Source organism: Streptomyces sp. NPDC043427 (assembly GCF_056436655.1).
The window spans coordinates 1-115,343 of record NZ_JBWKCC010000026.1 but is presented as its reverse complement, the minus strand read 5'-3'; the positions used below and the strand labels follow the sequence as shown (position 1 = coordinate 115,343).

At 70.9% G+C, this 115,343-nt stretch carries 85 protein-coding genes and 5 pseudogenes (1 of these 90 running past the window's edge); 47 read left to right on the top strand and 43 right to left on the bottom strand.

The window, feature by feature from the left end:
• Window positions 1-1,248: the 3' portion of a discoidin domain-containing protein gene (locus AC067M_RS32820; RefSeq protein ID WP_478700680.1), read on the top strand. The gene continues 1,083 nt to the left of window position 1, outside the view; the window shows 1,248 of its 2,331 coding nt (coding positions 1,084-2,331); its start codon lies off the left edge, out of view; its stop codon occupies window positions 1,246-1,248.
• Window positions 1,249-1,327: 79 nt separating this feature from the next.
• Here the strand turns inward: AC067M_RS32820 and AC067M_RS32815 are convergent, their stop codons facing one another.
• Window positions 1,328-2,629 carry a phospholipase D-like domain-containing protein gene (locus AC067M_RS32815; protein WP_478700679.1) on the bottom strand — a complete coding sequence of 434 codons (1,302 nt, stop codon included), beginning with the start codon at window positions 2,627-2,629 and terminating at the stop codon, window positions 1,328-1,330.
• Window positions 2,630-3,054: 425 nt separating this feature from the next.
• On the opposite strand from AC067M_RS32815, the gene AC067M_RS32810 reads away from it, so the two are divergent.
• Both AC067M_RS32810 and AC067M_RS32805 read left to right on the top strand, forming a co-directional pair.
• A complete protein-coding gene (locus tag AC067M_RS32810; RefSeq protein WP_478700678.1) occupies window positions 3,055-9,462 on the top strand; it encodes an RHS repeat-associated core domain-containing protein in 6,408 nt (2,135 codons plus the stop codon).
• A gap of 139 nt (window positions 9,463-9,601) precedes the next feature.
• Window positions 9,602-10,045, top strand: a complete 444-nt coding sequence (locus tag AC067M_RS32805; protein WP_478700677.1) for a hypothetical protein — start codon at window positions 9,602-9,604, stop codon at window positions 10,043-10,045.
• Here AC067M_RS32805 and AC067M_RS32800 read toward each other — a convergent pair.
• On the bottom strand, window positions 10,030-10,770 hold the full coding sequence (locus AC067M_RS32800; protein WP_478700676.1) for a hypothetical protein: 741 nt from the start codon (window positions 10,768-10,770) through the stop codon (window positions 10,030-10,032). The two genes, AC067M_RS32805 and AC067M_RS32800, sit on opposite strands and share 16 nt — an antisense overlap.
• Window positions 10,771-11,016: 246 nt before the next feature.
• Here AC067M_RS32800 and AC067M_RS32795 point away from each other — a divergent pair, with 246 nt between their 5' ends.
• Window positions 11,017-12,330 (top strand): MFS transporter, encoded by a 1,314-nt coding sequence (locus AC067M_RS32795; protein ID WP_478700701.1) that lies wholly within the window; start codon window positions 11,017-11,019, stop codon window positions 12,328-12,330.
• Here the strand turns inward: AC067M_RS32795 and AC067M_RS32790 are convergent.
• Window positions 12,258-13,189 (bottom strand): IS5 family transposase gene (locus tag AC067M_RS32790; RefSeq protein ID WP_478700675.1). Its coding sequence is split into 2 segments (ribosomal slippage): window positions 12,258-12,817 and window positions 12,817-13,189, totalling 933 coding nucleotides; the frame shifts between segments, so codons are not numbered across the junction. The two genes, AC067M_RS32795 and AC067M_RS32790, sit on opposite strands and share 73 nt — an antisense overlap.
• A gap of 156 nt (window positions 13,190-13,345) precedes the next feature.
• On the opposite strand from AC067M_RS32790, the gene AC067M_RS32785 reads away from it, so the two are divergent.
• Complete coding sequence (locus AC067M_RS32785; RefSeq protein WP_392360750.1) at window positions 13,346-13,738, top strand: nuclear transport factor 2 family protein; 393 nt, start codon at window positions 13,346-13,348, stop codon at window positions 13,736-13,738.
• Window positions 13,739-13,857: 119 nt separating this feature from the next.
• Here the strand turns inward: AC067M_RS32785 and AC067M_RS32780 are convergent, their stop codons facing one another.
• From AC067M_RS32780 to AC067M_RS32770, 3 genes are all read right to left on the bottom strand, one after another.
• Entirely contained in the window at window positions 13,858-14,190 is a 333-nt protein-coding gene (locus AC067M_RS32780) for a hypothetical protein (RefSeq protein ID WP_478700674.1), read from the bottom strand.
• Window positions 14,191-14,425: 235 nt separating this feature from the next.
• A complete protein-coding gene (locus AC067M_RS32775) occupies window positions 14,426-15,187 on the bottom strand; it encodes a helix-turn-helix transcriptional regulator (protein ID WP_478700673.1) in 762 nt (253 codons plus the stop codon).
• The gene (locus AC067M_RS32770) at window positions 15,091-17,136 is read right to left on the bottom strand and encodes an AAA family ATPase (RefSeq protein WP_478700672.1); all 2,046 of its coding nucleotides are present in this window, start codon (window positions 17,134-17,136) and stop codon (window positions 15,091-15,093) included. Before AC067M_RS32770 ends, AC067M_RS32775 begins: the two co-directional genes overlap by 97 nt.
• 316 nt (window positions 17,137-17,452) lie before the next feature.
• Between AC067M_RS32770 and AC067M_RS32765 the strand changes: the two genes are divergently transcribed.
• Window positions 17,453-18,472, top strand: a complete 1,020-nt coding sequence (locus AC067M_RS32765) for a Gfo/Idh/MocA family protein (protein ID WP_478700671.1) — start codon at window positions 17,453-17,455, stop codon at window positions 18,470-18,472.
• A gap of 22 nt (window positions 18,473-18,494) precedes the next feature.
• Here the strand turns inward: AC067M_RS32765 and AC067M_RS32760 are convergent, their stop codons facing one another.
• On the bottom strand, window positions 18,495-19,673 hold the full coding sequence (locus tag AC067M_RS32760; RefSeq protein ID WP_478700670.1) for a phytanoyl-CoA dioxygenase family protein: 1,179 nt from the start codon (window positions 19,671-19,673) through the stop codon (window positions 18,495-18,497).
• 109 nt (window positions 19,674-19,782) lie between these two features.
• Between AC067M_RS32760 and AC067M_RS32755 the strand changes: the two are divergent.
• Window positions 19,783-20,690, top strand: a pseudogene (locus tag AC067M_RS32755) (substrate-binding domain-containing protein).
• A 35-nt stretch (window positions 20,691-20,725) separates the two neighbouring features.
• On the opposite strand, the gene AC067M_RS32750 reads toward AC067M_RS32755, so the two are convergent.
• Window positions 20,726-20,872 (bottom strand): hypothetical protein, encoded by a 147-nt coding sequence (locus tag AC067M_RS32750; protein WP_478700669.1) that lies wholly within the window; start codon window positions 20,870-20,872, stop codon window positions 20,726-20,728.
• Window positions 20,873-21,012: 140 nt separating this feature from the next.
• On the opposite strand from AC067M_RS32750, the gene AC067M_RS32745 reads away from it, so the two are divergent.
• The 4 genes from AC067M_RS32745 to AC067M_RS32730 all read left to right on the top strand — a co-directional run bounded on the left by AC067M_RS32745 (window position 21,013) and on the right by AC067M_RS32730 (window position 36,712).
• Complete coding sequence (locus tag AC067M_RS32745; protein ID WP_478700668.1) at window positions 21,013-21,612, top strand: DUF998 domain-containing protein; 600 nt, start codon at window positions 21,013-21,015, stop codon at window positions 21,610-21,612.
• Between the two features lie 308 nt (window positions 21,613-21,920).
• Window positions 21,921-25,121 carry a type I polyketide synthase gene (locus AC067M_RS32740; protein WP_478700667.1) on the top strand — a complete coding sequence of 1,067 codons (3,201 nt, stop codon included), beginning with the start codon at window positions 21,921-21,923 and terminating at the stop codon, window positions 25,119-25,121.
• Window positions 25,118-32,443 carry a MupA/Atu3671 family FMN-dependent luciferase-like monooxygenase gene (locus AC067M_RS32735; RefSeq protein ID WP_478700666.1) on the top strand — a complete coding sequence of 2,442 codons (7,326 nt, stop codon included), beginning with the start codon at window positions 25,118-25,120 and terminating at the stop codon, window positions 32,441-32,443. Before AC067M_RS32740 ends, AC067M_RS32735 begins: the two co-directional genes overlap by 4 nt.
• Window positions 32,444-33,136: 693 nt before the next feature.
• A complete protein-coding gene (locus AC067M_RS32730; protein ID WP_478700665.1) occupies window positions 33,137-36,712 on the top strand; it encodes a SpoIIE family protein phosphatase in 3,576 nt (1,191 codons plus the stop codon).
• Window positions 36,713-37,048: 336 nt separating this feature from the next.
• On the opposite strand, the gene AC067M_RS32725 is transcribed toward AC067M_RS32730, so the two are convergent.
• The gene (locus AC067M_RS32725; protein WP_478700664.1) at window positions 37,049-38,956 is read right to left on the bottom strand and encodes an ATP-binding cassette domain-containing protein; all 1,908 of its coding nucleotides are present in this window, start codon (window positions 38,954-38,956) and stop codon (window positions 37,049-37,051) included.
• A 330-nt stretch (window positions 38,957-39,286) separates the two neighbouring features.
• Here AC067M_RS32725 and AC067M_RS32720 point away from each other — a divergent pair, with 330 nt between their 5' ends.
• The 3 genes from AC067M_RS32720 (at window position 39,287) to AC067M_RS32710 (ending at window position 40,902) form a co-directional block, all read left to right on the top strand.
• Window positions 39,287-39,577 carry an SHOCT domain-containing protein gene (locus tag AC067M_RS32720; protein ID WP_478700663.1) on the top strand — a complete coding sequence of 97 codons (291 nt, stop codon included), beginning with the start codon at window positions 39,287-39,289 and terminating at the stop codon, window positions 39,575-39,577.
• A 149-nt stretch (window positions 39,578-39,726) separates the two neighbouring features.
• Window positions 39,727-39,870 (top strand): hypothetical protein, encoded by a 144-nt coding sequence (locus tag AC067M_RS32715; protein ID WP_478700662.1) that lies wholly within the window; start codon window positions 39,727-39,729, stop codon window positions 39,868-39,870.
• A 117-nt stretch (window positions 39,871-39,987) separates the two neighbouring features.
• Window positions 39,988-40,902 carry a cyclase family protein gene (locus tag AC067M_RS32710; RefSeq protein WP_478700700.1) on the top strand — a complete coding sequence of 305 codons (915 nt, stop codon included), beginning with the start codon at window positions 39,988-39,990 and terminating at the stop codon, window positions 40,900-40,902.
• Between the two features lie 135 nt (window positions 40,903-41,037).
• On the opposite strand, the pseudogene AC067M_RS32705 reads toward AC067M_RS32710, so the two are convergent.
• A pseudogene (locus tag AC067M_RS32705) lies at window positions 41,038-41,643 on the bottom strand (glycoside hydrolase family 15 protein); the annotation flags it as partial.
• Window positions 41,642-41,770: pseudogene (locus AC067M_RS32700) on the bottom strand (trehalase-like domain-containing protein); the annotation flags it as partial. The pseudogenes AC067M_RS32705 and AC067M_RS32700, both read right to left, overlap by 2 nt.
• A gap of 174 nt (window positions 41,771-41,944) precedes the next feature.
• On the opposite strand from AC067M_RS32700, the gene AC067M_RS32695 reads away from it, so the two are divergent.
• Together AC067M_RS32695 and AC067M_RS32690 are read left to right on the top strand one after the other, a co-directional pair.
• A complete protein-coding gene (locus AC067M_RS32695) occupies window positions 41,945-42,280 on the top strand; it encodes a hypothetical protein (protein WP_478700661.1) in 336 nt (111 codons plus the stop codon).
• A gap of 282 nt (window positions 42,281-42,562) precedes the next feature.
• Window positions 42,563-43,504 (top strand): YhjD/YihY/BrkB family envelope integrity protein, encoded by a 942-nt coding sequence (locus tag AC067M_RS32690; RefSeq protein WP_478700660.1) that lies wholly within the window; start codon window positions 42,563-42,565, stop codon window positions 43,502-43,504.
• Window positions 43,505-43,522: 18 nt separating this feature from the next.
• On the opposite strand, the gene AC067M_RS32685 is transcribed toward AC067M_RS32690, so the two are convergent.
• The 3 genes from AC067M_RS32685 to AC067M_RS32675 form a co-directional block, all read right to left on the bottom strand.
• Complete coding sequence (locus tag AC067M_RS32685; RefSeq protein WP_478700659.1) at window positions 43,523-43,699, bottom strand: hypothetical protein; 177 nt, start codon at window positions 43,697-43,699, stop codon at window positions 43,523-43,525.
• Between the two features lie 164 nt (window positions 43,700-43,863).
• A complete protein-coding gene (locus AC067M_RS32680; RefSeq protein WP_478700658.1) occupies window positions 43,864-45,342 on the bottom strand; it encodes a glutamate-cysteine ligase family protein in 1,479 nt (492 codons plus the stop codon).
• A 111-nt stretch (window positions 45,343-45,453) separates the two neighbouring features.
• A complete protein-coding gene (locus AC067M_RS32675; RefSeq protein ID WP_478700657.1) occupies window positions 45,454-45,708 on the bottom strand; it encodes an EF-hand domain-containing protein in 255 nt (84 codons plus the stop codon).
• A gap of 368 nt (window positions 45,709-46,076) precedes the next feature.
• On the opposite strand from AC067M_RS32675, the gene AC067M_RS32670 reads away from it, so the two are divergent.
• On the top strand, window positions 46,077-46,370 hold the full coding sequence (locus tag AC067M_RS32670) for a hypothetical protein (RefSeq protein ID WP_478700656.1): 294 nt from the start codon (window positions 46,077-46,079) through the stop codon (window positions 46,368-46,370).
• An 84-nt stretch (window positions 46,371-46,454) separates the two neighbouring features.
• On the opposite strand, the gene AC067M_RS32665 is transcribed toward AC067M_RS32670, so the two are convergent.
• The 5 genes from AC067M_RS32665 to AC067M_RS32645 all read right to left on the bottom strand — a co-directional run bounded on the left by AC067M_RS32665 (window position 46,455) and on the right by AC067M_RS32645 (window position 53,192).
• Window positions 46,455-48,920, bottom strand: a complete 2,466-nt coding sequence (locus tag AC067M_RS32665) for a CBM35 domain-containing protein (protein WP_478700655.1) — start codon at window positions 48,918-48,920, stop codon at window positions 46,455-46,457.
• Between the two features lie 88 nt (window positions 48,921-49,008).
• Entirely contained in the window at window positions 49,009-49,836 is an 828-nt protein-coding gene (locus AC067M_RS32660) for a carbohydrate ABC transporter permease (protein WP_478700654.1), read from the bottom strand.
• Complete coding sequence (locus AC067M_RS32655; protein ID WP_478700653.1) at window positions 49,833-50,759, bottom strand: carbohydrate ABC transporter permease; 927 nt, start codon at window positions 50,757-50,759, stop codon at window positions 49,833-49,835. The genes AC067M_RS32660 and AC067M_RS32655 overlap by 4 nt, the downstream gene beginning before the upstream one ends.
• A complete protein-coding gene (locus AC067M_RS32650; protein ID WP_478700652.1) occupies window positions 50,756-52,084 on the bottom strand; it encodes an ABC transporter substrate-binding protein in 1,329 nt (442 codons plus the stop codon). The genes AC067M_RS32655 and AC067M_RS32650 overlap by 4 nt, the downstream gene beginning before the upstream one ends.
• Before the next feature lie 70 nt (window positions 52,085-52,154).
• Complete coding sequence (locus AC067M_RS32645) at window positions 52,155-53,192, bottom strand: LacI family DNA-binding transcriptional regulator (RefSeq protein WP_478700651.1); 1,038 nt, start codon at window positions 53,190-53,192, stop codon at window positions 52,155-52,157.
• Window positions 53,193-53,308: 116 nt separating this feature from the next.
• On the opposite strand from AC067M_RS32645, the gene AC067M_RS32640 reads away from it, so the two are divergent.
• The 4 genes from AC067M_RS32640 (at window position 53,309) to AC067M_RS32625 (ending at window position 57,359) form a co-directional block, all read left to right on the top strand.
• Window positions 53,309-55,432: a glycoside hydrolase family 36 protein gene (locus AC067M_RS32640; protein ID WP_478700650.1), complete on the top strand. Its 2,124-nt coding sequence runs from the start codon at window positions 53,309-53,311 to the stop codon at window positions 55,430-55,432.
• A gap of 23 nt (window positions 55,433-55,455) precedes the next feature.
• Complete coding sequence (locus AC067M_RS32635; protein ID WP_478700649.1) at window positions 55,456-56,187, top strand: hypothetical protein; 732 nt, start codon at window positions 55,456-55,458, stop codon at window positions 56,185-56,187.
• Between the two features lie 168 nt (window positions 56,188-56,355).
• Window positions 56,356-56,913, top strand: coding sequence for an ATP-binding protein (locus AC067M_RS32630; RefSeq protein WP_478700648.1), 558 nt, complete (start codon window positions 56,356-56,358; stop codon window positions 56,911-56,913).
• Window positions 56,910-57,359 (top strand): Fur family transcriptional regulator, encoded by a 450-nt coding sequence (locus AC067M_RS32625; protein WP_478700647.1) that lies wholly within the window; start codon window positions 56,910-56,912, stop codon window positions 57,357-57,359. Before AC067M_RS32630 ends, AC067M_RS32625 begins: the two co-directional genes overlap by 4 nt.
• 400 nt (window positions 57,360-57,759) lie before the next feature.
• Here AC067M_RS32625 and AC067M_RS32620 read toward each other — a convergent pair whose 3' ends face one another.
• From AC067M_RS32620 to AC067M_RS32610, 3 genes are read right to left on the bottom strand one after another with little or no spacing between them, the layout of a single operon-like run.
• Entirely contained in the window at window positions 57,760-58,803 is a 1,044-nt protein-coding gene (locus tag AC067M_RS32620; protein WP_478700646.1) for a zinc-dependent alcohol dehydrogenase, read from the bottom strand.
• 9 nt (window positions 58,804-58,812) lie between these two features.
• A complete protein-coding gene (locus tag AC067M_RS32615; protein ID WP_478700645.1) occupies window positions 58,813-59,673 on the bottom strand; it encodes a fumarylacetoacetate hydrolase family protein in 861 nt (286 codons plus the stop codon).
• Window positions 59,674-59,712: 39 nt separating this feature from the next.
• Window positions 59,713-60,537, bottom strand: coding sequence for an IclR family transcriptional regulator (locus AC067M_RS32610; protein WP_478700644.1), 825 nt, complete (start codon window positions 60,535-60,537; stop codon window positions 59,713-59,715).
• A gap of 47 nt (window positions 60,538-60,584) precedes the next feature.
• Between AC067M_RS32610 and AC067M_RS32605 the strand changes: the two genes are divergently transcribed.
• Complete coding sequence (locus AC067M_RS32605; RefSeq protein WP_478700643.1) at window positions 60,585-62,300, top strand: IlvD/Edd family dehydratase; 1,716 nt, start codon at window positions 60,585-60,587, stop codon at window positions 62,298-62,300.
• Between the two features lie 219 nt (window positions 62,301-62,519).
• Window positions 62,520-64,373, top strand: coding sequence for a peroxidase family protein (locus tag AC067M_RS32600; RefSeq protein WP_478700642.1), 1,854 nt, complete (start codon window positions 62,520-62,522; stop codon window positions 64,371-64,373).
• 458 nt (window positions 64,374-64,831) lie between these two features.
• On the opposite strand, the gene AC067M_RS32595 is transcribed toward AC067M_RS32600, so the two are convergent.
• On the bottom strand, window positions 64,832-65,569 hold the full coding sequence (locus AC067M_RS32595; protein WP_478700641.1) for a TetR/AcrR family transcriptional regulator: 738 nt from the start codon (window positions 65,567-65,569) through the stop codon (window positions 64,832-64,834).
• A 119-nt stretch (window positions 65,570-65,688) separates the two neighbouring features.
• On the opposite strand from AC067M_RS32595, the gene AC067M_RS32590 reads away from it, so the two are divergent.
• From AC067M_RS32590 to AC067M_RS32575, 4 genes and pseudogenes are all read left to right on the top strand, one after another.
• Window positions 65,689-65,841 (top strand): hypothetical protein, encoded by a 153-nt coding sequence (locus tag AC067M_RS32590; protein ID WP_478700640.1) that lies wholly within the window; start codon window positions 65,689-65,691, stop codon window positions 65,839-65,841.
• A 17-nt stretch (window positions 65,842-65,858) separates the two neighbouring features.
• Window positions 65,859-66,173: pseudogene (locus AC067M_RS32585) on the top strand (MFS transporter); the annotation flags it as partial.
• Window positions 66,174-66,384: 211 nt separating this feature from the next.
• Window positions 66,385-67,356 (top strand): MFS transporter, encoded by a 972-nt coding sequence (locus AC067M_RS32580; protein WP_478700639.1) that lies wholly within the window; start codon window positions 66,385-66,387, stop codon window positions 67,354-67,356.
• On the top strand, window positions 67,353-68,471 hold the full coding sequence (locus AC067M_RS32575; RefSeq protein ID WP_478700699.1) for an NADH:flavin oxidoreductase: 1,119 nt from the start codon (window positions 67,353-67,355) through the stop codon (window positions 68,469-68,471). The genes AC067M_RS32580 and AC067M_RS32575 overlap by 4 nt, the downstream gene beginning before the upstream one ends.
• A 218-nt stretch (window positions 68,472-68,689) precedes the next feature.
• On the opposite strand, the gene AC067M_RS32570 is transcribed toward AC067M_RS32575, so the two are convergent.
• The gene (locus AC067M_RS32570; protein WP_478700638.1) at window positions 68,690-70,081 is read right to left on the bottom strand and encodes a diacylglycerol/lipid kinase family protein; all 1,392 of its coding nucleotides are present in this window, start codon (window positions 70,079-70,081) and stop codon (window positions 68,690-68,692) included.
• Window positions 70,082-70,216: 135 nt separating this feature from the next.
• Between AC067M_RS32570 and AC067M_RS32565 the strand changes: the two genes are divergently transcribed.
• The gene (locus tag AC067M_RS32565; RefSeq protein WP_478700637.1) at window positions 70,217-70,783 is read left to right on the top strand and encodes a GNAT family N-acetyltransferase; all 567 of its coding nucleotides are present in this window, start codon (window positions 70,217-70,219) and stop codon (window positions 70,781-70,783) included.
• A gap of 29 nt (window positions 70,784-70,812) precedes the next feature.
• On the opposite strand, the gene AC067M_RS32560 is transcribed toward AC067M_RS32565, so the two are convergent.
• The 3 genes from AC067M_RS32560 to AC067M_RS32550 form a co-directional block, all read right to left on the bottom strand.
• Entirely contained in the window at window positions 70,813-71,517 is a 705-nt protein-coding gene (locus AC067M_RS32560; protein ID WP_478700636.1) for a hypothetical protein, read from the bottom strand.
• Between the two features lie 107 nt (window positions 71,518-71,624).
• Window positions 71,625-73,745, bottom strand: a complete 2,121-nt coding sequence (locus AC067M_RS32555; protein WP_478700635.1) for a SpoIIE family protein phosphatase — start codon at window positions 73,743-73,745, stop codon at window positions 71,625-71,627.
• A gap of 238 nt (window positions 73,746-73,983) precedes the next feature.
• Window positions 73,984-74,448 carry a Crp/Fnr family transcriptional regulator gene (locus AC067M_RS32550; RefSeq protein WP_478700634.1) on the bottom strand — a complete coding sequence of 155 codons (465 nt, stop codon included), beginning with the start codon at window positions 74,446-74,448 and terminating at the stop codon, window positions 73,984-73,986.
• Between the two features lie 222 nt (window positions 74,449-74,670).
• Between AC067M_RS32550 and AC067M_RS32545 the strand changes: the two genes are divergently transcribed.
• A complete protein-coding gene (locus AC067M_RS32545; protein WP_478700633.1) occupies window positions 74,671-77,058 on the top strand; it encodes a phosphoketolase family protein in 2,388 nt (795 codons plus the stop codon).
• A gap of 50 nt (window positions 77,059-77,108) precedes the next feature.
• On the opposite strand, the gene AC067M_RS32540 is transcribed toward AC067M_RS32545, so the two are convergent.
• Window positions 77,109-78,560 carry a glyceraldehyde-3-phosphate dehydrogenase gene (locus AC067M_RS32540; protein ID WP_478700632.1) on the bottom strand — a complete coding sequence of 484 codons (1,452 nt, stop codon included), beginning with the start codon at window positions 78,558-78,560 and terminating at the stop codon, window positions 77,109-77,111.
• Window positions 78,561-78,789: 229 nt separating this feature from the next.
• Between AC067M_RS32540 and AC067M_RS32535 the strand changes: the two genes are divergently transcribed.
• The 3 genes from AC067M_RS32535 to AC067M_RS32525 are packed head-to-tail and all read left to right on the top strand — an operon-like array spanning window position 78,790 to window position 81,270.
• A complete protein-coding gene (locus AC067M_RS32535; protein ID WP_478700631.1) occupies window positions 78,790-79,755 on the top strand; it encodes a hypothetical protein in 966 nt (321 codons plus the stop codon).
• A gap of 26 nt (window positions 79,756-79,781) precedes the next feature.
• Window positions 79,782-80,444, top strand: coding sequence for a hypothetical protein (locus AC067M_RS32530; RefSeq protein ID WP_478700630.1), 663 nt, complete (start codon window positions 79,782-79,784; stop codon window positions 80,442-80,444).
• The gene (locus AC067M_RS32525) at window positions 80,416-81,270 is read left to right on the top strand and encodes an inositol monophosphatase family protein (protein WP_478700629.1); all 855 of its coding nucleotides are present in this window, start codon (window positions 80,416-80,418) and stop codon (window positions 81,268-81,270) included. Before AC067M_RS32530 ends, AC067M_RS32525 begins: the two co-directional genes overlap by 29 nt.
• Window positions 81,271-81,290: 20 nt before the next feature.
• Here the strand turns inward: AC067M_RS32525 and AC067M_RS32520 are convergent, their stop codons facing one another.
• Window positions 81,291-82,604, bottom strand: coding sequence for an ArsB/NhaD family transporter (locus AC067M_RS32520; protein WP_478700628.1), 1,314 nt, complete (start codon window positions 82,602-82,604; stop codon window positions 81,291-81,293).
• A gap of 102 nt (window positions 82,605-82,706) precedes the next feature.
• Between AC067M_RS32520 and AC067M_RS32515 the strand changes: the two genes are divergently transcribed.
• Window positions 82,707-88,568 (top strand): WD40 domain-containing protein, encoded by a 5,862-nt coding sequence (locus tag AC067M_RS32515; RefSeq protein WP_478700627.1) that lies wholly within the window; start codon window positions 82,707-82,709, stop codon window positions 88,566-88,568.
• A 7-nt stretch (window positions 88,569-88,575) separates the two neighbouring features.
• On the opposite strand, the gene AC067M_RS32510 is transcribed toward AC067M_RS32515, so the two are convergent.
• Both AC067M_RS32510 and AC067M_RS32505 read right to left on the bottom strand, forming a co-directional pair.
• Complete coding sequence (locus tag AC067M_RS32510; protein WP_478700626.1) at window positions 88,576-89,730, bottom strand: FAD-dependent monooxygenase; 1,155 nt, start codon at window positions 89,728-89,730, stop codon at window positions 88,576-88,578.
• An 83-nt stretch (window positions 89,731-89,813) separates the two neighbouring features.
• The gene (locus tag AC067M_RS32505; RefSeq protein WP_478700625.1) at window positions 89,814-90,563 is read right to left on the bottom strand and encodes a helix-turn-helix transcriptional regulator; all 750 of its coding nucleotides are present in this window, start codon (window positions 90,561-90,563) and stop codon (window positions 89,814-89,816) included.
• Window positions 90,564-90,616: 53 nt separating this feature from the next.
• On the opposite strand from AC067M_RS32505, the gene AC067M_RS32500 reads away from it, so the two are divergent.
• Window positions 90,617-91,816 carry an MFS transporter gene (locus AC067M_RS32500; RefSeq protein ID WP_478700624.1) on the top strand — a complete coding sequence of 400 codons (1,200 nt, stop codon included), beginning with the start codon at window positions 90,617-90,619 and terminating at the stop codon, window positions 91,814-91,816.
• Here AC067M_RS32500 and AC067M_RS32495 read toward each other — a convergent pair.
• Together AC067M_RS32495 and AC067M_RS32490 are read right to left on the bottom strand one after the other, a co-directional pair.
• Entirely contained in the window at window positions 91,774-93,516 is a 1,743-nt protein-coding gene (locus AC067M_RS32495; RefSeq protein WP_478700623.1) for an acyltransferase, read from the bottom strand. The two genes, AC067M_RS32500 and AC067M_RS32495, sit on opposite strands and share 43 nt — an antisense overlap.
• 9 nt (window positions 93,517-93,525) lie before the next feature.
• The gene (locus tag AC067M_RS32490; RefSeq protein ID WP_478700622.1) at window positions 93,526-94,356 is read right to left on the bottom strand and encodes an inositol monophosphatase family protein; all 831 of its coding nucleotides are present in this window, start codon (window positions 94,354-94,356) and stop codon (window positions 93,526-93,528) included.
• Window positions 94,357-94,454: 98 nt separating this feature from the next.
• On the opposite strand from AC067M_RS32490, the gene AC067M_RS32485 reads away from it, so the two are divergent.
• Together AC067M_RS32485 and AC067M_RS32480 are read left to right on the top strand one after the other, a co-directional pair.
• Window positions 94,455-95,441 (top strand): AsnC family transcriptional regulator, encoded by a 987-nt coding sequence (locus AC067M_RS32485; RefSeq protein ID WP_478700621.1) that lies wholly within the window; start codon window positions 94,455-94,457, stop codon window positions 95,439-95,441.
• Between the two features lie 118 nt (window positions 95,442-95,559).
• Window positions 95,560-95,958, top strand: coding sequence for an SseB family protein (locus AC067M_RS32480; RefSeq protein ID WP_478700620.1), 399 nt, complete (start codon window positions 95,560-95,562; stop codon window positions 95,956-95,958).
• A gap of 135 nt (window positions 95,959-96,093) precedes the next feature.
• Here AC067M_RS32480 and AC067M_RS32475 read toward each other — a convergent pair whose 3' ends face one another.
• From AC067M_RS32475 to AC067M_RS32430, 10 genes and pseudogenes are all read right to left on the bottom strand, one after another.
• Window positions 96,094-96,885: a WD40 repeat domain-containing protein gene (locus tag AC067M_RS32475; protein WP_478700619.1), complete on the bottom strand. Its 792-nt coding sequence runs from the start codon at window positions 96,883-96,885 to the stop codon at window positions 96,094-96,096.
• Window positions 96,878-97,979: pseudogene (locus tag AC067M_RS32470) on the bottom strand (nSTAND1 domain-containing NTPase). Before AC067M_RS32470 ends, AC067M_RS32475 begins: the two are co-directional and overlap by 8 nt.
• Window positions 97,946-98,473, bottom strand: a complete 528-nt coding sequence (locus AC067M_RS32465; protein ID WP_478700618.1) for an ATP-binding protein — start codon at window positions 98,471-98,473, stop codon at window positions 97,946-97,948. Before AC067M_RS32465 ends, AC067M_RS32470 begins: the two are co-directional and overlap by 34 nt.
• A complete protein-coding gene (locus AC067M_RS32460) occupies window positions 98,470-98,805 on the bottom strand; it encodes a hypothetical protein (protein ID WP_478700617.1) in 336 nt (111 codons plus the stop codon). The genes AC067M_RS32465 and AC067M_RS32460 overlap by 4 nt, the downstream gene beginning before the upstream one ends.
• Before the next feature lie 128 nt (window positions 98,806-98,933).
• Window positions 98,934-99,338 carry a MarR family winged helix-turn-helix transcriptional regulator gene (locus AC067M_RS32455; protein WP_478700616.1) on the bottom strand — a complete coding sequence of 135 codons (405 nt, stop codon included), beginning with the start codon at window positions 99,336-99,338 and terminating at the stop codon, window positions 98,934-98,936.
• 63 nt (window positions 99,339-99,401) lie between these two features.
• Entirely contained in the window at window positions 99,402-99,752 is a 351-nt protein-coding gene (locus AC067M_RS32450; RefSeq protein ID WP_478700615.1) for a VOC family protein, read from the bottom strand.
• 314 nt (window positions 99,753-100,066) lie between these two features.
• A complete protein-coding gene (locus AC067M_RS32445) occupies window positions 100,067-101,098 on the bottom strand; it encodes a LacI family DNA-binding transcriptional regulator (RefSeq protein WP_478700614.1) in 1,032 nt (343 codons plus the stop codon).
• A complete protein-coding gene (locus AC067M_RS32440) occupies window positions 101,095-102,000 on the bottom strand; it encodes a carbohydrate ABC transporter permease (protein ID WP_478700613.1) in 906 nt (301 codons plus the stop codon). The genes AC067M_RS32445 and AC067M_RS32440 overlap by 4 nt, the downstream gene beginning before the upstream one ends.
• Window positions 101,997-102,920 (bottom strand): carbohydrate ABC transporter permease, encoded by a 924-nt coding sequence (locus tag AC067M_RS32435; RefSeq protein WP_478700612.1) that lies wholly within the window; start codon window positions 102,918-102,920, stop codon window positions 101,997-101,999. Before AC067M_RS32435 ends, AC067M_RS32440 begins: the two co-directional genes overlap by 4 nt.
• Window positions 102,917-104,245: an ABC transporter substrate-binding protein gene (locus tag AC067M_RS32430; RefSeq protein ID WP_478700611.1), complete on the bottom strand. Its 1,329-nt coding sequence runs from the start codon at window positions 104,243-104,245 to the stop codon at window positions 102,917-102,919. Before AC067M_RS32430 ends, AC067M_RS32435 begins: the two co-directional genes overlap by 4 nt.
• Window positions 104,246-104,430: 185 nt before the next feature.
• Between AC067M_RS32430 and AC067M_RS32425 the strand changes: the two genes are divergently transcribed.
• The 11 genes from AC067M_RS32425 (at window position 104,431) to AC067M_RS32375 (ending at window position 115,171) form a co-directional block, all read left to right on the top strand.
• Window positions 104,431-106,452 carry a beta-galactosidase gene (locus tag AC067M_RS32425; RefSeq protein ID WP_478700610.1) on the top strand — a complete coding sequence of 674 codons (2,022 nt, stop codon included), beginning with the start codon at window positions 104,431-104,433 and terminating at the stop codon, window positions 106,450-106,452.
• A gap of 105 nt (window positions 106,453-106,557) precedes the next feature.
• Window positions 106,558-108,117, top strand: a complete 1,560-nt coding sequence (locus AC067M_RS32420) for a glycoside hydrolase family 53 protein (protein WP_478700609.1) — start codon at window positions 106,558-106,560, stop codon at window positions 108,115-108,117.
• A 195-nt stretch (window positions 108,118-108,312) separates the two neighbouring features.
• Entirely contained in the window at window positions 108,313-108,600 is a 288-nt protein-coding gene (locus AC067M_RS32415) for an ArsR family transcriptional regulator (RefSeq protein ID WP_478700608.1), read from the top strand.
• Window positions 108,601-108,663: 63 nt separating this feature from the next.
• Window positions 108,664-109,626, top strand: a complete 963-nt coding sequence (locus tag AC067M_RS32410) for an SMP-30/gluconolactonase/LRE family protein (RefSeq protein WP_478700607.1) — start codon at window positions 108,664-108,666, stop codon at window positions 109,624-109,626.
• 74 nt (window positions 109,627-109,700) lie between these two features.
• The gene (gene crcB, locus AC067M_RS32405; protein ID WP_478700606.1) at window positions 109,701-110,159 is read left to right on the top strand and encodes a fluoride efflux transporter CrcB; all 459 of its coding nucleotides are present in this window, start codon (window positions 109,701-109,703) and stop codon (window positions 110,157-110,159) included.
• The gene (locus AC067M_RS32400) at window positions 110,156-110,536 is read left to right on the top strand and encodes a DUF190 domain-containing protein (protein ID WP_478700605.1); all 381 of its coding nucleotides are present in this window, start codon (window positions 110,156-110,158) and stop codon (window positions 110,534-110,536) included. The genes crcB (AC067M_RS32405) and AC067M_RS32400 overlap by 4 nt, the downstream gene beginning before the upstream one ends.
• On the top strand, window positions 110,533-110,907 hold the full coding sequence (gene crcB / locus AC067M_RS32395) for a fluoride efflux transporter CrcB (RefSeq protein WP_478700604.1): 375 nt from the start codon (window positions 110,533-110,535) through the stop codon (window positions 110,905-110,907). Before AC067M_RS32400 ends, crcB (AC067M_RS32395) begins: the two co-directional genes overlap by 4 nt.
• Before the next feature lie 90 nt (window positions 110,908-110,997).
• Window positions 110,998-111,834 carry an undecaprenyl-diphosphate phosphatase gene (locus AC067M_RS32390; RefSeq protein ID WP_478700603.1) on the top strand — a complete coding sequence of 279 codons (837 nt, stop codon included), beginning with the start codon at window positions 110,998-111,000 and terminating at the stop codon, window positions 111,832-111,834.
• 110 nt (window positions 111,835-111,944) lie between these two features.
• On the top strand, window positions 111,945-112,676 hold the full coding sequence (locus AC067M_RS32385; protein ID WP_478700602.1) for a FadR/GntR family transcriptional regulator: 732 nt from the start codon (window positions 111,945-111,947) through the stop codon (window positions 112,674-112,676).
• Window positions 112,673-114,112, top strand: coding sequence for an amino acid permease (locus tag AC067M_RS32380; protein ID WP_478700601.1), 1,440 nt, complete (start codon window positions 112,673-112,675; stop codon window positions 114,110-114,112). The genes AC067M_RS32385 and AC067M_RS32380 overlap by 4 nt, the downstream gene beginning before the upstream one ends.
• 42 nt (window positions 114,113-114,154) lie before the next feature.
• Window positions 114,155-115,171: an asparaginase gene (locus AC067M_RS32375; protein WP_478700600.1), complete on the top strand. Its 1,017-nt coding sequence runs from the start codon at window positions 114,155-114,157 to the stop codon at window positions 115,169-115,171.
• The last annotated feature ends 172 nt before the right edge of the window (window positions 115,172-115,343 follow it).

Here is a 115,343-nt window from a genome sequence, read left to right as displayed (position 1 = left end):
GGCTACCTCAAGCGCTACGACGCGGTGTCCTGCGCGCTCTACCTGTGGGCCGGCGCCGACTCGGTCATGCAGTACAACGAGGTCTACGGCGGTCCGAACAACGAGTACGACGGCACCCCCTGGGACCTGGAGTACACGAACTTCAACGTGACGTACCAGTTCAACTACTCGCACGACAACGCGGCGGGCTGGATGGCCTACATGGGCAACAGCTCCAACTCGGTGGCCCGCTACAACCTGAGCGTCAACGACAACGGCGTGCTCGTGAAGAACATGCTGTCGACGAACTACTCGCCGACGTACTTCACGAACAACACCTTCGTCTACGACGGCGCCGACCTCGACTACGTCCACGACGAGACGTTCCTGAGCCGCGTCTACTTCCTGAACAACATCTTCTACAACACCTCGAAGACCACGGAGACCCCGTGGTACCGCCGGACCGGCGCGCTCCGGCAGGCCGTGTTCTCCAACAACGACTACTACGAGGCGAGCGGCACCCACTCCATCCAGGAACCGGCCGACCCGAGAGGCTCCCGGGCCGACCCGCGCTTCGTCGGCGACCCCGCCGACTACGTCACCGGGGCGGGCGTGAGACAGATCCGCAAGGCCGCGGCGCACTTCGCGCTGCGTGACGACTCGCCGCTCGTCGACGCCGGCCGGTACAACCCGCACCTGGGCACCGAGGACTTCCTCGGCACGCACCTCTACTACGGCAGGGCACCGGACATCGGCATCGCCGAGACGCGGATCGGCCCGCAGGTCACCGACCCGGTCGACGACGACCCCATCGAGGAGGAGACCGACAACCGGGTCGACCTCGCGCTCGGCAGACCCGTCACGGCCAGCTCGACCCACCCGGGGGCCAACGGGACGCTCACCGCGGACAAGTTGACCGACGGCGACCTCACCACCCGCTGGGCCGCGGTCGACGACGCGACCTATCCGATCACGCTCGACATCGACTTCGGCGCGGACACCACCTTCGATGAGGTCTACCTGGACGAGTACACCGACTCGGGCACCGACCCGCGCGTGCGGTCCTTCGAGCTCCAGCGGTGGGATGCCGGGACCGGCCGGTGGGTGACCTTCGCGAACCGCGACAACGGCATCGGCCACGACCTCACCGTGACCGGCTTCGGCAGCGTCACCACCTCCAGGCTCCGGGTGGCGCTCACCGGGCAGATCGCGACGGAGCAGTACACCCCGACGATGACCGAGATCGCCGTCTATCGCACGGGAGCGTAGATCGGACGGCCGAAGCACACGACGGCCACGGTTGGGCGTACGCTCCGGCGTTCGCCCACCCGTCAGCCCTTCGCGGTGGTCAGCCCTCGGGCTGGGTGATGACGCCCTTGCAGCGGGCGACGTTGTCGGCGGTGCCGGGCGACGCGGCGGCCTTCACCGCGGTGAAGTTCGCGACGTAGGAGTCGTGGGCGGCGGAGTCGTCGACCTTGAGCAGCGCCTCGTCGTTCTCCCGCAGCGCCGGGCCGGTGTAGTTGTGACTGCCGGTCCACAGCACCTTGTTGGTCGTGTCGTCGTACCTGCCGTCGATCAGCAGGTACTTGGAGTGGATGACGCGGGAGGAGGTGGCCGAGTTGTTGTCGTGGTCGTGGTGGTAGCAGACGGGCGTGAGGCCGGAGACCGAGTGCAGGGTCTCCCACGTGCCCGGGGTGTTCCCGTCGGCGGAGCTGTCCTTGCTGTCGGTCTCGGTGTAGACGAGCTCGACCGAGCACCCCGCCTTCTTGAGCGCGACGAGCTTGTCCGCCACGCCCTGCCGGGTGAACTTGAACATGGCGACGCGGACCTTGGTGTGCTTGGCGACACCGTCCTGCGTGTAGTTGCAGGTGACCTTGTCCAGGATGTTCCAGACCGTGTCGGTGCTGTTCCCGGTGCCCGGGTAGTACGGGTAGAAGTACGCCTTGTACTGGTTCCAGGACGCGCTGGTGTAGCGCCAGTTCTCCCAGTCCTTGCCGACGAGGGCGGAGAAGTAGCCGGAGTAGGCGTTGTAGATCCCGCTGTTCTCGGCCACGACATAGGCGTCGTTCCAGAACGCGCTGTAGGACGACGGCGACATGTTCGACGATGTCTGCACCGTCACGTTGGAAGCACCGTCGACCTGCGAGAAGAGCCAGAACTTGTTGTGGTTGATGGACTTGCCGAACTCCGGCCGGCCCAGGCACGACTTGCCGACGGGGCACAGGTCCACGAACGAGTGCTGGGAGGTGTCGGTGCCCAGGGCGGTGCGCAGGATGCCGTAACTGGGGTCGCTGGGACGTCCGCTGACCGTGGACTCGTCGAGGATCAGCTGCACGTCGACGGCGCGCTGGGTGTGCGCGTCGGCGAGGGCCTGGGCCACCTCCTGGTCCCAGAAGTGGTAGAGCGCCACCTTGATCGACGCGCCGGTCGGGCTGGTGTCGATGTACTGCAGGAGCTTGCTGCGGATGGCCCGTTGATCCGTCTCGGTCCCGAGCGGGTTGTTGAAGATCGGGCCGGATGACTCGACGTCGAGCGTACCGGTGCCGGCCTGGGCGGCGGCGCTCGGAGCGGCGGTGGTCATGGCGCCGAGCAGAAGCATCGACGCCGCGGCCACACCGCCGGCGGTCCTGAGTCGGGTAGTGCCGATCATTGGGTCCCTTCCCCTGTGGCGAACGAGTCCCGACATGCGGGGAATCGTCTGCGCGCACCTGGCACAGAGAGGTGTGAACAGGTGCGCGCCCGGAGATCTTGCCAGAAGTCGCTTTGCCGGAACAGGGGTCTCAATTTTCTCGCCCTTTACTGTATGGCAGTCACTTTGTCGATCTAGACACGCTGTTGAGGGCGGGTTAGGGTCACGCGGCGAGCGCCGGGTTCATGTCAATTGCAACTGCACGCGGCCCTTGCTGAGTTGACGTTCTGTTTCGGATCGGATCGCGTGTGGGGGGCGGGATTGTGCAGCCAAGACGTCGAGGGCTTGTCTTCCTGACAGCAAAGGCACTGGTCGGCGGGCTGTTGGCCGCGGTGACGTTCGCGCCGACGGCCGCGCTGGCGGTGCCCTCGGGGGAGAGACCCAGCGTGCCGGGCCGAGGACTCGGCAAGGCGGTGAACCAGCCGGCTGAGCCCGGGATCGAGAAGGCACCGAAGGTGACGTGGCCCGCGCGGGGGCAGGCCACGGTGACGGTGCCGAGTGCCGACGCCGGCCGCAAGGCGGTCACTCCCGCCGGGGGGAAGTCCTCCGTGGTGGCGGTGCGGGCGCCGAAGGCCCCGGCCCCGACCAGATTCCGGCCCCGCTCGGCCGCGCCCGCCCCGGAATCGGTGCGGGTGGAGGTGCTGGACCGCAAGCAGGTCGAGCCCGTCGGCGGTGTCGGCCTGGGCCTGCGGGTCTTCCGGGCCGACGGCCGGAGCGAGGCCGGGTCGGTCGAGGCGGCCATCGACTACTCGGGCTTCTCCCAGGCCTACGGCGGCGCGTTCGCCTCCCGGCTCCGGCTGGTGAAGCTGCCGGCGTGTGCGTTGACCACACCCACGAAGCCGGGGTGCGCGGACGGTGAGACGGTGCCGGGGCAGCGCAACGACACCACCACCGGCATGCTGACCGCCGTGGTGGAAACCGCCCCGCAGACCGAGCAGGCCGCCGGGATGACCACGATGTCCGGGAAGACCGCACTGGCCGCGACGGCCGAGTCGGCCGTGTACGCGCTGGCATCCGGCTCCTCGTCGGACGCCGGGGACTACCGGGCCACACAGATCAACCCCTCCGGCAAGTGGGACGTGTCCCTCGCGTCGGGCGCGTTCACCTACTCGGTGCCGATCGAGGTGCCGGCGCCGCCGGTGGGCGTCGCGCCGGACCTGGCACTGACGTACAACTCGCAGAGCGTGGACGGGCGTACCTCGGCGTCCAACAACCAGGCGTCCTGGGTCGGCATGGGCTGGGACCTCAACGTCGGGGCGATCGAGCGTCAGTACAAGAACTGCGCCCAGGACGGCCACCCGACCTTCGGCGACCTGTGCTGGGCCTCGCCCAACTCCTCGTCCGACCCCAACGGCGCCGTGTACACCATCAGCATCGACGGCATCACGTCCGAGCTGATCCAGGACGGCACCGGTACCGGCTCGTTCCGCATCAAGGACGATCCGGGCTGGCGGGTACAGAAGCTCAACGGCGGTTTCGGCTCGGACAACACGGACGAGTACTGGGTGCTGACCAAGCAGGACGGAACCCGCTACTACTTCGGCTGGGGCCGTACCGAGCGGCTGAACAACGACAACGAGCGCGAGAAGACCAACTCGGTGCTCACCGTGCCGGTGGTCGGCGACGACACCGGAGAGCCCTGCAAGGCCCAGTACCCGAACCCCTGCACACAGGCCTGGCGCTGGAACCTGGACCGCGTGGTGACGCCGAACGAGGTGGAGAACTCCTACTTCTACAACAAGGAGCGCAACTTCTACCGTTCGGTGGCGGCCGCGGACAAGGCCCGCGGCTACGACGCGGGTTCCTACCTCTCGCGGATCGACTACGGCTGGTCCTCGCAGATCTCCGGCGCGCAGCTCCCGGCGATGATCGACTTCCAGCACGTCAACCGGTGCGTGGAGCGGCTGACGGAGCCGGATCCGCTCAACAACACAACCCCCGCCTGCCCGAGCATCGACTCCAAGCCGGAGTCCTACCCCGACGTGCCGGTCGACCTGATCTGCGACGGTCCGGAGGACGGCGAGACCTGCGCGGGCAAGACCTACTACCCGACGTTCTTCCAGCGGGACCTGCTGTGGGACATCAACATCTACGTCCGCGACAAGAACACGGACGCCTGGGCCGACGGACTGGTCAAGCAGTACCAGTTCAAGTACGCGCTGATGAACCCGTCCGGCACGGTGGGGGACCAGCTGTGGCTGGACTACATCCAGCGGCGCGGCTACTCCGGTGACGACATCGACCTGCCCACGATCAACTTCAACGGCGAGTGGCAGGACAACAAGGTCGGCTCCGGAGAGCTCAACTTCCGCCGGGTGAACAAGATCTTCACCGACACCGGCGCCACCATCACCGCCACCTACGGCCACGCCACCGACGACGCCGGGAACATCGACCGGCAGTGCCCCGAGACCGGCGGCACCTCGGAGGCGAACAACACCTACGAGTGCTTCTGGAAGAAGTGGGTCCCCGAGGGCGCGGAGAGCGAACGCACCGGCTGGTTCAAGAAGTTCGTCACCAAGCAGGTGCGGGTCGACCCGGGCAAGGCCAACGAGGGCGACCCGCCCATGATCACCGACTACGAGTACGACGGCGCCCCGGGCTGGCGCTTCACCGCCGACCCGCTCGTCAAGGACGAGGACGAGAGCTGGGCGGACTGGCGCGGCTACGCCAAGGTCCTGGTGACCACCGGCGCCAACGAGAACCGGCACTCCACGTACCACTGGCTGTACCGGGGCCTGTCCGGTGACCGCAAGTCCAAGACCGACTCCAGTGACACCCGCACCGTCACGGTGAAGGACTCCGACGACAAGGACTGGACGGACCACGCCTGGCTGGCCGGACAGACCCTGGAGACCTCGACCCGCGACCACAACGGCGACTCCCAGGAACGCGAGTGGCACGAGTACTGGCAGTTCAACACCGCCCAGTACACCGGCATGCCGGACGCCCGCATGGTGCGTGAGAACAAGGTGCGCACCCTGGAGAAGGTGGTGAACTCCACCGACGGGTCCGGCTGGCGCGAGCACATCGTCGAGACCGAGTACGACAACGACGAGAAGGCCTCCTACGTCTTCGGCCTGCCGATGCGCGTCGACGACTGGGGCGAGACCAACGTCTCGGACAACCACTGCACCGAGTACGGCCGCGCCTACAACACCGACGACCTCGCGGACGACTCCACCGGCACCAAGCGCTGGATGGTCTACCAGGACGACGAGCGGCACTACAGCGTCTCGTGCTCGACGGTCGCCGACGACGAGGCCGCGGGCACCCCGGCCGCGCACATGGACAAGCGGGTCACCACCTTCTACGACGGCGCGCTGTCCTTCGCCGAGAACGACACTAAGCTGGTCGACGGCAACGCCACGGAGGTGCGCACCCACACCGCCGAGACCGCCTGGCGCACCATCAGGTCGGACTACGACAACGCGGGGCGCCCGACCAAGACCTGGGACGCGAAGAACCAGCTCACCACCACCACCTACTCGCCGGCCACCTCCTGGCCGACCGACGGCGTCAGGACCACCACCCCCGACCCCGACGGCTCCGGCCCGGGTACGGCGCTGTCCTCCACCCGGTACTTCTCCCGCTACTGGGGACAGCCCTGGAAGACGGTCGACGCCAACGGCGCCGTCACCCAGCTCACCTACGACGCGGCCGGCCGGCTGACCAAGGTCTTCAAACCGAGCGAGGCGGCCAACTACCCGGACGGCACGGCGTCCTTGACCTTCGCCTACTCGATCCCGGTGGCCGCCTCGGCGACCGGCGTGCCCCGGGTGGCCACCGGCGACCCGATCCGCACCACCTCGCGGGTGCTGCAGTCCGGCAGCACCTATCTGGACTCCTACTCCTACTCCGACGGGCTGGGCCGGGAACGGGAGACGCAGACCAAGGCGCCCTCGGGCACCGGGCGGATCGTCACGCTCACCCGCTACGACTCCTCCGGCAACGTCGCCGGCACCTCCGCCCCCTTCTACAACAGCTCGGCGGCCGGGTCCGGGCTGGTCAACCCGACCGTCCCCAACATCCCGTCGTACACCGACAACAAGGCGGACTGGGCAGGGCGCACCATCCTGTCCCAGCTCCAGGCCAAGGGCGTGGTGCAGGCCGCGCACAAGACCGTCACCCAGTACCAGGGCGCGGACGAGACCACCGTCTTTCCCGCGTCCGGCAGCCCCACCAGGAGCGTCAAGGACGCCTTCGGGCAGACGGCCAAGGTGGTGGAGAACCTCGGCGCGGCCCAGTACACGACCACCTACGAGTACACCCGCAAGGGCCAGCTGAAGTACGTCCACGACTCCCGTGGCAACACCACGCACTACACCTACAACTGGGCGAACGAGCGGGTGACGAGCGAGGAGCCGAGCGCCGGCACCACCGTCACGTCCTACGACAACAACGGTCAGATCCAGACCGTCACCAATGACAACAAGGTCCTCACCTACGCCTACGACGCGCTGAACCGGCCCACCACCGTCAAGCAGGGCAGCACGCTCCTGACGGAGAAGACGTACGACTCGGCACCCGGCGGCAAGGGCCTGCTCGCCACGTCGGCCAGCTACGCGGGCGGCAAGGCCTACACGTCACGCGTGGACTCCTACGACGTCCGGGGCCGGGCCACGGCCAAGACGTTCGTCGCTCCCGACGACGGGACCGGACTGGCGGGCTCCTACCAGACGAAGTACCACTACGACCTGGCCGACCGTGTGACGGCCGTCGACCATCCGGCGATCGGTGGACTGCCCGCCGAGACGGTCACCACGACCTACGCGGACGGCCGGGCCACCAAGGTGTCGAGCCCCCTGGCCACCTATCTGGCCAGTGTGGGTTACGACGACAACGGACGCCTGCTCTCCCGTGTGTTCGGCACCGCGGCGACCGGCACCACCGTCAGCCGCACCCTCACCTACGACGACACCAACGGCACCGGCTGGCTGAAGAACATCACCACCAGCACACTGACCGGCTCGACGACGAAGAAGGTGCAGGACGACACCTACACCCGCAACAACGTCGGAGGCGTCACCACGCTGCGCGAGAACGTCGACAACCAGCAGCAGTGCTTCACCTACGACGACCTCAGGCGTCTGACGGGAGCCTGGACCACGTCGGCCACCGGCTGCACGGTCACACCGCAGTCGGACTTCACCGGACCGGATCCGTACCAGACCGCCTACACCTACGACCAGCTGGGCAACATCCAGTCGAGCACGGACAAGGCGTCGGCGAGCGCCGCCGCGGTGACCCGGGACTACAAGTACCCCGGCTACAGCGCGGACGAGGCCACCTACACGCCGGACCAGCCGCGGCCCCACGCGGTCACCGCCGTGGCCAAGTCCTCCGGAGGCAGTGACAGCTACACGTACAACAACGCCGGGCAGATGACCGGCAGGACGGTCGACGGCGTCGCCTCCGTGATCGAGTGGAACCCCCTCAACCAGGTCTCCCGGATCACCCAGAAGAAGACGACGGGGGACGAGGTCACCTCGTACGTCTACGACGCCGAAGGCAACCCGATCCTGCGCAACACCCCGACCGAGAAGGTTCTGTACGTCGAGGGGCACGAGCTGCGCAAGACCGGAACCGACGCCCCCAAGGCCACCCGCTACTACGCGGCCGACGGCGCCAGCGTCGCGATGCGTGTCGCCGACGGCAGCGACAGCGGCAAGCTGACCTGGCTGCTCTCGGACGGGCAGGCCTCGACCCAGCTGATGGTCACCGCGGCGGGCGGCGCGGTCATCAGACGCCGGCTGAACCCCTTCGGGAAGCAGCGCAGCACCACCCAGGTCCTGCCCGCCGAGACCGACCGGGGTTTCCTCGGCAAGGCCGAGGACGACAGCACCGGGCTGACCCTGATGGGCGCCCGGATGTACGACCCGGCTCTCGGCCGGTTCATGAGCACCGACCCGATCACCACGCCGGAGCAACCGCAGACACTCAACGTCTACGCCTACTCCCGGAACAACCCGGTGAACTCCACCGACGCCAGCGGCCTCTACTCCTGGGACGACCTGAAGGACGACGTCACCGGCGGCGCCAAGGCGGTCTTCGCCGCCGCCTGGGTCCAGGGCGTCGACACCGTCGGTCACGGGGTCGGCAACGGCCTGAAGATGGTCGACGACATCGTGGACGTGCCGGATCCCGTGGCGAACTACATCGGGGGCCCGCCGGACGACCCGAACGGCTTCCGCATCGGATGGGAGTGGGCGACCGACAGCGGACCCCGCAACCGCACGCTGGACGGCAACGACCGGTTCACCAAGACGCTGAAGGAACACGCCCATGTGAAGGAGACCCGGGCGGGTATCGCCGCGAAGCTCAAGAGCGGTGAGCTCAAGCCCGGCGGCAAGGCGGTGAAGGCGCCCTACGGCCTCGGCGGTGACGTCAGCGACAGCATCGGAAAGTTGTACAGCGACTTCACCTCGAACCTCTCGGCGGCGTTCCTGGGCTCGTACCAGATGGAGTACAAGGTGGTCTCCGTCGACAAGGCCGAGGGCACGGCCATCGTCAACTTCAAGGTCTACAACCCCAGTACGATCAACTCGGCGACCCACGTCGGTGGGATCGGCTACACCGAGTGGTGGACCAAGAACATCGCGGAGCCCCTCAACGAGCGGTTCAAGCAGGGCGTGATGTCGAAGCGGACCCAGACGATCACCTGGTCGGAGACCATCCGGTACCAGCAGCCGTCGACGGGTTCGTCCGGCGGGAGCGGTTCGTCGTCCAACTGGTCGTTGCTCCAACAACTGAGCCGACTGAGCTGGCTTCAGTTGATCCTCTTCTTCTTGTAGGAGAGGCTCACGGCGGACGCCGGTACCCCGCTCGCGCGGTGACCTTCCGCGCGAGCGGGGTACCGGCTTTCCGGCCGCTGTCCGACGGCGCTGTCAACGGCGGACGTGTCACAGGGCGAGGAACGAGGGAGCAACGCAGATGGTCGCCAGGCGCAGAAGGCTGTCGCACGTGGTGGGCGCCGCATTGGTGCTCGCGCTGGCCACGGCCTGCGGCGCCGCGGCGGACGAGGACCTCCCGCCGGTCACCAGGGGCCAGGTCACCGGCCACTGGCAGGGAGACTGCGGGGCTACGGTGGACGTCGCCGCGGACGGGACCTTCAGTGCCAAGGACTTCATCGCCCAGCCCGAGGGCGTGGGAACCAAGCCCCGGCGGATCGACGGCACCGGACCGTGGTACCTCTTCGAGGGCGTCAAAGGCGTCACCCCGCAGACCCTCGACCTGGAGCTGGACGACAGCATCTACGCACTGAGTTTCGTCCGCGACGGGGAGGAGTTGGGCCTGAGGATCATCGTCGACCCCGACGCCGGGCTCGACTGCAACTTCGAGAAGACGGCCCGGCGCCCGGCTCAGCCGAAGTCGTAGACCTTGTACGGCTCGCCGCAGAGGTAGTCCGCACCGGCCTCGGTGAGGCACTCCTGCACCGTGACCGGACCGGCGGGTATCTCCCACGCGTCGGACTTGGTGACGTCGTCACCGGACGCGCTGACGCTGACCAGCGTCACGCAGCCACCGTCACAGGCTCCGCGGATGTTGACGCGGGCGCCGTGCCCGTCGGCCTTGGTGTCCTTGACGCTCGCGCTGACCCGGATCTTGCCGTCGGCTCCGCGCTCGATCCTCCCCCACCCGTGCGCACCGACGACGTCGGCCGGGGTGTCGGTGGCGTCCCAGGCGACTGCGGCCGTCGACCAACTGCCGCAGTCGTGGTCGGCACCGGCCTCGGTGAGGCACTCCTTCACCTCGAACCGACTGTTCGGAACGTAGCCGAAGCTCCAGGTGGCGGTGTTCGTCGCGTTGTCGCCGGACGCGCTGACGTAGTGGGTGTCGTCGACGACTGTGCACCAGCCGCAGCCGTCCTGGTACGCGACCTGACGGACGCGCACGCGTGCGCCGTGGCCGTCGGAGGCGGTGTCCTTGACGCCGGCCCTGAAGGTGACCGGGTCGTTCGGCGTCAGCACCTCGAACGAGCCCCACGCGTGCGCGCCGACGACATCGGCCGCGGTACCGGCGGCGTTCCACCCGTAGGTGGTGGCCTCGGCGGTACCGGCGGACAGGCCAACCACCAGGACGGCACTGGCGGTTGCCGTCATGGCCGCGCGGAGAGAACGTCTGGCTGCCAACGGAGATCCCTTCTGGTGACACGAGGATCTTGCCAGACCTTTCGGCACCGCGACAGTGAGAACAAGCCTTGTTCGTCCTCGGTACCCGATTCCGCTCGAGGTGTGCCGCCACCGGTTCCGGCGCAGACTGGCCACGTGAGCCGTACGCACACGCAACGCGACGAGAGCACGCTCGGTGCCGGACGCGCGGCCTCGCAGCCGCTGGCGCTCGCGGCGATGATGTTCGCGGTGGCCATGACGTTCATCGACCAGACGATCGTGTCGATCGCGGCGCCCGAGATCGTCTCCGAGCTCGGACTGTCCACCTCGGGCATGCAGTGGGTGGTCAACGCCTATCTGCTGTCCCTGGCCGCGTTCTTCGCCGTCGGCGGGCGCCTCGCCGACCTGTGGGGACCACGCCGCGTCGTCGTGGCAGGCACCCTGATCTTCGTCGTCTCCTCGGCGCTGTGCGGCTGCGTGCCCGCCGGGGACATCGCCCTGACCTGGCTCGTCGTCTTCCGCGCGACCCAGGGACTCGGGGCCGCGCTCCTCTTCCCCGCCGCGCTCGCGGTCGTCGTGGCGGTGTTCCCGATCGAGTGGCGGGGACGCGCCCTGGCCCTTTTCTTCGGCATCACCGGCGCCCTCACCGCTCTCGGACCGCTGCTGGGCGGCTGGTTGACCTCCTGGACCTGGCGGGCGATCTTCTGGGTCAACGTGCTCGTCGCCATCGTGGCGCTGATCCTCACCGCGCTCGCCCGCATCTCCGACCGGCGGCGCGACGAACCGCTGGACGTCACGGGCGCGTTGCTGGTCGCCGCCGGCATGGGTGCCAGCGTCCTCGGCTTCCAGCAGGCGTACACCTGGGGCTGGGACAGCGCCGCGACATGGGCCTGCATCGCCGGCGGCCTGGCGCTGCTGTACGTCTTCTGCCGCTACGAACTGCGCACCCGACACCCGCTGATCAACCTGTCGGTCTTCCGCGACCGCGCCTTCACGGTGGACGCGCTGGTGCTCTTCTTCTCCATGCTGGCGTTCGTCCCCGTGCTCTTCTTCGCCTCGGTCTACGCCCAGGTCTCCCTCAGCGCCTCCCCCGACCAGGCCGGGCTGTACCTGCTGTACTTCTTCGCGGGGTCCGCCATCGCCTCCCAGTGGGGCGACCGCATCCTCGACAAGCAGGGTGCCCGTCCGACGTTGAAGATCGGCTGCGTGGTCGGCGCCGTGGGCTTCGCGCTGTGGGCCGGCGAACTGACCGACCTATCCATGCACGACCAGTGGCCGTACGTGGCGCTCGCCGGCGCGGGCATCGGTTTCATCCTCGCCCCGGCCTCAACGGACGCCCGTCAACCGCTCGATCGACGCCTGGCCGTCGCCCTCGGCGTCGCCTTCCTCTGCGCCCTGCGCACCCGGCCGGCCGGCAGCCGGCCGAGCGCGAGCAGGCACCGACGCAGACCCCCGTCGCCTAGGACTTGTCCGGGCGATCAAGTTCGCAGCCAGATGACCAGGGCTGCTGCTGTCGCGGTGCCGAGGAAGACGTACCCGCGCTTGTCGTAGCGAGTGGCGACCGCACGGGACTGCTTCAAGCGGTTGATTGCCCGTTCGACGGTGTTGCGCTTCTTGTAGCGGTCCTCGTCGAAGCCTGGTGGCCGTCCGCCGCGTGATCCTTTGCGCAGGCGGGCGGCCTGGCTGTCCGTCTTCTCCGGGATGGTGTGCCGGATGCCCCGCTGTCGCAGGTACTCGCGGCAGGGCCCGTTGCTGTATGCCTTGTCGGCTGCCAGGCTGTCAGGCTTCTTACGCGGCCTGCCCGCCCCTGTCCTGGGGACGCGGATCTTCTCCAGGACCGTCTTGAACTGGGTGCAGTCCGCCCGCTGTCCCGGCGTGACGACCAGGGACAGGGGCAGGCAGCGGCCGTCGGCACTTAGGTGGAGCTTGCTGGTGAACCCGCCTCGGGAGCGGCCCAGGCCCTCACCTCCAGCACCACCTCCACCAGGCGGCGAACCAGGCTCTGCCACGGCGTCTCGTCCTGGTGTTCTGCCTGCTCGGCCCCCTTTGACGCGGGTGCCGGCGGTGGGTCGGTCCGAGCGCCGGCCGCATGTTGGTGAGCACGGACGATGGTGGAGTCGACCGAGATGTCCCAGTCGATCTCACCGGCCCCGTCGGCCGCGGCCTGGACCTGCTCGAGCAGGCGCTCCCACGTCCCGTCCGCGGACCACAGCCGGTGGCGTTCATAGACGGTCTTCCACGGGCCGAACCGTTCGGGCAGGTCACCCCACTGAACGCTGGTCCGCACCCTGTGCAGAATCCCGTCGATCACCTGCCGGTGGTCTCGCCATCGGCCACAACGCCTGTTACTGACCGGCAGGTACGGCCGCAGCCGTTCCCACTCGGCATCCGTCAGATCACCCCGCCTCATGTCCACATCAACGACGCCGACATGAAGTAGTCACATGACCCACCGGACAACTCCTGGGGCGGGCGTCCGATCAGGTGGCGGGGCTGGCGAAGCCGGTGTGCCTGAGTCGCTCCGGCCGGATCCGGCCTACGTTCGTAGGGATCAAAGGAGGCTGCGATGCCCGATCACCCGAACATCGGGGTGTTTCAGCGGGCCATGGAGGCGTTTTCGGCTGGCGACATGGAGGCGCTGGCGGAGGTGTTCCACCCGGATGTGGTGTGGCATCTCGGCGGCCACGGCCCGCTGGCTGGCGACTACCAGGGCCGCGAAGCCGCATTCGCCATGTTCCGACGGGAATTCGAGCTGACAGGGGGCACCTATCGCCCCCGTCTCCACGATGTGCTTGCCAACGACAAGCACACGGTCGCCCTGCTCCACGTCACGGCCTCACGCGAGGGCAAAGAGCTCGACATGAACGAGACGATCATCTTCCACATCCAGGATGGTCGGATTACCGAAGCCTGGGGGCTGTGGTCCGACCAGAAGGCGTACGACGCGTTCTGGTCGTGAAACGACAAGGCCGCTTGCCGCGCGCGGGACCGCCCCCGGCACGGTGGCGGTCCCGCGTTCGTGGAAGTCCGGTACCCGCGCCAGGGACGTGGACCCGGCCAAGATCCACCGGACAGGGCCTAGGCGGAGCCGCAGGCCCCGGGGTAGTAGCTGTAGTCGTCGAGGTAGAGGAGGTTGACGTCGAGCGCTTCCTCGTAGCCCACCGCCCACGTGGACTGCCAGGCATCGCTGCCCTCGACGTAGAAGGTCATGACGTCGGCCCGGGTGACGACGTGTCCGGAGAAGCCGGTCCTGTCGTTCTCCGCGGAGACCTCGCCCTGGGCGGTGAAGACGTACGTCCAGTGGCCGTCCGGTTGGTCATTGGCCCCGCCGCACCAGGCGCCCACCACACTGTCGGGCACGGACCATTCCGGGTCGGTCCCGTGGGAGCCGGAGATCACCGGGTCGTCCACGTCGGGTGGTTCCGGAGGCTCCGGCTGGCAACCGGTCCCGGTCACAAGGGTCAAGCCCAGCACCAAGGCGCCGATGAACCGAGACGCCGAGACGCGCACAGCACGTCGCATGATCCCCCCTCACAGATCGGATTCACGTGGGTTCCATCCGCTTCGCACGCTACGGAAGGACACCCACCCGCACCCCGGTGGAAACCCCGGGGTTCGACCCTGGGTCGTGCGCCCCGCCCCGGCGTCAGGCCTCCCCGCCCAGCTTGCCGAAGAGGCCCGTCCGCGAGGTGATGCCGAGTTTCGCGTAGGCGTTGTGGAGGTGGTACTCGATCGTCTTGACACTGAGGAACAGCTCCCGCGCCATCTCGCGGTTCGACATGCCCCGCATGGCGAGTCGGGCGACGGTGAGCTCCTGCGCGGTGAGTCCGGCATGGGCACCGCTGGGGCGCTTCGCCGTGCGGCCGCAGCCCGCCAGCTCTCGGGTGCACCGCTTGAGATACGGCGTGGCCTGCAGACGGAGGAACGTCCCGTGCGCGGCCTGCAGTTCGGCCACCGCCTTCCCGCGTTGGCCGGCGCGGCGCAGGAAGGAGCCGTAGGAGAGGCGGAGCAGTGCTTCCTCCCAGCACTGTTCGCCCTGCTCACAGTGGTGCAACCCGGTCCGGAACGCCTGGTCCGCCGCCTCCCGGTTGCCGTACGCCTCTTCGAGCAGGCCCCGACACCGCGCGGCTGACGCCTGGTCAAGCCATCGGCGTCGCTCGGCCGCACCCTTCTCGTACGGGATGAGCACGTCGAGGGCTTCGTCCTTGCGGCCGAGGTGTGTCAGGGATTCGGCGAGCACGGGACGCCAGGCGACGATCCCGACCTCGTCCAGACCACTGCGGTGGACGATCTCCCCACTCAGGAACGGAGTCAGTTCGGCGACCGCGCGCTCGTCGTCGCCGCGGGCCGCGTGCACGAGGGCGAGGGCCGTCGCCGCGAAGGCGGCGTCGTTGACGTCGCCGAGCACTTGGGCGCCCTCAAGGCCGTCCTGGCGTGTGTCTCGGCGGCGTCGAAGTCACCCCTGCCGGCCAGGGGCAGCGCGGTGAAGGCGTGGATGACCGCCAGGATGGAGATCTGGTCGGTGTCCTCGGCCAGCGACACCGCCTGGGTGCCGTGTGCGACGGCCTCGTCCCACAGCCCGGCGCGGTATTCGGCGTCGGTGAGGAAACCGAGCGCCACGAGAGCCGCGTACGGCAGTCCGCCGCGCCGGTGGGCCGCGAACGTCTCCCGCAGGTTGCGGCGGGCCTCGTCCAGCTGCCCGTTCCACAGTTGGAGCATGCCCCGCGCGAGCAGGCCGTCCAGGTGCTCCGGACTGTCGCGAGGCCCGGACAGCGGGACGTCGGCGAGGGACCGGATGCCTTCGTCGTACTCACCGGCGATCGCCAGCCCGATGGCGAGGGAGTCGCGCAGGAAGGACGATCGCCGCCCCGGCGGGAGGTCGAGACCCCGGCGCGCCCACCTGACGATGCTCGGTGCGTCGCCCTGGATGAGGCACAACCACGCCATCTGCTCGGCGGCCTTCCGCAGGGTTTCGGCGCCCGTGGTCGCGTCGCAGCTCTCCCAGCAGGCGGCGAGCCTTCGGCGTGCCTCCTCCAGCCGGCCCGTGGTGAGGGCGAGGTGACCCAGGACGTACTGCTGTTCCGCGTCGGGTGCCCGGTCCTGGATCGTCCGCTCGTGTTCGGCGGCCTGACTGACGTCGCCGGCGAGCAGACGGTACTCGACCGCCCGCGTCAGCCACCGCTCGCGCGGGCCGCTCCGCGTGGACAGCCGGACCGCGGCCGTCGCAGCCGACGCGGCCTGCGCCCAGGCACCCTTCTCCGCCTGCCGTGCGGCGAAGCGCATGAGGTCGTCCGCGAGAGCGTCGTCGGGCGCGACGGCGGCGCGCACCCGATGCTGGAGCGCGGCGTACTCGTCGTCCGCGCGCGCTGCCGCCACCTGGTGCAGGCGGGAGCGTTCGGCCGGGTCCAGTCCCCGGTACACGGCCGCCCGCGACAGCGGATGGGGGAAGGCGACCCTGGGCATGGCGCCGGCGGGGGCCTCTTCCAGGAGTTCGTGCCTCATCGCCTCCGCCAGCGCCTCCAGTGCGTCCGGCACGGCGCCCACCTGTGCGACCTGGTGCAGGGGAGTGGACATGCCGAGGACGCTGGCGGCTTCGACCAGGCGACGTGCCGGGGCACCGCACCGCGCCAGCCGCGCCGTGACGAGCCGCTCGTATCGACGCGGGGCGGGCAGGACGGCGTCGCCGCCGAGGACGTCGGCGGGAAACTGCCGCAGGAGCGCTTTGGTGTGCAACGGGTTTCCGTGGGTGTGCTCCCGCAGGCGGGCAACGGCCCCCCGGGGGAGGGCCGTCGAACCCACGGCCGCACTGAGCGCGACGATCTCCGAGAGGCCGAGGCCCTCCAGGGTCAGTCCGAGTGTGGTGTCGTCGTGCATGAGGCGGTGCAGCCCCTGCGGCAGTCGCGGATCATGCACGTCCCGTGTCAACAGCAGTGCCAGGACCCGGTCCTTGCGCAGGCGCCGCAGTACGAAGGTGAGCGCGTGCAGCGAGGGTGTGTCCGCCCAGTGGACATCGTCGATCAGCAACACCACCGGGTCCCGGTCCTGCAGTTGACCCAGAACGTCGAGCAACAGGGCACCGACGGCGATCGGGTCCTGCGGGACGCCACCGTCGGACCCGCTGCGGGCGGGCTCCCGCAGTGCCTCGGCACCGTCGGGCAGCTGCGGGATCAGTTGCCCGACGAGTCCGTACGCGAGCTCCGTCTCGAGTTCCTCGCCGCTGGCCTTCACGACGCGGCAGCCGGCGGCGACGCCGGAGAGGAAGCACCGGGCGAGTGAGGTCTTGCCGATCCCGGCAGGCCCGTCGACGACGACCACCTGGGGCACGCCGCGGGCCGCCGCGTCCAGCCGGTCCCTCATGCTCCGCAGTTCCTCTTCCCTGCCCAGGAACAGCGACTCAGGTGTCTGTCGCGGCAAATCTCGCTCCTCGTGGATGGTTCGGCGCATCGGCGGACCGGGACGGGATCCAAGCCGTGGCGCACCGCCACGCGAGGGTCTGAGACGTCCCGGCCGCGCCTGTACGCCCATCACGCGCAGGTACGGGCAGGAGGTTCTCCGTCCCCGGCACGTTCACCCGACCGAGTGGTGGTCCGGCCGCGCAGCGACGGCACAATGGACCTCAGGCCGGCGCACGTCAGGCCAACCGGCCGTCACCAGCACCGGAGACATCACGAACATGCCACCTCAGCGAGCACTGGGCGTCGCCGTCGTCGGAACCGGCAAGATGGGCGCGGACCATGTGCGCAGACTCCGTGACGTCATCAGCGGGGCACGGGTGACCGCCGTCGTCGACATCGAGGCGGAGCGCGCCAAGACACTCGCGGACGCCATCGACGGCTGTACGGCGTACACCGACCCCGCGGCGGCCATGGCGGCGCACGACGTGGACGCCGTCCTCATCGCCTCCCCGGGGCCCGCCCACGAGGCGGCCCTCCTCGAAGCTCTCGGCCGGGACCTGCCGGTGCTGTGCGAGAAGCCGCTCACCCCCGACTCGGCTTCCGCCCTGCGCGTGCTGGAGGCGGAACAGCGGCTCGGGCACCGGCGGATCCAGGTGGGCTTCATGCGGCGCTACGACCCCGAGTACATGAAGCTGAAGCGGCTCCTCGACGACGGGGAGCTGGGCAGGGCACTGATGGTGCACCACCGGCACCGCAACCTCGCCATGCCGCCGTGGTTCACCGAGGAGATGCTGATCAGCGACTCGGTGGCGCACGAGGTGGACGCGACCCGCTGGCTCCTCGACCAGGAGATCACAGCGGTCGCCGTGCACAAGCCGACACCGTCGTCGTATGCCCCTGCCGGTATGAGCGACCCTCAGTTCGTCCTCTTCGAGACCGAGTCGGGCGCGCTCGTCGACGTCGAGATCTTCGGTCACTGCGGCTACGGCTACCAGGTGCATGCCGAAGCGGTCTGCGAGCGGGGCACCGTACGCATCGGTGACGAGCACGGGCCGCGGCTGAGCACCGACGGCCGCTGGGGCGGACGCATCACACCGGACTACGTCGAACGCTTCGAGGACGCCTACGACCGCGAGGTCCAGAGCTGGGTGGACGCCACGCGCCGCGGCGAGACCACCGGCCCGAGCACCTGGGACGGCTACGCGGCCGCGGCCGTGTGCGAGGCGGGCGTGCTGTCCCAGCGGGAGGGGCGACGCGTCGACATCGAGCTGATCGACCGGCCCTCCCTCCACGGGTGAGCCGCGAACGACGGTCTCCCGTTCAGCTTCGGCGCCGTGTGGCGGCCTCCTGCAACTCGCGGCGCAGTCGTTCGGGGGTCCAGCCCTCGTCGACGGCCTGCCACACGGTGTCCGCCTGGGAGGGCGGGGCGAGCCCCTCGACCGGGGGGTCGAGGTCGAGGTTGGTGGGGAAGGCGTAGCCCTCGGCGGTGGCCGCGACCACCCGGCGCAGCCAGTCCTGCGAGGCGCCTTCGGACTTGCGGCGCAGCAGTACCGGGTAGACGGCGTTGGCCATCGCCTCGCGGTCCACGCTCTCCATGGCGCGGCCGAAGGCGGAGGAGATCTGCAGCAGGTTCGCCATGCGCCTGATGCCGGCGGAGCGGTTGTGTCCGGCGGCGTGGAAGAGCGCGGGGTTGAAGAAGACGGCGTCGCCCTGGTCCAGGGGGAGCTGGACATGGTGGGCGTCGAAGTACGCGATGAACTCCGGCAGCCGCCAGGCGAGGTAGCCGGGCTCGTACTTCTGTGAGTGCGGCAGATACAGCGTGGGACCGGATTCCACGGGCATGTCGCAGTGGGCCACCGCGCCCTGCAGGGTCAGCACGGGGGAGAGGCTGTGGACGTGGGCGGGATAGGCGGCGGCGCGCTGTGCGGAGAGGAAGCCGAGGTGGTAGTCGCGGTGCACGTTCTGCGCGGCGCCACCGGGGTTGACCACGTTGACCTGTGAGGTGACCTGGTAGGCGGGACCCAGCCAGGCCTCGCAGACCAGCTCCAGGATGTCGTTGGCGTAGTAGTCGGCGAACACCTCCGGCGCCCGTACGGCGACCTTGTCCAGCGCGTTCCAGACCCGGTCGTTGGCGCCTGGCTCGGCGAAGTGGTCGCCGCGGGCCGCACCGCCGGCACGCTCCTGCTCGATCAGCGCGCGAAAGGCGGCGGACATGCCGTCCACCACACCGGCGTCGGTGAAGGCACGCTTCAGCACGACGATGCCCGGCCCGTCCAGCATCGTGCGGACCAGTTCCTCCTGCACGGACCGCCGCCCCTGCGGTGTCGCCGCCAGGGAGCGAAGCCGCTCGCTGTCGTAGAGCGGAACGTTCTGCTCGACCCGCTCCGCCGAAGGATGGCCGGCCGGGTCGGTGCGCTGCTCCACGAGCGAGCGGAACGCCTCGAGGTCGCAGTCCGCCTCGGTCAGCCAAGTCCGTGCACCCGCACCGGTGAGGGACATCCCGGGTCCTTTCGCAGTCCGTGTGTCTCTGCCAGTCTTGAGAACCCGAACCCATCATTCAATGCTCGGCATCGCATCAAAAACCCATCATCATCCTTGGGGATCAGCCATGCGACACCCCTGCACGATCAGGGAGATCGCCCGTCAGGCCGGACTGAGCACGGCCACGGTCGACCGCGTGCTCAATCAGCGGGGCAATGTGCGGGAGAGCACCATCAGAGAGGTGCACGCGGCCATCAAGGACCTGGACCGCCAGCAGACCCAGGTCCGTATCGCGGCCGCACCTTCATGATCGACATCGGGACAAGATCGCCGGGCGTGGCTCTCAGGGCGTGATCCTCAAGGCCCCCGACGAGCCGGGGATCGGAGCCGCCGTCGGGCGACTGGTCGCGGCCGGCATCCCCGTCGTCACCCTGGTGAGGCGACCTGCCCCACAGCGCGAGGCCGGCCTACGTCGGCATCGACAACCGCGCGGCCGGAGCCACCGCCGCCTACCTGCTCGGACAGTGGCTCGGCAACCGGCCGGGCAACGTGCTCACCACCCTCAGCCGCGGCTCGTTCCGCGGCGAGGAGGAACGCGAGATGGGCTTCCGCAGCGCGATGCGGCTCGCGGACCCGAAGCGCTCCCTCGTAGAGGTCACGGACAGCGACGGTCTGGACGCCACCCAGCGCGATCTCGTACTCGAGGCGCTCGAGCGCGACGAGGACATCGTCGCCGTCTACTCCGTCGGCGGGGGGCAACCTCGCGACCCTGGACGCCTTCGACGCGCTCGGGCGGGAGTGTGCGGTGTTCATCGCCCACGACCTCGACCACGACAACACCCGGCTGCTGCGCGAGCGCCGCCTGTCCGCGGTCCTCCACCACGACCTGCGCCAGGACATGCGCCGCGCCTGCCAGATCATCATGCGCGCCCACAAGGCACTCCCCGACGACGGCCCCTCAGGCCCTCGGCGATTCAGGTGGTCACACCGCTCAACATGCCGCCGGGTGCCCCGTCCGCGCCGACCGCCGACTGAACCGCTGCGAGCGTCCTGGACGCCCGCCCCTGCGGTTACCTGCGCTTGCGCAGCCGGTCGAACAGGCTTTGTGCCTGCGCGCGGCGGCGCGGATCCGCTGCGGCCTGCCGTGCCTTGTCGATGGTGCGGCGCCCCTGAGGGCTGCTGGCGAACTGCTTGATACGACGGATGACGCTGGACATGAGTCCCCCTTTCCCTGGACCTCCAGGATGTGATCACTTGTTTGTCCGTCTACCCGGGGGACATCGGTTCAGACCGGCCTGGCCTGCGTGACCCGCGTGTGTGCACTAGGCGGGCAGTTCAAGTGTTTTACGGTGGATCGATGCGACTTGTGCCTAGATGGGCCTTGCTCTCGTCGGGGTGTGCGCCCCTCCTGTTGGCCGGAGGCTGGATGATCGCGGGATCGCTCGCGGGATCGGCCTACGACCCTGTCACTCAGACGATCAGTGTGTTGGCGGCGTACGGCGCTCCGGGGTTCTGGGTGATGACGGGAGCGCTGGCCGCTCTCGGTGCCTGTCATCTGCTGACCGCTTGGGGGCTGCGCCCGGCCGCACTCGCCGGACGCGTGGCGCTGGGTGCCGGGGGAGTGACGGCGTTGGTGGTGGCACTGCTGCCCGTGCCGAGCAGCGGGGGTTCCCTGCGCCACGGTTCGGTCGCTGTGGTCGGGTTCACCCTCCTGGCGGTGTGGCCGGTCCTTGCCGCCGACCGCAGCGGAGGCGCACCGTGGGGGCTGCGGCCCGCACCCTCCCTCATGGCGACCGGGCTGATGGGCGTGGGCGCGGCATGGTTCCTGGTGGAAATTCAGGGGAAGGGCGCCGCTGGTGTCGCGGAACGCCTCGTGACGTCGGTTCAGTCCCTGTGGCCCTTCGTGGTCGTGGCCTCCTGCGCCCGCCACCGAGATCACGACGAGTTCTCGGCCTGAGTCCCCGGCCGAGCCACGGAACAGCGTGGCTTGTTGCCCTTCAGGCCCCGATTGTCTTCGGGAGGGGTCTTCGCGAGGGCCGGGAACCGGCGGGGCCGCTGTCGTCCGGGCCGGCGACGTCGTCAATCCTTAATCGCCAAATGCGGGCCGGATATCGTCGAGACGTCTGTGCGGCCTTGATCATGTGCAGTCGGGTCTGCTTGGGTGCGATCGAATCGGCTTCACGTCTTTTTCACATCTGCACAGGAGCAGAGAGAGGGAGGCAGCGGCCGGCCGGGACTGACCGACGGTGACGGAGGGCGCAGCCGATGACCAGGAACGATCCGGACCCGCGCATGGCCGTCATCGGGATGGCCTTCCGCCTGCCCGGCGCCGACACCCCCGAGGAGTTCTGGCGCGTCATCCACGACGCCACGGACTGCGTCACCCGCTTCACGGAGGAGGAACTCGCCGCGGCCGGTGTCCCCGCCGAGCAGTACCGGGCGCCGGACTTCGTCGGTGCCTCCGCCGTCCTGGACGACATCGGCGGCTTCGACGCCCCGCACTTCGCGATGAGCGCCCGCGAAGCCCGACTCACCGACCCGCAGCAGCGCATGTTCCTGGAATGCGCCCAACACGCCCTGGAGAACGCCGGCTACCCGGACGAACGGGACGGCAACCGCGTGGGCGTGTACGCGAGCACGGGCTACCACCTGTACGCCCTGCAGAGCTACCTCCTCAACAACGTCCTGCCCGCCCAGCCCGTCGACGACTGGATGACGGGCATGCAGATCACGTTCGGCAACCACAGCGACTTCACCGCCACCCGCGTCGCCTACCGACTCGGCCTCACCGGCCCCGCCGTCAGCGTCCAGACCGGCTGCTCCAGCTCCCTCGCCGCCGTGCAGTTCGCCGCGCAGTCACTCCTCATGGGTGACTGCGACATCGCCCTCGCCGGCGCCACCGCCGTCCACGTGCCCCAAGTCCTCGGCTACCGTTACGTCAAGGGCTCGATCCTCTCCAGATCCGGCCGCCTGCGCGCCTTCGACGCCGGCGCCGACGGCACCGTGGGAGGCACCGGCGTACTGGCCGTCGTACTGAAGCGGCTGGCCAGAGCCGTCGCCGACGGCGACACCATCCACGGGGTCGTCCGCGGCTGGGGCATCAGCAACGACGGGTCCGGCAAGAAGGCGTACACCGCGCCCAGCGCACAGGGCCAACGCGCGGCCATCCGCCAGGCCTTGGAACGCGCGGGCGTCGGCGCGGACACCATCGGGTACCTGGAGACCCACGGCACCGGCACGCTCAAGGGCGACCCGATCGAGTTCGAGGGCGCCACCGCCGCCTACCGCGCGGACACCGACCGCACCGGTTACTGCGCCCTCGGCTCGACCAAGGCCAACATAGGCCATCTCGACGCGGCCTCCGGACTCGCCGGACTGATCAAGACCCTGCTGGTCCTGAAGCACGGCGTCATCCCGCCGATGGCCAACTTCACCGAGCCTAACCCCGCCCTCGACCTCGACCACAGCCCCTTCTACATCCCCCGCACCGCCCGACCCTGGCCCGAGAGCGACACGGCCCGCCGGGCGGGCGTCACCTCCCTCGGTGTCGGGGGCACCAACGTCCACCTCGTCCTCGAACAGCCTCCCGAACCCGTCCCCCGGTCCGGCACGGTTCCGCCCCCGGACGTCCTCCTGGTCTCCGGAAGCAGCGAGGACGCCCTCGCGGCCAACGCCCGCGCCTTCCGCGACCGATTACGGCAGCGGCCAGGCACCCCCATGGCGGACCTCGTCACCACCGCCGCCCTCGGCCGAACCCACGGCCGCCACCGGCTCGCCGCCCGCGGCTCCACCCCGACCGCCCTCGCCGACGCCCTCGACACCTGGCTCGCGGGCACCGTTGGGGGAGCGGTGACCACCGGGGCGACACCTCGGGAAGGCGCTGCCCGCGTGGCGTTCCAGTTCACCGGGCAGGGCAGCCCGTACGCCGGGATGGCCGACGCTCTCTACGAGCGGTTCCCCGCCGTTCGCGAGGTGCTCGACACCTGCGAACACGACTATCGCGCCCTCACGGGGGGCTCCCTGCTCGCCGGGCTGCGCACGGGACCGCAAGGCGAGCCGCTGTGGAACACGGACACCGCGCAGCCCGCCTTGTTCGCCCTCCAGTGCGCCCTCGTACGGCTGTGGCACGACGCCGGCGTCGACCCGGACGCCGTGACCGGGCACAGCGTCGGAGAGTATGCCGCGCTGTACGCGGCCGGAGCCCTGTCGCTCCAGGACGGCCTGCGCCTCACCGCCGCCCGCGGCCGCCTGATGCAGCAGCGTTGTGCGCCCGGCGCGATGGCCGCGGTGGCGCTCGACCGGAAGACAGCCCGCGCCCTGGCCGCCGAAGTGCCCGGTCTGGAGCCGGCCGTGACGAACGGGGAGCGCGCCCAGGTGCTCGCCGGGCCCGTCCCGGCCGTCGACCGGCTGTGCGCCCTGCTCCGCGAGCGGGGCATACCTGGCGAACGGCTGCCAGTGACACGCGCCTTCCACACCGCGCTGATGGAACCGATGCTGGAGAAGTTCCGGACGGTTCTCGGAGAGGTGGCCCTACGACCGGTGCGGACCCCGCTCGTCAGTGCGCTGGACGGCGTGACCCGCCCGCCCGGCTGGACCCCGGACGCCGACTACCTCGTCCGGCACACCCGCGAACCTGTCCGCTTCGACGCGGCGTTGCGCGGCATCGGCGGTCAACGGCCCGACGTACTGCTCGAGATCGGACCGCACACCACGCTCAGCGGTCTGGCCCGGCGAGCGCTGCCCGACGTGCGGTCGTGCCCCTCCCTGCGGCGCGGCACCGGGCTCGGCGCACTCTGGGGTGCCGTGGCAGAAGTGCACTGCTCGGGCGCGGACATCGACTGGCGCGTACTCCTCGAGGGCTGCGACGGCAGGCGGATTCCGCTGCCTGGGTACCGATTCCAGCACCAGGACCATTGGACAGGGCCGGAACTGACGGCTCTGCGCAAGGGAACACCAGCGAGAAACGGAGCCGAAGTGGTACAGCAAGAGGCAGCGGTCGCACGGGTACTCCACAGCATCGCCGAGTCGACCGCCCGGCACCTCGGCGACGACACATCGAGGATCAGCGGCGACATGTCCTTCTTCGACCTCGGCGCCGACTCGCTGCAGATGATCAGTGTGTTACGTGAGCTGGAGCAGGAACACCAGGTCAAGGTGACCATGCGGCAGCTGTTCGAGGAGACGGGGACGCCTCGTCGGCTCGCGGAGTTCATCGTCGCCCGCATGCCGGGGACCGAGGCGCCGGCGCCTGAGCCAGAACCGGTTCAGGAACCGGAACCCGCGCCCGCCGTCAACGCCACCGCGGCCACTCCCGACTACGCGACCCGCGAGGAGCTGGAGGACCTCGCCCACAAGCTGCACCAGATATCGCAGATACAGCTCCAGATGATGTCCCAGCTCTCCCAGCTGCTCGCGCTCCAGACCGCTTCGGCCACGCACCAGTTCAACGGCACGGTGCCCCGGTGACTGGCCTGAGCGGTGTGTCCGAGGCCCTGGGCCGGGACCTGGCCGCCATGGAGGCACTCTCACGGCGCATCGCCGAGCAACTCGGCACCGAGGCGCCTGCCGCGGAACAACCCGTCGAGCCCCAGGGCGTGCACGGGCCCCGGGTGACCGTCCAGCGCGCCTCCGGCATGGTACGGGACGCCTCCCCGCGCTCCCAGCAGGAGCATCTGGACGACCTCGTACGCCGCTACACCGCCAAGACCCCCACCTCGAAGCGCATCACCCAGCGCTACCGCCGTGTCCTGGCCGACAGCCGTGCCGTCGTCGGCTTCCGCAGCGGCACCAAGGAGATGCTGTACCCCCTGGCGGGCCGCAGGGCGAGCGGGGCCCGGCTGGAGGATGTCGACGGCAATGAGTACGTCGACATCACCATGGGCTTCGGCGTCCTGCTCTTCGGCCACGATCCGGCCTTCGTCGCCGACGCCGTGCGCGAGCACCTGTCCCGTGGCGTCCAGCTCGGCCCCCGCGCCGTCGAGACCGGTGAGGCGGCGGAACTGCTGGCCGAACTGACCGGCCTGGAGCGGGTGGCCTTCGCGGGCTCCGGTACGGAGGCGAACTCCGCCGCCATCCGCCTCGCCCGCGCCGCCACGGGCCGCGACAGGATCGTCAGCTTCCTGGGCGCGTACCACGGCCACGCCGACAACGTCCTCGGCCGTACCTCGGGCAGCGGCGCCGACCAGACCACTGTGCCCGTCTCCCGAGGCATCCCGAACGCCGCCGTCTCCGATCTGCTGGTACTCGACTACGGCACCGACGCCGCCCTGGAGACGATCGAGCGGCATGCCGACCGCATCGCCGCCGTCGTGGTGGAACCGGTGCAGAGCCGACACCCCTCGCTCCAACCCGTAGAATTCGTCCGGAAGTTGCGGGAGCTGACCCGCCGCCACGGCATCGTGCTGCTCTTCGACGAGATGCTGACAGGCTTCCGCCCGGCTCTGCGCGGCGCGCAGGAGCTGTACGGCGTCACACCGGACCTCGCCACCTACGGCAAGCTGCTCGGTGGCGGCTTCCCCATCGGCGCCATCGCGGGCCGCGCCGACATCATGGACGGCGTCGACGGCGGCCACTGGACGTACGGCGACGACAGCTACCCGCCCGCCGACACCACGTTCTTCGGCGGTACGTACATCCAGCACCCCGTGTCGATGGTCGCCGCGCGTGCGGTCCTGACCCACCTCAAGGAGCACAGCCCGCGCCTGCAACAGCGGCTGAACGCGCGTACCGCCGAACTGGCCGCGACGCTCAACGGCTTCTTCGAGGCCGAGGAGTACCCGCTGCGGATGAGCCACTTCGGCTCCCAGTTCCGCTTCGAGCACCACGCCGACATGGAGCTTCTCTACCACCACCTGATGCTGCGCGGCTTGCACGTCTGGGAGTGGCGCAACTTCTTCCTGTCCACCGCCCACACGGACACCGACATCGAGTTCGTCGCGGACGCGGTGCGCGGCTCGCTGCGCGAGCTGCGGTCGGCGGGGTTCTTCCCGGGCGGGCGAACCGCGGCGCCGAAACCGGCGGCCGGGCGAACGACCGCTCCACAGGCGCCCGAACCGGCCCCGGTGGCCTCCATGGCCTGGAACACCGCCGCCGTCGACGCGTCCCGCGCGGCAACGACACCCCAGAGCGCGGCCGTCCGCCGCACCACCGACTTCAGCGTCTACTTCTTCGGCGACTACCCGCAGGACACCTCCGCCCCGCGGCACGGCCGGTACGAACTCCTCATGGACGTCGCCCGGTTCGCCGACCGGAGCGGTTTCCACGCGCTCTGGATGCCGGAGCGGCACTTCCACTCCTTCGGCGGCCTCTTCCCCAACCCGGCGGTGCTCGCGGCCGCGCTGTCCCGCGAGACCGACCGCATCCGGCTGAACGCCGGCTCCGTCGTACTGCCGCTCCACGACCCGATACGGGTGGCCGAGGAGTGGTCGATGGTCGACAACCTCTCCGGCGGCCGCGTCGGCATCGGCGTGGCCGGCGGCTGGAACGCCAACGACTTCGTCTTCTTCCCCGACCGTTTCGGCCGGCACAGGGAGATGATGTACGAACAGCTGGAGCAGGTGCGGAAGTTCTGGCGCGGAGACGCGCTGCGACGCACCACCGGTGACGGCGAGGCGGACGTACGGCTGTTCCCACGGCCCGTGCAGGATGCCCCACCCCTGTACACCGCGGTGGTCGCCAACCCCGCCTCGTACGAGCTCGCCGCCCGCCACGACCTGGGCGTCGTCACCAACCTGATGACCCAGAGCGTGGAGCAGCTCCAGGAGAACATCACCCGCTACCGGCGCGCCCGGGCCCGGCACGGCCTCGACCCGGACGCGGGGCGCGTGGCCGTCCTGCTGCACACCTATCTCGCGGACGACCGCGACACCGCGAAGACCGAGGCGTACGAGCCGCTGTCCCGCTACATGCGCGCGTCCCTGTCGCTGTTCAGCGGTGTCACCAGCAGCCTCGGGCACAACGTCGACCTGTCCGCCCTCAGCGAGGACGACCTGGACGCGCTGTTCGGCCGCGCCTACGGCCGCTACTGCGACCAGCGCGCCCTGATCGGCACGGTGGACAGCGTGGGGCCGGTGGTGGACGCCGTGACTTCGGCGGGCGCCGACGAGATCGTCGCGCTGGTGGACTTCGGCGTCGCGCCGGACGAACTCCGCGCGAGCCTTCCACGCCTCGACGCGCTGCGGCGCCGCTACCAGGAAGGGACCACGGCAGACTCCCCGCCGGCCGCCCCCGCCCCGGCAGCCGCAGTACCCGCCGCCGATGACGCGCCGCTCTCCCCGGGCCAGCAACGGATCTGGTTCCTGGAGCGCCTGCTCCCGGGGCGTACCGCCTACAACGAGATCAAGGCGATCCGTCTCGACGGCCCCCTCGACGTGCCTGCTCTGCGCGCGGCACTGCGCGGCCTCGTCGCCCGCCACGAGGCGCTGCGCACCGTCTTCCGGGAGCGCGGGGGCGAGCCGCGACAGGTGGTACGGGCATCCGCCGAGCCCGACTTCGACCTCGTGGACGGCACAGGCACCGGCACCCCACGTACCGCGCTGCGGGACGTCCTCGCGGCGGAGAGCGCGCGCCGCTTCGACCTGACGGACGGCCCGCTGTTCGTCACCCGACTGGTCCGGCTCGCCGACCAGGAGCACGTACTCGTCCTCTCGCTGCACCACATCGTGGTCGACGCCGCCTCCGCCACCGTACTGACCCGTGACCTGTCCGCCCTCTACCGAGCCGAACGCGACGGCACCGACCCCGCCCTGCCCGCGCTCACCTGGAGCTACGCCGACCACGCCAGGGAGCGTGCGGCCGCCGCGGACAGCCCCGAGGCCGACGAGGACCTGGCCTACTGGCTGCGAACGCTCGGCGGGGAGCTGCCCGTCCTGGACCTGCCCACCGACCGGCCGCGCCCCGAGACGATGACCTCCCACGGCCGGGCGCTCTTCAGGACCCTCGACCCGGAACTCTCCCGGCGGCTGGGCGAACTCAGCCGCACCCGCCGGAGCACCCTGTTCATGACCCTGCTCGCCGGGTACGCGACGATGCTGCACCGGGCCACCGGACAGACGGACATCGTCATCGGCTCCCCGATCTCGGACCGGCCGGAACGGGCCGAGCAACTGGTCGGGTTCTTCGTGAACACCCTGGCTCTGCGCTTCGACCTGTCCGGCGACCCCACGTTCAGCACACTGCTGGACCGGGTGCGCACGGTGGCCCTCGACGCGTACGACCACGCCGGTGTGCCGTTCGAGACAGTGGTGCGCGAACTCGCCCCGCCCAGGGCGACCGACCGGACACCGGTGTTCCAGGTACTCGCGGAGTTCCAGCGCGCCGAACCGTTCCGGTTCGAACTGCCCGGTGTCGAGGCCACACCGCTGGACGCCGGCCCGGACAAGGCGCTGACCGATCTCACCGTCTACTTCACCGACCAGCCGCAGGGCGTGCGCTGCCACCTGGAGTACCACACCGACCTCTTCGACCAGGACACCGTCGAGGGGTTCTTCGCCACCTTCCAGGACCTGCTCGCGGCGGCCGTCGACGCACCGGAGACACCGCTGTCCCGGCTCGCTCCGGCGGCTGCCGACGGAGAGCCCGTTCCACGGTCGTGGCCGTGCGGACCGTTCCGCCCTCTCGCGGAGACCACCGTCCACGAACTGGTCGCCCGGCGGACCGCCGAGCAACCGGAGCGCACAGCTGTGATCAGCGGTGACACCCGGCTGGCCTACCGTGACCTGGACGAACGCGCCGAGCGGCTGGCCGCCGTCCTCCGGGAACACCACGCACCGGGGCGGACACCTGGCGAGGGCGAGGTCGTGGCGCTGTGGCTGCCACGCTCCGCCGACCTCGTCGTGGCCATGCTCGCGGTCCTCAGAGCGGGGTGCGCCTACGTGCCGCTCGACCCGTCCCTCGGCCAGGCACGCGCCGAGCAGGTGATCGCCGAGTGCGGCGCCAGGATCGTGGTGTCGACGCGGGCGGGGGCGGCCGCTCTGAAGCTGCCCGGGGGAGTGATCGCCGTGTCACCCGACGCCGTACCACGGAGCCCGGGGAACACCCTGCCCGCTGTCGGCGACGGCTCCTCCGCGTGCTGTGTCGTCTACACCTCGGGCAGCACCGGCACCCCGAAGGGTGTCGTCCTTGCGCACCGCGCCGTCGTGGACCTGTGCCAGTGGCACCACCGACGCTTCACCTGCACCGCCGCCGACCGCAGCGCCGTGGTGTGCAGCCAGAGCTTCGACGCCTCGATCCTGGAGATCTGGCCGGCCCTGACCGCGGGCGCGTCGATCACGATCGCCGACGAGGACCTGCGCAGGGACCCGTCGGCCCTGGCCCGGTGGTACGCCGAACAGTCCGTCACCTTCTCCATCCTGCCGACGGCCCTGGGCGAGCAGGTGCTGCGGCTGCCACCAGCAGACCAGCCACCGCTACGTCACCTGCTGCTGGGCGGGGACGTACTGCGCACCCGGCCCCGGCCCGAGGCCCCCTACGAGACGGTGAATGTGTACGGGCCGACCGAGGTCACCGTGCTGTGCACCGTGGAAACAGTGACGCCCGAGGACTCGGCCCGTCCGATCGCGCTGGGGCGCCCGGTGGACAACGTACGGCTGAGCGTGGTCGACGAGTCGGGGAACCCCGTGCCCGTCGGCACGGTGGGCGAGCTGTACGTGGGTGGCCCGGGGGTGGCCCTCGGTTATCTGCATCGCCAGGAGCTCACCGAGGAGCGCTTCCTGCCGGACCCGGACGGCAGGGCAGGCGGTCCGGACGCCCGTACGTACCGCACGGGGGACCGTGTGCGGTGGACCGTGGACGGAAAGCTGGAGTTCCACGGCCGGGCCGACGACCAGGTGAAGATCCGCGGCTTCCGGGTCGAGCCCGAGGAGGTGTCCCGCGCGCTCAACGACCTTGACGGCGTGGGCGAGGCGGCCGTTCTGGCCCGTCGCAACGATCGGGGCGAGGCGTATCTGGCCGCCTACGCCGTCCCCGCCGACCCGGTCGGCGAATCCGCCGACGACCGGCAGGCGTTCGTCGACCTCATGGCGGAGGAACTGGCGGTCCGGCTGCCGGAGTACCTCGTGCCGCGCGCCTGGCGGGTCCTGTCCGCACTGCCCGTGACGGGCAACGGCAAACTGGACCGCTCGGCGCTGCCGTCGCCCGACCTCGTCACGGCGGCACCGAGGCGCGAGCCGCAAGCAGCCGTTCGGGAGCCGCGAGCAACCGGTGGTGGTACGGACGTCGAGCGGCGGGTCCGGGAGCTGTGGGCGGCCGAGTTCGGCGTCGACGCCGACGGCATCGGGGCCGACGCCTCGTTCTTCGAACTGGGCGGTCACTCGATCACCGCGATGCGGCTGGTGAACCGGGTCCGCGAGGAGTTCGGCAGCGAGTACCCGATGGCGCGGTTCTACCGGGAGCCGACGCTGCGGGCCATGACGGCCCAACTGGCCGACGCCGGGGAGCAGTCGGCGAAGCCGCAGCCGACCGGGTCCGACGGCGGGCCCGGCACCGTGGAGCGCCGGGCACCCGCCACCGCGCAACAGGCCCGCTTCGCCACGGTGCACGCCGACCACCGCCTCCCGCAGGTCTTCAACGTGGCCATGCGTATCACCTTCTCCGGCACGCTGGACGTGGCGGCGCTGCGCACCGCCCTGACCCGGCTCGTGGAGCGGCACGAGGGCCTGCGCACGCGCCTGGCGCGCAACGGAGAGGATTGGGAGCAGGAGGTGCTGCGGGCCCGCCCGGTGGAGCTGCCCGTCGAGGACCTCACCGTACGGCCGCCACGGGAGCGGCAGGCTGCCCTGGAACGGGCCGCTGCCGAGGCCGCCGAGACACCGATCGATCCGACCCAGGGGACCCCCATGGCCCTGCGCCTGCTGCGCACGGGCGAGAGCACCTGGGTCCTGCTCTTCGTCCTGCACCATTCCGCGTGCGACGGATGGGCGGTCAGCCTGTTGCTGCAGGAACTCTCCGCGCTCTACGGCTCTGCCGTCACGGGTGAACCCACCGCCCTGTCGATGGCGCCGTACCAGCCCGTGGCGTACGCGCGGTGGCAGCGTGAGCACGCCGACGCGGCCGCCGACGAGCGGAAGCTGGAGTTCTGGCTGCGTGAACTCGACGGTGTGCCCTTCACCGTCGACCTGCCGCTGGACCGGCCCCGGCCGAAGAGCGCGAGCGGTCGCGGCGGCGTCGTGACGTTCACCGTGCCGGCGCGGACACGTGCCGCCGTGGAGCGGCTGGCGAAGCAGCGGGGCACGACGCCCTTCGTCGTCACGGCGGCGGGCCTGGCCCGGATGCTCGCGCGCCGGGCCGGGCAGCCGGACGTGGTGTTCAACGTCTCCCACGCCAACCGTGAACGCAGGGCGTTCGAATCACTCCTCGCCTGCACGATCACGGGGTTCGCGCTGCCGGTGCGCAACGGGTCGACGGGTTCGTTCGCGGATCTGACGGACCAGGTCGCCCGTACGGCGGTGGAGTGCATGGACCGGGCCCTGCCGGTGCGCCGGATCGCCCCGGTGATGCGGGAGCGGACGGGTGTCGACCTGCCGGACCGGCTCGACGTCGGCTTCGCCTACCAGAGTTCCCTGGAGACCGATGTCGAACTGCCCGGCCTGACCACGGCAGTCGAGGACCTCGCCCCCGCCGCCGCCCGGACGGAGCTCACCTTCGGACTCGTCCCGGCCGGCGACGAACTCAAGGGCTTCGTGGAGTACTCGGCCGACCTGTGGGACCGCACGACGGTCGAGGACTGGGCCCGCGACTACATCAGGCTGCTGAGCGAGGGAGTCGGCGAGGTCCTCGGCCACGACGGGTGAGGGCAACTGCGGGCCGTGGCGTTGCCCCGGCCCGCTTCCCCGGCCTCCTCCTCCGCCCCGGCGACCGGCCCTGTGGAATCCGCGACTTCGTACGCACTGGTTCCTGCGGAAACGCCGGAATCCGGGCTTCATGCGCACTGGTTGGGCCGCTTGGCCGTGCGCATTCAGTGGTGTGTGCTGTGGTCACGGTGCGTTGTCGCCAGGGTGGTGCGGATGCAGTGGCCCGGCCCACCGGCGAGTTGAGTGCGTCTGGATCGGCGTGGCCGAAGACCGCGCCGTGGTCAGAGATCTCTGGTCCCACGGGGTCGGGTCACGCCAGGTCGGGGTGGCTTCGCCGGTGAGCGTTGGGCTGGACGACGAAGCCCGTGGCGTAAGCCCAGGCAGTCCACGGCCACGTGCCCTTTGCGGCCCGCCGCCTTCTTCGCGCGGTCACGGCCTTGTCCGTCGGCGCCGACCGCGTCGGCCGCCCGCAGGGACTGCGAGTCGACGATCATCGCCGTCGGCGTGCGGTTGCAGGCGTACACTGCTGGGCAAACAGCCTTTTAGTTGTTTTAAATGGGCAATTCGGGCAGAAGTGCCGTCAAGGCTGTCGGATCCGGCATCCGATCTGCCCGGGAGGTCCGCAGCGAGTGGCCGTCGGCAGCCTCGGGAGGCGCGGGCGGATCACACAGGCGCCAGGAGGAAGATTTCTCGATGACCCGGCCCGATGACCCGCGCACCGCGGCGGCCCGGGTGTTCGCCGAGGGCGGCGCGTTCGGCGAGCTTCTGGCAGGGATCGACTGGGCGGCGACGCCGCTCGGGCCCCCCGTCTCCTGGCCGGGGCCCCTGGTGGACACCCTGCGCCTGATGCTCACCTCTGAGCATCAGATGGCTCTGTACTGGGGGGCTGAATTCGCCACGCTGTACAACCTGGGCTCCACACCCATTGTCGGCGCCAAACACCCCTGGGCGCTCGGCAGGCCCTACAAGGAAGTGTTCCCCGAGGTCTGGGCCCACCCCGTGAGCTCCCACTTCCACTATGTGACCGACACCCGCAAGCCCCTGCTGGTCCCGGATGAGCTGCTCATCATGGAGCGCCACGGCTTTTTGGAGCAGTGCTACTTCGACTCCGCCTTCCAGCCCGTGCTGCTGGATGACGGCACCGCCGGCGGCGTGCTGCAGATCCTCACCGAGACCACCGGCCGGGTACTGGGCGAGCGCCGGCTGCGCCTGCTGAGCGAGACCGGCACGCGCACGGCCGGGCTGCCCACTCCGGGCGAGGTCGCCCGCGTGGTCGCCGAGGTGGCGGGCTCCTACCCCGACGAGATCCCGTTTCTGGGCCTGTACCTGGCCTCCGGGCCAGGGATGCAGCGGCCGGCGGCCTCCACCGGGCTCCGGTCGGCGCCCGAGACCGTCTCGCTGAGTGCGGCCGACGGGTCGGAGACGGCGGCCCGGCTGGCTCAGGTGGTCGCCGACGGTGCCCCGGCCACGCTGCCGGCCGCCGCGTTCACCGGCGGCAGCTTGGCCGGGCAGCACGCCGCGGCCTCCCGGCTCCCGGTCGAGCAGGCGCTGGCCCTTCCGCTGCACTGCGCGGGCCAGGTGGAGGGCGTGCTGGTGGTAGGCGTCAACCCCTGCTTCCCCCCGGCCGGGGCCTACCACGACTTCCTGGAGGTGCTCGCCTCAGCTGTGGCCGGGGCGCTGTCGGCCGCGCTCGCGCACGAAGAGCAGCGCAGGCGGGCGGAGGCGCTGGCCGAGCTCGACCGAGCCAAGACCACCTTCTTCGCCAACGTCAGCCACGAGTTCCGCACCCCGCTCACCCTGCTCCTGGGCCCGCTCCAGCAGGCCCTGGCCGACGAGGACCGGCCCGAGCGGCGCGAGCAGCTGGAGCTGGCCGAGCGCGGCGCCCTGCGCCTGCTGAAGCAGGTCAACACCCTCCTGGACGTCGCCCGGGCCGAGGCCGGGCAGACGCGCCCGGCCCTCGAGCCGGTCGACCTCGCCGGTGCCACGGCCGAGCTGGCCGGGGTGTTCCGGTCCGCGTTCGAGGCGGCCGGGCTGACGCTGGAGGTGGACTGCCCGCCGCTGCCCAAGCCGGTGCCCCTGGACCGGGAGATGTGGGAGAAGATCATCCTCAACCTGCTCAGCAACGCCCTGAAGTTCACCTTCACCGGCGGCGCCCAGGTGCAGGTGGCCGCGGCCGGCGACCGGGCCAGGCTGACCGTGACCGACACCGGCACCGGCATCCCCGCGGACGAGCTGCCGCGACTGTTCGAGCGCTTCCACAGGGTCCGCGGCGCCCGCTCCCGCTCCCACGAGGGCAGCGGCCTCGGCCTGGTACTGGTCAAGGACCTGGTGGAAGCGCACGGCGGCACCGTCGGCGTGGACAGCCGCCTCGGCCAGGGCACCACCGTCACCGTGGACCTCCCCTTCGCCACCGCCCAGCAGCCCCGCCCGGCCCCGCCCGCGGCCGGCGCCGGATCCCCCGGGGAAACGCCCAAGGAAGGCGGAGGCGGCCGGCCCGGCCGCGCCGCGGCCTATGTGGACGAGGCGCTGGGCTGGCTGGCGGCCGACCCCGTCCCCGCCGCGGCCACCTCCGCGGCACGCGCCCCGTACGCCCCCGCGACGCACGATGCCCCCCACGGCCCCGGCCCCCACGAAACCGACCGCCCCCACCGGGCCCGCCTGCTGGTCGTCGACGACAACGCCGACATGCGCGCCTACCTCACCCAGCTCCTGCAGCCCGACTACGACGTGCTGCTCGCCGCCGACGGCCGGGCCGCCCTGGAGATGGCCCTGGCGCAGCCGGTGGAGCTGGTGCTCAGCGACGTGATGATGCCCCGCATGGACGGCTTCGAGCTGGTCCGGGCGCTGCGCGCCGACCCGCGCACCGCCCGCCTGCCCATCGTCTTGCTCACCGCCCGCGCCGGCGAGGAGGAATCCGTGCAGGGCCGGCACGCCGGCGCCGACGACTACCTGGCCAAACCCTTCTCCGCGCGCCAGCTGCTGGCGCGTGTCCGCACCGGGTTGGAACTGTCCCGGCTGCGCGAACAGGTCCTGACCGAGACCCGCAACCAGCTGGCCGTGCTGGCCTCCCTGGCCGACGCGGGCCTGCGGCTGTCCGCCACCCTCGACCCGGACCAGATACTGCAGACTGCCGGTCAGATCCTGCTGCCCGACTTCGCCGACCAGATCAGCATCCACCTCATCCCTGCGACACCCGCCCCGGCGCAGTCGCCCCCGCCATACATCGCAGGCGCCCCCCTTCTTGCCCGCGAGGCCCTGGCCTCCGCCGCCACCCACGCGATCAACGGCACCGCCCCAGCCCCAGTCGGCCCGCACCCGGCGCCCGCCGCCGTGCTGGCCCTGCCGCTGCACGCCCACGACCAGACGCTGGGGGCCCTGGTACTGGTCCGGCACACGGGCGGCTATTCCGCGGTCGAACACAAGTATCTGGAGAACCTCGCCCACCGCCTGGCCCTGGCCTACGACAACGCCACCCGGTACCACAACGAGCGCCGCCTCGCCCTGACCCTGCAGCGCGCCCTGCTGCCCCACCGCCTGCCCCAGGTGCCCGGAGTGCGCCTGGCCACCCACTACCGGGCCAGCAACCGCGGCGCTGAGGTCGGCGGCGACTGGTACGACGTTCTCGCCCTGCCCGACGGCGCCGTGGGGCTGGCCATCGGCGACGTCATGGGCCACGACGTGGAAGCCGCCATTCTGATGGGCCAACTCCGCTCCGCCCTGCACAGCCTCGCCCTGGAGGGCGCCGGCCCGGCCCAGGTGCTGGCCAGGCTGGACGTCTACCTGCACTCGCTCGCCACCGATCGCTTCGCCACCTGCCTGTACGCGGTGTACGACCCCCACCGCCACCGCCTGCGCTACGCCGCCAGCGGGCACCTGCCGCCCCTGCTGGTAGCCGCCGACACCGCCTACCTGGAACTGCCCCCGGCGCTGCCGCTGGGACTCGGCAGCACCCCGGTCGACCGTGAGGTGGCGTTCCCGCCCGGCAGCAGCCTGCTGCTGTACACCGACGGCCTGGTGGAGAACCGGGCGCTGTCCCTGGACGACGGCCTGGCGGCCCTGCGCCAGACCTGCGACGCGCTGCCCGCCGCCGCCCGCCCCGACCCCCAGCAGATCACCGAACGGGCCCTGGAACTGCTGAACACCCCCGACCGGGTCGACGACGACGCCGCCCTGCTCGTAGCCACCGCCGAACCATCGCGTCGAACCGGCGACCCGCAGACCGACAGAAGTGCCGTCCAACTGACCGCTACTGCTCGTAGTCATTGGTGAGGAAGCTGCGGATTTGCTAATCACTGCTGCCGAACTGTCTTGGCCCGCTCCTTCTGAACGTCCGGCGCGCCGATCACGCTCCACGCTGTGCCACCTCGCACCGGGCGCGCCCAGGACACGCCTGGCGACCGAGCCGCGCCCTGGGCCGAAATGTTGCGCCCGATCCACCCGAGAGTGAGCCTCAATCTCGGCCAGGACCAGATTCCGCACCGGTCGGGAGGACTTCTCGTGTCCCTTCAACACCGTGCGGGCCATCTCCAGCCAACGGGAGTCGGCCCGGTCCTCAGCCGGCATTGCGCATCGACTCGCGGATCCTGGAGTCCCTGGGGGCCTGCCCTAGCGATCCTGCGAGAGTTCCAGGAGCTCGGCGAACGTGCCTCCCGCGTGGACCAGGTCGTCGTATCGGCCCTGTTCGGTGATGCGGCCCTGCTCCAGGACCACGATGTGGTCGGCGACCTTCGTGTTCTCCAGGCGGTGGGTGACGACGATCGTGATGCGGTCGGCGGCGATGGCCTTGATCCGCTCGAAGATCTGGTGCTCGCCGCGGGGGTCCATCTGGGAGGTGGGCTCGTCGAGGATCAGCAGGGACGGCCGGCGGTAGAGGGCCCGGGAGCAGGCCAGACGCTGCCACTGCCCGCCCGACAGTTCCGCACCGCCGAACACCTCTCGGGCGAGGAGGGTGTCGAGGCCGGCGGACAGGCCCTCGACGGCCTCGCGCATGCCGACGGCGTCGACCGCCTCCCACACGGGCCGGTCGTCCCGGGTGCGGGGCTGCCCCAGCGTGACGTTCTCCCGTACCCGCAACGGCCACTGGGCGAAGATCTGCGGGACCAGCCCGGTCTGCCCCCAGACCGTGGCCGGGTCGGCCTCGGCGAGATTCACGCCGTTCCAGCTGACCCGGCCCTTGTCGGCGAGGTAGACCCCGGTGATCAGACGGGTCAGCGTCGACTTGCCCGATCCGTTGACGCCGACGATGGCGAGGATCTCCCCGCGGCGCAGGGTGAGGGAGACACCGTCGACGGCGGGCGTGTCCTTGCCCGGGTACTGGTAGACCACCTCCTCCAGGCGGATGTCGGCCACCGGCGCGCTCACCGCGAGCGGGCCGCGCCGTGGCGCCCGTGCCTCGGCGTCGTCGAGGAACGCCTGCATGTCGGTGAGGTAGAGGCTGGTGTGGAAGAGGGCGGCGCCGTTGATGATGACCTGGGAGAGCGCGGCCAGGGTGGTCTGCACGGCGACGACCGCGGTCGCGGCGAGGGCGAGCGCGATCCGGCCGGTCGCCGCCAGCCAGGCCAGCGCGCTCCAGGTCGCCATGAGGAACACCCCGGCGGCCAGCGAGGAGACCAGACCGATCCGCAGGGTCCGCGGTGCCGCGGCCAGGGTGCGCCGGTCGCAGCGGTCGGACAGCGACCGGTACCAGAACAGCAGGTAGTCGGTCATCGAGTTGGCGCGGACCTCGTCGCCGTACTTGGGCGTGGTGGACCACCAGCGCATCATGCCGCGGACGTTGCGGTCGGCGATGTTCGCGTAGTGGATCTCGTAGTCCACCCGCGCGGTGAGGACGGCGCCCGCGCCGGCCGGGAGCACGGCGAGCAGGAGCAGGGGCAGCATCAGCGGGTTGAGCACGGACAGCGCTCCGGCCGCCGTGACCATCCTGACCAGAGCCGACAGGAACCGGTGGGCGTCGGTGACCATCACATGCGTACGGACCACCCCCATCTCCGCGGCTTCCTGCCGGTCGGAGAACCCGTCGACGGCGTACGCCGACGCCTCGACCCGGCACACCGCCGCCACGAGCGCGGTGTCGGTCTCGGTGGTGAGGCGCGGGGTGATGCGCCGCTCGGCGTAGCCGGCCACGGTGGTGGCGACGCGGCTCAGCCCGGCGGCGACACCGACCACCAGAAGGGCCGGCAGGGCCTCGTGCAGTCGCTCGGTGGGGGTGCCGTCGCCGAGGATCGGGCGCATCGCGCGGGCGGTCGCAGCCAGCAGCACCGCTGCCGCGACGCCGGTGATTACCGGGCAGGCCAGGAGGAGGACGACCGCTCGGCGGTCGATCCGCCAGGACATGCCGATGATGCGCCGCAGCACCCTCGGTACCTGGGCACAGAGTTTACGGAAGGAAGCTGCGCCGAGCGGGTTGACGGAGTATTCCCCCCTGTACGTGATCTCGGCGGGTGGTGGGGGAGGGACCGGGGCTGGGGCTGGGGCTGATTCCACCTGTTCGTCGTGGGCATCTGCTGCGGTCACTGCGGACCTCCGTCGTGGACTTGGGTTCCTGTCGTGGCGACGACGGGGTCAACGAAGCGACTCCCGATATCGAACACACGTGTTTCGGACGAAGCCCGGGCCCCGAGGTTGAGCGCTCGGCGCGACGTGTAGAGGCCATGGACCCTTGTCCCGCCTCGGACGTCCACCGGCTGCCGGTGGCCGACACGCCGCTGATGAGCCCGGTGCCTCTGCTGCTCCGACTGCCGGACGTGCGGAGCATTCGGTCGGGTGGTGCAATGGCGGGAGGGACTGCCCGTCCCGTCTCGTCCTTCGCTGCGCCCACGGCGCCTGATGGGGAGATGAGCGAACATGCCAGGACTCCTTCGCGGTGTAGCCCGCACCGCAGTGATCGCGGGCACGGCCACCTCGGTGTCGAACCGGGTGTCGCGACGGCAGGCGGGCCGATGGGCCCAGCAGGACTACGAACGGCAGGCGGTGCAGCAACAGGACGTCGTCGCCGCCGCTCCGGCCGCAGATCAGCCGGTCGCCGACGACATGACAGACAAGATCGATCAGTTGAAGCAGCTGGCCGACCTCAAGGCGCAGCACGTACTCACCGACGAGGAGTTCGAGGCCCAGAAGCGTCGCGTGCTCGGCTGAGGTGGGAAGGCCGAGGCGGGAAGACCGGGCCGGGACGGAAGAGAGCCGCGTACGCGCTGTGTCTTGGCTCCCTACGAGGTGGTCCCACTTTTCTCGCGCTGTTACTGGGCGCTGCGTCGACGGTCGCGCTACGGCTGCCGGTCAGCAGCGTGGTGCTGATCGTCCTGGTGCTGGGCAGCGCAGCGATGATCCCCGTGGTGATCCTGGCGGCCGTGACGGCCTTGGTGACGGTCCAGCTGCCGCCGTCCGGCCATCCGGCGCCGCCGGAGAGCCGACCGCCCGCACCGTGGTGAGGGAGGCCCGCGATGCGCGGAGGCGGGGCGAGAACGACACTGGTACGAGAGCCCGGCCTCGGCCGAGGAGCCCACGTGACGAATGATGCCAAGCGGTCCCCTACAGCACAGGCGCCCATGTCCGAGGCGGACTTCCGGTCCCTGTACCGCCGCCTCCGCAACCAGGCTGCGGACGGCGGACATCCCGAGCGCGGAACGCTGAGCCTGATCACGCCCGAGCGTGTCGTGGCCGCCACCGCCAAGGTGCGACACGGACGCACCGTGTCGTTGGCCGCCCCGATCGAGACCCGCCCCGGCCCCGACGACCCACAGCCCGCGTCCCATCGGATGATCGCACCGGAGCACGGGCAACTCGACGTCCACGGAGAGCAGTTCGCCCGCGACCGGTTCGCCATGTACGTGCACGGGGACGCCGACAGTCATCTCGACGCCCTGTGCCACGTGGTGTTCGACGGGGAACTGTACGGCGGCGCACCGGCGAGCACGGTGACCCCGCGCGGTGCCGGCACGCTCACCCTGGACCTGGTACGCAACGGCATCGTCGGTCGAGGCGTCCTCCTCGACATCCCCCGCCTGCGGGGCGTGCCCTGGCTCGAACCCGGCGACCACGTGACCGTCGACGACCTGAAGGCCGCGGAGGCCGCGCAGGACGTCACCGTCGGACCGGGCGACCTGCTGTTCGTACGCGTCGGGCACCGTCGACGGCGGCAGCGCCTCGGCGCCTGGGACGCGGCACGGGCCCGCGCGGGCCTGCACCCGGCCGCGATGCGCTTCGTGGCCGAGCGCGGTGTGGCCGTCCTCGGGTCGGACGGCAACAACGACACGGCACCCAGCGCGGTGACGGAGGTCCCGTTCCCCGTGCACGTCCTGGCCGTGAACGCCCTGGGATTGCACCTCATGGACTACCTGGACTTCGAGGACCTGGTGCCGGAGTGCGAACGTCGGGCCCGCTGGCACTTCCTCTGCGTGGTCGCGCCCCTGCGGCTGCCCGCGGCGACCGGCTCCCCGGTGAACCCCATAGCCGTTCTGTGACCCCGGCAGGCATGTCAGGTCACCACCCGACCGCGGGCCGCTCCAGCTGCCGCCCGGTCCCCGAGCGTTTATGTGCTTCTGGGGCCCGTGCCGGATACGGGAAAGCGCGGTCGAGCGGCTGAGCCTGATACCGGCTCAATCCCGGTCGAGCGCCGCGTTCAGGGTGATGGCCGCGTCGATCAGGGCGAGATGGGTGAACGCCTGGGGGAAGTTGCCCAGTTGACGGCCCGTGGGGTCGATCTCCTCCGAGTACAGGCCCAGATGGTTGGCGTCCCCCATCATCTTCTCGAACAGCAGCCTGGCCCGGTCGGGGCGACCCGCGCGTGCCAGGGCGTCGACGTACATGAACGTGCACAGCGAGAACGTTCCGCGAGGCCTCGGGGTTGTACCGGTAGACCAGGCTGTCACTGACCAGTTCCTGGTCCATGGCGCCGAGTGTCGACGACCACATCGGGTCCTGGGGGTGACGAACCCGACCGTCGCCACGCGCAGCAGCGACGAGTCGAGTACGTCACTGCCGTAGTGCTGGACGAAGGCCTGACGTCCCTCGCTCCAGCCCTTGGCCATGACCTGGTCGTAGATGTCGTCCCGCGCGGCATGCCAGCTTGCGGTCGCGGCCGGGCGCCCGTTCGCCTCGGAGAGTCGCAGGGCACGGTCGAACGCCACCCAGGACATCACACGGCCGTAGGTGAAGTGCTTACGCCCGCCGCGGGTCTCCCACAGGCCCTCTCCCGCCTGGTCCGCCGAACACGCTGGGTGAGTCGAAGCGCGGGAAGCCGAGCCAGTCGACGGTTCCGTCGGTGGTCACCAGTGCCGCGGTCTGCAGATCACCGAGGAGGGCCGTGGTTCTCGATGAGTGGGGAGTCATCCATGGATGCTCCCGTTTTCAACGGCTGTTCACCTGAACACACCCGTCATCCTAAGTCGCGGTTCCGCGGTCGGCGCGATGGACGCCCACCGGGCGAGCCGGCCGATTCTGACGGATATTGGTGCTCGGACGACGTACCGACCGGCGCCCGGCTGTGGCACAGGAGGCCGCCCGATGTCCGTTTCACGGTCGACGATGGCCCTCAGCGGCATCCTCCTGCTCGGTGCCGCACTGACGGGCTGCGCGGAGAAGCAGGCCCTGGGCACTATCGAGGCGCGCCATGTGAGCGAGCGCGTCGAGAAGATCTCGAACCCGGGCGTCGACGGGTGCCACCGCTTCCTCGAAGGGGTGACCCATGTCGACAACCACACGCAGAACGACATCGTCCTCTACCAGTCGGCCGACTGCACCGAGCCGCCGGGCGGGGAGAGCATCTATCTGAGCACCCAGACGTCGGACGGCGTGGTCCGCTCCGAGGGGCTGTGGCGCAGTTTCACCATCGTGCACTGAGGCGGCTGAACCAGCTGGGGCCAAGTGAGCCAACTGCGGCAATCGACCGGCCAGTTGGTAGATGCTCTGCCAATCAGCCACAGGCCGATCACGAGACAGACCAGAGGGGCTCGGCTTCGTCTGGGCCGGCTGGTGTGCTTCGTCGCGGTGATCGCCCTGCTCCTGACCCTGCCCCTGACCGGGGGCCGACCCCCGAGGGCAGGCGTCCGTGAAGGCGGGCGGAACCACGAAATGCCCCGGCGTGCGCCTTCGCGCACCCTGGACGTGGGAAGGAGCAGCTCGATGGAGCCCGACGAGGCGAGGCACGAAGGCGGCTTGCGTCGCCGGGGCCCCGCCGTGCTGCGCGCGTCCTGGTGGCGTGACCGGGCTCGTGGGCTGACCGCCTCGGCGAAGGCGTACCACGCCCGCCTGGAGCACCGGTTGCCAGTGATCACACGACTCGTCGACCGCATGGCGTCGGTGAACATCTTCGACTCCGCCACCCGCCTCGCGGCCCAGTGCTTCCTGACAGCGGTGCCGTTGATCTTCGTGATCGGCGCTTACGCCCCGACGGGCGTGCAAGAGCAGCTCCTCGCGTCGGTGAGCGCCGTCTTCGGCCTGAGCGGGAAAGCGAAAGACCAGTTGGAGCAGGCGTTCCAGCCGCCGACCGACGATCTGCGACAGGCCACCGGGCTGGTCGGCGGACTGATGGTGCTGCTGTCGGCCACCACCGTGAGCCGGGCGATGCAGCGGCTGTGCAGACGGGCGTGGAAGACACCCCGGGCCGGGACGAGCCTCGCTCCCTGGCGGTGGCTGGTGTGGATCGTCGTCTGGCTGGTGGTGCTCGTCATGCAGGAGCCACTGCGCGACGGGTTCGGTGTGGGTGTCTGGCTGGGTGTGCCGGTCACCTTGGTGACGCAGACGGCCGTGTGGTGGTGGACGCAGCACCTCCTGCTGAACGGGATCGTCCGCTGGGGCCCCCTGCTGCCAGGAGCTGTCATCACGGCGATCGCGGCCACCGTCCTGTCGGTGACCGCGCACTTCTACATGCCACGGGCCATCGAGCGGGCCCTGTCCGAGTACGGCTCCGCGGGTTCGATCTTCGTGCTGCTCTCCTGGCTGATCGTGGTGTGTGTGGCTGTCGCCATCAGCATCAGCGTCGGCGCCGTCATCTCGCAGGAGCCCTTCCTGGCACGTCGCCTCGGCACGCCGACCTCTGCCCCCGGCGAGACCGCGCGCCAGTGACGCCGGGGGACGAAGGCGTCAGCGCCTGCGGCCGCGGGCCGACCAGCCGCTGCCGACGCCCGCGAAGTGGAGGGCCAGCACCAGCAGGCCCAGCAGCATGATGTTGGTCGAGGTGAAGGTGTCGTTGGTCGAGATCTCGGCCGCGTTGATCAGGAAGGCGATGAAGAACAGGACTGCCGAAACGATGGCCAGCACGGTGCCCGCCCCTTCGACTGAATTGGTCCGACTGGATTGGTTGTACTGGATTGGTTGGACTGATTGGCCTGGGTTGGACTGGATCGATTTTTGACGCCGTGGCATACGACGCCGTGGCATGCGGATGCCCCCGACGGCGCGCGGAACACCCCCGGGTGGCCTTGTCAGTCGACGGGCCAGGTATGGACGGGGGCGTTGAGGTGCATGTAGTCGATGTAGAGCTGCGTGGTGCGCCGCAGGGCCTCATGGCGGCCGGCGCCGGTGGAGGCCGCCAGGTGGTGGAACATCTCCTTCTGCCAGACCGCTCCGTTGCGGCCGGTGACGCACCGCTGCTCGATGATGCCGAGCAGTGGCTCCCGCCAGGCCGCGTCCATGCCGGAGAGCTCCAGCCCCCGGTGCGCCAGCGGCAGCAGACGGCGTAGGACGAGTTCGGGTACCGGCACCTCGCCCATCCCGGGCCAGTACAGCGGTGCCTCGATGCCGTGCCGTGCCGCCGTGTGCAGGTTCTCCTCGGCTGCGGAGAAGGACATCCGGGACCACACCGGTCGGTCCTCCTCGACCAGTGCTCGGGTGAGGCCGTAGTAGAAGGCGCCGTTGGCGAGGGTGTCGGCGACGGTCGGGCCGGCGGGCAGTACCCGGTTCTCCACTCTCACGTGCGGTTTGTCGTGCGCGATGGCGTAGACCGGGCGGTTCCAGCGGTAGATGGTGCCGTTGTGCAGGGTGAGCTCGGCAAGTTCGGGGATGTCGCCCTGGTCCAGCGTCTCCACGGGGTCCTGCTCGTCGCAGAGGGGCAGGAGCGCCGGGAAGTAGCGCAGATTCTCCTCGAAGAGGTCGAAGACGCTGTTGATCCACCGCTCGCCGAACCACACCCGGGGCCGTACACCCTGCACCTTGATCTCCTGCGGGCGGGTGTCGGTCGCCTGCTCGAAGAGCGGGATACGGGTCTCGTGCCACAGTTCCTTGCCGAAGAGGAAGGGCGCGTTGGCCGCCAGCGCGACCTGGACACCGGCGATGGCCTGCGCCGCGTTCCAGTAGGCGGGGAACTCCTCGGGGGAGACCTGGAGGTGGAACTGGGTGCTGGTGCAGGCGGCTTCCGGGGTGATCGTGTCCGCGTAGGTCCGCAGCCGGTCCACGCCGTCCACCTCGATGCGCAGGTCCTCGCCGCGCGCGGCGAAGACCTGGTCGTTGAGCAGGCGGTAGCGCGGATTCTCCGACAGTGCCGCCTCGCCGATGTCCTCCTGCCGCAGGGTGGGGAGGATGCCGATCATGAGCAGACGCGCGCCGACCGACCTGGCGCGTTGGTCGGCGTGGTTCAGGGCGGCGCGGATCTCGGACTCCCACGCGTCGGGGCCGCCCTCCGTGAGCCGACGGGGCGGAACGTTGATCTCGAGGTTGAACCGGCCCAGCTCGGTGGACCAGGCGGGGTCGGCGATCGCCTCGAGCACGTCGATGTTGCGCATCGTCGGCTCGGCCGCGTCGTCGACCAGGTTCAGTTCGATCTCCAGGCCGACCTGAGGCCGCTCCGACTCGAACCGTGCCTCGCGCAGCATCTGTGCGAAGGCGTCGAGGCACTCCTGCATCTTGATCCGGTACCGGCGGCGGTCCTCGCGGGTGAAGACCAGCGCCGGGACGTCCCGTCCCATCGGTCCTCCCGGGGGGCCTCCTCGGACGACACCTCTTCTCCTCCAGCGTCGCACCGCCGGGCCACCCCCACCAGGCGGGACGGTGATCGCCCGCCCGGGCGGGCGATCCGGTCAGTGCCAGCCGAAGCGGCGGTCCACCACCGCCGCGAACTCCTCCAGGGTCAGTACGGCGTCCCCGTTCTGGTCGGCGGCGTCGAACAGCGCGGAGGAGTCGTCGACGTCCCCGAGACCCCAGATCGGCAGAACTCCCGACGCGGCCAGAGACGGTCCCTTCGAGCGCAAGGCGATGATCACCTCGTCGCGGGTCAGGAACCCGTTCTGGTCGAGGTCGAGCGCCTCGAACAGCTTCCGGGCCTTGTCGCTCATCTCTCGTCCTCGTTCCTGTCCCCGGCGGGGCGGGTCCGCCCACCTCGCTCCCAGACGTAAACGCCTCCGCCCCGCTCAGCGTTCCCCGGCAGCCAGGTCAGGCGTCCGAGCCCGGCTGCGAACGGCTGACCTGGAGACCGGAGCCTCCGGGCGTGGGCAGTCCAGCCGGGCCGTACGTCACCCGGACGGCCTCGCCCGGATCGCGTCGAAGAAAAGTTCGGTTCGGGGAGCGCCACAGATCGAGTGGGACGTGCGCGTGGAACGTGGTTCCGCGTCCTTGGGCACGTACTGGCTGACCCTCACCAACATCGGCAACGCTCCAATGACCTTCGAGGGCCGCTACGCGGTGCTGAACCAGGGAGACGGCAGTGAAGGTGCAGATCACGATCGACGACGGGAACGAACCAGCCCCGGCCACCTACGAAGTCGCCGGGCAGGACGTCGGAGCGGCACACGGACAGGGCCGCAGGATGTCCGCCTCCGGGCTCCGCCCCGTCACCGCCGACGGCGGCCCGGCTCCGGCCCAGCTCCTGCAGCAGGCCGCCGCCGGACGCACGCCCGGCCACGTCGCGTCCCCGCGGCCCGACGGGGCCCGGCCGTCGGCCGGGACGGTCAGCCGTGGGAACACCGGCGTCGACACGGGACCCCCGCGGCTCCGCTGACCCTCTGCGGGAGGCCTCAGGCCCTGGACGGGCACCGAGGCCTCGGCATGTCCGGTCGGTCCGGGCGGTTGTCGGATCGGGAGACTAGCCGACGACGCGGCCCAGTTCGATGCGGTCGATGTTGGGGGCCCACGCGGTCGCGTTGCCGAACGTCACCTTGTTGGAGCCCTTCCTCAGGTCGACTGGGACGCCGACGGTCCAGTAGTCGTCCAAGCTCCAGGTGTTCTTGAAGGTGACTCTGCGCGGGGCGGCGGACCCGACCGTGATGTCCGCCGTGCGGGACATGATGTCGGTGTTGTAGGCGTGGCCGTTGTCACGGCGGTCGTTGTGGGCGTAGCGGACGACCAGCACGTAGCGGCCGGACTTGGGCGCGTCGACCGTGAACTCGGCGGTGCTGGCGGCACTGTTGCCGAGCTCTCCGATGTACGACCCGGCGGAGGCGTGGACCGAGTCGACGAGCTGGGCGCCGCCCCGGAGGGTGGCGGAGGCGCCCTCGTAGGCGAGCGTGCCGGTGGTGGAGCCGTCGCCCGTGACGTCGAGGGAGCGTACGGCGGCGTGCTTGGCCGTCACCGCGACGCGGTTGTTGCCCGCCACCAGGTACAGCCGCAGCGGCCGGCCCGGCACCGCCGGTACCGCCTCTCCGTGCAGGGCGAGCCGCACCGGCGCCGAGGCCCGCGGCACCACTGTGTAGTAGCCGTCGCGCGGGGCGTAGACGTCGAAGACCGCCTGGTCACCCGAGCGCAGGACGAGGGCCCCCGTGCCCACACCGGCCGACGAGGAGTAGTCGTACGACGGCTTGCCGCTGACGTCCGCCAGTGTGGCCTCGTACGACGCGGAGGGCGGGGAGGTGCGCGTGGTCAGGTCGACGCGGTCGAGGGTTACCTCGTTGTCGCCCTTGGCCAGCGTCAGCACGTGGGTGCCCGCCGACAGCCGGACCGTGACGTCCTTCTTGGCGCGGTAGGTCCAGTTCTCGGTGGAGGGGTAGCTGACCGTGACCGGGTCCTTGCCGTCGACGGACAGCCTCTGCGTGGCCGGTCCTCCCGACTGGTTGCCGTAGAGGATCGCCAGGTCGTACGTCCCGTCCCTCGGGACCGTCACCGAGAAGTCGACCTTGCTGGTGGCGGTGTTGAGGGAGCCGACGTCCTTCGTGCCGGAGGCGGCGTAGCCGTTGGCGTTGTTCACCGTGCCCTGGGTGTAGACCTTGCCGTCGGTGATGGCCGCGTCCTCGGCCTCGTACGACGCCGACCAGGGGACGGACGCGGCGGACGGGCTGCCGGAGCCGCCGGGGGTGAGGACGATCCGGTACGCGGACATCTTGTGCAGGCCGCGCAGCGGGACCTTCACAGTGCCGTCGTCGGCGATCTTCAGCTTCGTACGGGCCAGGACACGGGGCGTCGCGTGCTGCCCTTCGTAGCCGGACCAGGCGGCCTCGGCGACGGTCGCGGTGACCGTGCGGCCGAAGACGGAGCGGGAGACGTTCTCCACCACGACGTCCGCGTCGCCGGCCGAGCCGCCGAGCAGGACCTGGGCCTGGCGGCGCGAGGTGTCGAGGGAGGCGAGACCCTGGAGGGTGTCGATGCTGTTGGGCTGCGGCGGGGTCACCTTGACGGTGTCGCCGGTCAGGCCCGCATACCAACGGAAGAACCACCAGCCGCCGTTGGGGATGTTCGACCGCACCACATTGCCGTCCATGTTGCCGGCGGCGTCCCAGTAGGCCTGGTTGGCGTACACCTTGTTCCGCTCGAACATCGAGACCCACTGCACGAGCTGCCCGGGCACGGACAGGTCGCGGCGGTTGGCGTACTCATCGATGTTGATCTTCAGCGGGGCGATGCCCGCCTCGCGCTCCAGCGCACGGTACTGGTCGTAGTGTCCCTGGAAGTCGCGCAGCGAGCCGGAGCTCAGTTCGTGCCAGGTGAACACCTGGGGCAGGACGTTCTCCCGCTTGGCGAAGGCGAGGAAGTCCTTCACGAAGCGAGGGTAGAAGCCGGTTTCGTTGGGACCGGCGATCGTCGCGTCCGGGTCGATGGCGCGGATCCGGTGGTACACCGTCTTCCAGTGCTCGAAGAACCGGTCCCGCTCGACCTCGTACTGGGCCTGGTCGGAGCCGTTGAGGCTGTACCAGATGAAGTCCGGTTCGTTGAACGGGATGTAGACGAAGCGGTCACTGTTCGGGTCCGCCGACACCTCCTTGGCGATCTTGTCGACCTTGGGGAGGTAGTCGTCGATGCCGAGATTCTCGTACGGCCACTTGGCGTAGATGTCCTGCATCATCACGTTGATCTCGCCGCCGCCGTTGCGGAAGAACGACTTGGAGACGGTGAGCGCGTCGCCGTTGGGGTGCTGGGCGCCGCCCTCCGGCTTCTGCGAGATGCTGGTGATCTTCAGGGGCTCCAACACGGCGTCGCTGGGGACTCCGTCGTCGCCGAGCCCGTACAGCGCGCCGTTGGCGCCGAGCATCACCGGGCCCTCGGAGGCGGCGAGATCGACGGAGAGGCGCTGTGGGTCGGCTGCTGCCGCCGGCGCTGAGGTGGGGAGGGTGCCTGCCATGGCGGCGACTCCAAGTGCGGTGGTGACAAATGCGGTTCTGATGCGGGATCTCGTGCGGGTGGGGGTGATCACGCTGTTGGACCTCCGGTCATTTGACGGCTCCACTGGTGATTCCGGACACGATCTTTCGCTGGCCGACGAGGAACACGGCGACCATCGGCAGGCTCATCACCACGACGTACGCGAAGACGAGATGCCAGTTGTTGAGGTAGAGCTGGGCGCTGGCGACCTTGTAGAGGTTGAGCGGGAGGGTGGCCCGCTCGCCGCCGCCGAGGACGAAGAAGGCGTAGAAGACGTCACTCCAGGCGTAGAGCATCACCATGATCGTCGCGGTGGCGATCACCGGCCTGAGCAGCGGCAGGATGATCCGGGCGAAGATCCGCGCCGGCCCCGCCCCGTCCATCCGGGCCGCCTCCTCCAACTCCATGGGGATGGCGCGGATGAAGCCCGTCATGAAGAAGATCGACGTGGAGAGGTACATCCCGGTGTACACGGCGATCATCCCGGGCCGGGTGTTCGCGAGCCCGAGCTGCCGCAGCTCCATGACGATGGTGATGACGGCGGGCGGCAGCAGCAGTCCGCTGATGCACAGCGCGTACGCCGCCGAGACCAGCTTCGACTTGCGCCGGGCGAAGACCCAGGCGGCGCCGGCCCCGAGGAGCAGCACGAGGACGACCGAAGGCACCACCACGAGCAGCGAGTTGACGAAGCCGCGCAGCATCTCGCCCTGGCCGACGGCGTCCTGGTAGTTGCCGCCTGGCTGCCAGTGCACCGGCAGGTCCAGATTCGGTGTGATCGCCTCCGCCTGCGGCTTCGCGGACGTGACGAGGACCAGCCACAGCGGTACGCCCACGGCGAGGGCGGCGAGGAGCAGGACGAGGGCCGGGCGGCCGTACCGCCACACCACCGCGTTCACAGGAGCTGCTCCCTTCGCCGCAGGCCGACGACCAGCGGGATCGCGACCGCGACCACGACCAGGAAGAGGACGAGGCTCATCGCGGAGGCCTGGGCGTACAGGCCCTGTCCGAAGATGCGGAACATGTAGATGTTGAAGACCTCCGTGGAGGCCGCGGGCCCGCCGCCCGTCGTGGCCTGCACGATGTCGAAGGTGTTCATCGACCCGATCAGCGCGGTGGTGGCGTTGAAGGTGACGGCCGGTGCGAGCATCGGCCAGCGCACCGACCAGAAGGTCCGCCACGGCCCGGCGCCGTCCATCCGCGCGGCCTCCAGCATGTCGCCGGGGATGCCCTTGAGCCCGGCCAGATAGATCAGCATGGACAGCCCCATCCACTTCCAGCCGTGGATGAGGGTCACCACAACCAGCGTCCACGTCGTCGAGCCCAGCCACGGAACGTCCGTGCCCAGCACGGAGTTGACGGCGCCGTCCTGGTCGAGCAGGGCCTGGAACACGTAGCCGGTGGCGAGCGCCGAGATGAGCACCGGGAGGAAGAAGACCGCGCGGAAGAACCGGTTGAAGCGGGTGTCCGACTCCAGCAGCAGCGCGAGCACGAGCCCGAAACCGTTCTGGAACAGCGCGGCCAGGAACGCGTACAGCAGCGTCGTGCGGATCGCGCGCAGCAAGGAGCCGTCGTCGGCGATCGTCGTGAAGTTGTCGAGGCCGGTGAAGGAGATGTCCGCGTGATACGAGGACCAGTTGGTGAACGGGTAGTAGAAGTTGAGCAGGTTCGGCACCAGGAAGAAGCCCGCGAAGACGGCGATCGCGGGGAGCGCGAACCACCACGGGTGGTGCACGGCGGCGCGGGGGAGTCGCCCCACGCCCTTCGACGTCCCTGGTGCGGATGGCCGCTTGCGCGCGGCGGATACGACCGTGTCCGTCATGGCTGGAAACCGGGCGCGCCCTGGGCCTTGGCCACCTGCGCGAACTGGTCCTGGATCGCCTGGGCGACCTGCTGCGGGCTCTTCTTGCCGTAGAGCATGTCGGCGAGGTAGAGGTGCGTGTCCGGGGCGACGATCGCCTTGGCCTGGAAGACCCCGATCGCCTTGGGCAGGGCGGCGACCTGGTCCTTCGAGGTCTGCGGGAGCCCATCGGGCGTCGGTACGGACGGCTGGACGGACGGGATCTTCATCGTCTTGATGTAGTCGGCGTAGTCGGGGCCGAGCCAGAAGGCGAGGAACTGCCGGGCCGCGTTCTGCCGCTTCTCGTCGCCGGTCTTGAAGGCGACCACGCCGTTGGTCTGGTCGGGGGAGTACATGCCGGTGGCCGAGGAGTTGGCGATCGGGAACCAGCCGATCTTCCGGTCGATCTCGGCGGTGGAGTGCTTGGCCTGCAACTGGGTCTGGAAGGAGGTGACGTTGAGGACCATGCCCGCCTCGCCGTTCCACAGGGCGTCGGCCTGTCCGGTGAACGTGCCGGTGCGGTAGTTCTTCTGGGCGAGTCCAGCGTCGAGCAGCTTCTCCTTGTACTTCTTGATCGCGGCGACGACGACCGGGTCGGTCCACTTCTCCTTGTTCTCGTTCAGGCCGGCCCACCACTGTTTGTCGAGGTCGGTGAGCTGGACCTGCATCTGCCACTGCAGGGGCCACTTGTCGCCGCCGGCCTCGTAGAAGGCGGCCGCGTCGGTCTTGTCCTTGACGGTGTCGCCGAGGGCCAGCAGTTCGTCGTACGACTTCGGGAAGTCCTTCTCGGTCAGCCCGGCCTTCCTGAAGACGTCCTTGTTGTAGTAGACGCCGAGCATGGACGGACTGGTGACGATCGCCGCGTACCGCTTGCCGTCGATGACGCCGAGCGACCTCTCGGTGGTGCCGAGCTTCGAGACCCAGGGCTCCGAGTCGAGGGGGAGGAGGTTCTGCTGCGGCTGGACGAACGGCAGCGTGGAGATCGACGGCTGCCAGAACATCAGGTCCGGCCGGTCGCCGGAGGCGAGCTTCGTCGGCACGTTCTGCTCGTACAGGTCCGGGATCGCCTGCGTCTCCACCTTGGCGCCGGTGGCCTTCTCGAAGGCCTCGACGACCTGCTCGGGCGCGTTGACCGTGTTCTGCGCGGTCCACATGGTCAGCTTCACGCCGTCCAGGCGGGCCGTCGGGTTCACCGCCGTCTGCTTCCCGTCCGTGCCCGAGTCGCCGGCCGTGGGATCGCTGCACGCGGTGGCGGCCAGGCCGATGGCGCATATCAGCGCCAGGGCGGGGAGAGCTCTTGTCTTCATCACGTGCCTCTCGAGAACAGGTGGCTCAGGGCAGGGCAGGAGTCAGAACAGCGGTGCTCGTACGGGAAGTTCAGTGACCGGTGCGTGGCGGCCCCGAGCTCTCCCGCACCACCAGCTCCGGTACCGAGACGGGGTGCGGCGCGATCTGCGCGGAGTCCTCCAGCACCCCGTGCAGCAGGGCGAACGCGGCCCGGCCCAGGCCGGTGAAGTCCAGGCGTACGGTCGTCAGGGACGGGGTCAGATAGGCGGCGTGCGGAGCGTCGTCGAACCCGGCCACGCTGACCTCACCGGGGACGGACCGGCCGGCCTCGTGCAGCGCGCGCAGCACACCGAGCGCGAGGTCGTCGTTGCCGCACAGGATCGCGGTGACGGACGGGTCCTTCGCGAGTCTCCGCCCGGCCGCGTGACCACCCGCCGGGCCCCAGCTCCCCTGCACCGGACGGACCTCGGGCGCCCCCGCTTCCTCGAGCGCCTGGCGCCAGCCGCTGGTGCGGGCGCTGGTGCGCCGGGTGCTGGACGGGATGGCGACGTAGTGCACGGTCTCGTGACCGAGGGAGAGCAGATGCCGGGTCGCCTGGTAGGCGGCCTCGCGGTCGTCGGCCCACACCCAGGGGCGGTCACCGCCGGGCGGCGTCGCGGGAGTCTCGACCACACCGACGACCGGGAGTTCGGCGGGCACGGCTCCCAACGCCCGTACACCGGCCGGATCGTAGGCGATCACGATCAGTCCGCCGCCGGTGTCCGCCGCGCGCTGCACCTCGGCGGCGACGGCGGGTTCCTCCGTCGATTCCAGGACGCCGATCCCGACCGCGTAGGCGGCGGCGCGGGCGGCCTCCTCGATGCCCTGGAGGATGGAGGCGTAGCCGTAGTGGGTGGTGTTGGCGGTGAGCACGGTCACGGTCCTGGTGCGGCCGCTGGCCAGCGCGAGCGCGGTGGCGTTGCGCCGGAAGCCCAGCTCGTCGATGGCGGCGAGCACCCGCTCCCGCGTGGACGGCTTGACGCTGGGATGGCCGTTGATCACCCGCGAGACGGTCTGGTACGACACCCCGGCGGCGGTCGCTACATCCCTGATGCTCGCCGGGCGCCTTGTGTGACCGGTCACATTCATGCGAGGATTGTGACCGGTCACAAAGGGGTCGTCAAGAGACCGCAACGATGGATTCACGCGACTGACGCGGACCGCCGCCGGGGCACGGGCCGGGCGGGGTCGGGAGGGGAGACGCCTTGGCCGGTACGGCGGATGCGACGGGGAAGCCCACGGGGCCCGACTTCAGCTGGAGCCACTCGGCTCTCGCTGCCGAGTTCGCCACCGCTTCCGACGGCACCCTGCGGCTGGTCCGGCTGGGCCCTCCGTGCGCAGGCATGCCCGTCGACCCGGAACCCGCTCTCCCCCTCGTCGAGCTGACCGCCCTCGGCCACGGCAGCGCCTGGTCCGGCCCGCGCTTCACCGGCACGGCCCTCGGCACCCGGCTCCGCTACCGGGCCCACGACAGCGGCAGCCGCCCCGGCTGGACCTGGCTGACCGTCGAACTCCACGACCCGGCGACCGGCTTGACGGCGTTCGTCGAGCTGACGTCCCCCGTCGGGCTGCCGGTGCTCCGCTCGCGCGTCCGGCTGCGCAACGACGGCACCGAGCCCCTGACCGTCCAGTCCGTCAGCAGCCTCCTGCTCGGCGGCCTGCCCGCCCCGGACGCCCTCGACGTGCACCGGGCCCGCAACGACTGGCTCGCCGAGTGCCGCTGGTACACCGAGCCCCTGCGCGCCACCGTCGCCGACATCAACGTCGACGCCCACCAGCACGACAGCCGGGCCGCGCTGACCCTCACCGGACGCGGCAGCTGGCCCACCGACGGCCACCTCTCGATGGGGGCACTGACGGAACGGGACGGCGGCCGGACCTGGCTGTGGCAGGTCGAGTCCCCGGCCGGCTGGCGCTGGGACCTGGGAGAACGCGCGCACGGCACGTATCTGGCGCTGAACGGCCCCACGGACGCGGAGCACCAGTGGCGGACTCGGCTGGAGCCCGGCGCGGAATTCACCACCGTGCCGACGGCGCTGGCCCTCGGCCCCGTGTTCGACGAGGCGATGGGCGCGTTGACCGCGTACCGCCGCGCCGTACGCTGCCCCCACGCGGACCACACCGCCCTCCCCGTGATCTTCAACGACTACATGAACACCCTGATGGGCGACCCCACGACCGAGAAGCTGCTGCCTCTCATCGACGCGGCCGCCGAGGCCGGCGCGGAGTACTTCTGCATCGACTCCGGCTGGTACGACGACGACACCGAGGGCTGGTGGGACAGCGTCGGCGAATGGCTGCCGTCACCGCGCCGTTTCCCGGGCGGCGGCATCCAGGCGGTCCTCGACCGCATCCGGGAACGCGGCATGGTGCCCGGGCTGTGGCTGGAGCCGGAAGTCGTCGGCGTTCGCAGCCCCGTCGCGTCCACGCTCCCCGCGGACGCCTTCTTCCAACGCGACGGGGTACGCCTCAGCGAGCAGGGCCGCCACCAGCTCGACCTGCGCCACCCGGCCGCCCGCACCCACCTCGACAAGACGGTGGACCGGATCGTCGGCGACTGGGGCGTCGGGTATCTCAAACTCGACTACAACATCGCGGTCGACCCGGGCACCAGCGCCCCCGGCGACCTCTCACCCGGAGCGGGCCTGCTCGGCCACACCCGCGCCTACCTGGACTGGCTCTCCGAGGTCCAGGACCGTCACCCCGGACTCGTCGTCGAGAACTGCGCCTCGGGCGGCATGCGGATGGACGGAGCCACGCTGGCCGTCACCCAGCTCCAGTCCACCAGCGACCAGCAGGACCCACTGCGCCTGGCACCCATCGCCGCCGCCGCGCCGACGGCGGTGCCGCCCGAGCAAGGCGCCGTCTGGGCCTATCCGCAGCCCGACTTCGACGACGACCTGATCACCTTCACCCTGGGCGGGGCACTGCTCGGCCGCATCCATCTCTCCGGTCACCTGGACCGCATGTCCGAGCATCAACTGGCCCTCGTACGGGAAGCGGTGGCCGTCTACAAGACCATCCGCGGCGACCTCGCGCGGGCCGTGCCGTTCTGGCCGCTCGGGCTGCCGGGGTGGACGGACGAGTGGCTGGCCCTGGGGATGCGGGTGCCGGGCGGCCCGTCGTACGTGACGGTCTGGCACAGGGGCGGTCCGACGACCGAACTGCGCTTGCCTGTCAGCGATGTGGGGGGCCGCGAGGTCCGCACGGAGATCCTGCACCCGTCGACCCGGACCACCGGTTCGGTGGTCTGGGACACCGACGCGCTCCGGGTGTCGCTGGGATCGACACCGGCGGCGGTGCTCGTGAGGCTCACTCCGGGCGCGTAGTCCTCCACATCGCCTCTGCCGAGGTGAGCGACACCGTTGCGAAACTCGATTCGTCCGTCCAGGTCGTCAGCCTTGCTACTGCACTGCACCGACTGTTGTACCGCCTCGTGACGGGCCTGCTCGTGCCCGGATTCCTCAGCCATGTTCCAAGGGGTGAGAGCGAGCTGACCGCTACGATCAGGCGTCAGAGGCGGGGGCTTCGGGAAGGGCGGCCTGTGGGGGGCATGGCGGGTCTCGGACGTCGGGGGGCGCTCGCGCTCGGAACGGTGACGCTGCTTGCGGCGTGCACTGCGCATTCGAAGAGCGCGGATGGCGCCAAGGTCCGCACTGACCTGGAGCCTCTTGAACGCAGGTTCGCCGGCCTCGGCCCGCTGTCAGGTGCGCACTGGCTCGGCATCGTACTGGGCACCGATTCACGGGGGTCCGTTCCGGGCCCCACCGATGTGCGCCTCGTGGGAACCGCCAAGCTGAGAGCGGGTGCCGTTGCCGCCATCACGGGGGCCTCGCAGCAGAGCTTTCAGCCAGGGGTGCCAACTCAACTCCCCGATGAACTCGCCGAGTTCGTGCCCGAGGAAGCACGGTGGGTTCGGAGTGATTCCTTCGACCATGACATGACGGCTGGGGCGTACACCGGCGCGTTCTATCTCGACCCGGGCACGGACACGGTCTACTTCGACACGACCAATCCGAGCGTTCCCGCCAGCTCCGGACCGGCTGAACGACGCGGAACTGGTGACCATGACCCGTACGAGTGAACGATCGCTGATCGGGCCCGCCCGCCCCGCGCTCGGCACCAGCCCGAACAGCCTCCAGCAACTGGATCCGATCAGGAAAACTATTCCTGTCCATAAACTTGACTCACTCCATAAGAGGGGTACGGTCTGAAAACAGCGAAGGCAACCGTCCTCCGAAGGGTGGTCGGCATGATCCGCACCATCGCCCGGGATTCCCGCCCGGGCCGAACGATCCCCGAGGCTGCTGTCCCCGGCTCATTCGAGAACGGGCTGCCGTGGTCGCCGGCCGCGTGCGCGCTGGCGAGGACCGCCGTGCGCGACGTACTGCCCCGATGGGGTCTCGGTGAGCTCGTCCCGGTCGCCGAACTGCTGGTGAGCGAGCTGGTGTGCAATGGCCTGCGGCACGGGGCCGGCCCGCTGCGCCTCATCCTCGAGCGGGTTCCAGATGTGCGCTGTTCGGTCAGCGACGGTTCGTCGTACCCTCCCCGCCCCATCGACGCCGGCCCCGAAGACGAGGGAGGCCGTGGACTGGCCCTCGTCGACATGCTGGCCGCACGGTGGGGCCACGAGCCCGGTCCGCTGCTCATGGGGAAGACCGTATGGTTCGAACTCTGCGCCGAGGCGGACACGCCGGGCCCGGACGGAGGGCGATCCCCGGGCGGTCAGAACGACGCCCTGCGGGCAGACCCGAGTGCCGTGGACGACCCGGTCACGGCGAAGGGCGGCTGGAAGGGCGAGGCCGCATGACATCCGCGACGACCGGCGAGGAGCCGATGGCGCTGGCGGCGGCACGACTGCGCAGCGCAGGCCTGCGAGTGACCGCCCAGCGCATGGCCATGCTGACAGCGATCTCCCAGTCGGCCGGCCACCTCGACGCCGACGCCCTGCGCGAGCGCGCCCAGCGGGTCACGGGCGGCCTGTCCCTGCAGGCCACCTACAACGTGCTGCGCGCCCTCACGGACGCCGGTCTCATCCGGTGCACCCAGATCCCCGGCCATCCGGCCCGCTACGAGATCGAGCGCCACGACAACCACCACCATTTCGTGTGCCTGCGCTGCGCCGCCATCCGTGACGTCGCGTGCACGGTGGGTGCGGCGCCCTGCCTGGAACCGCAGCTGCCGCAGGAGTACCGAATCCAGGAAGCCGCCGTGACTTTCTGGGGTCTGTGCCCCCAGTGCCGCGATGATCACTGACCTCCAGGGGCAAGGACCACCCTTCGATGGCACAGGACAGGGGTGATCACCGACGAGGTGATGGACTCGCCGGTGGATTCGTCGCGGGTTGTCGTTGACGGCGATCACCGCCGCCCGCGCGGTCACCGCGTGTCTGGCTGCAGACAGATGCGCTGTGGGCCGTCCGCACAGTGCGGACGGCCCACCATTGTCGATCTGGCCCCACCCGGCGGTCAGGGAGCATTAAAGGCTCGGCGGATGGACTACGCGTTCGATGCCCTCCCGTCGACCGGGAGCTTCTGGACTTCGCTGTTCGCCTGGCCGGTCGTGCCGGGCAGATGTCGGCGCAAGGCTTCTTCAGCGATGACTGGCACAGCCGTCTCAAGGAGGACGGCACCGAGGGCACCGGGATGCACGGTCGCTACGAAGGTTCCCAGGCTGCCCCGGACCGACGAAACCGGGGGTCGACGTGGATCTTGGGGCCGGGGCCGGCTCCGGCCGGGCGTTCGCCGGCGAGGACGGGGCCGACCTCGCCGAGGCCGACGGTGGCGGCGACGAGCGGCCTCGGGTCGACCGTCTTGGCGGCGTAGGCGCGGATGGTGGCGTCGAGACCGGGGGAGGCGGACAGGATGCCCACCGCGGTCACGTCCTTCAGGGCGAGCGTGCGGGTGTCGATCCTGCTCGGTTCTCCGGCCAGTCCGATGTACACGACCCGTCCGCCCGGTTCGACCGACTCCAGTGCTCTCGCGGGCAGACGGGCGGCGTTCGAGGCGTCCACGACCGCGTCGAACGGCAGGTGGGGCACGGAGTCCTCCGCCCACACGTGCTCGAAGCTCAGGGAGCGGGCGAAGGCGAGGGAGTCTTCGGTGGCGCCCATGAGGTGCACCTCGGCGCCGGCGGCGCGGAGGAACATCGCGACCAGCAGCCCGATCGTCCCCGGCCCCAGGACAAGCGCGCGGTCACCGGGGCGTGGTGCGGCGGCCTGTGCGGCGCGCAGGGCGTTGCCGCCCGGCTCCACGAGCGCGCCGAGCACGGGGTCGACGATGTCGGGCAGGGCGTGCAACGAGGAGACCGGTACGGCGAGCTGCTCCGCCAGGGCACCGGCCCGGTCCCCGCGGATGCCGACCTCCTGCCGCTTCTCGCACACGTGCTGGTGGCCGCGCAGACAGCGACGGCAACTGCCGCAGCCGAGCATCGTGTCGCCCATGACACGGCGCCCGAGCCAGCCGGGGTCGACACCGTCACCGACCGTCGCCACCCGCCCCGCCCACTCGTGGCCCGGCCGCATCGGGTAGGAGGAGTGCCCCTGGTGGAGGTAGGCCATCGCGCCGGTGAAGAACTCCACGTCGGTGCCGCACACGCCGACCCGCTCGACGTCCACGACGACCTCGCCGGGGCCGGCCACCGGCGCAGGGAGGTCCTGGACCTCGTACGTGCCGGGGGCGGTCAGGACGAACGCGCGCATCGCCGACCGCTACCGGGGCCCGATCACATGCTGGCGCTGGGTGCCGAGGTGCCTGATGCCCAGTTCCATCACGTCACCCGGCTGGAGGTACGCGGGCGGGGTGAGGCCCATGCCGACGCCCGGCGGGGTGCCCGTGTTGATCAGGTCGCCGGGCTCGAGGACGAGGAACTGGCTGAGGTAGTGCACGATGAAGTACGGGTCGAAGATCATCGTCTTGGTGTTGCCGGTCTGCCGGCGTACGCCGTTGACGTCCAGCCACATGTCCAGTGCGAGGACGTCGTCGATCTCGTCGGAGGTGGCGAGCCACGGACCCGCGGGGTTGAAGGTCTCGGCGGACTTCCCCTTGGCCCACTGCCCGCCGCGTTCCAACTGGAAGGCGCGCTCACTGACGTCGTTGACGACGACGTACCCGGCGATGGCGTCGCGGGCCTCGTCGACGGAGTCGAGATAGCTGGTACGCCTGCCGATGACGATGCCGAGTTCCACCTCCCAGTCGGTCTTCGTGGAGCCACGCGGGATGCGCACGTCGTCGTTCGGGCCGATCAGCGTGTTGGGCGACTTGGTGAACAGGATCGGCTCGTCGGGGACGGGCATGCCGCTCTCGGCCGCGTGGTCGCGGTAGTTCAGGCCGATGCACAGGATCTGGTGCGGGCGGGCGATCGGCGCGCCGATCCGCTCTCCGGCGAAGCGGGAGACCCGGCCCGCCACCGCCCGCTCGGCCACGACGGGGCGGACGCGGTCGACGCCGCCCGATCCGAAGAACGCCTCGTCGAAGTCCGGGACGACGTCGGAGAGGTCGACGTAGGTCTCGTCGTCGACGCGGGCGACGGGCTTCTCGGCGCCGGGGGCGCCGATGCGCATGAGGTACACGATTCGTTCTCCAGGGTTGAGGGGCGTACCGACGGGTCTTCAGCTGTGGGGCCGACCGAGGGGACCTAGCAGGTCTTGAATCTCGTCGAGCAGGTCGACCAGGGTCGCCAGGGGCGTCCGGTAGGCCAGTGCGCTGATACTCACGGCGCCGGAGGGGATCGTCGGCGACGTGAGGTACACGGGCACGGCGAGGCAGTTGACCCCCTTCTCGTTCTCCTGGTCGTCGACGCCGTAGCCGCGTTCACGGGTGGCCGTCAGTTCCCGGTGCAGGTCGGCGGCTGTGGCCAGGGTCCGGGGTGTCCGGAGCTCCAGCGGGGAGTCACCGAGCCACCTCTCGACCTCGGCCGGCGAAGTCAGCCGCCCCGCGAGCAACAGCTTGCCGACGGCGGTGCTGTGCGCCGGGTTGCGTCCGCCGATCGTCGACGTCAGCCGGACCGCACCGGTGGGCGGGTCGACCTTGGCGCGGTAGACGACCTCATGACCGTCCAGCACCGCGTAGTGCGCGGTCTCGCCGAACCGGTGCGCCAGCGCGTCGAGCACGGGACGGACGCGGACGTGCTCGGGCCGGGCCTCGTGATGGGCGAAGGCCATGCGCAGGAACTCGTCCCCGAGCACATAGCGGCCGTGGGCGTCCTGGTCGGCCAGTCCGGCCCGGCGCAGCGCACCGAGTGCCCGGTGCACGGTCGGCTTGGGACTGCCGATCGCACGGGTCAGCTCCTCAAGACCCACGCCGGCGGGATACCGGGCGAGTGCCTTGAGGACGGCGAGCACCCGGTCCGAGCCCACGAGACGGCTGCTGTCGGCTCCTGGCGCGCCGTCCTCGACGGGGGCTGTCGATCCGTCGGAGGTCTGCGTACGCTTCATGGCGTTCCGAACAGTAGACCGCCGTACCGACTATTGGAAGGGACTCCATGGTCAGCCTCCGCAGCGCACAGTGGTACGAGGGTCAGGACCGCAACGCCTACATCCACCGGGCGTGGATGCGACGGGGCGTGCCCGGGGAGGCCTTCACCGGCCGGCCGCAGATCGCCATCGCCAACACCGCGTCGGACCTGACCCCCTGCAACGCGCATCTGAACGAGGTGGCGTCCTCGGTGCGCGACGGCGTGTACGAGGCGGGCGGGATCCCGCTGGACCTGCCCGTGGTGTCGCTGGGCGAAACGAACCTGCGGCCCACGGCCATGCTGTGGCGCAACATGGCCGCCATGGCCACGGAGGAGATGCTGCGGGCCAACCCCGTCGACGGTGTGGTCCTGTTGGGCGGCTGCGACAAGACGATCCCGTCGCTGCTCATGGCGGCCGCCTCGGTGGACCTGCCCGCCGTCGTCGTCCCCGGTGGGCCCATGCTCACCGGCACCTTCCGGGGCACGCCGCTGGGCTGCGGCACCGACGTGTGGCGGCTGTCGGAGGAGGTGCGGGCCGGCACGCTCTCCCAGGAGCAGTTCACCCGCTCCGAATCGGCGATGATCCGCAGCCGCGGGCACTGCAACACCATGGGCACCGCCTCGACGATGGCGCTGGTGGCCGAGGCGCTGGGCACGGTCGTCCCCGGCGTGGCCGGAACCCCCGCCCCCGACAGCCGTCTGCTGGAGGCGGCGCACCACACCGGCCGGCTGGCGGTGGACATGGTGGGCGCCGACCGACGGCCCCGGACCTTCCTGACCAAGGCGTCCTTCCACAACGCGATCGTGGCGCTCGCCGCCGTCGGCGGCTCGACCAACGCGGTCGTCCACCTCCTCGCCATCGCCGGCCGCCTGGGCATCGACCTGACCCTCGACGACTTCGACCGCATCGGCTCCCGCGTGCCGGTCCTGGTGGATCTCCAGCCGGCCGGCCGCTTCCTCATGGAGGACTTCCACCGCGCCGGAGGCCTGCGCGCCGTCCTGCGCGAGGTACGCGACCTGCTCGATGCCGAGGCCCTGACCGTCACCGGCAGGCCCCTGGTCGAGTCGCTCGACGACGCCGAGATCTTCGACGTCGACGTCATCCGCACCCGCGCCGAGCCGCTGGTCGCCGAGGGCGGCATCGCCGTCCTGCGCGGCAACCTCGCCCCCGACGGCGCACTCGTCAAACCGGCTGCCGCCTCCCCGCACCTGCTGCGCCACCGGGGCCGGGCGGTCGTCTTCGACTCCATCGAGGACTTCCACGCCCGTGTCGACGACCCCGAACTCGACGTCGACGCCGACTCCGTCCTCGTCCTGCGCGGCTGCGGCCCGAAGGGCTACCCCGGCATGCCCGAGGTGTCGAACATGCCGCTGCCGAAAAAGCTCCTCGAACAAGGGGTACGTGACATGGTCCGCGTCTGCGACGGCCGGATGAGCGGCACCGCCTACGGCACCGTCGTCCTGCACGTGGCCCCGGAGGCCGCGGCCGGCGGCCCGCTCGCCCTGGTGCGGACCGGTGACTTCATCACCCTCGACGTCGAGGCCCGCCGCATCGACGTCGACGTACCCGCCGACGAACTCGCCCGCAGGACCCCCGACAAGGACACCGTCACCGGCTTCGCGAACCCCCGCCGCGGCTGGGAACGCCTCTACGTCGACCACGTCCTCCAGGCCGACACCGGCGCCGACCTGGACTTCCTCCTCGGCTCCAGCGGCTCGGAGGTGACCCGCGAGTCGCACTGACGCATCGTCGACGCGCTGACGACCTCCCCCGCTTGCCCGCATACCCCGCGACCTTCCGTCAGCACGAGCCCGCGTGGTCCGTATTCCACATGGTCCGTCGATACGCTCAGTATCCGTCGTCAGCGCTCGAAGTGCGGGGGTGGAGCGGCTCCCCTAACGTGTTGATCGGGGGTGATTTTGTGGCGTTATGCCCCCTGCCCCCCAACTTGGAGTACCGCGATGAGCAAACAAGGACGCGCCACCCGGCGTTCCTCGGCCGGATACCGTACGTCACTGCCCTGGCGGATCGTCACCAGTACGGCCCAGTACGTGGACCGGCGCATCGGCTGGGACAGGCTGCCCGTGCTCCCCGGTCTGCTGACCCTCCTCGGCCTGCGCGTCATGCTCCGCCAGAAGAACCTCCACGACACCGGCCAGGTGCCCTCGGTCGGCGTACCCGATCCCGCACCCCCCTCCGAGAGCCACAAGGTCAACCGGACGGCGGACGGCAGCCACAACGACCTCGGCGACCCGCGCATGGGCATGGCCGGCACCCGCTTCGGCCGGAACATCCCGCTGGACCGGATCGCTCCGGCCACCCCCGAGGACGTACTGTCCCGACCGAACCCCCGCGACGTCAGCCGCGCCCTGCTCACCCGCGACGAGTTGACCCCGGCCGAATCGGTCAACTCCCTGGTCGCCGCCTGGCTCCAGTTCATGATCCGCGACTGGTTCAGCCACGGGACGAGCCCCGCGGAACGGCCCTGGGAAGTACCGCTCATGGACGACGACCCGTGGCCGGAACAGCCCATGCGGATCATGCGGACCCCGGACGACCCGACCCGCGACCCGCACGCGCCCGCCGGCACGCCCGACACTCGCGTCAACGTGTCCTCGCACTGGTGGGACGGCTCGCAGATCTACGGGTCGAACGAGACCGAACAGCGCAGGGCGCGCACCGGCGAGCTGGGCAAGCTGCGCCTGTGGGACGGTGAGCAGTCCCCGGTGCCCTCCGATCCCTCCCGCGACCCCTCGAAGGTTCCCGGCTTCTGGCTGGGCCTCGCCATGATGCACGACCTGTTCGCGCGGGAGCACAACGCCATCTGCGACCACCTGCACGCCGCGTACCCGTCCTGGAACGACGAGGAGCTCTTCCAGCGCGCCCGGCTGGTCAACGCCGCACTCCTCGCCAAGATCCACACCGTGGAGTGGACCCCGGCCGTCATCAGCCACCCCACCACCGTCACGGCCCTGCGCGCCAACTGGTGGGGCCTCGCGGGCGAACGCGTCCACAAGCTCTTCGGCCGGATCAGCGGCAGCGAGGTCGTCAGTGGCATCCCCGGTGGAGAAACGGACCACTACGGCGTCCCGTACGCCCTCACCGAGGAGTTCGTCGCCGTCTACCGCATGCACCCGCTCATCCGCGACGAGTGGCATCTGCGCTCCACCGCCGACGACGCGACCCTGCGCCACTGCACCCTCCGCGACATCTCCGGTCCGGGAGCGCTGAAGTTCCTGGAGACCACGGACATGACCGACCTGCTCTACAGCTTCGGCACGCTCCACCCCGGACTGGTCACCCTGCACAACTTCCCCCGGTTCCTCCAGGAGTTCGAGCGTCCCGACGGACACTTCCAGGACCTCGCCGCCACCGACATCCTGCGCACCCGGGAACTGGGCGTCCCCCGCTACAACGAGTTCCGGCGGCTGCTGCGGCTCAAGCCCGCGGCGAACTTCCTGGAACTGACGGAGAACCGGGCGTGGGCCGAGCAGATCGAGCAGCTCTACGACGGTGACATCGAGAAGGTCGACCTCATGGTCGGGCTGTACGCGGAGAAGCTGCCGGCCGGATTCGCCTTCAGCGACACCGCGTTCCGTATCTTCGTCCTCATGGCGTCACGTCGGCTCAACAGCGACCGCTTCTTCACCGAGTACTACACCCCCGAGGTGTACTCCAAGGCCGGCATGGCCTGGATCGACGACAACAGCATGATCACCGTGCTGCTGCGTCACCACCCGGAGCTGCGCACGGCGCTCGCCGGCCTGACGAACGCCTTCACGCCGTGGCACACGGCGGGGTCGACTGCGAGCTGACCGGCGGTGCCGCCACGGCGCTGACTTCCCAAGAGGTCATCTCGCCGCCCTCGCCCTGACCGAGGCCGGCCACCAGGACAAGGAGTACATCCTCACCGGCGACGAGATGTTCACCGTCACCGATCAGGTCCGGATCATCTCAGAGACGATCGGCCGCGACATCGAGGTCCGGGAAGCAGCACACCGGCGGAGGCCGTACCGTTCCGCTTCCCCAACGGGACACCGCAGGCACTCGCCGACGCCATCACGGAGGGCTTCACCTTCATGCGCGCCGACACTGTCGGGTTCCGGACGGACACCGTGGAGCGGCTGCTCGACACAGGCAGGTGGGGGAGGCGGCCCGGGGAAACCCACCGACGGAAACGTCGGCAGGGCGCCCCGAGCCGACCTCACCTGGTCCCCGCCCGGGACCGCTCCATCGCCGCAGCCGAAGAACCATCGCTGTCCTGGCGCCGTCCTCAGATCGACAGGCGCGCCGCGATGCCGTCGAGGACGGAGTCCAGACCGGCCTCGAACTGCCACTGCGGGTCGTCCTTGCGCCGGGCCTCGCCGATGTAGCGCGCGTACATCGGGAAGCGGCCGGTGCTCATGAGCCAGGCCATCTGCGAGGCCAGTCCCGCGCGGGCCTCCTCCCTGGTGGACCAGCCGCGCACGCGCAGCATCTGCGTCAGCCCGACCTCCGAGTCCACCGCGCCGTGCACATAGGCCGTGAGGGTGCTGTGGACCGCCATGGCGGCGTCCGCGTCGAGCCCGAGGCCGTCGAGCGCGGCCAGGACGGCCTCGGGCACGGCCAACTGGTTCGGGGTGGGCGCGCACCACGTCGCCCGCGTCACCCACGAGTGCCGCAGCAGGACCTCCCTGATCCGCAAGGCGACGGACCGCAGGGTCGCGCGCCACCCCTCCGTGCCGTCGGGCAGCTCCAGCTCCGCGTAGACGAAGTCGACCATCAGCTCGAGGAGCTCGTCCTTGCCGGTGACGTAGCGGTACGCGGCCATGGGGGCGACGCCGAGTTCGGTGGCCAGGCGGCGCATGGTGACCGCGTCGAGTCCCTCCGCATCGGCGACTCCGACGGCGACCTTGGCGATCCGCTGGGGGGTGAGGGTGGTGCGGGGGGCCGGCGTCGGCCGTTCAAGGCGCTCCCACACGGACACACGGTCCCTGTCCTCGCCCGCTGCTTGTCTCTCCTTGGCGGCCATCGCTTCGGTTCCTTCCGACGAACGGTGCCGTGTACACCGTATCAGTAGTAGACGGCGTACACTTTGCTGTGTACGTTGTACGAAAACGATACGGCGTACACACCACTGAGGAGTCCTCCATGGCCGACGTGACTGACGACACCCTCCGGACCGCGGTGATCACCGGCAGTACCAGAGACGGGCGGTTCGGTCCGGTCGTCGCGGACTGGATCGCCGGACACATCGCCTCGTGGGCGACCTCGGCGGTCTCGACCACTTCTCGTGGTCGGTGACGGCGTATCTGCTCACCATGGCCGCCTCCACGCCCATCTGGGGCAAGCTGGGGGACCTGGACGGCCGCAAGGGCGCCTGCATGAACTCCGTGACGCTCTTCCTGGTCGGGACGGTGCTGTGCGGCCTGGCGCAGAGCATGGGCCAGCTCATCGCGTTCCGTGGCCTTCAGGGCCTCGGTGCGGGCGGCCTGATGGTCGGCGCGCTCTCGGTCATCGGCGTGGTGGTGCCCGCGCAGGACCGCGGCCGCATCCAGGCGATGGTGGGCGTCATGATGCCGGTCGCGTTCGTCGGCGGCCCCCTGCTCGGCGGGTTCATCACCGACTGCATGAGCTGGCGCTGGGCCTTCTACGTCAACGTGCCCGTCGGCCTCGTCGCGCTGCTGGCGGTCGCCAAGGGCGTACGGCTGCCCGCCGGCCGCGTCACGGGGCGGATCGACTACCTCGGCACGGCCCTGCTCACCGCGGGCATCCTGGCCCTCACTCTGTTGGGGCTGGGCCGGCACCACCTACGCCTGGACGTCCTGGCAGATCGCCGGACTCGCCATGGCCGTCGTGCTGTCCCTGGCCTGGTTCGTCCGCGTGGAACTGCGCGCCGCCGAACCGATCACGCCGCCCCGGCTCTTCGCCCGCCGGGACATCACCCTCGCCCAGATCCTCAGTTTCCTGGTCGGCGCCGTCCTCTTCTGCGTCGTCAACTACCTTCCGCAGTACCTGCAGTTCGTCCAGGGCTCCTCGTCCACGGCCAGCGGCCTGCTCATCCTGCCGCTGATGCTCGGCATGCTGACGGCCCAGCTGACCACCGGGCGGCTGATGGACGGCGGCGGTCTGGACCGCGTCGTGCCGCTCGCCGGCGGCGCCACCTTCGCCGGGGCGCTGCTGCTGCTCCTGCTCGGCACAGACACCCCGCTCTTCGCGGCCTCCGTGCTCACCCTGGTCGTCGGTGTGGGGGTCGGGGCCCTGATCCAGAGCACCCTGCTGACCACCATGAACAACGCGGACCCGCGGGACATGGGCGCGGCCACGGGCACGGTCACCCTGGTGCGCACCATCGGCGGCTCCCTCGGGGTCGCCGTGCTCGGCGCCGTGCAGAGCAGCCGCATGAACGAGGTGCTGAACGAGCGGCTCGGCTCCGGCACACAGGAGCGGCTGACAGCGGGTGGCGGACTGACCCCGGTGCTGCTGAAGGACATGCCGACCGCCGTGCGCGACGCAGTCCGGGAAGCCGTCAGCAGCGGTCTGCACGGCGTCCTGGTCGGCGCGGCCGCCCTGTCCGCGATCGCGTTCGGCACGGCGTGGTTGGTCCGTGCGGCGCCCGCCCCCGACCCGGCGGCGGCCGGGACGCCGACCGCCGGGGCCGGGGCCGACGCCGGCAAGGACTCCGCTCGGACCCCTCCGGGGGGCCTGAGCGCGGTCCCGGGCCGCTCCCGGTCCCCACACCCACCCAAGCTGTCGGCCGCACGGTCCGAATCCCCCGTCGCCGTGCGGTTGGCCCCTATCGAAAGCGAACACCCATGACCACGAATTCCGTCGAACGAGTCAGGGACATCCTGGTCCGTCCATTCTCCCTGGGGGGCCTCACGCTGCCCAACCGCGTCGTGATGGCCCCGATGACGCGCGAGTTCTCCCCTGGCGGCGTGCCGGGCGACGACGTGGCGCGGTACTACGCCCGGCGGGCGGCCGCCGGGGTCGGCCTGATCATCACCGAGGGCACCTACATCGGTCACGACTCGGCGGGCGACAGCGCCCGCGTCCCACACTTCTACGGCGACGAGGCGCTCGCAGGCTGGTCGGCCGTGGCCGAGGCCGTGCATCGGGCGGGCGGCCGGATCATGCCGCAGCTGTGGCACGTGGGCATGGACCGCACCGTCGGCAACCCGCCGGTCCCCGACGCCCCGAGCATCGGCCCCTCCGGCATCGCCCTGGACGGCACGAAGTCGGGCCGGGAGATGACTCAGGCGGACATCGACAACGTGGTCGCCGCCTACGCCACGGCCGCGGCGTCGGCCGAGGCAGTGGGCTTCGACGGCGTCGAGATCCACGGTGGCCACGGCTATCTGATCGACCAGTTCCTGTGGGCCCACACCAACCGGCGCACCGACGCCTACGGCGGCGATGTCGTCGGCCGCACCCGCTTCGCCGCCCAGGTCGTGGCCGCCTGCCGGGAGAGCGTCTCCGACGACTTCCCGATCTCTTTCCGGTTCTCCCAGTGGAAGATGAACCACTACCAGGCGCGGGTCGTCGAGACGCCGCAGGAACTGCAGACCATGCTCGGCCTGCTGACCGACGCGGGTGCCGACGCCTTCCACTGCTCCACCCGGCGCTTCCACCTCCCGGAGTTCGAGGGTTGCGACCTCAACCTGGCGGGCTGGGCCAAGAAGCTCTCCGGCAAACCCGCCGTCAGCGTCGGCTCGGTGGGCCTCAGCAACGAGTTCCTCCAGGTGTTCCAGGGCCAGCAGGCCACGGTCACGGACATCGGCGAGCTGCTCGACCGCATGGAGCGCGACGAGTTCGACCTCGTGGCGGTCGGCCGGGCCCTGCTCGGGGATCCCGAGTGGCTGGAGAAGGTCCTCGCCGGACGCGTCGACGAGCTCACCACCTTCCACGCGGGCCTCGTCGGCAGCCTCCACTGAGCCATACGGCCGCCTGTCCGACCGCAGGCCGATGAGCCCGTCGCTCCGGACGCCTCCTGAGCGACGGGCCGCGTGGGCGGCGCGATGTGTACGTACGTCCGGCGCCACCGCGGCCGTCCGCGTGCTTGCAGCACACGTGGGGGCTCGGCCTGCTCCGTGAGCGGAGCAGACGAGCGCCGGCAGCCCGTACGGGCCGGGCGCGTGCCGGCCTTTACGGGTCAGCGCTGTGAGCCGCTCTCTTGCCGTGGCGGCAGTGGCGTGACAACCGATGTTCGGCCGGGCACCGCCGTACGTCCCACGGCGGCCGCGAGCTTGCGCAGGCGGCGCCAGTCGAGGCGGGGCGGCGGCTCCGGAACACCGGGACGGACGCGGGGGACCCGGACGCGCAGCGCACGGCGTGCCACGCGGCAGCGGACCGGGGTCGGCAGCAGCAGCGCCTCGCCGTCGAGCCCGACCTCCAGGTGTGGTGCGTCGGCCTCGACGACCACGTCGTGGGCGGTCAGCACCGCGAGACCGGCCGGGTTCGGGTCCAGCAGCAGTTCGGCCGCCTCCACGGCACTGTCCACGCGGACCGAAAGGACCCCGAGCTTCCCGGAGTTCAGGCGCTCACGGCGGCCGAACCCGAAGGGATCGCCGGTGCGGTAGGGGTTGTTGCTGACCAGCACGGCCTGCGGATCGGTGAGCGCGGTGTCGTCGGCGCGAACGGTCAGCCGAGGACCCCGCTGCCGGGAGAGAAGGTCCGGCAGCAGCTCCAGCGCGGTGCCCACCTTGTCGTCGCGGTAGCCCGGGCTCTGCACGACCGCCCCGTAGACCCCGAAGGAGGCGTTGTTGACGAAGGGGCGTCCGTCGGCGAAGCCGAGGTCGACGCGGAGCTCCACCCCGTCGGTCAGCGCGTCCAGACAGGTTGACGGGTCGTCACGGTCGAGCCCGAGGTCCATGGCGAAGTGGTTGCGGGTGCCGGCCGAGATGACGAGGAACGGCACGTCATGCTCCGCGGCGACGGCGGCGACCAGGGCCTGCGTGCCGTCGCCGCCCGCCACGCCCAGGAGGTCCGCTCCTCGCGCCACGGCGGACCTCGCGAGTTCCGTGACGTCCTGCTGCCGCTCCGGGTCGAGCAGCACGACCTGGGCACCCAGGCTCTCGGCCTTCTCGCGCAGGGAGAACCGCTCGACCTTGCCGCCGCCGGAACGCGGGTTGAGGATCAGGAAGGGGCGCCTGGGCGGCGGCGTCCGGTGCTCCTTCATGCGGACCGGGCGCAGCCCCGTGCTGCGCAGGGCGTACCGGCCCGCCCACACGGCGAAGCACCACAACAGCGCCGACAGCACGACCACCCACAGCAGGTTCACCGCGGCGAACATCGCGACGACCGCGACGGGCACGGCGACCGTCAGCAGCGCCGCGGCCACCCGGGCCGCGCCGCGGCGGGACAGCGCCCACCAGAGCGCGGCGGCCGTGACGGCGAGCCCCGAGACGCCCACCGCCAGGAGCACCACGCCCAGCACCCCGCCGACGAGGAGGGGCAGCAGCGCCGCCGCTGCCGTCGAGGCGAGCGCGGCCCTGGCCGCCCACGCCTGTCGATGGTGCAGTCGCTCATGCGATGCCGCTTCCATGAGCCCCTTCCCCGTGTGAGGGCCGACGTCGAACGCCGTCCCTCACCCTGCGCACAGAGGGACGCCGACAAGATCTCACGGCGCGGGTCACGGGCACCACCTGGCTCTCGGCAGGGGCGGTCGTAGGTTCGTGTCATGACGATCGCTGACGACATGCCGTACCGGATCCGGACGGCCCGCCCCGAGGACCGTGAGGCCATGGCGGCGATCGACGGATCCTTCACCACCAGGACCGTCTTCCGTGTCGCCGTCGGGGAGCACGGGTTCGCCCTGCGGGAGGTCACGGTGGACCCGCCCCTGCACAAGGTCTTCCCGGACGGGGACACGGACGAAGGAGACGACCACACCGGGCAGGACGTGAACAGCCGTACCTTCGTGGCGGTCGACACCGACGGTCGCCCGGCGGGCTTCGCGGCCGTCTCCTACGCCCCGTGGAACCGGCGGCTGACCATCGAGGACATCGAGGTCGCCCCCGCCCACCGGGGCCGGGGTATCGGCCGCGCACTGATGACCCACGCCGCCGAGTTCGGCCGTGAGCGCGGTGCCGGGCACCTCTGGCTGGAGGTCACCAACGTCAACGCCCCGGCGATCCACGCCTACCGGCGGATGGGGTTCGCGTTCTGCGGACTGGACACGGCGCTCTACGACGGGACGCCCTCGGCGGGCGAACAGGCGCTTTTCATGAGCATGCCCTGCCTGTGAGCCGAACCCCGACGGTCACGCTCGTGACATCAGGGCCGGGCGAACGCCTCGCTGGTGACGTCGCGTTCGAAGGTGGCGCCTTGGAAGCCGTACGTGCTGATGCGGTCGAGTTTGATCAGGACGCAGAAGCGGTCGGTGGTGTCCAGGGAGGCGGCCACCTCGCGGAAGTTGCGCTTGAGGTAGTGGATCGCGGCCTGGTTCGCCAGGGAGCTCTGGCCGCAGATCAGGAAGACGGGGCGACTGGCCTCCGGGGGCGTGAACTTGGCGACGAGGGCGTGTTCCACGGTGCCCTTGTCCCACAGGTACCGCTCACCGCCGACGACGTAGGCCACCGACTCGGGGCCCGGGCCGTACGGGAGGATCGTCACACCGGGAAGGTGGGTCGCGAGGTGCCCGCCCGTGCGGACGTTGGCGTCACCGAGCGGTCCGCCGATGCAGAACTCGGTCCGGGCGTCGTTGCTGCCGCGGAAGTCGTTGCCGGACTCCGTGACGACGTCGCTGCCGAGCTGGCTGGCCAGGGTCGCCACCTCGATGATGGCGCGGAGGTCCTTCTGCGCGGTGACGCCCTGCGCGTTGTGCTTGCTGCCGATGACCACCAGGCAGGTCTCGCCCGGTACGACACCGAAGAAGTCCGCCTTGCGGCGCAGCAGTCGGGACCGCTTGCCGCGCTCCCAGAGCCACACGCACGCCCCACCGATGAAACTGGTCGCCAGCCCGACCAGCACATTGACCACTACCGAAAGGATGGCAGCCCCCTCGCACTCGACATCCTCGGGGAGCCCCGGCCCACCCCCTCCGGCGAAGATCCTCCACCACGGTGCCCGGCCGGGACAACCGGAACTCAGCTGCGGGGGTTGAGCAGGAGCAGGGCGATGTCGTCGTGACGGGACGCGATGTGCCCGGCGGGCTGGACCAGGATGTCGGCGAGGCTCTCCATCGTGCCCTTGAGGGTGCCTTCCCCCGCCCCGTCCGGGGCGTCGGCCAGACGGGCGGCGAGCTCCGCAGTGGTGTCGTCGATGTCGACACCCGGGATCTCGACGAGTCCGTCGGTGTAGAGGGCGAGGACACAGCCGGGGGGCAGTTCGATACCGGTGGTGGTGTAGTCGGCGTCGGCATCGATGCCCAGCAGCAGGCCGGGGGGGAGGCCGAGGACCTCCGTGTGCCCGTCGGGGTGGCGCAGCAGGGGCGGTGGGTGGCCGGCGGTGGCCAGGGACGCGCGGTGGCGGGCGAGGTCGAGGTGGACGCAGAGGCAGCTGGTGAACAGGCCGGTCTCGAGATCGGTCAGCAGCCGGTTGGTGCGGGCGAGCACGTTGCCGGGGGAGGCGCCGGCGGTGGCGTGGGCGTGAACGGCCGTACGGACCTGCCCCATGAGGGCCGCCGCGGTGACGTTGTGGCCCTGGACGTCGCCGATCGCCGCGACGGCCGTGGTCGCGGGACCGCCGAAGAGGTCGTAGAAGTCGCCGCCGATGCCCATGCCGCGACCGGCCGGGAGATAGCGGGCGGCGACGTCCAGGCCGGGGATGTTGGGCAGGGCGTGCGGCAGCAGACCGGCCTGCAGGGTGCGGGCCAGCTCGTCCTTGGCGTCGTAGAGGCGGGCGCGGTCCAGTGCCTGCGCGATCAGCCCGGCCAGCGAGGTCAGGACGGCACGCTCGGCCGGGGGGAACGGCCGGGGCCGGTCGTAGGCGAGGACGAGCGAGCCGACGGTGCCGCCGGAGGCGATCAGGGGCAGGAAGGCCCAGGCGCCCATGCCGTCCTGGTGGACGGCCGGCGGGTAGGCGCGCTTGAGGTCCGCGAAGCTGCCGAAGAAACTGGGGTGGCCCGCGTTCAGGACGCGGACGGCCGGGGTGTCGGAGGTCAGGGGCTCGGCGTCGAAGCCGGCCATGAGTTCGGCCGGGTAACCGCGGTGGCCGACGATGTGCAGCCGGCCCTCCTCCGCGGTCATCAGGGCGAGCGCCTGCGCGCCGAACGCGGGCACGATCTGGTCGGCGACCAGTTCGACCACGTCCCTGGCGCCGACGGCCTCGGTGAGGGCGGCGGCCAGGTGCATCAGGTGGTAGTGCGCGGTGGCCCCGACCGGCTCGACGGGAGCCGGTGGCTGCTCCGGCACGGCCGTCAGGGGCTGGTCGGCCGGGGCGGGGGTGATGTGGACGCTGATCCCGGAGGCATCCGGGTAGAGCCGGAAGCCCAGCCGTGTGTCCGGTGGGCGCAGGGCGGTGAAGGAGGTCGCCTGGCGGGCGATCACCGTCGCCCGGTAGTGGTCCTCGAAGGCGGGGTCGCGCAGCCAGTGCAGCACCTCCCACGGCCGTGCTCCCAGCAGGGCGGTGACGCCCGTGCCGAGCAGGTCGGCCGCCGCCGTGTTGGCGAAGGTGATCCGGCCGTCCAGGTCGAGCGCGCAGCAGCCCACCGGAAGGCGCTCGGCGAACTCGACAGCGGCCGCCGCGTCCATCTGTTCCGTGGTGGGGCGAGGAGGCGGGGACAGCACCCGCGGCTCGGCCCCCGGCACCACGGGGTGACCGCTGTCCTCGGCCTCCCGCAGCAGTCGGCCCAGCCGGCGGCAACAGGCATCGATCATGTCGCGCTCGTCCGCGCTCAGCTGAGGCGGATGCCAGAGGGGCCACAGCAGCACGATCCCGCCCCACACGGTGGCACCGTCGTTGATCGCGACGGTGGCCATCATGAAGTCGTACGGCAGCACCAGCTGAAGCGTGGGATAGTGCCGCGCCACCTCCTCCCGGCTGCCCAGCCACACCAGACGCCGCTCCCGCACCGCGTCCGCCACCGGGAGCGGGGCGTCGAGCGCGACCCGCGCCCAGGGAGCGGCGAGCCGCGCGGGCACTCCGGAGACCGCCGCCAGCCGCAGCGCCCCCTCCTCGGGCGGCAGCAGGTACAGCAGGCCCACCGAGGCTCCGACCTCGTGCACGAGGCGCCCGAAGGGTTCGTCGAGCCGCTGAGCGTGACCCATACGGCGACACTATGTCCGATGTGCGGCGACGGCGCCCCGGCAACGGCGATGTCCTCAGGCCGCGGGGCCTCCGGCGGAGCGACGGGGAGGGGTCCGGCACGCCGACGCGCACCGGTCGGAGTCGTCCGGCACGGCGGAAACCGTCGACCGTGGCCGAAGTCGAGGAGCAGTCCGGTGTCACGCAGCGTGATGCCCAGGTGGCCAGGAGGGGGCGGGGAAACTCATCCGCAGCCGCGGCTCAGGGCCTGTCGCCGCTGCCGTACGGGGCGTACAGGTCGAGCAGGCGGACGCGGGTCGCGTGCAGGCGGTGGGCCAGGACCCGGCCGACCCAGTGGTCGACGGCCTGCCCGAACTCCGCGTCCTGCGCGCACGCCAGGCGCACCGCGACGGCGTCGAACTCGTGGGCGCGGACCGGTGTCACCGCCTGGGCTCCCAGGCTCCACATGTGCGGCTCGAACAGCCACGACCAGCCGACGAGGTCGTCATGGCCGAGGCTCTCGATGACCGGTGAGCGACGTCCGGGCACATGCATGTCGAGGGCGACGGTGCCGCTGCGCACGATCCAGAACCGGTCGGCGCGCCCGCCCTCCTCGAAGAGGCGGGTGCCCTGCGGGATGTCGATCTCGTGGGCGAAACACATCAGGCGGGTCCCGTGCCGGGCGGGCAGGGCCCGCAGCACGCTCGGGGTGGCGGAAACATTCATGACTGTCTCCAGAAGGGGGGGCCGGGGTCGGGCCGTCCCTACCAGCGTCCGCCCCGATCCGTGCCGGTGCGAACGGTCCGGTCGGGGCCGGATGTGGCCCGGACGGCCCTGTCGGGTACCCGGCGGTCCGGGGGAGGGTGGACCACGGACCGGCCACACCTCCGACCGATGAGACCGACGAGACCGACGAGACCGACGACACCGACCCGGAAGGGACCTTCCATGTCCGTCGACACGCAGCAGGAGTCCACGACCCGGCTCCCCGAGGAGGAGCTACGGGCCCTGGACGCCCATTGGCGCGGCGCGAACTACCTGTCCGTCGGCCAGATCTACCTGATGGCCAACCCCCTGCTTGCCGAGCCGCTGCGCCCCGAGCACGTCAAGCCACGGCTCCTCGGCCACTGGGGCACCTCACCCGGTCTGAACCTGGTCCACACCCACCTCAACCGCGTCATCAAGGCCCGCGGCCAGGACGCCCTGTGCGTCTGGGGCCCGGGGCACGGAGGGCCCGCCGTACTGGCCAACTCCTGGCTGGAGGGTTCGTACACCGAGACCTACCCGGACGTCACGCGCGACGTCGACGGCATGGCCCGCCTGTTCAAGCAGTTCTCGTTCCCCGGCGGCGTGCCCAGCCACGTGGCGCCCGAGACGCCCGGCTCCATCCACGAGGGCGGCGAACTGGGCTACGCGCTCTCGCACGCCTACGGGGCCGCCCTCGACAACCCGGACCTGCTGGTCGCCTGCGTGATCGGCGACGGCGAGGCGGAGACCGGACCGCTGGCCGCGTCCTGGCACTCCAACAAGTTCCTCGACCCCGTCCACGACGGCGCCGTCCTGCCGATCCTCCACCTCAACGGCTACAAGATCGCCAACCCGACGGTCCTCGCCCGCCTCCCCGAGCCCGAGCTGGACTCCCTCCTCAAGGGCTACGGCCACGACCCGATCCATGTCACCGGCGACGACCCCGCGACCGTGCACAGGGCCATGGCAGCCGCGCTGGACACCGCCCTGGACCGCATCGCCGCCCTGCAACGGGCCGCCCGCGAGGAGGGCGCCACCGAACGCCCCCGCTGGCCGATGATCGTGCTGCGCACCCCGAAAGGCTGGACCGGCCCCGCCGAGGTCGACGGCCTGCCCGTGGAGGGCACCTGGCGTGCGCACCAGGTTCCGCTGTCCGCCGTCCGAGACAACCCCGAGCACCTGCGCCAGCTCGAGGAATGGCTGCGCTCGTACCGGCCCGACGAGCTCTTCGACGCCCACGGCCGCCCCCGCGAACAGGTACTCGCCTGCGTTCCCGAGGGCACCGCGCGTCTCGGCGCCACCCCGCACGCCAACGGCGGTCTCCTGCTGCGCGAACTGCCCCTGCCACCCCTGGAGCGGTACGCCGTCCCCGTCGACAAGCCGGGCGCCACCGTGCATGAACCGACCCGTGTCCTGGGTGATTTGCTCGAACACGTCATGCGGGCCACCACCGAGCGCCGCGACTTCCGCCTCGTCGGCCCCGACGAGACCGCCTCCAACCGGCTGGCGGCCGTCTACGCGGCCAGCGGCAAGGCCTGGCAGGCCGAGACGCTCGACGTGGACGAGGGACTCGACCGGCACGGCCGCGTCATGGAGATCCTCTCCGAACACACCTGCCAGGGCTGGCTGGAGGGCTACCTGCTGACCGGGCGGCACGGACTGTTCTCCTGCTACGAGGCGTTCGCGCACATCGTCGACTCCATGGTCAACCAGCACATCAAGTGGCTGCACGTGACACGGGAGTTGCCCTGGAGGGCGCCCATCGCCTCCCTCAACTACCTGCTGACCTCACACGTCTGGCGCCAGGACCACAACGGCTTCTCCCACCAGGACCCCGGCTTCGTCGACCACATCCTGAACAAGAGCCCCGAGGCCGTACGGGTCTATCTGCCGCCGGACGCCAACACCCTGCTGTCGGTGGCCGACCACGCGCTGCGCAGCCGCGACTACGTCAACGTGATCGTGGCCGGGAAACAGCCCTGCTTCGACTGGCTGTCCATGGAACAGGCCAAGGTCCACTGCGCGCGCGGCGCCGGTGTCTGGGACTGGGCCGGCACCGAGGACGGCACCCGTGAACCGGACGTGGTGCTCGCCTGCGCGGGCGACGTCCCCACCCAGGAGATCCTGGCCGCCGCGCAGTTGCTGCGCCGACATCTGCCCGAGCTGGCGGTGCGGGTCGTGAACGTCGTCGACATCGCCCGCCTGATGCCGGCCGGGGAACACCCGCACGGGATGAGCGACTTCGAGTACGACGGCCTGTTCACCACCGACAAGCCGGTCGTCTTCGCCTATCACGGCTACCCCTGGCTGATCCACCGCCTGGCCTACCAGCGCGCCGGTCACGCCAACCTGCATGTGCGCGGCTACCGGGAGATCGGCACCACGACGACCCCGTTCGACATGGTCGTCGTCAACGACCTCGACCGCTACCGCCTCGTCATGGACGTCATCGACCGCGTCCCCGGCCTCGCCGTGCGCGCGGCCGCCGTACGGCAACGGATGGAGGACACCCGACTGCGCCACCACGACTGGATCCGCGCCCACGGCACCGACCTCCCCGAGGTCGCGGACTGGAGCTGGGACGGCTGACCACCGGCGGGCGGGGCGAGAGATCCTCGCCCCGCCCGCCGGCGCGGGGATCAGACCGCCGGGGCCGGGTACGTCGGGTACTCGACGCCGGAGACGTGCTGGACGACGCGGATGACCTGGCAGGAGTAGCCGAACTCGTTGTCGTACCAGAGGTAGAGGATCGCGTTGTCGCCGTCGACCTTGGTGGCGCCCGCGTCGATGATCGAGGCGTGGCGCGAGCCGATGAAGTCGCTGGAGACGGCGTCGGGGGCGGTGGTGAAGTCGATCTGGCGCTTGAGCGGCGAGGTCAGCGACACGCCCCGGAGGTAGTCGAGGACGTCCTCGCGGGTGGTCTCGCGGCCGAGCCGCAGGCTGAGAATCGCGATCGAGACGTCCGGGACCGGGACGCGGATCGAGCTGCCGGTGATCGGCGCCTTGAGGTCGGGCAGCGCCTTCGCCACGGCGGAGGCGGCACCGGTCTCGGTGATCACCATGTTCAGCGGCGCCGAGCGGCCGCGACGGTCGGCCTTGTGGTAGTTGTCCAGCAGGTTCTGGTCGTTGGTGAACGAGTGGACGGTCTCCACGTGGCCGCGCAGCACGCCGTACTCGTCCGCCATGGCCTTCAGCGGCGGGACGATCGCGTTGGTGGTGCAGGAGGCGCAGGACAGGATCTGCTCGTCCGGCTTGATCGTGTCGTGGTTGACGCCGTGCACGATGTTGGGGACGTCGCCCTTGCCCGGCGCGGTCAGGACGACCTTGGCGATACCGGGGCGCAGGTGCTCCGACAGGCCCTCACGGTCACGCCACTTGCCCGTGTTGTCGATGAGGATGGCGTCCTTGATGCCGTACGCCGTGTAGTCGACCTCCGACGGGTCGCCCGCGTAGATCACCTTGATCTCGTTGCCGTTGGCGTTGATCGTGCTGGTCGCCTCGTCAACGGTGATCGTGCCCTGGAACTGACCGTGGATGGAGTCGCGGCGCAGCAGCGAGGCGCGCTTCACGAGGTCCTCGGAGGCCCGCCCGCCGCCGCGCACGACGATGGCGCGCAGCCGCAGGCCGTTGCCGGAGCCGGCCTTCTCGATGAGCAGGCGGGCCACCAGGCGGCCGATGCGGCCGAAGCCGTAGAGGACGACGTCGCGTCCCTCGCGGCGCTCGATCTTGTTCGCCCCGGTGGCGCCGGCGACGGCTTCGGCGGTGAACTCCGCCACCGACAGACCGCGGTCATCGGTCTTGTACGTCGCGGCGAGCATGCCGAGGTCGATCTGGGAGGGCCCCAGGTCGAGCGCGGTGAGGGCCTGCAGGAAGGGCAGCGTCTCGGTGACCGAGAGCTCCTCGCCGGCGATCTGCCGGGCGAATCGGTGGGCCTTGAGGATGCTGACCACCGACTTGTTCACCAGGGAGCGGCTGTGCAGCAGGACCGTGACGTCCCGCTCGCGGTGCAGCTTCCCGATCATCGGGATCATCGACTCCGCGATCTCCTCGCGAGTCTTCCAGTTGGTGAACGAGTCCTCGTTGACAGTCACAGGATTATCTTTCGAGCTAGGCGGTGCTCAGATGATAACCACAGGCGATTTCGATCATTCAAGCGGTGTCTTACGGGCTGATCGGTACGGTGCGCGGGCCTTCGGGTTCGCCGGTCGCTCACGGCCTCAACACGGCATCCCTCAACCGGAGTTGAGGGTGATGGACGCACCGTGGCCGCCGGACGCCGTTCCTCCTACCATGGAGGTCGCCGTCGGGGGAGGGTGGGACGTGACGCGCAACACACCGCAGTCGTCCGGGCGTCGGCTGGAGGACTCGATCGCCTGGGCGGTCAGGAACGCGGACGGTGTCGTCGCCATCGGTGCCGCCCTGGTCATCGGCCTGCTGGAGGTGCTGGGCCCGAACTTCAACGACAACGTCGTCTCCGGCGCCACCCTGCTGGTCCTGGCCACGCTGGTCTTCGGATCACTGACCGAGCGCCGACGCCGACTGGCCGACATCCGTACCGCGACCGCCGGGACGAACCGGGCGATCGAGGACCTGGCCATGGTGCGCACCCTGGCCGGCGCGGAGGTCGGCCTCGCGCACGAGCACGCCCGCCGCAACACCGCCCGCTGGGTGTACAAGGGCGGCACCGGCACCTACCTGCGGGCCGTCACCCTGCCCGAGTGCGTCATCGAGGCCCAGCGGGGCCGCCGGTCCCTGAGCATGAAGATCGACATCGTGAACCCGGCCGACGACCGGGTGTGCGCCGCCTACGCGCGCTTCCGGCGCACCTTCGGCCACCGGCCCGACGGCGGGGCCCTCGGCGAGTGGACCACCGAGCGCACCCGCAAGGAGGCGTACGCCACCGTCCTCGCCGCCGCCTGGCACCGGCAGCGGCTGGACACCCTGGAGGTCGACGTGCACCTCTCCTCGGTGGCGCCGACCCTGCGCTTCGACCTGTCGGATGCCGGACTCATCATCACCCAGGACGACCCGCGCCGCGTGAGCCTGTACGTGGAGCGCGGCCGCCCGCTCTACGACTACTACGTCACCGAGTTGCACCAGAGCCGCGAGCAGGCGGTCAAGCTCGACCTGCGGGAGTCGACGCCGCTGAGCGACGAGCCGACCGTCGACGAGGCCAGACGCCTCTTCGACCGGCTCGGTCTGCCGCTGCCGACGAGTTTCACCGACCGGGACGTCGGCGACATCATCGACAAGGCGCTGCGCGCGCAGGACCCCTACCGCGGGTGAGCGCCAGTGGGGCGAGGGGGACGACGATGGACTACCCGGCCCTGGAACGGGCCGCCCGGCGCGGGGCCGCCGGCGAGCTGATGCGTCACGCCGCATCGGAACTCGAACAGGTCGTCTCGGGCCGCCGCACCCTGCGCGCGGTACGCCACCCCCTGGGGTTCGTCTGCCTGCCTGTCCTGCGCGACGGGCCCCGGGGAGTCTGCGTGCACGTCTTCGGCCCCGCCGACACGGTACAGACGGGCCACCAAGTCCACTGCCACAGCTGGGACCTGACAAGTACGGTGCTCTACGGGCGGCTCGGCAACCGGCGGATGGGGATCCGCGACGAGACCCGGCGCCCCACCCACCGCGTCTTCGAGGTGCACAGCGACCCCTCCGGAGTGGACGAACTGCGGCCCACCGAGCGGCTGGTGCGCTGCCTGCCCGGCACCGAACAGACGAGTTCACGCGGCCAGACCTACGCCCTCCCCGCCGGCGAGTTCCACACCACCGTGGTACCGGACGGCCGCCCGGCCGCCACCCTGGTGCTGGGGCTGACCCTGCCCGGCCGGGCCGACCTCTCCCTGGGCCCCCTGGGGGCCCCGGGCCACCGGGTGGTCCGCAGCATGTGCGACGCGGCCCAGACCGCCCGGATCGCTCGGGCCGCGGTCAGGAGGATCCATGAACCCGAGCCCGAACCCCCTGCCTGACTTCACCCCCGAGTGCCGTACCGCGGTGACGGCCGCCGAGGAGGCCGGAGCATTGCTGCGGTCCCGCCTCCCGGACGGCTGTGCCGCCCGCCCCAAGGGCGAACGCGGCGATGTCGTCACCGACCTGGACGTGCAGGCCGAGCGCCTCGTGGTGCACCGCATCCGGCAACGCTTCCCGCACGACCGGATCCTCGCCGAGGAGTCGGGGGAGCTGAGTGGCGACGACAACGGCCGCACCTGGCTGGTGGATCCGCTCGACGGCAGCAACAACGTGGTGATCGGGCTGCCCGTCTACGTGGTGGGCATCGCCCTGTGCGTCGACGAGGCGCCGGTCGTCGGTGTCGTGCACGACCCGGTGAACGCCCGCACCTGGTCGGCGCTGCGCGGCGGCGGCGCGCACGGGCCGCTCGGGAGACTCACCGCGACCGGCGCCCCCCGCCCGCTGCCGCCCGCGGGACCGCTGCTGGCCTGGACCCAGGGGCACGCCGTACCCCGCGACGACCCCCGGGCCCGAGCCCTGCGGCACACCCTGGAGGTCCGCTCCCGGCGACTGCTCCAGCTGTGGGCCCCACTGCTGAGCTGGGCCATGCTGGCCCGCGGCGACATCGACGGGTTCGTGGGCTACCGGGCGGAGGCGATCGACCTGCCGGCCGGGGCACTGCTGGCCCGTGAGGCGGGCATGACCGTACGGCACCTGGACGGCGGGGAGTTCGGCGGCGGTTTCTCCGGGCCGGACACCCGGCGCTCCTTCGTCGCGGGACGTGCGGAGGTGCTGCCGTACCTCCTGGACTCGGTGGCGGTGTCCGGCCTCATCCGGCCCTCGTAGCGCCGCCTCCGTGACGCCGCCTACCCGGTCAACGCCAGCGCCACCACCGACGCCGTCACCGCGGCGACGGCCAGCACCGCGCCCGTCCCCATCAGACGGGCCACCGGCACCCGTACCCCGTAGGCGTGGCACCGCTCGTACCACAGCAGCGTCGCCAGGGAGGCCCACGGGGTCACCACGGGGCCCACGTTGGTGCCGATGAGGAGCGCGAGGAGCTGGTCGTGGTTGCCGAGCGGGACGGCCGCCTCACCGGCCAGGTAGACGGGGAGGTTGTTGAGGACGTTCGACAGTCCGCCGCCGACCGCCGCCGCGCGGAACAGGCCCCACGGGCCGCCGTCGTGGCCGACCGCGGTGGCGAGCAGGTCGTGCAGTCCGTTGGCGTTGACCGTCTCCACCACCAGGAACATCCCAGGCACCATCACCAGCAGCCGCCACGGCACCAGCGACAACCGCAGCACCGACCTGCGGCGCACCGCGAACGCCGCCACGGCGACAGCCGCGGCCGTCGCCGACGCGATCCACAACTCCACATCGGCGACCAGGATCGCGAGCAGGAAGCCGGCGCAGGCCAGGCCGCACGCCCGGAACAGCACCGGGTCCGCGGGCCGGTGCACCTCGGGCGGCGGGTAGCGGTCGGCCCTCCCGGCCCGTACGTCGTCGGCGCGGGCGGCACCGGGCCCACCGGACCGGGCGCCGACGCGACTGGGCACGCCCGCACCGGCGTCCGTCCCCCCGGCCCGCCCGGCACCCGGCAGACCGTCCCCCCGCCGTCCGCGCCGCCAGTAGAACACCCACAGGCACGCCATGGTCACCCCGACGGCCGCCAGTTGCGGCGCCCACATCCGGCCCGCGAGCCCCAGCGGGGACAGCGCGACCCGGTCCGCGGCCAGCAGGTTCGTGAGGTTGGAGACGGGCAGCAGCAGGCTCGCCGTGTTGGCCAGCCACACCGTGGTCATCGCCAAGGGCACGGCCGCGATGCCCACCCGGGAGGCGAGCGCCAGCATCACCGGCGTCAGCAGTACGGCGGTGGTGTCGAGGTTGAGCGCGATGGTGGTGACGGAGGCGAAGGCCACGCAGAGCAGGAACAGCGCCGCGTAACTGCCCCGCCCGGCCCGCGCCACGCGAGCCGCCACCACGTCGAACACCTCGGCCCTGCTGGTGAGTTCGGCCAGCACGATCACCGTGCCCAAGAACGCGAGGAGCGGGGCGATCCGGGTCATCGCGTCGGCCGCGGACCCGGTGGGCAGCAACCCCGAGGCCACGCACACGAGTCCGGTCGCCAGCAGCCCGATCGCCACCCGGTCCAGCACATGCAGACGCAGTAAGACACGCACGGGTGGAAGCGTCGCACATCCGTGCCCCGCTGTGACCAGGGCCTGCTCGGAGTGGCTGGAGAAACCGTATGAGTCGCCGCAGACTCCATGCATCATGGGTGGATGGTGGCTCGTCAGATCGCCCCGGGGGACACCGGGCCATTGGACTTCTTCGTCAGCTACTCACCCGCCGACGAACGCTGGGCGTCCTGGATCGCCTGGACCCTGGAGGAGGCGGGCTACCGCACGGTCCTGCAGGCGTGGGATTTCGTGCCCGGCACCAACTTCGTGGACTTCATGGACCGCGGGGTCAGCGAGTCGGCCGCCGTGATCGCCGTACTCTCCCGCAACTACGAACGCTCCCGTTACGGCCGAATGGAGTGGCAGGCAGCGTTCCGGGCCGACCCCGACGCCCCCGAGCGCCGACTGCTCACCGTACGCGTCGAGGACATCCCGGTGGAGGGCCTGCTCGCCACCATCACCTACGTCGACCTGGTCCCGGTCACCGACGCGTCGGCCGCCCGGGACCTGCTCCTCACCCGGGTCCGCCAGGCACTCGACGGCCGCGCCCGGCCCAGCCTGCACCCCGGCTACCCGGGCGGCAACGGCTACCCGGCACCGCCCGCCCCGACGACGCCCGCCGCCCCGCCGCCCGGCCGACCACTGGGCCGCCCCGGCTGGGCCGGACGCCGCAGGCCGGCGGCTCCGCCGGTGTACCCGAGGGTCTCCCCGGACGCCGGCGCCCGCGAGGCGGTGACCGTGCTGCACCTGGCCGGGCCCGCCTTCGGACGCGGCCAGGATCCCGCCGAGTTACAGGCGGCGATCTGGGGCGACCTGGTCGAACTCACCGACTCCGGCGCCCCCGCGCCCGACCTGCTGGTGGTCACCGGCGACCTGACCGCCTCCGGCAGCCCCCGGGAGTTCGAACAGGCGCTGGCCTTCCTCACCGGGATGCGGGCCCTGCTGGGCCTCGAACCGCACCGCGTCGCCCTCGTCCCCGGCGGCCGGGACGTCAACCAGGCCGCCTGCCGGGCCTACTTCAGCACCTGCGAGGCCGACGAGTTGCCGCCCCGGCCGCCGTACTGGCCCAAGTGGCGCCACTACGCCCGGCTCTTCCAGGAGCTCTACCAGGGCCTCGACGCCGTCTACGACAGCGACCAGCCCTGGACCCTGTTCCCCGTGCCCGAACTCCACACCGTCGTCGCCGGGTTGAACTCCTCGATGGCCTACAGCCACCGCCTCGACGACCAGTACGGCATGGTCGGCCCCGAACAGGCCGCCTGGTTCGCCCAGGCACTGCGCCCGTACGAGGACGAGGGATGGCTGCGCCTCGGCGCCCTGCGCCATCCGCTCGGCACCGCGCGCACGACCGGCCCGGCGCGCGGCGGAGTCCCGGACGCCGCCGCACCGCTGCGCGACACCGACGTACTGACCCGGCTGACCGCGCCCCGGCTGCACCTCCTGCTGCACGGCCCGGCCGGCCCGGGCACGCCACCCGTGCTGGCCACCTCGTCCGGCGAGGTGCAGGTGCTCGGCGCCGCCGGACCCGGCCGGCACCGGCTGCTGTGCATCAGCCGGGACGGGCTGGCGGACTGGGACGGCCCCGGCGAACCCCGGCGACGCCGGGTCGAGTGGCGGCGCGCCCACCGGCTCTTCCGCCCCGGACCGGAGGACCCGGCGAACCGCACTCCGACCGATCCCTCGGCTCCGGCCGACCCGGACGCCGTCCCCACGCCGGAGCCCGAGCCGCGCGCCGTGCAGTCCCCGGCCGAGGTCCTGCTCGCCCGGGTCGCGGAGGTCTGCCGGACCCGCCGCGAGGGCGCCCAGATCCGGGCTGTGACCGACCCGATTCCTCAACTGCTGGTCACCTGGAGCGAGTCGGACTACGTCCGCCAGCAGCGGGTGGCCGTGCACATCGGCACCCCCACCACCGAGGACGTCGAACGCCTCGCGGCCGTCCTGCACGCCGCGGACTCCGAGACAGAGGCCGAATTCGTCCACGACGGCCCCCCGCCCGCCCGTGACGTGCGTGACCTGGGCCGCCGCAGGAGCATCCGGGTCCGCAGCTTCACCGAGTTCCAGGGCCTGCTCGACCTGCGGGGCTACGTCGCCGCGCAGAGCGAGCGACTGCGCACCGACCCTCGCTACCCACCGGGCATGTACCTCCCGCAGCGATACCGCGAGGTGGAACGCCTGGACGCCGAGGACCGGGACGGACTGGTCGACGGCATGCTCCGGCTGCTCGACTCCGACCAGGGCCGGTTCCTGCTGCTGCTCGGCGACTTCGGACATGGCAAGACCTTCGCCCTGCGCGAGCTGGCCCGCCGCATCCCCACCGAACTTCCGTACGTGGTCCCACTGTTGGTGGAACTGCACGCGCTGGACCGGGCCTACTCCTTCGAGGGACTGGTCGCCGCCCACCTCGCCGCCCACGGCGTCGACAACATCGACCTGCGCGCCTTCCGGTACATGCTCCAGCAGGGCCGGATCGTGCTGCTCTTCGACGGCTTCGACGAACTCGTCAACCAGGTCACCTACGACCGCGCCACCGAACGTCTCCAGGTGTTGCTGGACTCCGCCGTCGACAGCGCCAAGATCGTCGTCAGCTGCCGCACCCAGCACTTCCGCTCCCAGGGCCAGGTACTGACCGCGCTCGGCGAACGCGTCGGCATGCTCCCGCAGCGCCGGGTGCTGGCGGTCCAGGAGTTCACGCCCCAGCAGATCCGCGCCTACCTGGTCAACCGCTACGACGGCGACGAACGCGCCGCCGACCGCCGGGTGCGCCTCCTCGACGCCATCCCCGACCTGCACGCCCTGTGCCGCAACCCCCGGCTGCTCGGCTTCGTCGCCGACCTCGACGACGACCAACTGCGCGCGGTCGCCGGAGCGGGGCGTGCGCTCAGCCCCGCCGGGCTCTACCAGGAGGTGCTCACCGCCTGGCTCCGCTTCGAGGAGGAACGCGGCACCACCGGACGGGCACCCGGACTCGACCTGGACCAGCTGTGGAACGCGGTCACCGCGCTCGCCCTGCGCCTGTGGGAGAGCGGCCAGGACTCGCTGCGCCTCGACGAACTCACGGACGTCGCCGAGACGTTGACCGGGCTCGCGGACAGTCGCCTCTCGGTGCCGCAGACCGCGCACGCCGTCGGCTCCGGCACCTTGCTGGTCCGCACCGAGGACGGCCTGTTCCGCTTCATCCACGGCTCGGTCGTGGAGTGGCTCATCGCCCGCGAGTGCGCGGTGCGGCTGGCCGCCGGGGACACCGCACTGCTCGGCAGGCGCCAACTCAGCAGACTGGCCGTGGAGTTCCTGTGCGACCTCGCCGACCACCGCGCCTGCCAGCAGTGGGCCGAACAGATGCTGAGTGCCGGGGACTCCGGCAGCGCTGAGGTCGCCCGCGCCAACGCGGTGAAGATCCTCTCCCGGCTGCGCGTGCCCGCCCACACCGACCTGCGGGGCGCGGCCCTCGCCGGTGAGGACCTGTCGTACCGCGACTTCTCCGGCGTCGACCTCACCCGCGCCGACCTCACCGACGCCCGGCTGATCGGCGCGAACCTCTCCGGCGCCGTGCTGCGGCAGGCCCGGCTGACCGGCGCACGGCTCGACGGTGCCGACCTCACGGGGGCCGACCTGCGCGGCGCGGACCTGCGGCGGTCCCGGCTGATCCGCACCGACCTGACCGGCGCGCGCGTCGAGGGCGGCCGCTGGCGGCGGGCGGCACTCGTCTCGGCGACCACAGGATCCACCCTGCGGGGCACTCCGGAGCTGGCGGCCGCCGCGACGGCCCCCGGGATGTCTGTCGACTCCGGCTTCCGGCCCTCCGCGGTCGGCGTGCCGTACGGCTTCGACATGCGCACCAGCCGGCTGCCCGAGCCGATCTCCTACAGCCCGGACGGCGAACTCCTCGCCGTGGGCAGCGAGGACGGCGGTGTGCTGGTCTGCGATGCCGTCACCGGCGTCCCCCTGCGCACCCTGGAGGGCCACACCGGCCGGGTGTACGCGGTCAAGTTCCGCGACCGGGTGCTCGCGACCGGCAGCGCCGACGGGACCGTACGACTGTGGGACCCGGTCTCCGGCCAGTGCCGGCACCGCCTGCCGGTCCACCCGTCCGGCGTCTGGCCGGTCGTCCTCGACGCCGGCGGCTCCCTGCTGGCGACCGGTGACGCCGACGGTGTGGTCACCCTCTGGGACGCGGCCTCCGGCACGCCGCTGCACCGGTTGCACGGCCATTCCGCCCCCGTCTACACGGTGACCTTCGGGCCGGACGACACCACCCTGGTCACCGGCGACGCCTCCGCCGCCGTACGGCTGTGGGACATCGGCACCGGACGGCTTCTCGGTGAACTGGAGGGGCACCGGGGAGCGGTGTTCCGGGCCCGGTTCAGCCCCGACGGCACTCGGCTGGCCACCGGGGACATGGGCGACGGGAGGTCCGGCACGGTCCGGGTGTGGGACATCGCCGAGCGGCGGGTGCTGCATGAGTTCGCCGGACACGCGGGCCGCGTCTACACCCTGGACTTCCACCCCGGCGGCCGCCTCCTGGTGAGCGGCGACACCGAGGGGGAGGTACGGCTGTGGGACCTCGCCGCCGGAGGCTCGGCCGGGCTGCTCGGCGGCTGCCGCGGCGCCGTGTACCAGGTGCTGTTCGACCCCGAGGGGACCCTGCTCGCCGCCGGGGACAGCGCCGGAGTCGTCCGGCTGTGGCGCGTCGAACCGGCGGCCGACCGGGCCCCCGGCGGCCCGCCCGCGGCCGTGCCGCTCAGCCGGCAGCCCTCAGAGCACCGTGGCTCGGTCTGGGTCTGCAAGTTCCGCCCGCACGGCGACACACCCGCCCCGGAGACCGGCTCGCTGCTCGTGACCGGCGGCAACGACGGCGTCGTACGGCTCTGGGACCCCGCCACCGGGCAGGGCCGACGCATTCTGCGCGGCCACGGCCGGCGCATCGGCACCCTCTCCTTCAGCGCCGACGGCTCCCTGCTCGCGGCCGGCGGCAACGACGGCGTCGTCCGCCTCTGGCACGCCGCCTCCGGGCGCAGGCTCCGCGAACTGACCGGCCACAGCGACCGCCTGGTCTCGGCCGTGTTCAGCCCCGCGGGCGGCACCCACCTGGCCACCGCGAGCAGCGACGGCGACCTGTACCTGTGGAACGCCGCCACCGGTGAGTACCAGCGGGAGATGGACGTCGAGACGGAACACGTGTGGGCCGAGGCCTTCAGTGCCGACGGCGAACTGCTCGCCACCGCCAACGACGACGACACCGTACGGCTGTGGTACCGGGCCACCGGCGCGCACGTCGCCACCGTCGACGAGCACTACGGGAGGGTCCGTTCCATCGACTTCCGCTCCGACGGCGCGGTCCTCGCGACCGGCTGCGACGACCGGAGGGTGCGGATCTGGGACATAGGCGATCACCGGATCACCGCCGTACTCGACGGACACACCGACCGCGTGTACGCCGTGGCCTTCGCGCCCGACGGTTCCTGGCTGGCCAGCGCCTCCTGGGACGGGCGGGCGGTGATCTGGAAGGACGGCGCGGTCCTGCACCGGCTGACCGGCCACACCGGCAAGCTCTGGACGGCCGCGGCCCACCCCCTGCGCCCCCTCCTGGCGACAGCCGGCGACGACCGGACGGTCCGCCTGTGGGACGTCCGCACCGGCCGGGAGACCGCCGCCCTCACCGGTCACACCGGCCGCGTGCTCGCGGTCGCCTTCAGCCCCGACGGCTCCCTCCTCGCCAGCGGCGGCGAGGACGGCACCGTACGGCTGTGGAACGTCCCCGCGGACGCCCCGGCCGAGCTGCGCGCCACGCTGGTCGGCATGCCGGGCGGCTGGGCCGCGCTCTCGCCGTCCGGCGGCTACAAGTACGAGGGCGACGTCACCGGCGAGTTCTGGCACGCGATCGGCATGTGCCGCTTCGAACCAGGCGAACTCGACGACATCCTGCCGGGGGTGCGGCAGGTGCCGCTGGACGATCCGCTGGGGTGAGTGGATGTCACGCCTGGGCCCAGACGTCAGCGTCCCAGTCCAGGTGCCGGAGCAGCTCGTCGTCCGTGGGCGGGGGAGTGGCCGGGCCTGGACGGGCGTCGTCGCGGCGGGAGATCTGTCCGCTGACGGCGATGTTGTGCTCGACGCGCGGGCGGCGCAGCGCCTCGTAGGCCGTCAGGGCCCGCTCGATGTCCGGCGCGTCCCGGAGGGCCTTGGCCAGGACGACGGCGTCCTCCAGGGCCATCGACGCGCCCTGTCCCGTCGCCGGTGAGGCGGCGTGCGCGGCATCACCGATGATCAGAGTCCGTCCGGCGCGCCAGGGAGCGCCGAGGGGCATCTCGGTGGCGTGGGTGACCATCAGGCGGTCGGCGGTGTCCGCCACGATCCCCGCGGCCGGAGTGGCGTCCTCGCGCAGGAGCGGCACGAGCAGATCGCGCCAGCGGTCCGGCGTGCCCTTCGCGAGCTCCTCGGGCGGCAGCGGTTCGCCCGTCACACGGGCGAACCAGTACGTCTCCCCGGCCGGACTCACCGCGTATCCGAAGGCGGCGGCGCTGCCCCGCACCAGGGTGATGCGCCCGGTCTCCTGCGTCGCAGGCGCCTCGGTGGTGTAGCCGTAGAAAACCTGCTCGCCGGCGTACACGGGCCGGGCGGCCGGGGCGAACGACCGGCGCACCGTGGAGTGCAGACCGTCGGCGCCGACGAGGAGGTCACCCGTCGTGGTGCCGCCGTCCGCGAAGTGGGCGGTGACGGCGTCCGGGCCCTCCTCGACGGAGACGAGCCGGGCGCCGTGCCGGAGGTCGACGCCCCTGCGTACGGCCTCCGTCTGCAGGGCGGCGTTGAGCTCGCCCCGGCGCAGGCACCGGTACCGGAGAAGCGCGTCGTCGGACTCTGCCCCGGTGAGCGGCCGGTTCGCCAGCTCGGCGCCCGTGCCGTCGAGCACACGCAGCGTGGCCAGCGGGAAGCCGATCGCGGTGACCGCGTCCAAGGCGTCGATCTGCGCCAGGGCCCGGATTCCGTTGCTCGCCAGCGTGAGGAACGCGCCGATGTCCTCGGCGGCGGTGGGATGCGCCTCGTGCACGGTGACCTCGAACCCCGCCTTGTGCAGGGCCAGTCCGGCCGCCGTACCCGCCGTGCCGCCCCCGATGACGATGATCCTCGCCACGCCTCGAACTCCCCTCGCGTCCACACGACTCCGGCGGCCGTACCCGGGTCAACGCCGGAAGACGGTCGGGAGTTCCGGCCGGATCAGGACCGACGGCCCTGGTACGCCCCCGGCGTGTGTCCGAATGTCCGGCGGAAGACGTCGATGAACGCGCTGGCCGACGCCCAGCCGCAGCGGTGCGCCACGGTGGTGACCGGGGTGCCCTCGGCGAGGAGCACCAGGGCCTGCTGCAGCCGCAGTTGCGTGCGCCACTGTGGGAAGGTCATGCCGAGGTCGGCCCGGAAGAGCCGGGACAGGGTGCGTTCACTGGCGCCGACCTGCCGGGCCAGGGCGGCAAGCGTGCGGTTGTCGGCGGGGTCGGCGTGCAGCAGGTCGCAGAGGTCCCGCAGGCGTGGGGCGGTGGGCGTGGGCAGGTGCAGCGGTTGCTGCGGCGAGGTGCGCAACTGGTCGAGCAGGACGGCCCGCAGCCGTGCGCGCTCCGGACTCTCGTCGAGCGGGGCACGCGTGTAGGCGAGGAGCAGCTCGCGCAGCAGCGGGCCGACGGCCAGGACGGTCGGCTCACCGAGCCCGAGTGGGTTGTCGTCCGCGGGCAGGCCCACCAGATGCAACTCGAGTTCGCCGTGGGCCTGATGGGCGTGGACCGTGCCGGCCGGGACCCAGATGGCGCGGGTGGCCGGTGCCACCCAGGTGCCTGTGCTGGTGGTCACGGTCAGCACTCCGCGCCCGGCGTACACGATCTGGTCGTCGTCGTGCCGGTGGGCGTCGATCTGCGCGCCGGTCGCCATCCTCTGGGTCCGGGTCGGCGCGACCGGCTCGTGGCGGATCTGCGTCATTGGATGGCAGTTTATTGGAAGCACGACAATCGCGTGCTGCCGACGATGGTGACGTGCCGAGAAACAAGTCGATCCTCCTGCTCTCCGTCGGACACGCCTGCGTCGACGTCTACCAGGGCGCGGTGGCCGCGCTCGTGCCCTTCCTCGTCGCCGAGCGCGGCTACGGCTACGCCGCCGCGTCCGGCGTCGTCCTCGCCGCGTCCGTGCTGTCCTCCGTCGCCCAGCCGGTGTTCGGCCTGTTGACCGACCACCGGGCGATGCCCTGGCTGTTGCCGCTGAGCACCCTGCTCGGCGGGGTCGGCATCGCGTTGAGCGGCGTGAGCGGGTCCTACGGGCTCACGCTCGCCTGCGTGGCGGTGTCGGGGCTGGGTGTGGCCGCCTACCACCCCGAGTCCGCCCGCGTCGCACGGCTCGCCTCGCGCGGCAGTCACAGCGCGATGAGCTGGTTCTCCCTGGGCGGCAACATCGGCTTCGCCCTGGCGCCGGTGCTGGTCTACGCGGTCGTCGCCACCGGAGGCCTGCGGCTGTCGCCGCTACTGGTGGTGCCGGCCCTCGTCGGCAGCGTGCTCTGCTTGCCCGTCACGCGCGGGCGGAAAGCCCTCGAAGACGCCCGCGCCGACGCGGCGACACCGGCCCGGGGCGACGACCGGGCGTCGTTCGTGCGGCTGGCGCTCGCGGTGGTCTGCCGGTCCGTCGTGTTCGTCGGCCTGAGTACGTTCGTCTCCCTCCTCGCCGAGCAGCGCATGGGCGGCAGCAGGGCGGCGGGCACCGCGGCACTCCTGGTGCTCTATCTCGGTGGCGCGGTGGGTTCGCTGCTCGGCGGCAGGCTGGCGGACCGCTGGGACCGGGTGACCGTGTGCCGCTGGTCGTACCCGGCGACGGCCGTCGCGGTCGCCGGGATCGTGGCCGTCCCCGGCCCCGCGCTCTACCTCTTCCTCGCCCTGGCCTCCGCCGGCCTCTACGTGCCCTTCTCCCTCCAGGTCACGCTCGGCCAGGACTACTTGCCCTCCCGGGTCGGAACCGCCGCGGGCATCACCCTCGGCCTCACCGTCAGCGTCGGCGGCCTGACCAGCCCCCTCGTCGGAGCCCTCGCCGACGCGACGTCCGTGGGCACGGCGCTGACGCCGCTGGTCCTGATGCCCGTACTGAGCTGGTTGCTGTTCCGGACCCTGCGCGAACCTGCCATGCCCGGGCGGACCATGACGGAGTGTCAGTCAGAGCCGGAGACTCCCGTGGCCGGCTCGGGGCGGTGAACACCGCGTGGCCGACAGCCCAGCTCGTCGGAGAGGCCCAGCAGGTCGGCCAGGTACCAGACGATGGCCAGCCACATCTCCGTGCCCTGCAACCCCGGTTCCGGGCCGGGCCCCGACCCGCCGGGGCCGAAGCCGAAGCCCCGGCCGTCCTGCCAGCGGGGCAGGAGCGTGGTCAACTGCCGTTCGGCCCAGGCGTGAATCTCGGCCGTACGGTAGCCGCCGCCCGTCCCGAGCTGCCGGGTGCACAGCCACAGGGGGTGGGCCACGTCCAGCACGTTGCAGGCGTTCTCCTGCCCCGCGCCGAAGTGGCGACTGTCGCGGGCGTGGGCCAGAACGATGTCCACGACCCGCTCCGGATGCGGGACCGGCAGGCCGTACTGGGCGAACGAGCCGCGCGTGAGCCGGTAGTAGCCGTTGACGACCTGGAGCCGACCGGTGCGGGGGGAGGGCGAGCCCCACATCCCGGTTTCGGGGTCGGCACGGGTCAGGAGCCAGCCGAACAACGCTTCCAAGGTGCCCGGCCGCACACCTTCCGTCGCCGTCTCGGTCTGCGCGTGCCGCAGATTCCAGTGGGCAGCCGTGGCCCAGGCGTCGATCCAGGCGCCCGCACCCCACGCTCCCTCGCGCCACGGCAGTCCGTCCAGCCGCTCGATCAGCTGACGCACAGTCATCTCCCGTACCCCGTGCACCGGGTGGGGGAATGAGGCGCCCAGCAGGTCGAGGGCGTAGCCGACGGAGAGGACGTGATAGAGCGCGGCACCCTCGCCGAGGAAGCCGTCGGCGTCCACCGTGGGCGGCCGTTCCCCGAGTTCGGGCACGAGTCCGGTGATCGGGTCCTGGGCCGATCGCAGTCGCTCGACGTGCTCTGCGGAGGTCAACTGCTCCGGCGCGCGGCCCAGCAGCAGGTCGGCGATCTCCACGGCGTCGCAGTGCGCCCGGAGGGTGGGTGCGACCCCGGGCCGGTCGAGGTAGCCCTCGCCGTCCCAGCAGCGGGCGAGGACGTCGTCGGCCTGGTCGCGGGCGCGGTTCGCGAAGCGGTCCAGTGGCAGGTCCCCTGCGGCACGGCCCGCCGCGCTCCCCGCCCCGTTCGTCGTGCCGTTCCCCGTCCTACCCTGTGCCCCACCGCCTGCCTCGTCCCGCCGGTCTCGTAGCCGCCGTGCCGGATTACCGGCCGCCACCGTCCAAGGCGGCAGATCCTTCGTGACGACCGCTCCCGCGCCGATGACGCAGTGGTCTCCGATGGTCACGCCGTCCACGACGATCACGTTCGAGCCGACCCACACGTCGTCGCCGACCTTGATGCCTCGGCTGGTGAGCGGCTGCTGGAAGACCGGCCGGTCGGGGGACATCGAGTGGTTGAAGCCCAGCAGCGAACTGTGCGCGCCGATCCGTACACCGTCGCCCAGTACGACCGTGCCGCGCACCGTGGCGAACGGGTTGAGCGTGCAGTGCGCACCCGTGGTCAACTCCCCGGTGACATAGGCGTGGGCGGCGATGTACGAGTCGTCCCCGAGCCGCAGCCGGTCCGGGAACACCGCGGCGGACCCGGCGACGTAACACCGCTCACCCACCTCGCTGTCACCACCGATCGCCCGCTGCACCTCCCACTGCTCCTCCCGCTGTTCCTCGGTGGCCTCCGCGGCGAACAGCCAGGGGCAGTGGTCGAAGTGCCGTACGGACGGCGGCTCTCGCTGATCCATGGACGCACGCTAGGCAGATGCGGGCCGGTGCGGGAAGGGCACGGCCGTACCGCGCACCGCGAGCACGTCCAGCAGGCGCTTGTGCAGCGCTTCCCCCGCGACGAGGAAACTGTCGCGGCCGGCCCGCCAGGGCTCGCCGTCGGCGTCGGTGACCACGGCACCCGCCTCCTGGGCGACCAGGGCGCCGGGCAGGAGGTTGGTGTCGTCACGGCCGTACTCCCAGAAGCCGTCGAGGCGTCCGGCGGCCGTGTCGGCGATCTGCCAGGAGGTGGGCCCGAGATTGCGTACGGCGGCCACGTGGGGCAGTACGGCGGACAGCGACCGCCCGGCCTGCTCGGCGACCTGAGGCTGCCGGGCGACGAACGGCGGCTGGCTGGTGGCGAGGACGGCCGCGGCCAGGTCCGTCTTCGCCGACGGGGTGACTGGCAGGCCGTTGCGAGCGGCCCCGTGCCCCCGGGCGGCTGTGTACGTCTCCTTCAGCAGCGGGGCGTGCAGCACAGCCGCCACCGGCTCGCCGTCGCGGACCAGCGCCAGGCTGACGCAGAAGTGCGGCAGCCCCTGCAGGAACTGCACCGCTCCGTCCACGATGTCCACGATCCACACCTCGCCGTCCGACGGCAACGCGGCCAGGCTGTCCAGTTCCTCCGCCCAGGCGGCACCGGGCCGCAGCGCCCCCAGCCGCCGCCGCACCACGGCGTCGCCCGGGGTCTCCACCGCGGCGAAGGAGGCGGCGAGTTCGTCGAAGGTGACCGCGGGGGCCGGCCGGGGCGTGGCCAGCAGCAGTTCGCCGACCTCGTGAGCGGTGTCGGCCATGGTGGTGAGCAGGTCCTGGCACGTCATCTCGGTCTCCCTGGGTGCGCTGGTGTACGCCCTGATCCTCGGCGGGGATGCCCAGGTGGCGGCATTCCGGGCCGCCGAAGTGAGCGATACTGCCGTTCATGGCGGACCGAATGGCGGATCATGTACTCGACGAGCGCGACCAGCGGCTGATCGGCGCGTTGCAGTGCGACGGAAGGCTGACCGCCGAGCGGGCCGGCGAGGTGCTCGGCATGAGCGCGCGCACGGTGCACCGGCGCTGGCAGGCCCTGGCGGCGGAAGGGGTGTGCCGGGTGATCGCCCTGCCGGCGCGGCCCGACCCGGTCGGTGCGATGCTCCTGCGGATCCGGGTGCTCGGAGGCAAGCTGGACGCCCTCACGGCCGCTCTGGCGGCGCGTCCGGACATCCCCTTCATCGACGTCTCGGCGTCCGGTGACGAGATCCTCGCCGTCTCGTTGACCCGGCCCGGAACCCGAGACCACCTGGTCTTCCGGGAGCTGCCCGCCACCCGTGCCGTCACCTCGGTGATTGCGGACACGATCCTGCACGTCTTCGCCGAGGCGTCCGACTGGCGGCACGGCGTCCTGAGCGACGCGGAACGCGTGGCGCTCACCCCTGGACGGGGCGACACACTGGGTGCGTCGGACGAGGTGGACCGCGACATCCTCGCCGCCCTGGAGGACGACGCCAGGGCCCCGGCGGCCGCGGTCGCCGCGCGCACCGGCCACCCGGACTCCACCGTGCGGCGCCGCATCGCCCGGCTCGCGGACACGGGCCGCCTGCGCACCCAGGTCGTGGTCGATCCGCAGCGGCTCGGGCTGTCCATCGACGCGAACGTCCTGATGCGCGTCGCGCCCGACCGCCTGGACCCGGTCGGCCGCACCCTGGCCACCCACCCTGCCGTCCACGGCGCCTTCGCCACCACCGGCACGGCCAATCTCCAGGCGGCCGTCTGGGTGCGGGACCTCGATCACCTGTACCGGTTCATCACCCGGGACCTCGGTGGCCTGGGCGTGGACGGCGTGGAGACGGTCATCATCGGCCACGCGGTCAAACGCCCCGGTCGGTCACCTCGCCCGGCACGGCTCGCCGTCTCCGATCGCGTCTGATCACGATTCCCCGCCGTGCGGAGGATTGGCTTGCGTCGGGGTCGGGTACGCGAGGCCAGACCCCGTCCGGTCAGATCACGCCGGCGGGACCACACCGCTCGCTACCAGGGGACCTGCCATGGAGACACCCGCCAACGACCACGCCGCCACCCCCGCCCAGCAGGCGCTGGACGCACTGGCCCGCAACACCGAGGACACGCTGGCGCTGGACACGCTCGCCCACAGCGAGGTGCTCGTGCCGGTGCCCGACGACGCCCGTGAGGAGGACGCCACCGACCCCGGAGCGGTCGCGCTGCCCGTACTGGAACAGCCGGGCGGGGAGGTGATGGTGCCCGTGTTCACCTCCGAGGTCGAGATGGCCGAGCTGCTGCCGTACGTCTCCCGCTACCGCCTGGTACCCCTCGGCGCCCTCGCCTCGCAGTGGCCGTCCGGCGACCTCTCACTCACCATCGACGCGGCCAACAACCACAGCCTGACCCTTACCTCCGAGGGCGTACGGACGCTGCTGGCGCGGTGAGCGCGGGGGCCTCACGGCCTTCCGTCGTCGGCCCACCGCCGCCTCGGTGCGAGCAGCGCCGGGTGGCGGGCGGCGGGCTCCTACTTGGCGGTTGTACTGGACGCACGGACCAGAAGGGCGTCCGTACGCTGCCTGTCACGCGCACGGCGGTTCCGACGGGGCCCCGTCCGGCAGCAGCTTGCGCTCGGCTTTGGTGTAGTCGCGTGCTGCAGCGGCGCACAGGGTGCGGAACTGGACGTCGGGGCGCAGATCGAAGGTCTGGTGCAGGCGGCCGGTGTCGACGGTCAGGCGGTGTCCACGCACGAAGCCCGCGAACCAGTCCAGGCCGCCCGCGACCGGCAGGGGGTAGCAGGCACCGTCGCCCGGGTCGTAGATCAGGACGTGATACTTGCCGTATCGGTGCGTGACGACGCTGCCGCCGGGACCGAACCCGACCAGGATGTCGTTGGCCGCTTGGGGCGCGCCGCGGTCGAGCGCTTTCCCGCGGTCGACGTCCCACACACGCACCTGCCCGTCGGTGTTCTTCGCGGCGAGATGCGAGCCGTCCTCGTCGAAGGCCACCGGCCCGGTGGTGAAATGGGAGAAGCCGGCCGGCAGGCTGAGGGCAGACACGGTCAGTGCTTTGACGCGTCGGGGAGCCCGGACATCCCACAGTAGGATCTCGCCGGTCCGGGCTCCCGTGCTGGTGACTGCGGGGACTTGTCCGAGGTGCCCCGGGCGGGCGATGAGCTGGCTCCTCGCGACGGACCCGTTGGAGAGGCCGGTGCCGACCCAGTTCGGTGCGGGGTGGACGAGGAAGGGTCGGGTGCGCACGGACGCGTCGGCGGCGTCGACGCGGGCGAGTCTGCCGTCCACCGTCAGCAGAACAATCTCGCTGCCCTGCAGCGCGGCGACACTGTTCACTTCGCCACCCCGCAGCTCAGTCACACCGTCGAGTTCCTTCGCCCCCGCCACGACCTCGTCGAGGGGCACACTGTCGCCCAAGTCCCGCGCTGAGTACGACCGGTACAGAGTCGGCCAGGTCGGTGCCGTTCAACAGGCGACCGGGTTCGCGGAGTTGTAGCTGCCAGCGGTGCAGGTCGGCCCGAAGTTGTTCCTGCCATGAGCGGAAGTCGCGGGAGTCGACGAGCCAGCGCCTCAGGCGCGGCCAGAGCTCGGTCAGCGCCTCGTGCGCGAGATCGACGATCTCCTCTCCCTCGGCACCACCCGGGGGCGCGGGAGAGGACGACGAGCTTGCCGGGGGCCAAGTCCCTTGTCAGAGCGAGGAGTTCCGGGGCGAGGTCGGCGGCGCGGGTGGGCCTGCGGGCGAAGGAGGTGCCACCGTCGCCGGGCCGGGCCAGCTGGACGAAGAGCCGCCGGGCACAGTCCCGTTGGGACTGCGTCAGCGGGGCGAAGGCGTCGTCCGCGTAGCCGACGAGAGCGCCCGCGACGCCGCCCAGGTCGTCGTAGGCGGCGTGGGTGAGCATCGAGCGGGTACGGCGCTTCCACAGCTCGGTCAGGGCGAACTGAACCAGTGGCATCCGCCCGGGTTCGTCACCCACATCCACGACGATCCGCTCCGGCAGCCCCGGCTCGAACCACAGCCCCGGCACGGCGTCGACGGGCGCCGTCACCGCCCGCTCCAAGTCCTGTGCGGCCAGAACCGCGAGGAACTCCACGGCCTCGCTCACGAGGTCGGACGTGCCGGACGTCACCAGCACACCGAGGGAGTCGGGCCGCGCGGTGGCGACGACCCGCAGCACGGCCGCACCGTCGTTGCCCGCCAGGGCGGCGAGCAGCGTGAACAGATCCCGGGCGGCGGCGGGATCGACGCCCGCGTACTCCTCGAGCTGGTCGACGAAGAGGACGTGCCCGCTGCCTTTTCCGCGGGAGAGGACCCGGCCGCGCAACTCGGCGGGCACGTCGGCGCCGGTCTCCAGGAGCCCCGCCAACTCCTCGGCTCTGGTGAGCCGTTCGACCTCGCCGAGCCCCGGCTCCAGGACTGCGGTCAGTGCCCGGGCGAGTACGGCGACCGCCCGCACCCCCCGGGCCGCAGCTCGGACACGCTCATGCCCTCGGCCCGTAACCGGGGCAGCACCCCTGCCCGTACGAGGGAGGACTTACCGCATCCCGAGGGACCCACCACCAGCGTCACCGGCCGCCTGCGCACGGCCGCCTCCAAGCGGGCGATCTCGCTGTCGCGGCCGTGGAAGAACTCCGCGTCGTCCTCAGTGAACGCCGCGAGCCCTTTGAACGGGCAGCGTGGCCGCAGCGTCCCCTCGTCGACCAGATCGGCCGACGGCACCAGATACGCGGTGGGCTCGCCCCGGTGCGCCGCGACCATCATGCCGACGACGCCGTCCTGCGTCTCGTCCCACACGGGTGCCCCGCTGAACCCCTCCGCGATGCGCGGCCCCGGCTCCTGTGCCTCGATCTGTAACCAGCCCAGGCCCTGCCCGGCGCGTAAGGCGCCCGACGCCCACACGCCGTGGTCGAGCCGGCCGGGTAGCCCAGCGCTCGGAACGGGTGCCCTCATACGCCGGTCCCGTCGACGAGCGGCGCCGGACGGGCTCCCCCGACCACCGTTTCGAGCCGCAGCAGCGCCACGTCCGCCCCGTCGCGCCGCCACGACACCACGCCGGCCCGCGCCCGGGGGCGACCGCCCAGCAGCGGAAAGTCGAGGTCCACCTGCCCCTCGGGCGCGCCCTCCGCGGTGTCCGGCACCCCGAGTGCCCTGGCGACGACATGGGCGCAGGTGCACACCACATCGGCGGCGACGAGGAACCCCGCGCCGATCACCGCACCAGCGGCCGAATGGATCCGAACCTGCGACGCCTCCAGGACGTCGCTCCCCCGTACAGCGGCCATCGACCCCCGCTTCCCGACTTGTCGCGTGGCACAGGACAAGTCAGCATCCCCGGGAGGGCTCCCACGCACAACTCACCCTGCACGGCACACGAGGAAACCGGTCGGGCTGTCAGTCCCCGGGCCCCGACCTACTGCCCGGCCTCCTGCCCGCCCAGCATCCGCACCAGCGCGCCCCGCTGCAACGGCAGCACCTCCGCGTGCAGCTCGCGGCCCTTGGCGGTCAGGGCGACCCAGACGCCGCGCCGGTCCTCGGCGCACACGGAGCGTTCCACCAGGCCGTCCTTCTCCAGGCGGCCGATGAGGCGGGAGAGTGCGCTCTGGCTGAGATGGACCCGTCCGGCGAGGTTCTGCACGCGGCACAGGTCGCCCTGCGCGGGTGCCTCGGCGGCGAGGATGTCGAGGACCTCGAAGTCGCTCGCACCCAGGCCGTGCGGGTGCAGCACGCGGTCGATCTCGCACATCGTGCGCGCGTGCACCGACAGGATGTCCCGCCACCGCTTCTCGAGCCCGGCGTCGACGGTCTTCGATGCCATACCCGCACGGTAACACCGATCCGGCCATAGTTGACTATGCAACTAGTGGCGCGGGGGGAGGCCTCAGGCTGTCGGGTCCTGGGTCAGCCCCACCAGATTCCCGTCCGCGTCCTTCACGAAGGCGATCAGCTTGCCGCCGCCCACGTCCTGGACGTCCTGAAGCACCTCGGCACCCGCCGCCACCAGGGCCGCCAGCCGCGCCCGGATGTCGTCCACGTGCCAGTACGGCACCGGCCCGGTCATCCCCCTGGCGTGCCCGTTCGGGTCCAGTCCGACGTCCTGCCCCGCGGACTTGAAGCCGACGTAGTACGACTCGTCCGCGTACGGCTCGACCTCCAGCAGCGCGCTGAACAGGGCCTTCGCCCGCTCGAGGTCCTTCACGGGGTAGATGATCGTCTTCAGCGCGGCGGCCATGACGTACTCCTCGGGTCAACGTGAAAGCGACGGTTTTCGTCGCTGTTCCCACGCTAGGCCGGAGACCCGCCCCACCGCTTCTCCGATCCTGACCGGCCACCGCGGACCGGCTCCCCGTCCATGGCGGGGGACGTTCCTGGTCGGCCGATGTCGTGGCGGCGGGCCGGAGCAGGGGGGCGCCCCCGCCTGGCGCGGCACTACGGAGCGCACCGTCGGCGGGTTCTCGGGGAGTTCGCCGACGGGATCTGCCCCCTCGGTGCCGCGGCGCGACGCAGCCGCCCCCACCGCCGCAGCACGACAGAGCCGCCCCCGCGTCACGTCGACTCGCGCCGCACCAACTCCGTAGGAAGGATCACCGCCGCCGGATCATCCCCGCCTATCTGGGCGAGCAGGACGCGGACCATCTCGTTGCTGATGCGGTCCCAGGGCTGGCGGATGGTGGTGAGGGCCGGGTTGGCCGCGGTGGCCGCGGGGGAGTCGTCGAAGCCGCCGACCGCGACGTCCTCGGGGACGCGGCGGCCCGCCCGGCGCAGTGCCGTCAGCACGCCCTGGGCCATCAGGTCGGACGCGACGAACACCGCGTCCATGTCGGGGGCCTGGCCGAGCAGCCGCTCGGCGCCCGCCTCGCCGCTGGCCCGGCTGTAGTCGCCGGAGACGATCAGCCGCTCGTCGATCTCGACGCCCGCGTCGGAGAGGACCTCCTTGTAGCCGGCGAGGCGTTCGACACCGCCCGGGGTGTCCAGGGGGCCGGTGACCACGCCCACCCGTCGCCGCCCGAGGGACAGCAGGTGACGCACCATGTCGCGTGCGCCGTCCCGGTCGTCGGCGGCCACGTAACTCACCTTCGAGCCCAGCCCGATCGGCTTGCCGCACGCGACCAACGGCACGCCCGCCTCACGCAGCTCCTCCGCGACCGGGTCGCCGGAGTGACTGGAGACGAGCAGCACGCCGTCGACGTGCCCGGCGGTGATGTACCGCGTGATGCGCCGCCGTTCGTCCTCGGTCCCCGCCAGCATCAGCAGCAGAGGGATGTCGTGCGCGGCCAGCGCCTGCGTGCAGCCGCGCAACAGGACGTTGAAGTTGGGGTCCTCGAAGAACCGCTCCTGGGGCTCCGTCAGCAGGAAGCCGATGGAGTCCGACCGCCCGGTGATCAGCGAGCGGGCGTGCCGGTTGACGACATAACCCGTTCGCTTGATCGCGGCGTTGACCGCTTCCTGTGCGGTGGGGCTGACGTAGTGCCCGCCGTTGAGCACCCGCGAGACCGTGCCCCGTGAGACACCTGCCTCGCGCGCCACGTCGTGGATGGTCGGCGGTCTGCGCCGGGCCCCCGCATTGCTCATGGTCATGACTTTACGGCCCCGGACAGCAGATCCAGACTCCAGAACCGCTGGATGACCAGGAACAGGGCGACCAGCGGGATCACCGCGAGGAACGCACCCGTGATCACCAGGGTGTAGAGGGCCGGGGTGTTGGCACCCTGTTCGAGAAGCGTGAACAGGCCCAGCGTGATCGGGAACCTCTCGTCGTCGCTGAGCATGATGTAGGGCAACAGGAAGTTGTTCCACACAGCCACGAACTGGAACAGGAACACCGTCACCAGACCGGGCACCATCATCGGCAGCGCGATCCGGGTGAAGATCCGCCACTCGCTCGCCCCGTCCATCCGCCCGGCCTCCACCACGTCGGCGGGGACGGCGGCGGCCGCGTAGATACGGGCGAGGTAGACGCCGTACGGCGAGAGGATCTGTGGCAGCAGCACGGCCAGGTACGAGTCCGTGAGGTTGGCCTTCGCCAGCAGAAGGTACTGCGGTACGGCGAGGATCACCGGCGGCATCAGCACGCCGGCCAGCAGCACGTTGAAGATCGCCTCCCGGCCGCGGAAGCGGTACATCGCCAGCGCGTAGCCGCTGAACGCCGAGACACACGTCGACAGCAGGGCGCCGAGCACGGCGTAGAGGGCGGAGTTGCCCATCCACTGCCAGTAGATGCCGTCGCGGTAGGCGTTGAGATCCCTGAGGTTGTCCGTGAAGCCGGTGCCCGGCAGGAACGTGAACGTGGAGAACAGCTCACTGCCGGACTTGGTGGACGCGATCACGACCCAGGCCACCGGCAGCAGACAGTAGATCGCGCCGAGGAGGAGGGTGACGGTCGGGACCAGGGCGATACGGCGCCGCAGCGGCGGGCGACGGGCAGTGCCGGGCGTGGTGCCGGCCACCGGGGTGGTCTTGCTGACCGCAAGAGAACTCATCCTGCTGCCTCCTGCTTGTTGCGACGGTTGGCGGCCCGCAGGAAGCCGAACGACAGCACCAGCGTGGCGAGGGCGATGATCACGGCCTCGGCGGCCGCCTGGTAGATGTCACCCGTGCCGAACGCGTCCCGGTACACCTTCATCAACGGACTCCACGTCGTGGACACGGAGTTGGTGAGCGGCTTGAGGGTGGTCGGCTCGTTGAACACCTGGAGCGTCGCGATGATCGAGAAGAAGAAGGTCAGCACCAGCGAGGGCGCCACCATCGGGATCTTGATCCGCAGCGCGATCTGCAGCGGGGTCGCGCCGTCCAGCTTCGCCGCCTCGTACACCTCGGCCGGAATGGCCTGCAGCGAGGTGTAGATGACGATCATGTTGAAGCCGGTGCCGCCCCAGACCGCGATGTTCGACAGGGCGAGGTACAGCGGACCGCCGTCCAGCAGGTCCGGCTGCGGCAGGCCCAGCTTCTCCAGCACGAAGTAGAACGGGCTGACGTCCGGCAGGTACAGAAAGCCCCACAGCAGCGCCGCCACGACGCCGGGAATGGCGTACGGCAGGAAGACCGCGAGCCGGGTGAACGGGGCGAGCCGCACCTTGTCGGAGTCGAGCATCAGCGCGAACAGCAGCGCCAGGCCCAGCATCACCGGGACGACGATGCAGCCGTAGCCCAGCACGCGCAGCGCGCCGTCCACGAGCTCGCTGTCGGTGAGGGCGTCGGTGTAGTTCTCCACACCGGCCCAGACCTCCCGGCGGGCGCCCGACCCCAGGCCGAGCCCGGAGACCTTCACCTTGCGGAAGCTGAGCCAGATCGCGTACCCGATGGGCAGCGCGAAGAACAGCGAGAAGAGGATCGTCGCGGGGAGGAGGAAGGCATACGGGGCCCCCTTGACCCCGTACGGCTTCCGGCGTGCGCTGGTCACTCGGAGACCTCGAAGCCCTGCTTCTTCATGTCGGTGACCGTGGCCTCCTGCATGGTCTTCAGGGCGGCGGTGAAGTCCGACTTGTTCTTGGCGGCCGCGCCGAAGGCGTCCTTGAAGGAGGTGTAGGCGACGTTGACGTTCGGGCCCCACGCGGACGGCGCGGTGGTCTTGGCGATCTTCGCAGCCTGGCCGTAGAAGTCCGGCTGGTTGGAGAAGTAGTCCGGCGGAGTGGTGAAGGCGCCGCTGAGCTGGGCGGAGGAGGAGGCCGGGTAGATGCCGCCCTCCTTCGCCAGCGCGTTGAGGGCGTCGCCGTCGGTGTTCAGCCACGTGGCGAACTTCGCGGCGGCCACCTTGTGCGCGGAGTCGGTGGTGACGGCGGTCGAGGATCCGCCCCAACTACCGGTGACGTTCTCGGAGTTCGACCACTGGGGGAGCGGGGCCATGGCCCACTTGCCCTTGGTGTCGGGGGCGGCGGTGTTCAGCGTCCCGGGCGCCCACACCGCGCTGACCCAGGCGATCTGCTTGCCGGTGTTGAGCGCCTTGTTCCAGGCCGGGGTGTACATCGGCTGGTTGTCGATGGCGCCCTCCTTGACGAGGCCGCCCCAGAACTTCGCGACCCGCTCGGTCGCGGCGTCGTCGATGCCGACCTTCCACTTGTCGCCGGAGGTCGTCCACCACTTGGCGCCGGCCTGCTGGGCGAGGCCCGCGAAGAGACCGGAGTCGTTGGCGGAGAAGGTGGTGAGGTCCTTGTCGGGAGCCACCTTCTTCAGCTTTCTCGCGGTCTCGGCGAACTGCTCCCAGGTCGTCGGGACCGTCAGCTTGTACTGCTTGAACAGGTCCTCGCGGTAGTAGAACATCATCGGACCGATGTCCTGCGGCACCGCGTACACCGCGTCCGTGCCCAGCGTCGTCTGCTGCCAGACGCCCTCGGCGAACTTGTCCTCGACGCCCTCGGCGTCCTTCGCTATGTCCGCCAGCGCGTCGTTGCTGACCAGCGTCGGCAGCGCCTGGTACTCGGCCTGCACCAGGTCCGGTGCCTTGCCGGCCTTGTGCGCGGTGAGGATCTTGGTGACCAGGGTGTCGCCGGACGCCTGCTTCTTCACCGTGACCGTGATCTGGTCCTTCTTCCCCGGCCCCTTGTTCCACAGGTCCACGACCTTGTCCATGCCGGGCGTCCACGTCCAGTACGTGAGTGAGACGGGCCCGGACTCGGCCTCGCTGTCCTTGTCGGTCGTCCCGCAAGCGGCGAGGGCGGTGGCGCCGAGCGTGACGGCGACCGCGGCGGCCGCGCCTCTGAAGAGTCGCCGGCGCTGCGTGTTCGGCATGGAATTTCTCCCCTGACCTGGGCTCCCGCCTGCTGCGAGAACCTGCCATGCTTCTGTGAGCGTTCACAGTAGAGAAACATCCTGGACACTTGTCAATGGTTGTTGCTGTGCGGTTATGTTGGCTTCGCACCGCCGCCGGAGTGTGTGCACGTTCCCAAATGATCGACCCAAAACGGGAGACATCCATGCCGGAGACCACCCCCAGGGGCCTCACCAGGCTCGCCTTCGGTGGGGACTACAACCCCGAGCAGTGGCCGGAAAGCGTCTGGCACGAGGACGTCCGGCTGATGCGCGAGGCCGGCGTCACCCTGGTGAGCGTCGGCATCTTCTCCTGGGCCCTGCTGGAACCCTCACCGGGGGAGTACGACTTCGGCTGGCTCGACCGGATCATCGACCTGCTCCACGAGAACGGCATCCGCGTCGACCTGGGCACCCCCACCGTCACCCCGCCCGTCTGGTTCTACCGCGCGCACCCCGACGCGCTGCCCGTGACCGAGGACGGCACGCGCTACGAGTTCGGCAGCCGGGCCGCCATCTGCCACAGCAACGCCGACTACCGCGCCGCCGCCGCGGCCATCACCACCCAGCTCGCCGAGCACTACGGCGACCACCCGGCCCTGGCCATGTGGCACGTGCACAACGAGTACGGCGTCCCCGTCTCGGCCTGCTACTGCGACTCCTGCGCCGCCCACTTCCGCCGCTGGCTGCGCACCGCGTACGGCACGGTCGACGCGGTCAACGAGGCCTGGGGCACCGCCTTCTGGGGCCAGCGCTACGCGGACTTCGACGAGATCAACCCACCGCGCCGCACCCCCACCGTCGGCAACCCCGGTCAGGCCCTCGACTACAAGCGCTTCGCCGACGCCACCATGCGCGAGAACTTCGTGGCGGAGCGGGACATCCTGCACCGCCTCTCACCCGGCGTGCCGGTCACCACCAACTTCATGACGGCCCTCAGCCAGTGCGACTCCGTCGACTACTGGGCCTGGGGCCGCGAGGTCGACATCGTCACCAACGACCACTACCTGATCACCGACGGCCGCCGCACCCACGTCAACCTCGCGATGGCCGCCGACATCACCCGCTCCGTCGCGGGCGGCGCCCCCTGGCTGCTCCTGGAGCACTCCACCTCGGGCGTCAACTGGCAGCCCCGCAACCCGGCCAAGGCCCCCGGCCAGATGGCCCGCAACTCCCTCGGCCACGTGGCCCGCGGCTCCGACGGCGCCCTGTTCTTCCAGTGGCGCCAGTCCCGGCGCGGCGCCGAGAAGTTCCACTCCGCGATGCTGCCGCACGGCGGCACCGACACACGCGTGTGGCGCGAGGTCGTCGAACTCGGCGCCTCCCTGGACTCCCTGAGCCCGATCCGCTCCACGCGCACCCAGGCGGACGTGGCCCTCCTGTGGGACTGGCACTCATGGTGGGCGCAGAACCTCCAGTGGCGCCCCAGCGAGGACCACGACCCGCGCGAGCGCGCCGACGCCTTCTACGAGGCGCTCTACGACCGCCACCTCACCGTCGACTTCGCCCACCCCGAAGCCGACTTGTCGAGGTATCCCCTTGTCGTCGTGCCCGCCCTGTACCTGATGACCCAGGCGGCCGGCGACAACCTCCGGGCGTACGTCGAGAGCGGCGGCACCCTCGTCGTGTCGTACTTCTCCGGCATCGTCGACGAGCACGACGCGGTCCACGAGGGCGCCTACCCGGGAGCCCTTCGCGATGTCCTCGGCCTCACCGTGGAGGAGTTCTCACCCCTCCTCCCGGGCGAGGGGGTGCGCGTCACCGGGCCCGACGGCTCCGAACTCGCCGGGGACGTGTGGACGGAGTTCGTGGTCCCGCGCGGCGCCGAAACCGTCTGGACGTACGCCGACGGCCTCACCGCGGGTCACCCGGCCGTCACCCGGCACCGCCTCGGCGAGGGCACCGCCTGGTACGTCTCCACCCGCCTGGGCGCCGAGGGCCTCGACGCGCTCCTGGGCTGGGCCGCCGACGACGCGAGCCTCGCCCCGCGCGCCGACCTGCCCCGCGACGTCGAGGTGGTCCGCCGTACGGGCGAGTCGGGCAGCTTCCTGTTCGCGATCAACCACACCGCCACCGACGCCAAGGTGCCGCTCGACGCCCCCGGCACCGAGCTGCTCACCGGCGAACGCGCCGCCGGCCGCCTCGCGGTCCCGGCGGGGGCCGTCCGCGTCGTCCGACTCGACGGCTGAGCCGACTCCCCTCCGTCCGTGCGAGCCGCGAGCCGCGGGCGGAGGGGCACCTCGTTCCACGAGGGCACACCCATCCTGATCACGTCGAAGGGACGACGGACGACGATGTTCCATCCCAGACGCACCCTCCGGGCCCTGCTGCTCCCGCTCGCCGCGGGGCTGGCCCTGAGCGCGCTGCCGGTCCAGACCGCCCAGGCCGCGAGCACGCTCACGAACGGTGGCTTCGAAGCTGACGGCGCCGGCACGGCCACGCCCGGCGGCTGGTCCGAGTACGGCGACACCGGCGCCTCGTTCTCGGAGTCCGGCGGCCACGGCGGGAGCTACCGCCTGTCCCACTGGGCGTCCACCGCGTACAAGGTGGAGACGTACCAGTACCTGTCGGGGCTGACCAACGGCAGCTACAAGCTCACCGCCTGGGTCCGCTCCAGCGGCGGCCAGAAGTCCGCCTACATAGCCCTGAAGAACTGCGGCGGCGCGGAACAGCGGACCGATCTGCCCGTGTCGACGAGCGGATGGATCCGTGTCGTCGTGCCGGTCAAGGTCACCGGCAACCAATGCACCATCAGCATCAACAGTGACGCGAACGCCGGCAACTGGATCAATGTTGACGACCTGACCTTCACGTCCGGCACGAGTGGACTGTCGATCAAGGGTGCCGACATCTCCTCCCTCCCCAAGAGCGAGGCCAAGGGCGGCGTCTACAAGAACAGCTCCGGCGCCACCGGCGACGCGGTCACCCTCCTCAAGAACGCCGGCATGAACTACGCGCGCCTGAAGGTCTGGGTGAGCCCCGCCGACGGCTACAACAACAAGACGCGCGTGCTGGCGGTGGCCAAGCGCGTCAAGGCGGCCGGCATGAAGCTGCTGGTCGATTTCCACTACTCGGACAGCTGGGCCGACCCGGGCAAGCAGAACAAGCCGGCGGCCTGGACGGGCCACTCGTACAGTCAACTCAAGACGGACGTGTACAACCACACGTACGACGTGTTGAACGCGTTGAAGGCTCAAGGCACCACCGCCGACATGGTCCAGGTGGGCAATGAGATCAACGGCGGCATGCTGTGGAACGAGGGATCCACCTCCAACTGGTCCCAGCTCGCCGGTCTGCTCAACTCCGGCTACGGCGCGGTCAAGGCGGTCAACCCGTCCACCACCGTCGCCCTGCACCTGGCCGAGGGCGGCGACCTGGCCGGCACCCGCTCCTGGTTCGACAGCGCGGTCTCCCACGGCGTGAAGTTCGACGCGGTCGGCCTGTCGTACTACGGCTACTGGCACGGTCCGCTCTCCGACTTCCAGACCACGCTCGACGACGCGGCCGCCCGCTACGGCAAGCCGGTCTTCGTCGCCGAGACGGCCTACCCGTTCCGCCTGGACAGCGACGACTCGCTCACCAACCAGATCGACACCGCCGGTGAGCTCGTCACCGGCTACCCCGCGACCGTGGCCGGGCAGACGGCGTGGATGAACACGGTGGCGAACATCGTGGAGGCCGTGCCGAACGGCCGTGGACTCGGTGTCTTCTACTGGGAGGCGACCTGGACCGCGGTCAACGGCAACGGCTGGGACCCGACCGACGCCTCCTCCGGCAACGGCTGGGAGAACCAGGCCCTGTTCGGCTACGACGACAAGGCACTCTCGTCGATGTCGTGGTTCAGCCACCGCTGACTCCTCGGCCAGGGGGCCCGGTCGAGCGTCACCGGCCGGGCCCCCGCCCGTGTTTCCGGGGAAAGGGGCCGAACGGCCTTGTGTCATAAAGGCGTTCGATCCCGGACGAGCCTGGCGGACTCGCGGACACGGTGGCGTCCGCTGCGGAACAGTGGGAAGACGCGGTACGAGGAGGCCCGGACAGAGGGGAACGACATGCTGAGGACTCCTGTCGGTGAGCGTCGCCTGGACATCCTGGAATGGCTCAAGGACCCCGTCGCGCACTTCCCGCCGCAACGACACGCCGACCTCGTCGAGGACGGGGTCGGCGCGGACGCCGTGGCGGCCAAGCTCGGCGTACGCCGCCAGGTCGCCGAGACCCACCTCACCCTGCTCGCGAACCTCGGCCTTCTGCGCGTCCGGCGGATCCGGCGCCGCGCCTACTACCGAAGGGACGAGGTGCGCATCGCCGAGGTCGCCAGAATGTTCGAGAAAGGCTGGTAGGCGCCGGACCACAGGGGTACGTCTGCGAGGACGACCCTCCCCGACACCGAAAGGCCGGCGCCCATGCACCGTCCCGAGACCCTCGTACCCCGCAGCTATGTCGACATCGGCGGCCGCGGCCCCGAGGACGTCGTCGCCGACGGCCGGGGCCGTGTGCTGACCGGGGTGGAGGACGGACGGATCCTGCGCCTCGACGGACTCACGGATCCCGGGGGAACCCGCGTCGAGGTGCTCGCCGAGACCGGTGGCCGGCCGCTCGGCCTCGAACTCCTCGACGACGAGACCCTGCTGGTGTGCGACGCCGAGCGCGGACTGCTGCGGATCGGCCTCGACGACGGCACGGTCCACGTGCTCACGGACACGGTGGCGGGGGAGCGGCTGCGGTTCTGCAGCAACGTGATCGCCCTGCCCGACGACAGCGTGTGCTTCACCGTCTCCAGCCGCCGCTACCCCCTCGCCCAGTGGATCGGCGACCTGGTGGAACACACCGGCACCGGCCAGCTGCTGCGCCTGGCCCCGGGCAGCACCACACCCGAGGTCCTCCTGGAGGGCCTCCACTTCGCCAACGGACTCGCCCCGAGCTCCGACGGCTCCTTCGTGATCGTCGCCGAGACGGCCGCGTGCCGGCTCAGCCGCCACTGGCTCACCGGCCCGAAGGCCGGCCGAAGTGAGCCCTTCGTGGAGAACCTGCCGGGCATGCCGGACAACGTGTGGCGCGACGGGCGGGACGGACCGGTCTGGGTGGCGCTGGCAGGGCCGCGCGTCCCACCGCTCGACCTGCTCCACCGCACCCCGCCCGCCGTACGCCGGACCGTGGCCCGCGCCGCCGTCCGGGCCCCCTTCCGCCCCACCGGCACCCTCGGCGTGATGGCGGTGGACGACGACGGCCGGATCATCCACCACCTGACCCGCCGCCGCTCCGGCTTCCGCATGGTCACCAGCGTCTGCGAGACGGGCGGCCACCTGGTCCTCGGGAGCCTGTGGGAGCGCGGCGTGGCCGTGTGCCAGGCCCCCGCCGACGGGTGAGCCCGGCGTACCCTGTTGACCGGCCGTGATCACCCCGGAAGCGGTGGTGGGGGCCGAGGCAGGAGACGTACGACATGACAGTCCCGGAGACCGAGAGCGTCCGCACCCCCGCGCCCCGGCGGTCGGCCCGGCACGGGCAGCTGCCCGTCGTCGTGGTGGTCGCGGTCGGCGGCGCGATCGGCGCGTCGGCCCGGTACGCGGCCTCCCTCTGGTGGCCCACGCGCACCGGCGGTTTCCCCTGGACGATCTTCTGGGTCAATGTCGTCGGCTGTGCCGTGATCGGCGTGTTCCTGGTGGTCGTCACCGAGGCGATGACCGCCCCTCACCGGCTGCTGCGCCCCTTCTTCGGCACGGGCGTGCTGGGCGGCTTCACCACCTTCTCGACGTACGCCGTCGACATCCAGAGACTGCTGGACACGGGCCGTCCGGGCACGGCCGTCGCCTATCTCGCCGCGACCCTCCTCGCGGCGCTCGCGGCGGTGTGGCTGGCGGCGACGGCGACGCGTCGTGTCCTGATCCGGAGGCAGCGATGACGAGGCTGACCGGCAGTGCCCTGCGCGTGACCGTGTTCGTGGGCGAGAACGACACCTGGCACCACAAGCCCCTCTACAGCGAGATCGTCCACCGCGCCCACGCGGCCGGACTCGCCGGGGCCAGTGTGTTCCGCGGCATCGAGGGCTACGGCGCGTCCTCGCTCATCCACACCTCGCGGCTGCTGTCCCTGAGCGAGGACCTGCCGGTGGCGATCGTGATCGTCGACTCGGAGGAGCGGGTACGCGCCTTCCTGCCGCAGCTCGACGAACTGGTCACCGAGGGACTGGTCATCCTCGACCAATGCGAGGTCATCCGGTACGCCGGAGGGGTGAGCAAAGGCGGCGAACCGGACACGAAAGGTAAGAGGTCGTTGTGAACTGGCTGCTGGTCGTTGCCGGCGGAATGGTCGGCGCCCCCCTGCGCTATCTCACCGACCGCGCCGTGCAGTCCCGGCACGACTCGGTCTTCCCCTGGGGCACCTTCGCGGTCAACGTCAGCGGCTGCCTGGTCCTCGGCCTGCTGACCGGTGCCGTCTCGGCCGGTGTCGCAGGTTCCCACCTGCAGCTTTTCCTCGGCACCGGTCTGTGCGGGGCCCTGACGACGTACTCCACGTTCTCGTACGAGACGCTGCGGCTGACCGAGACCGGCGCGGGTCTCTATGCCGTCGCCAACGTCGTCGCGAGCATCGTGGTGGGCCTCGGGGCGGCGTTCGCCGGGGTCTGGGGCGCGCAGACGCTCTGGCTGTAGGCCGGCACGGCACACCCGCGCCTGATAGGAGTGCCTCCGGCACTTGTGAGTGCCCACAGCACTGTCGACCATCCTCCAGAACTGGATCCCATGAGCGCCATCTCCGTCGGTCAGGCCGTCGTCCTAGGAGCCGTCGAGGGGGTGACCGAGTTCCTGCCGGTCTCCTCCACCGGCCATCTGAAGATCACCGAGGGGCTGATGGGCATCCCGGTCGACGACAAGGCCGTCGTCGGGTTCTCGGCCGTCATCCAGGTGGGCGCGATCGCCGCGGTGCTCGTGTACTTCTTCAAGGACATCGTGCGGATCGTCTCCGCCTGGGGCCGCGGCCTCGCCAACCGGGACGAGCGCTACCACCACGACTACAAGTTCGCCTGGTGGGTGATCTATGCGACGATCCCGATCGTCGCCGTCGGCCTGGCCGCCAAGCCGCTCATCGAGGGGCCCCTGGCCTCCCTCTGGGTGGTCGCGGGCTCGCTGATCGTCGGCAGCGGTGTGATGTGGGCGGCCGACCAGATGGGCCGCCACAAGCGCGGCGAGGACGACACCTCGTTCAAGGACGCGATGCTGGTCGGCAGCTCCCAGATCCTGGCTCTGCTCTTCCCCGGCTTCTCCCGCTCCGGCGCGACCATGTCCACCGCCCTCATCCTCGACCTCGACCGGGTCGCCGCCACCCGTCTCTCCTTCTTCCTCGGCATCCCCGCCCTCACCGGCGCCGGCCTGTACGAACTCAAGGACGCCCTGGGCGCGGGCGTGGGCGCGGCGCCGCTGGCGGTCGGCACGGTGGTCTCGTTCGTCGTGGCCTACGCCTCCATCGCCTGGCTACTGAAGTTCGTCGCCAAGCACTCCTTCAACGCGTTCGTGGTCTACCGCATCGTCGTGGGCGTCCTGCTCTTCGGACTGCTGGCCACGGGCGCCCTGAGCAGCTGACACGGCCGTCCGACAGCGGGCGGGAAGTCCTGTTTCAGGTCTCGCGCCCGCTGAATTTCTTTATTCGACGCCCTTGACACCGCCCTCACGTCACCCGGAGTATCACTTCCGTGAACCTGTCAGACAGCCAGACAGCTGGCCGAGGGCCGCGGCGCGTCAGCGCGATGGAAGCGGTGCTCACCTACCTTCGCGACGCCATCGAGCGCGGCGAGTACGCGATCGGCGACAAGCTGCCCTCCGAGGCGGAGCTCTGCCGAACCCTCGAGGTGTCCCGGCCCGTGCTGCGGGAAGCCCTGCGCGCCCTGCAGACCATGGGCCTGACGGTCTCCCGGACCGGTAAGGGCACCTTCGTCGTCGCGAGTGCCGTCGAGGACCCCACCTTCGGCGACTACGCGGCCAGCGACCTGCTGGAGGTGCGCCGCCACGTCGAGATCCCGGTCGCCGGGTACGCGGCGCGGCGCCGCACCCCGGAGAACCTGGACCATCTGGCTCATCTCCTCGACCGCATGGAGCGGGAGACGGACACCACCGCGTGGGTCGCGATGGACACCCTCTTCCACCTCGCCGTGGCCGAGGCCGCCCAGAACCCGGTCTTCCGCCGGGTCATCGAGGAGATCCGCGACGCACTGGCGCGTCAGTCGGCCTTCCTCAACGAGCTGGGCGGACGGCGCGAGCAGTCCAACCGCGAGCACCGGGCCATCGTCGAGGCCCTGATGGACGGTTCCGAACACGACGCGGTGGAGGCCATGTCCCACCACCTCGACCGCGTCGAGACGACCCTCACCCACATCGTGCGCTCCCCGCGCACGGACATCCCCACGGAAGGCGGAACCGAGGCGTGAGCGAGCAGTTCCTCAAAGACGAGAAGCGCCCATCCTCCCCTCACGTCGACGCAGGCGACGCGGGCTACAGCAAGTCCCTGAAGTCCCGGCATGTCAACATGATCGCCATCGGCGGAGCCATCGGCACCGGCCTCTTCCTCGGTGCGGGCGGCCGGCTCGCCGACGCCGGGCCCTCCCTGTTCATCGCCTACGCGGTCTGCGGCATCTTCGCCTTCCTCGTCGTGCGCGCCCTCGGCGAACTCGTCCTGTACCGGCCGTCCTCCGGCGCCTTCGTGTCGTACGCCCGTGAGTTCCTCGGCGAGAAGGGCGCGTACACGGCCGGCTGGATGTACTTCCTCAACTGGGCCACCACTGGCATCGCCGACATCACCGCGGTCGCCACCTACACCCACTACTGGGGGATGTTCTCCGACATCCCGCAGTGGGTGATCGCGCTGATCGCGCTCGCCGTCGTCCTCACCGTGAACCTGATCTCCGTGAAGATCTTCGGTGAACTGGAGTTCTGGTTCGCCATCGTCAAGGTCGGCGCGCTGGTCGTGTTCATGTGCATCGGCATATTCCTGCTGGTCACCCAACACCCCGTCGACGGCGCCGCCCCCGGCCCCTCCCTGATCACCGACAACGGCGGCGTCTTCCCCAACGGTCTGCTGCCCATGCTGCTGATCGTCCAGGGCGTCGTCTTCGCCTACGCCTCCGTCGAACTCGTCGGAGTCGCCGCCGGTGAGACCGAGAACCCCGAGAAGATCATGCCGAAGGCGATCAACTCGATCATGTGGCGCGTGGGCCTGTTCTACGTCGGCTCGGTCGTCCTGCTGTCGATGCTGCTGCCCTGGAACAAGTACACGTCCGGCGAAAGCCCCTTCGTGACCGTTCTGTCCAACGTCGGCATCCCTGCGGCGGGCGGCGTGATGAACCTGGTCGTGCTCACCGCGGCCATGTCCTCGCTCAACTCCGGCCTGTACTCCACCGGCCGCATCCTGCGCTCCATGGCGATGTCCGGCTCCGCCCCGAAGTTCACCGGGGTCATGAGCCGCAGTCAGGTCCCGTACGGCGGCATCCTGCTGACCAGCGGCATCTGCGTGCTCGGCGTCGGCCTCAACTTCGTCGTGCCCGCCGACGCCTTCGAGATCGTGCTCAACTTCGCGGCGATCGGTATCCTTGCCACCTGGGGCATGATCATGATCTGTCACCTGCTCTTCTGGCAGAAGACCCAGAAGGGTGAGCTGACCCGCCCCGGCTACCGACTGCCGGGCTCCCCGTGGACCGAACTCGTGACGCTGGCGTTCCTCGCCTCCGTCCTGGTCCTCATGTACGCCGACGGCGGCGCGGGACGCACCACCGTGCTGTGCCTGCCGCTGATCGTCGCGGCGCTGGTCGCGGGCTGGTACGGCATCCGTGCCCGCACGGCGCGCACCTCGTCCAAGGCCGATGCCTGACCCCGGCGCCGGCCGACGCCCACCAACAGTGAACAGGCAGTGATGTACAGCAGTTCCCTCGCCGACGCACCCGCCGTCCGTGAACCCCTCCACGCTCCCGTCGCCCACCTCGTACGCGGTGGGGTGATCGAGGGCATCCACTACGGTTCCGTCGTCGTCCTCGGCGCCGACGGCGAGGTCGAGTTCCAACTGGGCGACGTCGAGGTCGCCAGTTACCCGCGCTCGGCGCTCAAGCCCGTCCAGGCCGTCGCCATGGTGCGGGCCGGGCTGCCGCTCGACGGGGAACTGCTGTCACTCGCCGCCGCCAGCCACTCCGGCGAGGAACGCCATCTCGCCGGCACCCGGCGCATCCTCGAACTCGCCGACGTCACCGAGGACGATCTGCGCAACGTCACCGACCTGCCGTTCGACCCGGTCGTGCGGGACGCCTGGGTCCGTGAGGGCCGGCTGCCCTCACGGCTCGCCCAGAACTGCTCCGGCAAGCACGCGGCGATGCTGTACACCTGCAAGCTCAACGGCTGGTCCCTGGAGGACTATCTCGACCCCGCGCACCCGCTCCAGCGGGCCATCGCGGAGATCGTCGAGGACCTCACGGGACAGCACATCGCCCGCGTGACCGTCGACGGCTGCGGCGCGCCCCTCTTCTCCGTCTCCCTGCACGGCCTCGCCCGGGCCGCCGCCCGCATCACCACCGCCCCCGCCGGCAAGCCCGAGGCGCGGGTCGCGGACGCGATGCGCGAGCACGCCGAGATGGCGTCCGGCTCCGGCCGCGACGTCGCCGCGCTGATGCGGGCGGTGCCCGGTCTGCTCGCCAAGGACGGCTTCGAGGGCGTGGAGGTCGCCGCGCTGCCGGACGGCAGGGCCGTCGCCGTGAAGATCGCCGACGGGGCGAACCGGGCGCGGATACCCGTCACCGCCGCCGCCCTCGCCCGCGCCGGGGTCGATCCGGACCTGCTCGGCGAGTTCGCGGGGGAGCCCCTGCTCGGCGGTGGCGAACCCGTCGGCAGCGTCCGGCCGGTGCGCGCGCTCGACCCGGTCGCTTCCGCGACCTACGCCTGATCCGCCCCTCAGGTCACGCCCACCTCAAAAAGCAGAACCTCAAAGACGTAGAACCTCAAAGAAGAGGACCCGCTCACCCATGACCGCCGCCGCCACCCGAAGCGAACACGATCTGCTCGGCGACCGCGAGGTCCCCGCCGACGCGTACTGGGGCGTCCACACCCTGCGCGCC

Excerpts from the sequence above, each read along its gene's own strand:
- AC067M_RS32815 (WP_478700679.1), bottom strand. The coding sequence starts at position 2,629 with ATGATCGGCACTACCCGACTCAGGACCGCCGGCGGTGTGGCCGCGGCG.
- AC067M_RS32805 (WP_478700677.1), top strand. The coding sequence starts at position 9,602 with ATGGTCGCCAGGCGCAGAAGGCTGTCGCACGTGGTGGGCGCCGCATTG.
- AC067M_RS32800 (WP_478700676.1), bottom strand. The coding sequence starts at position 10,770 with ATGACGGCAACCGCCAGTGCCGTCCTGGTGGTTGGCCTGTCCGCCGGT.
- AC067M_RS32795 (WP_478700701.1), top strand. The coding sequence starts at position 11,017 with ATGATGTTCGCGGTGGCCATGACGTTCATCGACCAGACGATCGTGTCG.
- AC067M_RS32785 (WP_392360750.1), top strand. The coding sequence starts at position 13,346 with ATGCCCGATCACCCGAACATCGGGGTGTTTCAGCGGGCCATGGAGGCG.
- AC067M_RS32770 (WP_478700672.1), bottom strand. The coding sequence starts at position 17,136 with ATGAGGGACCGGCTGGACGCGGCGGCCCGCGGCGTGCCCCAGGTGGTC.
- AC067M_RS32765 (WP_478700671.1), top strand. The coding sequence starts at position 17,453 with ATGCCACCTCAGCGAGCACTGGGCGTCGCCGTCGTCGGAACCGGCAAG.
- AC067M_RS32760 (WP_478700670.1), bottom strand. The coding sequence starts at position 19,673 with ATGTCCCTCACCGGTGCGGGTGCACGGACTTGGCTGACCGAGGCGGAC.
- AC067M_RS32750 (WP_478700669.1), bottom strand. The coding sequence starts at position 20,872 with ATGTCCAGCGTCATCCGTCGTATCAAGCAGTTCGCCAGCAGCCCTCAG.
- AC067M_RS32745 (WP_478700668.1), top strand. The coding sequence starts at position 21,013 with ATGCGACTTGTGCCTAGATGGGCCTTGCTCTCGTCGGGGTGTGCGCCC.
- AC067M_RS32740 (WP_478700667.1), top strand. The coding sequence starts at position 21,921 with ATGACCAGGAACGATCCGGACCCGCGCATGGCCGTCATCGGGATGGCC.
- AC067M_RS32730 (WP_478700665.1), top strand. The coding sequence starts at position 33,137 with ATGACCCGGCCCGATGACCCGCGCACCGCGGCGGCCCGGGTGTTCGCC.
- AC067M_RS32720 (WP_478700663.1), top strand. The coding sequence starts at position 39,287 with ATGCCAGGACTCCTTCGCGGTGTAGCCCGCACCGCAGTGATCGCGGGC.
- AC067M_RS32710 (WP_478700700.1), top strand. The coding sequence starts at position 39,988 with ATGTCCGAGGCGGACTTCCGGTCCCTGTACCGCCGCCTCCGCAACCAG.
- AC067M_RS32695 (WP_478700661.1), top strand. The coding sequence starts at position 41,945 with ATGTCCGTTTCACGGTCGACGATGGCCCTCAGCGGCATCCTCCTGCTC.
- AC067M_RS32690 (WP_478700660.1), top strand. The coding sequence starts at position 42,563 with ATGGAGCCCGACGAGGCGAGGCACGAAGGCGGCTTGCGTCGCCGGGGC.
- AC067M_RS32680 (WP_478700658.1), bottom strand. The coding sequence starts at position 45,342 with ATGGGACGGGACGTCCCGGCGCTGGTCTTCACCCGCGAGGACCGCCGC.
- AC067M_RS32675 (WP_478700657.1), bottom strand. The coding sequence starts at position 45,708 with ATGAGCGACAAGGCCCGGAAGCTGTTCGAGGCGCTCGACCTCGACCAG.
- AC067M_RS32665 (WP_478700655.1), bottom strand. The coding sequence starts at position 48,920 with ATGGCAGGCACCCTCCCCACCTCAGCGCCGGCGGCAGCAGCCGACCCA.
- AC067M_RS32655 (WP_478700653.1), bottom strand. The coding sequence starts at position 50,759 with ATGACGGACACGGTCGTATCCGCCGCGCGCAAGCGGCCATCCGCACCA.
- AC067M_RS32650 (WP_478700652.1), bottom strand. The coding sequence starts at position 52,084 with ATGAAGACAAGAGCTCTCCCCGCCCTGGCGCTGATATGCGCCATCGGC.
- AC067M_RS32645 (WP_478700651.1), bottom strand. The coding sequence starts at position 53,192 with ATGAATGTGACCGGTCACACAAGGCGCCCGGCGAGCATCAGGGATGTA.
- AC067M_RS32630 (WP_478700648.1), top strand. The coding sequence starts at position 56,356 with ATGATCCGCACCATCGCCCGGGATTCCCGCCCGGGCCGAACGATCCCC.
- AC067M_RS32625 (WP_478700647.1), top strand. The coding sequence starts at position 56,910 with ATGACATCCGCGACGACCGGCGAGGAGCCGATGGCGCTGGCGGCGGCA.
- AC067M_RS32620 (WP_478700646.1), bottom strand. The coding sequence starts at position 58,803 with ATGCGCGCGTTCGTCCTGACCGCCCCCGGCACGTACGAGGTCCAGGAC.
- AC067M_RS32610 (WP_478700644.1), bottom strand. The coding sequence starts at position 60,537 with ATGAAGCGTACGCAGACCTCCGACGGATCGACAGCCCCCGTCGAGGAC.
- AC067M_RS32605 (WP_478700643.1), top strand. The coding sequence starts at position 60,585 with ATGGTCAGCCTCCGCAGCGCACAGTGGTACGAGGGTCAGGACCGCAAC.
- AC067M_RS32600 (WP_478700642.1), top strand. The coding sequence starts at position 62,520 with ATGAGCAAACAAGGACGCGCCACCCGGCGTTCCTCGGCCGGATACCGT.
- AC067M_RS32595 (WP_478700641.1), bottom strand. The coding sequence starts at position 65,569 with ATGGCCGCCAAGGAGAGACAAGCAGCGGGCGAGGACAGGGACCGTGTG.
- AC067M_RS32590 (WP_478700640.1), top strand. The coding sequence starts at position 65,689 with ATGGCCGACGTGACTGACGACACCCTCCGGACCGCGGTGATCACCGGC.
- AC067M_RS32580 (WP_478700639.1), top strand. The coding sequence starts at position 66,385 with ATGGCCGTCGTGCTGTCCCTGGCCTGGTTCGTCCGCGTGGAACTGCGC.
- AC067M_RS32575 (WP_478700699.1), top strand. The coding sequence starts at position 67,353 with ATGACCACGAATTCCGTCGAACGAGTCAGGGACATCCTGGTCCGTCCA.
- AC067M_RS32570 (WP_478700638.1), bottom strand. The coding sequence starts at position 70,081 with ATGGAAGCGGCATCGCATGAGCGACTGCACCATCGACAGGCGTGGGCG.
- AC067M_RS32565 (WP_478700637.1), top strand. The coding sequence starts at position 70,217 with ATGACGATCGCTGACGACATGCCGTACCGGATCCGGACGGCCCGCCCC.
- AC067M_RS32555 (WP_478700635.1), bottom strand. The coding sequence starts at position 73,745 with ATGGGTCACGCTCAGCGGCTCGACGAACCCTTCGGGCGCCTCGTGCAC.
- AC067M_RS32550 (WP_478700634.1), bottom strand. The coding sequence starts at position 74,448 with ATGAATGTTTCCGCCACCCCGAGCGTGCTGCGGGCCCTGCCCGCCCGG.
- AC067M_RS32545 (WP_478700633.1), top strand. The coding sequence starts at position 74,671 with ATGTCCGTCGACACGCAGCAGGAGTCCACGACCCGGCTCCCCGAGGAG.
- AC067M_RS32530 (WP_478700630.1), top strand. The coding sequence starts at position 79,782 with ATGGACTACCCGGCCCTGGAACGGGCCGCCCGGCGCGGGGCCGCCGGC.
- AC067M_RS32525 (WP_478700629.1), top strand. The coding sequence starts at position 80,416 with ATGAACCCGAGCCCGAACCCCCTGCCTGACTTCACCCCCGAGTGCCGT.
- AC067M_RS32515 (WP_478700627.1), top strand. The coding sequence starts at position 82,707 with ATGGTGGCTCGTCAGATCGCCCCGGGGGACACCGGGCCATTGGACTTC.
- AC067M_RS32505 (WP_478700625.1), bottom strand. The coding sequence starts at position 90,563 with ATGACGCAGATCCGCCACGAGCCGGTCGCGCCGACCCGGACCCAGAGG.
- AC067M_RS32495 (WP_478700623.1), bottom strand. The coding sequence starts at position 93,516 with ATGGATCAGCGAGAGCCGCCGTCCGTACGGCACTTCGACCACTGCCCC.
- AC067M_RS32490 (WP_478700622.1), bottom strand. The coding sequence starts at position 94,356 with ATGACGTGCCAGGACCTGCTCACCACCATGGCCGACACCGCTCACGAG.
- AC067M_RS32485 (WP_478700621.1), top strand. The coding sequence starts at position 94,455 with ATGGCGGACCGAATGGCGGATCATGTACTCGACGAGCGCGACCAGCGG.
- AC067M_RS32480 (WP_478700620.1), top strand. The coding sequence starts at position 95,560 with ATGGAGACACCCGCCAACGACCACGCCGCCACCCCCGCCCAGCAGGCG.
- AC067M_RS32465 (WP_478700618.1), bottom strand. The coding sequence starts at position 98,473 with ATGAGGGCACCCGTTCCGAGCGCTGGGCTACCCGGCCGGCTCGACCAC.
- AC067M_RS32460 (WP_478700617.1), bottom strand. The coding sequence starts at position 98,805 with ATGGCCGCTGTACGGGGGAGCGACGTCCTGGAGGCGTCGCAGGTTCGG.
- AC067M_RS32455 (WP_478700616.1), bottom strand. The coding sequence starts at position 99,338 with ATGGCATCGAAGACCGTCGACGCCGGGCTCGAGAAGCGGTGGCGGGAC.
- AC067M_RS32450 (WP_478700615.1), bottom strand. The coding sequence starts at position 99,752 with ATGGCCGCCGCGCTGAAGACGATCATCTACCCCGTGAAGGACCTCGAG.
- AC067M_RS32445 (WP_478700614.1), bottom strand. The coding sequence starts at position 101,098 with ATGACCATGAGCAATGCGGGGGCCCGGCGCAGACCGCCGACCATCCAC.
- AC067M_RS32440 (WP_478700613.1), bottom strand. The coding sequence starts at position 102,000 with ATGAGTTCTCTTGCGGTCAGCAAGACCACCCCGGTGGCCGGCACCACG.
- AC067M_RS32430 (WP_478700611.1), bottom strand. The coding sequence starts at position 104,245 with ATGCCGAACACGCAGCGCCGGCGACTCTTCAGAGGCGCGGCCGCCGCG.
- AC067M_RS32425 (WP_478700610.1), top strand. The coding sequence starts at position 104,431 with ATGCCGGAGACCACCCCCAGGGGCCTCACCAGGCTCGCCTTCGGTGGG.
- AC067M_RS32420 (WP_478700609.1), top strand. The coding sequence starts at position 106,558 with ATGTTCCATCCCAGACGCACCCTCCGGGCCCTGCTGCTCCCGCTCGCC.
- AC067M_RS32415 (WP_478700608.1), top strand. The coding sequence starts at position 108,313 with ATGCTGAGGACTCCTGTCGGTGAGCGTCGCCTGGACATCCTGGAATGG.
- AC067M_RS32410 (WP_478700607.1), top strand. The coding sequence starts at position 108,664 with ATGCACCGTCCCGAGACCCTCGTACCCCGCAGCTATGTCGACATCGGC.
- crcB (WP_478700606.1), top strand. The coding sequence starts at position 109,701 with ATGACAGTCCCGGAGACCGAGAGCGTCCGCACCCCCGCGCCCCGGCGG.
- AC067M_RS32400 (WP_478700605.1), top strand. The coding sequence starts at position 110,156 with ATGACGAGGCTGACCGGCAGTGCCCTGCGCGTGACCGTGTTCGTGGGC.
- AC067M_RS32390 (WP_478700603.1), top strand. The coding sequence starts at position 110,998 with ATGAGCGCCATCTCCGTCGGTCAGGCCGTCGTCCTAGGAGCCGTCGAG.
- AC067M_RS32375 (WP_478700600.1), top strand. The coding sequence starts at position 114,155 with ATGTACAGCAGTTCCCTCGCCGACGCACCCGCCGTCCGTGAACCCCTC.